Genomic DNA, 115,343 nt, shown 5'->3' with positions numbered 1-115,343 from the left:
CTCGAGTTACGATTCCGTTCGGCTTAAATGTATTATCAGCATAACCTGTCGTTATTTTTGAAGTTGCAAGTTGGTCAACATTTAGATAATACCATGCGTTACGATCAACATCTTTGAATTGAACATAAGATCTATCCGCCAAATCAAAACTGTTTGCAACAATCTTAGACATTTGTGCACGTGATAAACTATTCCGTGACTTGAATGTACCATCTGGATACCCGCCAATGATGCCTTTTGCAGCCAACGTTTCGATATACTGATAGTTACTGTCCGTTTTAGGTACATCTTTGAACGTTGGCGTTACTGGATTAATTAAAGGCATCCGGAGAGCCACTGTTAAAATCTTAGCAGCTTGACCTCGCGTTACATTATTACTTGCACGATATGTCCCATCTGGATAGCCGCCAATTGCACCCAATTCTACTAAATGATCGATTTCATTCTTAAATTGATGCTTAGACGGAATATCTGTAAAAGCAGCATTGGCCATTGGTGCTAATAAAAAAGAAATAGAAATGATAAATATCCCTGTCAACCATTTTACTTTCCTCATTTACTCACCTCCTAATCACTAAACACCTCTATCATAAATGTGCAAGGTTAAGTGGAGGTTAAGATATTAAAAGATTCTCAAACAAAAAACGCTCTTTAGCTAATAATAAAAAAATGTTCAAGTAACTTCGTCATCACTAACCATAAGGCGTTTTGTATCTATAATTCACAATAAAAAAAAGGCCACAAAGGGCCCATGAAATATATTCGTGGTTAAAGAAAAAATTAGCACTTATCTAAAAGAAGTAATCGTTAAGTTGGGAGGTTAGCCATTCTTTATTGGAGAAAGCATTGTATCAACCCGGGGGATGTTACGCAAAAACCACTGTTTTTAGGGTTCACTGCACCTAGGGAAAGAATTTCTTTGAAAGATGATTTCAGGTCAAGTTAACCGTTCATAGAAGTTAAATGATCTGATGTTTATTGCTTTAAAGCCCCGTTCACTACTGGTATATTATCGATATCGAGGGCATTTATTTGACAGAAGTGGATGAGGAAGTTTTTTGCTTCTTTGATTTGCTCTTCATCTGTTTTTAATGCAATGATGTCTTTTAAGATTTGTGCTGTCCAAATATTATCAAAATAACGATATTTACCAGAATTCCATGTAGTTTGATGAGGATAATTCTTATTGATATAATAATTCCAGAAAAGCATTTGCTCCGCTTCTTCATCTGTGAGCTTGATTCTAAATTCCTCATGGGACGGAACCATTCCATCATCGTCAATATTACCTGAATACGTTTCATTTACCATGTATAGACCGAGAATCCTTCTTTCTGTTTCTTGTTGATTTGATTCTCTTGTAGTCAGAAGACCTGCACTGTTTGTACTCAAACGAGTTGCTCTATTTGGCTGACCTTTATTTTTTCCACTTTGAACTTTCCCAGTAAATACTTGCCAGTCGGTAAATATATTACTTTGCTCCTCTTCGTCTAGCCAAAAAACAATTTGGGAGCTTTCATGAATTTTGTGGTTCTTCATTTTTTCCAGACGTTGCTGTTCAAGCATTTGAATCTCTCTTTCTGCTTCACGTTCCTTTTCAACAACTTCTCTTTTTAATTTCCTTTTCAAAAAAAAGTTCCTAAAAGATTTCTCAGTACTCTTGTCATTTAGTGTAATAAAGTTTTCAAAAGCATCTGGATAAACAAACTTTTTAATATCTTCATTAAAATCAATGGTTATGATAGAATCCTCGTGATTCACGATATTCCCCTCACCAAATACTTTATGAGTTATTTCTTCATTAATTAAATTCATAAGCACACTCTCCTTCTATAAACACTTTGATTTTTTGACGCTTTTAAACTTTTAACTCGCGCGCATAAAAATTAGTTCATTTGACCGAATGGAACGAATGCAAATTTCCAATTTCAAAAAACGCACATAATTCCTTACTCGAAGAAATTCTGCACGATCATCGAATACTGTATCAATAACTGTTATAACTATATACTATCATATAATCTGAAAAATTGCAATTTAAGGCTTGACAACGATCATTTGTTTATCGTATAATACTATGTTATTTTATGTAAAAAGCAATGAGAGAGGAGTTCTTACTTATGTGTTTAATTAACTTTCATTTTAAGTCACATCCAAATTACAAATTAATTGTTGCTGCAAATCGTGATGAGTTTTATAAACGCCCTACTGCATCCGCACACTTTTGGGAAGATGAACCTAATCTATTAGCAGGACGGGATTTATTGCAAAAAGGGACTTGGCTTGGCGTAACGAAACAGGGACGTTTTGCTGCATTGACCAATTATCGTGATCCCGCTCATATAGGCGTTGGGAAGGTTTCTCGTGGGGAGATCGTACGTAGTTATTTATCTGAGGATACTAGCTCAAAATCATTTTTGGAATCCATTCACAAAAGTAAAGACCATTATACTGGATTCAATTTACTTGTTGGAAATCCTGATGAATTATTTTACTACAGCAATATACAAGAAGAAATCATAGAGATTTCCGTTGGTACGCATGGACTTAGTAATCATTTACTAGATACGCCATGGCCAAAAGTGATCAAAGGAAAACGAGCATTGCAAAATTATGTAATGAATTCAGAAAAAGTTGATTCAAATGACTTGTTTTCAATATTAACAGATGAAGGAATTGCAGAAGATATAGAATTACCGAAAACTGGTGTAAGTTTAGAACTTGAACGGACACTTTCTCCGCTTTTCATTAAAACACATGATTATGGTACGCGTTCTTCTTCCGTATTAATCGTGGACAACGACAATGTTTTTACTTTTGCCGAACGCACATACGAGTTGGGGGAATTAGTAAAAGAAAATCAGTTTACTTTTCAAGCTTAACTACCAATAAGTAATGTTGGCTATTACGATATTTTTGGAGCGAATAAAAAATGAGGCAAAGACCTTTAAATGGGGTATTTATTTGTTGATGCTTATTTTTTTATATTAAAGTATCTTTGACCAAATACTTCTTCTCCTATTATAAAGCAAGATTATTACTATGAGCTATATCTATAAATAGCTTAAACAATACATAAATAAAGAAACTGTTTGAAAGAATCTATTTTATATAAACCAATCCTCTTTTTCTTATTCAAAATTCTACGGTTGGCGCCGTTAAGTTAAAACCGATTGATAGGAGATGTTTAGCATATATCTATTAAGGACAGCATTAACATGTATACAGTTTTATCATTAATATCAACAAAACTATTTTTATTTTGCGATTGGAGGCACTATGAAAAAAGTATCTGCTGTCTTTTGGATTACGCTAGCGCTTGTTATTTTAGCCGTTTCTTTCGGTGCTTTTACGCCTGTAAAATTTGAATCGCTAACGCAAAATATGCAAGTTTTCATAACATCATCTTTTGGTTGGTATTATTTACTAGTAGTTTCCGCAATTGTTGTCTTTTGTTTATTTCTCATCATTAGTCCAATTGGACAAATCAAACTTGGAAAACCTGATGATAAACCTGAGTTTTCAAGGATTAGCTGGTTCGCGATGCTTTTTTCAGCTGGAATGGGAATCGGGCTTGTCTTTTGGGGCGCTGCTGAACCACTTTCTCACTTCGCCATTAATCCAGCAACTGCTGAACCTGGTTCACAAGAAGCTTTTCGTGAATCTATGCGCTACACGTTTTTTCACTGGGGAATCCACGCGTGGGCAATCTATGCCGTTGTCGGAATGACTTTAGCCTATTTTCAATTTCGCAAAGGTGCACCAGGTTTAATTTCATCTACACTTAGACCTCTTTTTGGTGATCGAATAGACGGTCATTTCGGAACTTTCATCGATGTATTAGCTGTTTTCGCCACTGTTGTCGGCGTAGCTACAACGCTCGGATTCGGTGCGATTCAAATTAATGGAGGACTTGCTTATTTATTTGATTTACCGATTAGTTTTATTGTTCAAGTTGTTATTATCCTTGCTGTAACTGTCTTGTTCCTTATTTCCTCATGGTCTGGCATCAGTAAAGGTATTAAATATTTATCAAATTTGAATATATTACTTGCTGGAATTTTACTCGTGCTTACCGTCATTGTCGGACCAACACTACTCATTTTCAATACGTTCACTGATACAATAGGTGCTTAAATACAAAATATTATGCGCATGAGCTTCCAGACAGCACCGGTTGATAATGAACTTCGACCATGGATTGATAGTTGGACAATTTTTTACTGGGCCTGGTGGATTTCTTGGGCGCCATTTGTCGGGGTTTTCATCGCCCGCGTATCTCGCGGACGAACAATCCGGGAATTTCTTGCGGGGGTTCTACTCCTGCCATCAGTTGTTAGTTTCATTTGGTTTGCGACATTTGGTGCTACTGCAATGAATTTACAAGATACTGGTACAGATTTAACTGATTTGTTAACAGAGGAGACTCTTTTTGCAGTATTTAATGAACTGCCTATGTCAATGCTCCTATCAATTATCGCAGTCATTTTAATTAGCACTTTTTTCATCACTTCCGCAGACTCTGCAACTTTTGTTCTCGGTATGCAAACAACTTACGGATCGCTTTATCCACCAAATATGGTGAAGTTAACGTGGGGTGTAGCACAATCAGGAATCTCAATTATCCTTCTTTCATCTGGAGGGTTGGACGCACTTCAAAATGCGCTTATCATTGCTGCTCTACCTTTCTCCTTCATTATTCTACTTATGATGAGTGCTCTATACAAAGCTCTCGCTAAAGAGCAAAAAGAGCTCGGATTGATGATTAGGCCTAAACGTAAGAGAAAAAAAACACCTTAACCCGAATGACCTATGGTGGTGTCCTATCATTAAAAAAAGCGTCCTGTACAGCATGCTATTCAGAGTTAATTACTGCACGATATAATAACTAGAGCAATATACAAGAGGAAGTCAAGCGAATAAACACATCGCTGACTTCCTCTTGTCATTGATTCAATTTTCACATTTCTTAATCGCCTAACATCACCACAGCATTGATTATTTTTGCGTTTCTATAAGCGTTCACTTGTTGTGATAATGGTAGAAGTCAAACAAAAAAACTTTCCAGTGATACAGAAAGTTTTTGTCATACTAATTATTATTGCACAGGAACACAAAATTTAATCATACATGTTTCGGACCCTTCTTTACCCAGAAATATGTAATAATTGAACCTAATACTAGTATGATTGTGGCGAAATAATAGGGATAGTCGAGATTGATGTCAAACAAATATCCCCCCACCATAGGTCCAAATGCTGTCCCGAGGCTTGTAAACATCGAGTTCATTCCACCAACAAAGCCTTGCTCATTGCCAGCAATCTTAGATAAATACGAAGTCGCAGCCGGTCGTATGAGATCAAAACCGACGAATACGATAATCGCTACGAATAATATACTCCCATACGAACTCGCTACGGTCATCAAAGCGACCATTACTGCTGAAAACACCAAACTAATAAAAATGAGCTTCTTCTCGCCCATCAACTTTGTCAGACGATCGAACAACAAAATCTGTGCCAATGCGCCGACAAGTCCACTTCCCGTAATAATAATTGCAATATCCGCTGGTGTAAACCCAAATTTATGATCAACAAAGAGGCTGAAAACACCTTCGAATGATGACAAACCGAACGACAGTACAAATATAATTATGAAAGCGATGAAATACATGGGTGCGAATATTCTTCTGAATCCGGGTTTCTTTGTATTTATTTCTTCTACTACTTGACGTTCAGGTTCTCTCAACATAATCATTGAGAAAATCGCCGCAAACAATGCGAGACCTGCTGCAAAGAAAAATGGCAACCGTGTTCCGTACTCGGCTAGAAAACCACCTATCCCAGGTCCTATGATAAATCCTGTAGAAATGGCTGCCGACATATAGCCGAGTGCTTTTGAACGTGTTTCATTCGTTGTAATATCTGCTATAAAGGCGGTAACTGCAGGCATAATGAACGCCGCACTTACTCCCCCTAAAATCCTGGAAGCAAACAACTCCGGCAAACCCTGTCCTACCGCAAATAACAACTCTGAGGCACTGAAAATAAACAATCCAATAACAATCATCACTTTTCTACCGACTGTATCAATCAGCTTACCAGCAATTGGTGACACGACTAGCTGTGCAATCGCAAAAACGGCTACCATATTGCCAACAACAGTTCCTGAAAGATTCAATTCATTCATCAATGTTGGCATAACGGGAATAACAAGCCCTATCCCTAAAAAGGCTATGAATAAATTAGTGAGTAATAACACCAAAGTAAGTGTTTGTTTTCGCATAACTATTCTCCTACCGAAGCAAATTCCTTCATTTTACTATTTAACATCATAGCAATTCATGTCAAAATTTACAAGACGAGTGAACTTACGAGAAAACATTGCTATTTGGCAAGCTATTCCGAGTAAAATGTTGTAGAAGTATGAAAGAAATAATTGCGTTGGTTTCTCAAGTAATAAATAAATTACCGCCTTACCCAATCACCACCACTAACATTTCAGACTCGCAGTAATCCACGGAATCCTCTGCCGGCATAGTAGGATTCTGCTCCGTTATGATACAAGAAGACGTGTCCAAAACGGAAATCACAAAAAATGGCGCCGCCTAGTTTACGAATATCCGAAGGTGTTTGAATCCAACTTGACGTTTTCGTATCGAATTTTTCAAGTAGTTGCAATGCACGATATTGCGCTTCATTTAAAAGTTCAATACCCATGTCAGTCGCCATATCAATTACTGTATTTTCCGGCTTATTTTTCTTTCTAGATTCAAGTGCTTGTCGGTCATAACATAGACTTCTTCGGCCTTTTGGACTTTCCGCTGAACAATCATAAAAAATGTATTCATTCTTCCCTATATCATAATTAACAACATCGGGTTCCCCGCCAGTTCTTTCCATTTCATTTAATGACCACATTTTCCCAGGATCCGTATCTAACTTCTCTTTGACATTCGTCCATTCTAGATCATGGTGTCGGTGCATGTTGTTCTCAAAACGGGTTTTCAATATTGAGAGTAACTCTTCACACTGTTCACTTGATAATACTTTTTCAAAACTATTTTCACTTTGATTTGTCATATTCGTTCCACCTCTATTTGTATTCTCGCATCTTATTTAGTTTATTATACAATATCCAATAACAAATAAATTCGATGTTGAACAGTTACGTTAATTTACTCTTTAAACATATGCTTCTTGTGCCATTTCAAATAAGGTTTGTTCTTCTCAGTTCTGTTCACTGTCATTTTACTATTAAGTCCATACTTTTTGTAATCCTCTACAGGAATTCTAGATGAAATATGGACTTTTCCTTGTCCATCAAACGCTATGAGGCCATTATTGTAAAGGGCATCATGGTTCCGACAAAGAAGAATGCCGTTGTTTGGATTGATGCGTTCATTGTTAGTACAGTCTTTCCATGGTTTTGCGTAACTTGCTTGAAGCAATTCTGGCAGCTCTATTTCGCAAAGTGCGCATTTATCGTGCCACAATGGCAAGAGTTCATTTCGGAATAGTTGATGCCCAAGTCGTACTTTGGTTTTCGTTTCTGATTCAGTTTCAGCAAGAAGTGGGATGAGAAAATCATGTTCCGTCTTCTGTACGGTGCCCATGACGAATTCCAATTGTTCTTCATCGATTTCATATATGTTCAAGTCCGCGATCAACTCTACCAGTTTAATGGTCAGTTCTTCGTTGCATGGATAGAGATAGCCTTGATTTCCATTGGCATTTTCTTGAAATGCAGAATACTTAATAGGCAACAGCGGAAGGATCTCATCGAAAGAATTTTCAATCGTTAACGGCTTATCGAGTTCATTATAATCGACCTCCAATAAGTAGCCCTTGGCATTTTCGCTGCTTTGAAGTGAGATTTTGGATGGCTTATGTTCTTCTCTGTATCCTGATTTTGCAACACTGATTGCGACAATATTCCCTTTTACATAATGAAATACGCGATCGCCCTCAATTACTTCTTTCATTCGTTCCCAAAAATGCTGAACATTGCCCACACTATCTTCTTGCAATGACCAGAGCACACCTAATTCTTTTTCTTCATGGTACGTACGTCCTTGCATGACTATGTAACTTTGCATGGTTCATCACTCCTTTACGAACTGGTACATTTCTTCTCTCTTGATTATATCTCATCTTAATGTATTAAAACGAATACAAGACAATTATCGAAATTAATCCAATCGATTCATTAGGAAGTTACAATATGTCATTAACTGAAGTCAAAAGAAAAAGCATCACTTCGGTCAATGTTGAACGAAGTGATGCTTTTTTCATTTTAATAAATTAATCTTTAAAAGTTTCTTTCAAAATATAATAAGATTGTTTTAAGCGCTCTTCATGGAGTGGCAAATCCCAATTATCCCACGTATATCTTTTAAAAATGCTTACTTTTTCGTTCGCTCGTTGTGGGAATGAATCTAGCACTCCTTTGCCATCTTCGTTCATCATCACAACACCTATTCCAATATCCTTAATTTTCACAATTGCTTGTTCGCCTTGCTCTGCGATGTTTCCTATAAATTCTTTTTGACTAGGATCTTTAGACTGAATGAGCAACCAAGGAATTCGAAGCTCGAGCCGTCCATCGCTAATCGCATAATCTGTTAAAGAATCATAATCTGGAGAAGCAGGATTACCATTTCCTTCTTTCAACTTACCTGTTTCATAAGACGAATAAGGAATTGTTTGATTTGTATTTGGAATGAAATACGATTTATTGAGCGCATATTCAATCGGGATGAAGTTTCCTGAATCTTTCGTACGCTGAATATCATCAATAAGACTCAACTTATTTCCGTACAAATAATGATATAGATCATAATAAGGATCAATCATCAGCCTGGATTCCTTGTTGTTCATCTTCGCGATAAATTCTACTCCATCTTGAAAATGAAGATTAGGTATGCCGTTGATGGTTGTATTACCTTGATTAGGAACTGTATCAAATACAACTACCGGAAACTCATTGTCTTGATTCTGCTTGTCATCCATATCAACCCTAATGTATAAATAACGTTCATCATGATCCACGTACATTTTTTGTAGAACGCCATCATCCTTTTCGTATAAATGATCGTCTTGCCAATCTTCAGAAGCACCATCTATCTTAATTTTTAGTCTGTCAAAACTGAGTAGACCGAATTGCTGCTCGTTCGTTTGTGCGTTGGACCAGAACGGCCTACGATCAGAATTATCATAATCTAACGTATTCCAAGTCCGCTTAAACCATTCATCTTGCCATGTAAATACCAAGCCACCCATCATACCTTCATGAATTATGTCCTCATAAAGATGAGTGAGCACCTCTCCCTGCTGCTTTTCAGACATGAAACCTTGATTCCAACCAAATGGGTTTTCATGTGTCTTGCCACGGGAAGCTGGTATACCGAACTCCGCTATTAAAATCGGTAGCCGATGTGCTTCGTGTAGGTCTTTTAAATATGCAGCATAGTTATTCTTTTCACCTCTAAAATCGATATAGTCCAAATAACGATTATCATAGTTTAGAAAGTCAGGATAATATGGATAGACATGATAAGAAGCAAACTGCCCTGCTTTTTCCATCTCTTTTTTCGTATAGATTTTGTTTGGATCTACAGATACCATGTCTTCTTGTCCAGAAGAATCTGCAGGATGTTCTAGTAAATCTGTGGTAACCCAATTCGTAAAACTCATTGGACGAATCGCGCGGTACTTCTCCACCTCATAAGATACAAGAACATCCATTTGTTCCGCAAGCCAGTATTCAAACGGCTCTGCTTCTTCTGTTTTGAAATAGTTCCCATCATATTCTCCAATTGCTGCATGTTTTGTATTCGTACCTTCTACCATAAAAGGATACCACTCAATTCCAATCATCCAAGCACTCACCCATTTAGAAATATCCGCATCATAAACACCTGATGCATGCCCTGGACGCTCTTCCACGTCAGCTTTACCATGAACTACATCGACAATTCGTTTCATTTCCTCTTGAAAGTCTAAGAGATTTTCTTCCTCGAATGCATCCAATGAATCGACAAGTTTTTCTTCATTTATCCAAACGCCATGCATCACATAAATCGGCTTTTCGTGAGCGTCATTATATGACTTAAGTGCACGGTAAAAAGCTGGAGGATGAAGCGTATAAACACGAACTGTGTTGGCATTCATCTCTCCAATTGCTTCAAACCATCCGTAATAGTCACTTTCCTCAATACCTGCCTCACCTGGAAATGTACCAGGCTTCCCCATGCCAATATTTACACCTTTAATCGTCATCGGCTTCCATTTTCCATCTTCGAGAACTTCCATTTGTTTTTTATTAATTCGTGTTACTGGATCAATTGCTTTATTTTCATCAATCGTTTCTAATTTTTTCTCACCCGTACCAAATCCATCTAGAGCACCTTTCATCATTGGCACATAAGCAGACCAGAAAAAAGACTCATTTGAAAATGTATTCAACATCTTATAAAGCTGCGTCATTCCTTTTAATTGATAAAATTTTGGCACTGTCGGAACATCATTGTAATCTCCTGCAAAGTACAAGCTTTCTGAAGCACCGATTACATTTTGAATCACTGCTGCAAATTCAATCGGAATACCCTGTTCCGCTAGAACTTCTTTCCCAGCATCTGTAAGTGACCAATCGTATTGCGCCAGTACTTCCGAGCCTGGACGTGGTGTCACAATATCAAACCAGTACGTATAGCGATGAGAACCTTTTGTTCCAAAACGTTTCTCACCTTCTTTTGTAAACGTCACGTTTACGCTTTCCTCAGTCAAATGCTTTTCATCTTCTAATATGACAATAACTCCGTTGAAATCATTGACAACCAGGAACCCCCCTCCTGAATACGTCCAATCTTCTTGATACTCATCGATTACCCACTGAGGGATTTCATCATTTTCCCGGTAATCAAGATTGGTGAAATACCGAGCAGACCATCCTTCCCATTCAATACCAAGATGCTTTGTCACTTGCTTACGTACCGTATCATTAGTCGGGGAAGCGAACGTATTATACTCTGCGATTAGCAAGGAGGACTCTTTGGATGCAGTTCTTTCCATAATATTTTGCCACTCTAATTCATCAAGACCACCAGGAATAATTTCCGGTATAACATCATCGCTATCGTCCATATGTATTTTATCTTCCACCACGCCATATGTGTCTGCAATGTAAATTACATCCGTTCCATCATAGTTTTCCGGTAGTGCACGTATTTTAGACACATCATTTTTACTTTCAACTAAGGTGCCACCGTAAAAATCTTTAGATGGATGAAATGCTTTCCCATCATTGTTTTTCACTTTCAAATGATTCAACACCCACGTAATTCCTAAATGCTCGCGGTAAGAATCAGCAATTACAGTCTTGTCAATTATCGCAACCGACAGAGGCTGTTCTTTGCTGGTCATCCAAAGAAGGAGTGGCAATAAAATTAGAAGTAGCAGAAAAGTTGCAATCGCATAGAATTTTTTCATTTCTCCACTCCTTTTGAACCTGTCGCACCGACACGGTCCATTTCGCCCCAAGAAGATTTGCGCAGCATAGATCTAACTAATCCTTCTACACGCCAAATTAAAGTTAGCGGTCGATACCAGATTACTTCAGTTAACGTTAGAATCATCATTCGCAATACATCTCGAATTTTCGGAAATACACCAAGACTCCAAGAATCTAGTAGAACCGCTGTCATCGAAAATATAGTTCCATATAAAACTAATAACAACAAGAAAAAGAATGCATACTCATAGTAAATGCCACCAAGGAAGAAAGCGGTAATGATATAAACATAGCCAAAAAGCTCAATGAGTGGTCCTATGCATTCAACAATCCAGAAATAAGGAACTGAAACCATTCCGAGCGCTCCGTATTTCGGATTAAATAACATTTTTCGATGTGCCCACAAACTTTCGAAAAGCCCCTGATGCCATCGTCGCCTCTGCTTTCGAAGTACAGATAACGTCTGTGGTGCTTCTGTCCAACAAACAGGATCTGCAACAAACTCTATACGCCCATCAATTTTTTGTTCTCTTAGCATGCGCTGTAACTTCACGACTATTTCCATATCTTCGCCGATTGTTGTCGTATTATATCCGCCTACCCGAATAACTTGCTTTTTTGAAAACACACTAAACGCTCCAGATATAATAAGTACTAGATTATATTTGCTTAGCGCAATTCTTCCCATTAGGAAAGCCCGTAAATACTCGACTATCTGCATCACTACAAATGGACGACCAGACAATTTCACAGCAGAAACAGCCCCGTACTCTACATTGAGTCCGTTTACAATACGCACATTGCCTCCAGCTGCGATAACCTTTCCATCCGACATAATGATCGGCTTCATGACTCGAAGGAGTGAATTTTCATCGAGAATTGAATCTCCATCAATTGTACAAAAGAAAGAATAGCGCGCATAATTAATGCCAACATTTAGCGCATCACCCTTACCACCATTTTCTTTACAAATGAGCCAAAGATTTGGATGAATCCGTGATTGATAAATCGCTTTGACTGGTTTTGTACTTAATTGCAAATCTGTTGGCTTTTCTGCTTGCACCATATCAAACTGTTGAATGACAACGGAAGCAGTTCCATCTTTGGACCCATCATCTATGACAAGCAGTTCGGTTTGCGGATAATCCAGATGGAGCAAAGAATGAATAGTTGCAACAACCCCTATTTCTTCATTGTAAGCTGGAACAAGGATCGACACTGGTTTTGAATAGAAAGCATCGATGAAGCGGCTATCCAACTCTGTTCGATCTAAGTTTTTCTGTCTTCTCAGCGTTCCGAATGCCAGCACAAACATAATACTGTACGAAATGATGACCACCGACATATAAAGAAAAACCACTATACCAAAAACCAACATCACTTTTTCTAAAAAGTTCATACTTAATCGCCGTCTTTCTTATGTAGCTGGTCAGTTGTCTGCGGAAAGATATCGCTGTCAATCTTCTCTATCTCGTCTTTGACAATAGTCGCGGCCGTTTCATTTAATATTTCTGTATTCATATCCAATGCCACCTTATATTTCTTTGTTTCTTCTTGAATTAAGAATACATCATCAAATTTAAATTCATTCGCTAACAAACATGCTTCTCTTTTAGGAAGGAAACGCAACAAACGTGCCACTTGATAACGTTCTTGCCAAACTTCTGTCTGAATACCCATTGTTAAAATTGCGTCTGATGGCAGGACACCAAGAGAATTGATGGCTCTCAAAACACGGATTCTCAATTCACTATCTGTGTTTAAAAATAGTTTTTCTAACATAGGCATCCATGTAGAATCAAGCTTCATGCCAATCACATCGACAATTGAATATTGTACGTCCAAAGCAAGTAAATCTAGTTGATTCACTGTTTCTTCGAATAGATCATTCGGCATGCCAAATAACAATTCCTTCACATCGCTTGAGGAAATAGCGTTGAGTTTATGTAGATTGTTTGCGAGAAAGTAAGTTGGACTAAATTTTAAATCAATTAATAGTAAATGAAACAATTCTTCCGAACTAACTTTTTGTTTAGAAAGTTTCCTACATTCTCTAGCTAGTGAATCAACACCATAGTTATGAATATGATAGAGTGCATTCATTCGCTCTCCCCAATTGCGACTCCGCAACTTTTTTCTGTACACATTGGCGAGGTGACGATTCGCAAAACTACTAATTCTTTTTTCAAAATCGTCGTCTTTTAAATTATGGACGACAGCATGAAATAACTGTTCAATGGCGCTCACTTCAGCATTGTTTTTAGGGATGAGATTTTCTTCCGAAGCATCATCAGAACGAATGAATTCATACCAGCCAGTAATGTTTCTGTCTAAATAATCAGCAATTTGAATTCCCCTTCGATTTTGAGCGTTTCGTTGGAATGACATATAAACAATAAATAGGACAAGTGTAATAAATAATAAAATAACTGAGGCAATTAACCACTCGATTGGTAAAGAAATCATGACCATAACCTAACCATCATTCGTTTTACCTGTGCTTCGAATAAGCGAATATTAAACGGCTTCACTAAGTAACCATCCGTTCCACTTTCATATGCGTAAATCATATCTTCCTCAGCATTTCGCCTTGTCATCATAAGTATTGTAAACTTCTCTTCGTTCGGCATCGCTCGCAAATCATGTAAGATATCCAATCCATTCTTTTTAGGCAACACATCACTCATAACAACGAGATGAGGATGCCAAGAGTTTGTCCAATCTGATTGAGATAAAGATAGTCCATCATCAAATACACGAACATTCAGCTTGACGCCTGGTACTTCAATCCGTTCCATTGCCATTAATAGAAATTCTCTAAACAGATGATCACCATCTAAAATGCTAACTTTGACAGATAAAACAGGTCGTTCGAAACTCGTTTTTGCATATACGACGCTCGTATTTCCATTTTCCGATGTATCCCGTAGCGAATTCCTGCAAGCATCAAGAGCAAATTCTATAGTCAGATCAGGATGAAAAACTTCAATAATAGCAGCTTGAAACGAGAAAGTTTCCTTGCCTGTCAGAGAATGACCACTAACATTACGGAGTCGGCTTAAAAATCCACTTGCTTCTTCTGAAGCACTTTCTGGCAAAAGAAGTCCGATTTCGTTCAACTGCTCCGTTACAAACAAGACATCTTTCTCACGTAAAATTCCTTGTATTTCATGTATAAATGAACGCTTTTCCGTTCCTTCTAATCTAATCAGAACAAGAGACATCGTTTTCCGCTCTCTAAGTACATTTGCTTTTAACAAGTTATATACATACTCTATAAAAGGACTTTCTAAAACGCTTGCTAAGACTTTTCCACTCATCCGAAATACCCACTTCCATTAATAATAAAAGTAACTTCAATAATTCTTATATACCCTATATCTTGCAAACTAAATACTATCAGTTACGAAAGTTTATTGCTAGAATGTGAAATATGTAGTTAACTGAATAAATTTCATAATGACCTTAATCTGCTACAACGACGCAAATTTATTTTGAGAACGCTTCAACTCAACTATATTTTGTGGTGGTGTAACAATAAAACCCTATTATGAAATTGATTGAACTAGCAATTTAATCATCTTTAATTAGGTGCTTAAGTCTTTTTGGTTAACAGCTTAGTTCGTTTATTATGGCATAGCAAGTAGCATTCTCCCTTGGAATTTAAAACAAAACCAAGTTACAACACATTTTTTTAGTGTTGTAACTTGGTTTTTTGCTTTATTAAAATTCGTAAATCTTGAAACTTAATGACAGTAACAGGATGCAAATTGCGAGCTTAATAAGTCGAAATCAGTACTAGTAAGTTATGATAAATGATCGCCATCATTTATACTTAAACAGATGTTCATCATTTTGTTACTACTTATTAGGATGTGGTTATTATTCTATCAACAATAATATTATTTGTGATTGCGGGACTTGCTGAAATTGGTGGTGGCTACTTGATTTGGCTTTGGTTAAGGGAAGGTAGACCATTTAGTTTTGGGGTTATGGGTGGAATTATATTAATTGCGTATGGTGTAATTATTACCTTTCAAAATTTTCCTACGTTCGGTAGAGTGTATGCTGCCTATGGCGGTGTATTCATAGTGCTTGCCGTTATATGGGGCTGGGCCATCGACAAGGAAACACCGGATGTGTTTGATTGGATTGGTGCATTAATCTGTATACTGGGTGTGTCGGTCATGTTATGGGCACCTCGAAATTAGTGAAAGTATTAAATAGGCTATACATAACTTTTTATGGAAAATAAGGTATTGAAATGAAAAGGGAGTTTTTTAATTGCGCAATCGTACAAAAAAAGAAAAGAAAGAATTAATTACGATAAAAGTATTTCTAGTTCTTGTTGCTAGCTTATTCGGATGGAATCAAATTGGTACACTTACTGGTGTGTTAGCAGGCGCGCTTATCGCAATTGGCATGCTGGCACTGCTTGGAAAATGGCGAGCGGATCGATTCGGTAAACGGATGAAACAAGCTAGAATTTCTGAAGTCGATCAAATGACGAACGAACAATTCGAGGTGTACGTCGGAGGACTGTTTATTAATCAAGGTTATGATGTAACGTACGGACGGGATACAGTCGATTTTAAAGGGGATTTAATATTAAAAAGGGGCGCAGATATAATCGTCGTGCACGCAAAATGCTACCAGAATATAGTTGGAGTTACAGCTGTTCAAGAAGTTATTCCCAAGGCGAAAATACATAACGCGACGAATGCATGGTTAATTTCAAACAGCTATTATACAAAGGATGCGGTTGCCTTAGCTGAAGCGAATAAAGTTTTGCTTATTAACCGCGACCAATTAATTAGTCTAAGTAGTGACCAAAAAAAGAAAATACATCAGACAAGCAAACCTGAGAATAGGAGTCTTGAAGGCTCCGACAACAGCAATTATTAAGGAGAATCCTGATAAAGTAACCAATAGTGAAAAGTATTGAAGAAATTCGAAATGCCAAGATGAATGAAATGAAGTAAAAAGAAAAGGACAATCCCATGCGTGTTTAAATCTTCAGCACATGGTTTTGTCTTTTATTTAAACTATTTCAAATATCAATAAACTCATCGTCTAATAGCTTATGTTATTGGTACTCTGACTCAACAAGTTCATCTACAGAGCCGTCGAAGTCGTTCGTTATATCCCTAGTTCGTTAAATTCAGAATTACTTTAGAAACTGTTACCTTTCACTCTTCTAAACTAAATTTCACCCCTATCTTTTCATCAGGAGATAGCTGGCTTTCCCATAAAGTATAACTTTTTTCCATCATCAGGCGTGACAGTTCTTCTGCTTGTTCACAATCACCTTTTAATGCAACAGCCATCAATTTTTTGTAATAAATTAATGAAGCTTTGCGACGAAATGACAGTTCAAAGTATTTCATTGCCATTTTTACGTAAGCTGGTTCGAAACTATTTAGCACTAATGAAAAAATTGGATTTCCCGATAATTTAGCTAACTCTTTCTGCATCTTCCAATCATATAAAGCAAAGTCTTCCTTACAATCTGTTAATTCATCCATTTGAGAAAGTATGCCTACGACTTTCGGGTGATTTAGCATGACAGCCTTTTTTACATATTTTGGTGTTAAAGCAATACGCATTTCTAAAAAGTAAAGTACAAAAGCATCTGGTACTTGATCAAAATATTGCATAATATCCACGATTGTCGTAATATTTCCACCGTGCCAATAATCATTCACAGTCGCTGGTTGGCCTTTCCTTAATGTCAGCCAGCCTCCGTGGCTTAATCGTTGCAATACTTCCCTAATTGCAGGTCGTCCTACCTGATGTATAGCCGCTAACTCTCTTTCTGTCTGCACCTGACTTCCCGCTATATATTCTCCCTGAAGAATTGCTTTGATCATCTCTTTTTCAATAATCGCAGTTCGATTCATTGCATTACCCTCTTCTGGTTTCATATTTTCCTTAGTTATGATAAAAAGAAAGACTACAACTTGTATTCATGCACGCTTCTCCAAATCCCTTACAGTCTCACTCTTCTCTATAGAATTCTGGTCCTTATAAGTGCCAAAGGTTTTATCAATAGATGTATGTGTTACGCCAAACCAATAGTTTTCGTTTTTAAAATGGTGCCAAAGATGTGCCTTCTTAATATTTCTTCCCATTTCTGTACGTGGTTGAATTGGTTTATGCGCTATATAATGCTTCCATTCATAAAACATAAAGTAAGCCACTACCCCCGCTAGATAAGCAATCGTCCATTGAATATTGGCTGTTATTAAGTAGAAAATGACTGCAAAGATTAAAAAGCCAGGCAGACTAAACCAAATCGGTAAAAATAATAGCTTTAAATTTTTAGGATCAACATGATGATCAAAGTGTAAGCGTTTAATCCATTTCAGTAAAAAGGGATTTGTTGGTGTCTTCATGTGAAATAAAAATCTATGGATGATATACTCACTCATCGCGTATGTCGCCATCCCAATAACGAAAGCAATCCAAGTACCAATTTGCAGTATATTTAAAACGGTATAGATCATGAGCGGAACAAATAGGACAAACATGATTGTGATATCTGGAAATGTAGCAAATTCCTTATAATACTTTCTATTCACTTAAATTCCCCCTAAACAAAGTCTTTCAACGCTAATGAAAAATAGTGCTTTGGTTAGCTTTTTTTCAATGCAAAAGTTCGAGTCAGCACAACCTGTTGGTAAGACCAATAGGTTGTGCTGGTATTACCAAAACTATATAGTATTCTGAAAAGATAGTCAAACGCTTTTTATTATAGCTAGACAAGGTAATAATTAGTTCTTTTTTTACCACTTCAACAAGAGTACTAAGTATAAAACGTTATTCGACATAAACTCTAAAATGTAAAAAACGCAGCTGCGATGTAAATTATCGGCTGCGTTTTATCAATTTTGCTTTCAGATTCTTTTTAAATCCGAAAGTATTTATTGTATTAGTACCAGGCACCTTAGATTTAAGATTCTATTATCTACAGACCGATTGCTTCTCTATTTTCAGCAGTAGTATTTTTACGTCTTCTTCGTTTGACTATGAAAGTAATGATTAAAACCACGATTCCAACGAAAGTAAGCAGTATTGCATAAACAGTTAGTATAAATGAATTAGGATTTTTAAGAATAGCGAAGAGATTGGAATTATGCTCGACAACTTTTCTGTTTTGAGTTCTTTCATAGTAGATAGGTACTTGTGGTACACCATCTATTTCTTCAAAGGATTGAAGATAATTAGCAATCGCATACCACTCTTTCACTTCTTGATTATCGTTCATATAAATGATTTGGTCTTCAAAGTTTGTTATCGGTGTACCCTCTTTAGTCTTCGGAATGATAGACAATATTCCAAAAGACTTTTCATTTACATACGGAAGCATTTGGACGGAATATAATCCACCTACGACTCGGTAAAGCTTTTTATCATCTATCTCTTCTTTTGCGCCATCAATGTCTTGCAAACTCACCTCGGTCACTTTATTAAAAATAAAACGATCTGTGTTAAATGTATAACTTAATCCCGCTATATACAATTGAACCTCGTTCATAATCGGCGTAATAGATGCATCCACTTCCGCAATCGTCTTTAATTCTTTACCAGTCAAATAGATATCTAACAGTGGATATCCAGACATTTTATCTGGACCGACCCCTAACGAATTCACATTGAACACATTTGAAACGGTTAGGTCACCTTTACTAAAAGAATCTCTAATATTACCAATAGGTACGACTGCAGCAGCGATCGGCTCATAGTCGCTACCTTCTTGTTCTTGAATTATGTGAATGAATGAATCGCCTATCAAGTTCCCTATGGGTTCTTCTTTTTGTAATAAGCCTAACTCCGAAAAAGGTGTGAAATCGAACGGCGCATAAGCAAGAACCTCATCAAATCCCAAATCAAAATGACGGAGGTATTTCTCTTGTACAACCTGTTTATAATCCTTAATTGTTTCGGAAATAGATGGATCTAAAGGTAATGTATCATCGATTGCAATTAATTCGTAATCATTTAATTCCCAATTTTCATTTGCATCTTGTGAAATAGTCATAACACCTAAATGCTCCCCGTACTCGCCAGATGATCCTATAATCGTATCCCCTACTAAAATAGGCTCTTTTAGCGCTGTATGGCTATGACCACTAATAATGACATCAATATCGGGAATTTTTTCGGCAATTATTTCATCTTCTGATTTGGACTTGATATCCGATGTACCTGAATGAGAAATGGCAATTACCAGGTCTACATCCTTATCTTTTTTTAATTTAGCGGCAGTTGCTTTAGCGCTTTCAACCGGATCATCGAATGTGACGCCAGACATAGGCGCATTGCCTGCCGCCTCTTCACCCATTAGACCAATGATGCCGGTTTTTACGCCATTACGCTCGATGATACTATATTCCTTAACGTCATTCTGATCCATCGCTTCTTTTAACGCTTGTAAGTCGGCAGGTATATTTCCTTCATCGTCTTTTGGAAATAAAGTATTCGATGCTATTATTTTAGGTAGCGTATCGCCACTGTCCTTGGCGGTTTGTAAACTATCTGCTAGACCGCCTGCTCTAAAGTCAAATTCATGATTCCCAAATGTGGTAGCATCATAACCCATTTGTCCCAAAATTCTGAGTCCAGGAGCATCCGTTGCATATATTGTTTGAAACAATGTCCCCATCGCAAAATCTCCAGCATCCACTAACACGGCATCAGGATTTTTTTCCCTTTGCTCTTTTATCGCACTATATAATCTAGCATAGCCACCGACTGTAAATCTTTCCTGTCCTCTTTCCACTTCAAATGGAAGAAAATTGTCATGTAAATCATGAGTGAAAAGAATTGTTATCGATTCTTCAGGTGAAGCAGCGTTCTCTTTTGGACTATCAATGATTAAAACCAAAGCTATGATTGTGAATATGGAAAAAAGTCTAACTGTTATTTTGTTAATTGTAATTCCCCCTTTATTGATTGTTCTAAGGTGACTGTATAAGAAAATTATCGCTTCATTTCATCTACAATCTTTTGGAGTCCTGTCAAATACCCTTTTCTTAGAGTTGCGTAATAGTTTATGTGTTTTTGAACAGCTAGTAGAGCACGATTAAAGAAATCTTTTCCGTAGTCTTTTCGAATTGTTTCAAGCAAATACTTATTCGTACTGTTATTAAAGGCTCTTTTATATACTTCCCCATTCATCATGGCTAAGAAAATAGTGATAAAAGTTTGTGCAGAACCTACAGACATACGAGTAGTTCTAAATATTTCAGCTGACCCATCACTTCTACTGATTTGTCTAGCATATACTCTTTTTGCTACTTGATATGCACCCTTACTCATTTCCATCGTGATCTTCATTTAATAACTTCCACTAATACTCTGACTACTTAAAATATACCATGAAAAAGTGCAGCCGTGTCTCAGTAAATTATTATCAAGCGTGGCTAAAAAATTTCTCCATGTGACTTATTAATTGATCCACTTTGATTCCATCAATTCCAGGAGCAACTTTATGACTCTTTACTTTCTTATATGCGCGCAAAAGATTCTGTTCTGCAATAATTTTATCGATTAAGTTGATACCATCTTGTTCTTTCATAACGATGTCGACATCCCTACGAACTCATATGTACCTCATAGTTTCCACTTCACGATGGACACCCTTACCTTGAGCTAACAGTTCCTACTGCCAAGTCTGTAGTGGACTTTCATCACCAAGTTATAACCCATATAGGGCACACCACCAAAAACCCACCAGCAATTACATGCTAGTGGGTTGTCTGTTCAATTCATGGAATATCCAGCTACGCAACGCTTACAGAATTTTGTAATACGAATTGTATATATTAAAAAGTATGCAGTAAAATATTCAGAGTTTATTGTTGGATAGTCACGTAAATTTTTAAGTCTTCACAAACAAACGGACGCCAGTACTTTTTGAATGTCATATATACTTTTATAAGTAATGGAATGATACTCAACCTTCTTCCCAGTCATTCCTTGTTTGTCAACAAGGATTAAACGCTTTTCCGTAAACACCATTAAATCCCTAAATAATTTAAACGCAGCTTCCACTGTCTCTTCTGCTATTTAGATTACAGCCAACACTTTTTCTACAACGGCTTTATCAATTGTGGAAGCATAAATTTAAGGTACCTGTGCAGTAAAATATTCTGAATTCAATGTTTCACAGGCACACTTAATTTTTTTAGAACAATTTCTTTCACAGACACCTTTCATTTTGACACTAAACCACATTGGCATGCTCATATCGTTAGCGGTTGGTTGACGGCTTCTTTTCTTGAACTGTTGCCAATCTGGTTTATATAAAATGATTGTGTAATTTGAACTTGAACTAACTAGGGATCTGTTATTTAAATAATCACCCCCTTTCAATAACGATTTTTAATCTTCTAGTATCCAACGTCCAGAGCTCACGTCCCGCTTCATATAAAACTCGTGCTCTGCGACACCTTCACGTCCAAATTGATAACGAATTTCAACGTGATTCTCTGAAATAGGAATCACTTTTCGATAGGATGCCTCAATAAACCGCTCACCTAAACTATTAATTTGTTTAATCGCAGACGTCGCTGGCAAATTACTTAAGCCAAAATGTTCATCATATAAATACAAATCAAAATATTGCTCTGGTGTATAGTTCCCATTCAACTGTCCAGATAAATAATCGAGATAAATCGAGTCGGTACCTTCCTCAGTCGCTATACCTACAACTTTCCCATAAATTTTGTGCACAGGCGTAATTGCCCCCCCCTGCACCGTTTCACTTGCTGGAAAATGATTCAACAAAAAATACTCTCGCGCATTTAAAAGTTGATCATAGCCTCCTGCAATCGTGTTTCCTTGCTCTTCATAACGGTCCATGATTTCAGTCTGTAACGGTTTGCCATTTATTTTCAGTTGTCCATTTTTCAGCACGACACGATCCCCTGGGACTGCAATAATCTCGTAATAGGCATCAGCATATGTCGGTAAATGACTTGTCGCATTTGTCATTGTTCGCACCAGGTCGCCCACATCATAAACTATATCATCGTATAAATTTGCTTTTCGCTCAATAACTGTATGGAAACCATCCGAACTCCCTTTTAATGGGAATATTTCTTTGTCTATATAATAAAGATCGTTCACTTTATCAAAATATGGCAGAGCCGCAAATTCTTCATAATCAAAGGTGGATAGTTGTTTCTTTTTTTGCAGTTCTGAAATTTGTGCAAGATCATCTAGTGGATCATATGGAATACTAGGTCCCTCGTCAGAAGAAAACTGATTGGAAGTATTAATTGTGAAAATAAGGAACAGTGCTAAAACAGGAATCGCCGCCATGACAAACACAACTTGCCAAGAAGTCTTTTTAGCTGGTGGCCGTAATTTTTCATGCACACGCTGTTTTATTCGCCTTTCCTGCTTCGATGTATCGCCCATCATTTGATCGAGCTTATTTTTGAAATCGCTCAATTGCTCACTACCTCCTCATCCTCTTCTTCAAAATACCCCTTTAGCTGCTGCTTTGCTCTTCGCAGTCGTGTTTTCACTGTATTTTCATTAAGTTGCAAATAGCTAGCTATTTCCGCTATGGATTGCTCATTATAATAAAATAATATGATAGGCTCACGATATTTTAATGGAAGCTGGAAAAGATTCTTTTCAAGTGAGGCTAGCCGTTCTTGTTCTAGTAATATCTCTTCTGAACCTTTTACTGAAGCGATAATAGTATCAAATAGTACATCTTTTTTATGCCTCCAAGAACGCAAATAATCTTTTGCACGATTGGCAGTCATTTTAGTTAAATACGTTTTCAATGATGCCTCATTTCGAAACTGATCACTTTTTTGAAAGTATGTAACAAATACTTCTTGTACAACATCCTCAGCCGTTGACCAATTTTTCACGTATAAATAAGCAATGCGCACTAAATAACGAGAATGCTCATTCATTATTTGATTAATTTCATTCATTTGCGATTCTCACTTTCTATGGTTATATCATGACCACTTCATATCCCCATCAGCATACATAACAAATTGCTTAAACGACTTTTATCTGTCATTCCAAATCAATTGACTTCATAATTTGAATCATTCATGATTGCATATCCTTCGACCGTCGTATAACCGATTAATAGCCCAACCTCTTTAGCTGCTGCAATAAATACTTCATTATAATTTCCATGTGGATAGGCGATTAAAGTGACCGCAGGTACTTGCTCCAAATTTCGTTGTAAATCCTTGACAATTTCATCTTTTGAACGATTTAACGCAACAGATTGCTTATGTATATATATATATCCCAGTCTCTCTTCTACTTTTATAATATACCAATCGCTTTCCCCAAGAACAACTGGGTAGCGATAACTTTCTTCCAGCTGTAGTCAAATGCCGCTTTGTAAGTTAGAATCCCCATAAACTACGGTTTTTTGCAGCGTTTCAACAGGAGCAAGTCACTCCATATGTATAAATGGCAATAGCTTCTTTTCAACAATGATTCTCTGTCATAGGAACTAAGGAAACCATTTTCTAACACAAACTATTAAAATTAATGTCAAACTAACAAGCAAGAAGCCGTTCACACGATTTTTCTTCATGCTTTTACCTCCACTGTCATATAAACAACCTATAGACGTGCATTTTCAAGAATAGTTTCAAATACTTTTAAATAGTTTTGAAGTCAATCAATTTCATAATAGTGTTTTATTGCTACACCACCACAACATATAGTCGAGTTAGAACGTTCTCGAACAATATGTTGTTCGTTGTAGCAAGTTAAGGTAATTATGAAATTGATTCAGTACAGACATATAAAGTTATCTGTGTTGACTACGATCACGTTTGTTCCTTACACTGACAGCCTGAAAAGATAATTTGAATAGTACATTAAATACTTGCAAAAACGCAAAAAACTCCTAATGTAGGTGCTTAGTGGTACAATTTAAGCCATTGTTTCGTGTCCATTTTAATGGGGCTTGACCACAGGCACGAAAAATACGGCTGCTTTCACTTTATTCAACTTCGTTTACGTATTGTGCAAACTGCTCGATCGTTGTTTGCTGTGTTGGGCCGAAGCGCTTAATACGGAATACATCATCGCCCATTTTGTTATGCCCCTCTACTGTCGTAAAGGCCATTTCAAAATTTAGTTTCTTTAATACATCAATCGTTTCTTCTTTAAATTGCCCAAACGGATAGGCAAAGGCTGTCGCGCCTGGCACATCCTTTAGATTTTGTCTAAGATCATCACCCAACTCCCCAGCACTTGCTTTTAATAGACGGCTCGTTTTTGTATCCGGATCTAAAATATGCATGTTGAAGGAATGTGCCTCATAGCTAAAGACATCTGTCATTTCAGCCATTTCTTCATCAGTTAAAAACTGCAATTTCGCGTTAGCATCAAACGTTTGGAAGCCTTCCTCCCGACTCTTACGTGCCGAGATAATATGCTGAAGTGCCGATAGGCCTCGCTTCTTTAACACTGGATATGCATATTCCTTCGACGATAATATCCCGTCATCAAACGTAATAAGCACCGATTTTAACGGCAAAATGAGCTCACCCTTTACATAAGCTAATAGCTCAAGTTTTGTCAGCGCCTTGAATTGCTGATTCACTAAATAATCCATCTGCTGCTCAAAGGCCTCAGCTGATATCGTCGTGCTAATGTCCTTTTACTCCCCTAAATCCTTTTCAGGTAAAACATGGTGGTACATTAACACTGGCACACCTCGTCCCATAGTAGCCTCTGCTGTTGGCACATACCCAACCTGACCACCAATTCGTACAATATACCAATTTCCCCATTGCCCTTCTATCGGATACTGGAGTCCCGGTAGCAACATCACTAAATGTTCGCTTTCTAAAGAACGAGTTTTATACACAGTCGCCTGCTCACCTTGTGTAGCGATACTACCTGTTACTTTTGCTGTGAGCTTCAAATCTACAACAGCTGTCGGCTCTATTTTTTGTGCCTGTGATTTTTGAATATATCCCTTACCTTGTCCAAAGGCTACTAAATAAGCAGCGGCCGTTTCTTCTATATAAGCAATTGGCATGTTCGGCTGTAAAATCGCCAGTTCACCCTCTTGATTGAAGGATTCATTTGCATAAATAGATGTTGCTGTTTCTGCTATTAATACTTGATCTGCCGTTGACGTATGCTCTTCTAATGAATCAGGTAGCTTTGTGTACATCAGCTGATCGAACAACAAAACCTGTACCCATTCACCCTCCACAGCAACAATCGGTAAGTTCTGTCCTGCTAAAAGAGTAACATTTACGGTAGACTCTGTTTTATATGTAACAAGTGTTGTATTACGTACAATCGGCAATGTATATAATACTTTCAAGTTTGGGGCTTCTGCTACATCTTCACGTGTTTGTGTTTGAAGGACATCTGATACTGCCACTTTCACCTCTTGCTCATCTACTGTGAAATAGCACCAGTCTTCACATAGATCTTCTCTATAAAATGTAAACCCCTTATGTAAATAGCCGATTGTCTCGCCGCTTTTAGCGCCTAATACTAAGACTTGATCCCCATTTACTTGGACAATCGTTGTTTTTTGATTGAACATAGTACCGATTACAATCAAGGCTAATATTGTGCAAATTGAACCTACTATATATCTCATTTTTCGCATCATATACCTCTTCCCATCCCTTACCTCATCATTATCCAATCAAAAATTCGACCTTTTAAACAATAAGCCAACGTGGCTGGTTCTTCCTCAAAGGGAATACGTCCAAAGTATTCAAATGTGAACGCTGATTTTACGTGTATACTTGGTACGCCAAAAAACAGACGAAGAAACGGCATCGTATTGTGCAATTTACAGACTGTAGAAGGAAAAACATACGTGTCATAACTAGTTTGATAGACGTAACAGCAGAAGATATCGCTTGTATGTACAAATCACGCTGGGCTATCGAATCCTTTTTCCGCTGGATTAAGCAGAATTTGGACGTTCCAGTGCTGTTTGGCACAACATCAAATGCCGTGTTTAATCAGCTGTTCGCCGCTTTAATTGCCTATTGAGTGGCAAATTAGCTTGATAGAAACAATAGAATTTCATTGGAGATTAGATCAATTAAATACTGTAAAAATTAGTTAATCAACACGCGTGTAAAAAAGTAAAAGTATACAAACACCAGCAATCTTACTCCACATTTAAACTTTCTAATGCTTCCTTCAGTGGTTGTTTTAAAGCCGGGGCTAATGTCCTTGAGTATTCTGTAGAAATATGATTATTATCGCGATAAACAATGACATTCCCAATGACAGGGTAGCAAGTTTTAGCATCACAGAAAGAATCAGTCAAATCTGTAAAAATAACATTAGGAGGAGCGGCTTCTAACCTTTCCCAAGGCGCTACTTTAGATACGCCTTCATCCCGTGTTATTGCACAATCTAACGGGCCATCTGCATTTCTTAAACAACTCGGAATATCCTCTTTCATACGCGGATTATCTCTCATCGCGAATATCGTTGTGATCCCTTCAAGAAGTTTCCACTGTCCGATAAACCCTGTTGGTACCACATCACGTTTATTTACCGTAGAAGTCGTAAATACTAAATCAGGTGGTTCTTCCTTCAAGAGTTCTATTAGATTCGAATTCCAACCCAAACAATTTTCAGTTAAATGATTCCACACATCATCATTTGTAAAACGGCAGCCATCATGGCTATACAAATCAATTTGAAAATTAAGTTCCTCAGCTAAAATCTCAAGCGCTGGAAACCAATGTCCTGAATGCGATCCGCCAACTAATGCAATTATATAATCCGGATTATCCAACACTCCATAAGAACATTTCTTTACTTCAACTTGATTTTTTGACAAGCATTCTTTGTTTTCATAATATGACGGTAACTCCACATCAATATTTAACAGAGATGGAATGGGTTCAATTCCTTCAGTCGGCTTAATATTTTCGTAGAAAGCTCGCGCACCAGGATAATCCTCTTCATTTTGACTACTAACAACCGTTTCCGCCTTCACTTTATCGATATACAAAGAAATTAAGATGGTTGAGCTACCCGCAATACATAGCAACACTGCCAAAAAAGCGATAGCCCTTCCCTTCATTTTCCTAATGTCCATCTTCAAAATGGGTGCTTCAATTAATTTTGTAGAAATATAGGCTAACACTAACGTCAGCAGTAAAATAAAGGCACCGTCTTTAAGTGGAACTGTCTTCGTGTTCATATAAGATTGATAGAATATTAAAAGAGGCCAATGCCATAAATAAATGCCGTATGTAAGTCCACCTAAAAATACTAATGGCTTTAAACTTAAAATCCGATTGACCCCAAACCGCGTATTATTTTCAGAGGCGATGATCATTAATAAGACACCACTAATAGGAACTAACGCTAAATATCCTGGGAATACCGTTGACACAGGTAATAAAACCCCTGTTAAACAAACAATGAGTAATCCAAGCCAGCCAAGCAAAGTATTTATCCATTTATTTAAAAATAAATAGGGTAGAATCAATGCTAACAAACCACCAACACTAAATTCCCACATGCGAGCAAATGTATCAAAATACGCCCATGGTTGATTTAGGTTTGTCTGATAAATCGAGTAACTAATGGAACCCGTGAAAATAATAATCATCGCAACTAAAAAAGTTTTCCGCATAGGTGTTTTGAATACTTTTTGCGCAAGGAAATAAACTGCTATTACTAAAAGAGGCCAAATAATATAAAACTGCACTTGCACACCGAGCGACCAAAAGTGCTGAAATGGACTAGCAGAATTGTCTTGTGCTAAATAATCAACAGAATCAAACGCTAGTCGCCAATTTTCGTAATAAAATGTAGATGCAGTCATATGTTTTATGAGTTCTCCCCATTCGAACTGAGGTAGAAAAAGTAATGACAAGCCTCCGATTACAACAATAACTAATAAAGCTTGCGTGAATAATCTTCTTGATATTCCTAAAAGAAACTCTCCTAGATTAACTGAGCCCGTTTTCTCAATTCGAGATAGAAGTGACATCGTAATTAAAAATCCTGAAAGAATAAAAAACACATCTACTCCTCCGGATACTCTACCAAACCAAATATGATAGACAACAATGAGTAAAGTTGCGATAGTTCTAATCCCTTCAATTTCCGGTCGATATCTCTTCTCAGGCTTTTTCAAGTCAGTCATAACAAAATCCTATCCAATCTAAATGACATAGTTTTATCCCCTTGTAAATGCTAATTAAAATAATGTGTTTTTTTAGTCCTGATTCCTTTAACTAGATACCGAACTTTATTTATTTTGAATTCATTGTTTCACAGACACCGGAAATCCTATTTAAGCACCCTACAGACGTAGGAATTCAGAAAAAGTTTCAAATGTTTTTAAATAGTTTTCAGGGTTGAATAATCTTATGCAAAACTGGCACAAGAAACGCTTCTATATAAACAAGAAAAGGCATTCCTTCACTCAATTTAGAGTGAAGGAATGCCTTTTAAAAAGAGAGGTAAATATAATTACTCCCTCCCTTCTTCTAGAATATATTGTAGATACTCAATAGATAGATATCCCCAAAACATATTGTGTCCCCATTGATCTAAATAATCAAATATCAACAGGATTTAACAGTGCCTTTTCACTAAGAATAAAACTGCCCTATTATTCAGATTTCAATGTTGCACAGGTTCTCCAAATCTATTTGCAACCGGATAGATTACCTCGTTAACTTTCTCAAGCGCCTGCTCCAAATCTTGCATCGTCGTCGTGAACGATTCTGACTGCAAACGTCGGACTAACTCATTACGTACTTCTTGAATACTTGTCCAGTCCTTCACTGTTATTTTTTCATTATATATTCTTGTGTATTTCGACGCCTCTTTTTTCGAACCATCCTTAATCGAATAACCAATTGTTTCAAGCGCCTCTAACAAAGCAAGTCGATTTTCATAGCGAAGTGGACCAATTTCTACGAACATCATCATCGTTTCTTCATCAATGCGCGAGAAAAACACTATGAGTCCATACCCTCTCCAATAAGTTTCTCCTTCTTTTAAGTCCATTAATAAAGATTGAAACCTTTCCCAAGTCGGGTGGACAAAATTTGGATAGGTATTATGCGGATAATAAATCGTTTCTGTTGGATAAACATCCAAAATCGCTAACTTAAACGCTTTTTTGAAAACTTCCATCCCATTTTCATAAATAAAATCGATTACCTTTTTATTTTTTTGGTAAATTTCCGCCTGCAAAAGGTATTCTGGTTCTGTCAGTAAAAGACTCGATTCAATATACTTAGTATGAAAAGTACGCTTCTTTTTTTGTGTATTAAAGACACTATATAAATACAAAACTGGCTCACTATATTTATCAAAAACATCATTTGCAAGCGACATAGTTTTCGTATCTGGAATAATCTCATCCTGAATAACTTGTAAATAATCTTGAATAAATCGATAAACATCATCAGGCATCGCTTCTTGCTGCACCTCTATAACAAACTCAATAGCTTGAATAACATTCGAATAATTGATATTAAGATAATTGTCATTAGAAGAAATATCATCGTTTAGCGTCATGTAGATTGGCACAATAAAGTGGTCAGCATACTCCGCATGTATATAATCATAATATTTATCTAATTGACCTTCAAACTCAGTGCTATGAAACTTATTTTCAATAAAAAGCACAGTCTTATTTAGTTCGGAAACAAGAACAATATCGATAAATCCATTTCCCGCGGTTTTCACTTCACGTTTAACTATCCAATCTGTATACGTAAGCGAAACCATATTAACCAACCACTCAGAATCCGTATAAAATTTTTCGTTACTCGCATCTGTCATTAATTCACCAACAAAGCGTTCAAGCACTTTACTATCTAATTGATGATTTTCAGCTGGATCAAGTAGCCAAGATATAACATTGGAATGGCGAATTTCATATTGATCCACGCACAGCACCCGTAATGGATTAAACGAACGAAAATGTGCATCTAGTTTTGAAAATGACGAAGACATTATTAATTGAATAATATCATGTAATTGAACCATTAATAAACCACCCCTATATCATTAGTAAACGCAGTGTAGAAAATTATTAAGAAATCAATATTGCACAGGCACTCCAAATCTATCCATAGGCCTACTATCAATACTTTATAACTAAATTTCACATTCTTTAAACACAATTCTACAAAAGATCTAATTAACCTTTAATTCTAAAAATTATACATTGGATAAAAAAGGTGCCTTTGCAGAAAACTCTTCAGAATTCAATTATGCACTCCAAATCCATTTCGTAGTAGCAAGAGCTGCCTCTCCATCTGTAGGAGTTTCACATTTCCCCTGCAAAATACGGAAACTGGAGGACTTGACGCTTTAAGTCGCGGAAAGACTGCCACTTTTTTATATCTTCACAATAAATTGTAGTATCCATTTTGTCACTGATGTCTCTAATGCTCATGGCAATTTCACCGTACACTCTGTGATGTTCCGCCCGTGCTTCATGTTCTTTTTCTGCTAGATAGAGCGCGAATCTTTTCGCTCGCATGGGGACGATAAATAGCTTCACACTGCACATCTTCAATGTGTTTTCATCACGCATTTTTAGAATCACTTCATAATTCAATTGATCATAAGGAATCATACTTGCTGGCTCATCCAGTTTCACCAACGAATTTTGCACCGCGTAGTAAATGGCATGTGCCAAAAATGGTTCGTCATGCGTAACTGCGTCATTTAATAGCTCTTTCACCACTTGTCCCACGATTTAAAACCTCCCCAGTGAATTTATTGTAAATCGCAATGGCCGTACCGACTGGACCATTACGGTTTTTTGAAACAATCAGTTCCATCGCATTATCGCTTTCATCTTTTGTGTAATAGGCATCACGGTATAAAAATACAATGACATCAGCATCTTCTTCGATTGACCCGGATTCACGCAAGTCAGCCATCATTGGACGCTTGTCATGCCTTTGTTCTACCAAACGACTTAGCTGCGCCAATGTGATGACAGGACAATTAAACTCACGTGCAACGCTTTTTAACTCTTTCGTTATACTAGACACTTGCAAATGCATATTATGCTTATTTTCATTGCAATTGATTAACGTTAAATAGTCGATTAAAATGAGCGGTTTTAAACCTGGATATTCACTCATCATTTTACGTATTTTCATGCGCATTTCTGAAACCGTTTGTCTGCTGCGATCGAAAATCTGAATCTTTGTTTCACTCAACAACCCGATAGCTTTCGGCCAATCTTCTTTTTGTCGCTCCGTTAACATATTAAAAGGGTCTCTCATTCGACTTCTCGAAAATCGACCTGTTGATGCGATGAGACGATCACGTAAACTTGTACTGGACATTTCAAGCGAAAAGATCATCGGTAAATAACCTTTCCAGCCAGATTCCTTCGCGATATGAAGCATCACGTCCGATTTCCCCATGGACGGTCTAGCTGCTAATATGATTAACTCGCCATCTCTGAAGCCATTTGTCATTTCATCTAACTTAACAATTCCTGAAGGTGCACCGTCTTTGATTTCTTTTTCTGTAAACGGATCTTCATAAATATCAATAAGAAGAGACGAAATAGCAGAATGATCATTCACTCGATTATCCGTTAGAGCCGCAAGTTCAGTCGTAATTCTATCAATCGTCCAATCCTCAAGCGCAGAAATCTGCAACACATTTTTCTTTTCACGGTCTCGCCAAACGTCGAGCAACGCGTTCACGTGATCATCGAACTTGTCAATATGGGCATAATTCGAAAGATCATTTAAGTAATTTGCTCCGCCTAAATCTTGCGGACTATACGTCGTAAGCAGTGTGATAATATCAACAGCTTTACCAGCCGTTCGAAGCTCTGACATCGACTGAAAAATCATCCGGTTTGTTGAGTCTGTAAATTGGGATGCAATAAGACCTGATTCCACGATTAAATAATTTTCTTTCATCATCGAACCAAGCACTGCTTTTTCCGCAATCATAGGCGTTCACCTTGCGTGAGATCCAGCGCGAATTCTTCCACTGATTTTTTTCTGATAGTATGATTTTGTTTCTTCCCCACACCATGTTCTAGTTTCACTTGAGAAACCATCTTGTCCCAATTGCGACGAATGGATGTTGGCGAAAGGATAACAGAGTGCCAGAACGAATGACGTCCAGCCCAGTTCAACAAATGCCTAATCTGTTCAATCGTGCGTTTATCCCGCTCGACAATCAACCTGAAATCATTTGCCCATTTCTGCAGATTTGGTTCAGTTCTTTCCGGATGATTCATTTGGATTTCTGCATCGAGCGCTAAGGTAAGTTGATAAAAAATAGAGGTCTCGTCGTAAACTTGTTTGCGACTATTACTTTTCTTTTCATTCTTTTCATTCTTAACATTCTTGTTAGCTGTTACCCGTCTGTTAGGCGTCTGTTGCTCGTCTGTTGGAACATCTGTTAGCGTTTCCTCTTTCCCTTGATAAAACCCCCAGTTTACAATGGTTATGAGTCGATTATGAGGTGTTGATTCCTCTGTTAGAAATCCGTACTTCGCAAATCTTTTTAATGCCGTTCGAATTTTCTGGATGCTGCAATCTTTACCGCATTTTTGCACCAAAGCCGGTAAAGAAGTTACGAGTTGACCTGGGCAAGCAGTAAATTTCATGCCTTTCCACTCCCACTGTTTTTCATCATGATTCGCCATCATCAATAACGTCACTAGCAGCACCTTTTGCTCCGCAGTCGCCTCTGTCCATATCGGTTTTTCTAATATTTCTCTGTGTAATTTTATCCAGCCTTGAACCATCCGAATTCCCCCCGTTTTGTTTTATTTTTATGAACACCCGTCTTACCTCTTATATAGAGAGAAAAATCGAAAAAGGATACTTCTCGTTAAATATTTATTTGCAGGGAGATTTATTATATGGATGGAACGAAAAAAACCGCCTAACTCTGAAGTGAGTTTGGGCGGTTTTTCGAGATTATTTCGTGTGTAAAAAACGTGCCTGTACAGTAAACTATTTAAAATCCTATGTTACACAAGCACTCCAAATCTATTTCTTACCTTTTCGTTCTAAAAGTATAGGTGCTATATTTAGTAAGATAGAAAAAATTGTCAAAAACCATAATACCCTTTCAAAGTTAGGTACTTCCCCTAAAGCTGACCAATCTTCCCTTTTTACCCACTCCGATACAAGACTGTATTCTACACAAAGTGTTACTGCTGTAAATGATAATCCTAACGCCATTGCCAATTTATAATCTTTGCCTGTTCCATACATATAAAGATTTATACAAGTTGCTATTATTGCGATAGGTCCTAATATTAACCACATAATTATACCTCCATCTACACAAATAATTCTTATTAATTAAGACGGAACGAGATAGTAAATAGTTTCATAATTGCAAAAATGACCCTTATGTAGATCAAAGGCAATTCCTTTTTACAGAATTTCCCCGATTTATTAGCAAAGCTATATTCAACTACCTGGACTCTTATAGCCAGAGTTTCTTTTGTCTTTAAGATTCAAAAAAGCATCGTATCCAAAGCAAACTATTAATCCACTCCAGAAAATTATAGGTGAAGTGAATAAATCTTTTTCCATCAATAAATAAGAAAAATAGTTAATAGCCGATATCAGCATATACGTGTAAAATCCTAGTATAGCTGCTCTTTTACTATTCATTATTTCTTTTTTATTCATACGTTTAAAAAACTTCATTTACCTTCCTCAATTCTATAAAGTAGCCCGATTGAAGCATAGCCTTTATTCTTTAATTGCAGCCGAGTCCTGAATATATTAGTACAGCTATGATTTTTACATCAAAATCGTTTATGTGTAAATTCATCTTGGATAAAAGGAAATATATACAATGAATTATAAAATATTAAGCTATCTTTATTTAAAACTAAAACCTTCTCACTATCTATAATTCCTTTAGAATTAAAATGTTTTGTAATAGAGAAGTCGTTTTCGCTTTCTTTATTTTTAAGTTCTTTCACTAAAATGTATATGGGTGATTCCATCTCACTCGATATCGAATTAATGAAATTAAAATAATCGCTACTTATACTTTTGCCTTCTACTAAGCCATCTGTTTGTTGACGAGCAAAAATATAAAAGTTACCTTCCTTTTTAACAAATGAATGTTTATTAAATCTATCTTTCTCAATCAGTGAGCTTTTTTTAGGCAGTACACAAAAACTGAACGCAGTCATATATTATCTTGTCCTTCCATATCAAAATTTGTCCTAATAATTGTAAAAATCTCATCTGAAAAGCGAAATTAATAAAGTCAATGCTTGTATTCTAGCCCCATTATAGAAAAAGGGTGCAAATCCTTGTTACAGTATCGCACCCTTTAGATTAAGTATTATTATTCAAGATATTATAATTAATATAAAATAGGCTAATGAGTTTCCCTCTTAAATTATTTATAATGGTAAAACTCCTTTAAATTATCATCCAATGCTTTCCAAGTTAATGCGACGATCGATGCTTCCATATCCAATACGATTCTTACGCCTTCTGCTACGACTTGTACTCTTTTTATTGGGTTATCTCTTTTACCAGCAGGGAAAATAGCTAATGCGTTTAACTCTTGATCCCCATTTTCCCACGTCCATTTTTTTAATTCTAATTCATTAATTTGTTTTTTTGAAGGAATCTCTTTCCCTCTCCAATCACATATTTCAAAAAGAGGATATTTGTCCCCAGTCCCTTGTTCAATAACGCCGATGACCTTAAGGATAATAAAATCCCCTGATACTAATTCATAGCTAATTGCATCACCAGCTCTTAAAAATGTATCCGTTACAAACCTCTTTGGAACTCTTTTAGCTTGTGGTTGTGGGGAATGTAATTGTTCTTTTAGTTTCAGGAGAACAGCTTCACGTTTCTTATTTAATTTAGGGTCTTCTTCCCAACGTTCAAGGTCAACACCACTATCAATAATTTCAATTGCTTTATTTTTAACTTCCTCTTGAAGTCTCCCTAATTTCCATTGTATTAAAGCGAATGACAACCAAAAGGCAGTAATTTCTTCACCATCTAACTCATTTTGAAATTCTTCAATTACTATTTTACTTGCTTCTTCACTCGAATAATTTTCTCCCAATAAATCCTTATATCTAAAGCTAACATCTACAGCTATATCATCTGATAGTATTGCTACTCCCCAAACACCCACATTAACACTCCCTAATTTTAAAATATAATTTTTAAAAAATTTAATGAAGAGATTCGAAGTTCCTTATTCAACTAACCTGCCCGATTGTTCGAAAGGTCTTATTCTTAAAAGTGGCTCTATTGTTGAACATGCAAGCTTTTTTATACTCTAATATAATTATACCAGAGTTACCATAAAAATCCTTTTTCAAAAAATGAAATGCCAATTAGCACCACTAAGGTACTGCGATGTTAATTGACATTTTATTTTAACTTTTGTACCGCTCAACTGAACGGGTCTTAAAAACGTGCCTGTGCGTAAAAGTATTCAGAATCCATTGTTACACCGCATTTAAAATATATTAAAAAAGCTAATGACTGCCTAGAATTTAGCAGTCATTAGCTTTTTAAAATTGGTATCAGGTGAGTCAATTCTCTATAAATGTTTCCTTGCCAAGACCACATAATTGGAATTTGGTTCCGAAATCCTTTTAAAACTAATTCGTTAGGTGCGATTCTTCGCAATCTATCAACTGAACTTTTACAAGTTAATCCTTCCATCACAAGGGCTGTTGCCAAAAAATGATACTAGCGAAATGTTGTCTGAATAGCTATTTTAACCACAAAGGAAAATAACGATTGTTTCAAGCATCTACACCATTGAATTTGATTAGCAGCGAATGAAAAAAACGTACTTATGCAACAAAGTATTCAGAATTCTATGTTACACAAGCACTCAAAATTAACTTACTTTGACATAATATTTTCATAGGCTTCTTTTGCGTCGAACTTTCCCTTAATAATGTCAACATCGAAAAGCCAATCAATTACACCATTCCAACTCTCTTCTTCCTGATAACCAAATGGAAGGTCCTCGGAATTCATTAAAGGCAATAACACTTCTAAACTTTGCATCTCAACTTCTTTATCTAAAGGGAAGCTATCTTCTTCGTGATCTAATAATACTTGTAAAGCTGCTTCAGGATTTTCAGTTACGGCAGCCTGTCCTTTTGTCATTGCTCGCCAAAATCCTTCAAATGAAGCTTTCTTCTTTTTCAACGTATCTTCTCCAGTAACGAGGACTAACTCATAATTCTCAGGAACACCATAATCAGAAGGTTCTATCATAACCATGTCATGACCTTCTTTTTTTAATATAACGAGTTCGTGGTTACTATAGGCACTCGTTACGGCATCCACGTTGTCAGTTGTAATGGCAGGCATTAGATCCCAACCTACATCCACCATCTTCACTTTACTCGGGTCGCCGCCATCTGTTTTCATCATTGTATTCACGACAGCTTCACTAATTGATGAAGATGAATAACCTACTTTTCTACCTTCCAAATCTTTTGGAGATAAAATCCCACTTTCTTTCTTGAACATAATCCCGTCTAGAGAATGACGAACAACAGCAGCAAGAGAAACAACTGGAATATCTTCATTTCTTGCAAGAGCGACTTGCATCTGATAACTAATCGCTAAATCTACTTTTCCAGTAGCCGCAAGCTTGAGTGGGTCATTTGTTTCAGCCGGCATTTCGATCGTGACATTTAATCCCTCATCTTCAAAATAACCTTTTTCTTTCGCAAAATAAATACCCGAGTGAACTGCATTTGGATACCAATCAAGCATAATTGTTAGATCTTCTAATTCTTTTTCTTCTGCACTGCCGCTATTTTCTTTTTGCGAACAACCTGCTAATATAACGACGAATACTATAATAGCTATTTGAAATAACCAAGACTTCTTCTTCATTTTTTCCGACTCCCCATTTATTCATTTTTCCATCGTAAAAAACGTTTTTCTAAAAGAGAAACAAAACCAAATAATAACATCCCAACAATTGACAACAGTGTAATTGCAGCAAACACACCTTCTGCATTTAAATCTCCTGACATTCTACGGCTATAATAGCCAAGCCCTTCACTAGCACCTAGCCACTCACCAATTGTTGCGCCGATTAAAGCGGAAACAATCGCAATTTTTAACCCTGAGAAAAAGGAAGGTAAAGCTGCTGGGAAATGAAGCTTTATAAATAAGTGCCATTTGTTAGTACCCATTGAACGAAACAATTCGACATATTCTTTATCTGTTGAACGTAAACCATCAAAGGTTCCGACAACTATAGGAAAAAAAGAAATAAGAACGGTGACCGCGACTTTACTCCAAATTGTGTAGCCAAACCAAAGTACAAATATTGGCGACAAGGCAATAATTGGGATTGTTTGCGATATAAGCACAGCCGGATAGATAAGTTTTTCCATTGTTTTCGAAAAGAACATGCTTACCGCCAAACCGACTCCACCAATAAGAGATATCGCAAATCCAATTCCGAATTCTAGCATCGTTGCACTTAAATGCAAAAGGATTAGTGGTCTCCAGTTACTATAAATCGCAATTACAACATTTGATGGAGCTGGAATAATATAGGCCGGTACTAACCCTTTATGGACAATCAACTCCACTATTAAAAGAACAATACATACTGAAACAATGAAAAGCGCATAGGATTGCAACCACTTTTTAATCCTGACCATAGGCAATCTTATTCTCCAATTCCTGTCTCAGGAGGACTAATTTTGTTGCGTGTCGCATTTCTATTGTTCTTGGACGTGGTAAATCTACTGGGATTTCTTCTAGAGATTGATTTGTTGAAAGTAGAACAATTCGATCACTCATATACACAGCCTCTTCCAGATCATGCGTAATAAATAAGATCGTTTGATCAAGTTCCTGCCAAATTGACAAGAGCCAAGACTGCATTTCCTTTTTAGTTAGGGCATCAAGAGCGCCGAAAGGTTCATCCAGTAACAGCACTTCTTTTCCGGTTAAAAGCGTTCGTACAAAAGCCGCTCTTTGTCGCATACCACCTGATAACTCTTTTGGGAAGGCATTTTCATATTCCAAAAGACCAACGCTATCTAACCAGCTTCTAGCTTTTTCTTTCGTAATCGTCAATCCTTTTTGCACTTCGCCCGCAATCATAATATTGTCAATAATTGTGCGCCATGGAAGAAGAAGATCACGTTGTGGCATATAGCCCACATCCCCCATTTCAATGAACTTGCCATTCACGGAAATAGTGCCTTCTTCTGGATGAAGAAGGCCCGTGATCAACCTTAAAATCGTACTTTTTCCCGAGCCACTTTTACCAATCATCGAGACGAACTCCCCTTGACAAATGGTTAAATTAAAGCTGGTTAACACTTGATTTCGTTCTTTATTTTCATTCATAAATGAATAGGAGACATCTTTTAGAACAAGGGTCATTTTTCCGCCTCCATTTCCAAGATTAATTACGACTAGATAAAAGGATGTCGATTGTTTTTCAGATTGGCCATTCTTCTTTTGTATAGTTCATTTTCCAAAACAGATATTCATATTTTGATGCCATTTGGAAGTGTTTCTCAATTTGAGCAAGTTCACGTTCTGGTTTTCCTTCTGTCAACTGATCCATCAGCTCAATTAACCATTTTGCTCCCGCCGCAAACTCCTCTGAATCGTACGTATCAACCCATTTTGCATACTTATTCGTCTCCATTTGATCACCGTATTGCGCTCTTAGAAGCTTTCCTATTTCCCAGTAATCCCAAGCACATGGTAGTAAACAAGAGACGAGTTCAACTAAAGAACCATTTTGTGCAACGTTTAACATATAACGTGTATAGGCTAGATTCGTAGGCGTTGGTTCAGTTGCTTCAAGTTCTTCGTTCGAAATACCAAACTCTGCAGCAAACGCACGATGTAAGTCCATTTCAAAATGAATGGTATCGTTCAATGTTTTTGAAAAGCTCTGCATCATTTCTAAATCTAAGGATTTTTGCACACCTACAGCAAATAACTTTGAGTAGTCGACCAAATACACATAATCCTGTTTCATATAATAGATAAACTTATCTTCTGAAAGCGTTCCTTTTCCAATCTCCTGAACGAATGGGTGCATATGACTTTTCTCCCAAATCGGTTGTGCATTTTCAAATAGCCTATCAGTAAATTTTTTCGTTTTTGTAATTGTCATGTTTAATTCCTCCTGTGTAGTTTTAATAGTCATTCTTTTTTCGCGTTCTTTCATCATTGAGTTACCACCCCAACGAATTCCTCTTTACGTCCGCCTATTAATCTAGAAACAATACTCTGTATCTAAATCATCCAAGTCCCCCAGTTTTTATCGTTATTTTAGGCAATATAAAAACCGCCTTCCATGATCGGAAAGCGGCCGTTGTCTACACTATAAAAAAACCTGATTGTAGGGTGTCAGCTGCTTCCCTACGCTAGTACTAACTAGATCAGGTTCAAAGGGTTTACATCATCGATGTGTCTCAGCCTACTCAGGCCCCCCTAGCAAAAAATATTCAATTGGTAAACATATGAAGAACTGATTACTACTTTAGATTATCACAAAACAAGAAAAATACAACCATTTTGTCAGTTTAGAAGGAACTCTTAAACAAACAGCAATAAATATGGTCAGTTAATTCTTTCTCATTCAAGACAATCTACTAGCTATACACATGCACTTAACATTAATCCATCATTGCCCCAAGTATTTCATACGAACGAAGTCTTGCCGCATGGCTAAATGTGCCAGAGCTCACAATAAACTCATCGGCTTTTGTCGCTTGAAGAAATGCTTCTAGCTTCAGTTTTGCTGTTTCTGGACTGCCTACAATCGTTGACGGAGATTCTAGCATTTGAGATACCGCAGCTTGTTCAAATGAAGACCACGTTGCATTTTTATCTTCTAATGGCGGTTTGATTTGTGTCGGAACTCCTTTTCGCAAGTTTAAAAAATGCTGTTGCATAGAAGTCGCTAAATAAAGTGCATCTTCATCTGTATCCGCAGTTACTAAACTAATTCCCATCATGACATACGGCTCTTTTAAATCTTTGGAAGGTTTAAAATTCTGATGATAAATTTGCAAAGCTTGTAGCGCAAATTGAGGTGCAAAATGACTTGCAAACGAAAACGGTAAACCGAGTTCCGCAGACAATCGCGCACTGAAATCACTTGAACCAAGAAGCCAAATTGGAATGTCTGCACCGCCACCAGGCACCGCTCTCACACGCAATGTCGGATCATCCGCAAAATATGTACGCAGTTCTGCAAGCTGTTCTGGAAATTGGTCCGATCCATTATTAAGTGTACGACGGAGTGCATAGGCAGTTGCTTGATCACTCCCCGGCGCACGACCAATTCCAAGGTCGATTCTGCCGGGATATAGTGCATCCAAAGTACCGAACTGTTCTGCGATTACTAGTGGCGCGTGATTCGGCAGCATAATTCCGCCCGACCCGATACGTATTTCTTTCGTCGCACCTGCAATATGCCCCATAATTACGGATGTCGCAGAACTTGCTATGCCCGGCATATTGTGGTGTTCCGCCAACCAGTACCTATTAAAACCCCAACTTTCAACATATTGCGCGAGATTCACACTATTTTTAAACGACTGTCCTGCATCGCTTCCTTCATTAATCATTGCTAAATCTAACACCGACAATGGTATGCCGTTAAATTTCTTCGCATGCTCCCTAATCATTGTACCCACTCCTCTATTGTTGAATGATTCATCATCTGAAGCACATCCATGTTTCCTTAAAAAGTGTTCCTGTGCAGCAACTTATTCAGCATTCAATGTTGTACTACAAATATTCTACTAAAAATTGACAAGAAAGAATATGAATAGTACGCTTAATTTATACTTACTTTAAGTAAGTATAAAGCTAATTTGACTACATTGCACAGAATACACTCTAGGAGGATTATAATATGAATGAAACAACACAACAAGAAATCCATTTAGCTAGCCGTCCAAAGGGAATGCCAACGACAACGGACTTTAATTTTATAAAAAAGCCAATTCCAGTACTTGCAGAAACTGAAGTTTTAGTTAGGACACTCTATCTGTCTGTCGATCCGTATATGAGGGGACGTATGATAGATGCGAAATCTTACATTCCACCTTTTCAACTGGATGAAGTAATCACAGGCGGTGTTGTCGGTGAAGTGATCGAATCGAAATCCGATGCATTCAAACGCGGTGATGTAGTGACAGGTAATCTCAATTGGGCAGAATATACAGCTGCATCCGAGAAGGCCATAAGGAAAGTTGACCCAAAGGTTGCGCCAGTGTCGACACATTTAGGAATTCTCGGTATGCCTGGCATAACAGCTTATTTCGGACTTCTCGATATCGGTAAGCCTAAAAAAGGTGAAACAGTTGTCGTGTCAGGAGCTGCAGGAGCAGTCGGGACTGTTGTTGGTCAAATCGCCAAATTAAAAGGTGCGAAAGTAGTCGGTATCGCAGGAACCGATGAAAAAATCGATTATTTAATTACAGAACTCGGTTTTGATGCTGCAGTAAATTATAAAAAAGACAGTTTTAAAGATGATTTGAAAAATGCTTTGCCGCATGGCGTTGATATTTATTATGACAACGTTGGCGGTGAAGTAACAGATGCTGTATTTTCGCATTTAAATAAATTCGCTCGAGTCCCGCTATGTGGTGCAATTTCTTCTTATAATAAAGAAGTTCAAGATGTCGGACCACGAATGCAATCGACGATGATTAAAACAAGCGCACTGATGAAAGGATTTACAGTTGGTGACTATGCAGCTGATTTTAACACTGCAGCTACTGACTTAGGACAATGGTTGTCTGAAGGAAAACTGAAATATGAGGAAACAATTGTTGAAGGATTTGAAAATATTCCCGATGCTTTTCTAGGTCTGTTCCAAGGAACAAACCTCGGTAAATTACTTGTAAAAGTCGCAGACCCTGAAGTTGCCGTGCTTTAAAATACAAAATTGTTAATGAAAAGAAGCGCCAAGTTAGCACCCATTAGGATGTGAATTGGCGCTACTTTTAAAAGGTGCCTGTGCAAGACACAACTCCAACACAATTCAGAATAGTTTCCAACGCACATCATTATCCAACCTTATGCTTCAATCGTTCCTTCTCTAGCCTTAATACTTTCTGTTTAAGTGACTCATCTTCTACGTCGTTACTATCATTTAAAGTGAGCAATCCTACTTCGGACTCTCTCGCATATAAATCAAATAACCCAGCTTTTTGTTTAAGTAATTCCAACATACTTACATCGATACTCTCCTCTGTAAGCAGGCGATAAACAACAACATTTCGTGACTGCCCCATTCGATATGCTCGACTAATCGCTTGTTCTTCGATTGAAGGCTTCCACTGTGGTTCACATAAAATGACGATATTGGCTGCCTGAATATTTAAACCGACACCGCCCGCAGTGATTTGGCTAATTAAAACTGCTCCAGGATCTGCTTTTGTAAATTCATCGATAATGTCTTGTCTTCTTTCATTCGGCACATCCCCAGTAATTGGTTCAAATGTTCTTCCTTTCAAATGACTTTCCACTGTTCGAATAACATCTCTAAAAAATGAGAACACCAAAACTTTATGTCCATTCTCATAAGCTTCCTCACATATATTAAGTAACATTTGAAGTTTTGGCGATGTTTCCGGTGTTCCTCCTAACCAGGCAGCACGTCGCATTAACATTATTTTCCCATCATTAACGGCATGTCTGTATGCCAATGCTTCCTTTTCCCCAAAATCTACCCACTGCGGAATAATTTCTAATTCAGGTAATTCCTTCAATACATCTTTTCTGTTTCTTCGTAAATAAACAGGCGCAACAGTTTTACTGAATTCTGTCGGGTGTAATAAGTGAAGCTCTTTTGATAATAATTCTGCAATCCCAGGTTGCAGAACCGCGATTAACTGCTTCATTTCTTCTAGTCTATTTTCAAGTGGGGTTCCACTCATGAATAAAACATAATCCGATAAGTTCACCAATTGATAAACACTTTTTGAACGTTTCGCTTCTGGATTTTTAATATAATGTGCTTCATCGACAATAAGCGAGTTAATTGTCAGATCTTTTTTATCTAAATGAAAAGTTTGTTCATACGTCGTTAGTAAAACACCATGTTCTTCTTGCCACTTCATAAATGCCAAATCTCGTTGATTACCATGGAAAATAAAAGTTTTTAAATTTGAATGGAGTTCAATTTCTCTTTTCCAGTTCGCCAATACGCTTAAAGGACAAACAACAATTGAATGCATCTCATCATTTTGGAATAAGTGATTGATGAGCGCCAATGCTTGTATCGTTTTTCCAAGCCCCATTTCATCTCCAAGTAAAGTGCGTTTATAATGTAAAGCATACTTCGTACCGAACGTCTGATAATGCCGCAGGTCTATTTTCATCCCTGTTGTATCTAAAGGAAACGATTCAATTTCCTCTATGATTTCATTTGGCAAATCTTCCGCAATCCTAGTAGCATCAAAACCAATTACCTTTTCAATTTCAGTATAATAGGCAGCATTTTTTTCAACGAAATGGTTTTTTAGTTCATCTGGATTGACAGCAAATTGAAGAATGTGTATATGTCGCTCTTTCACATTGCGTAAAGTTACTTGATGCACTTCTTGATTTAAAGTCGTAATCGCAAGTTCTACTTTTTCCTTTTCAACTTTCGACTGAAAAAGACGTCCCAATAAACCTTTTTTTCTTTTCGCAATTTCAATTTCATTTCCTACTTGTTGAACCAACGTGTTAATCTCTACATTTAAAGATAGTACTGCATCTGAAAGCTTCCATTTTCGATAAATACTTTCCAACAGCGCTAAATCTTGTGTAGATAAATGATCAGGATTCATCTTTGGTACAGATTCTCCATAGACAGAGTCAATAATTTTTAAAGCCGCTTCATTTATCGCACGGGCACCTATTTCACCAATTCCATCTATTCTCATTAAATCCTTTATCTCTTCATTTCTAATGTCATAAATTGTTTTAAAACCTTCATTGACTAACCGGTTAATGGATATTCCTTTTTCCAATGTAGAAATCGTGTCAACGGGCATTGTTTTTAAGCGTTCTCTCGCTGCAATAAATTTTAGCAGTTCCCAATTCTCTTTTATTTTGCTATTAAAATTTTCCTCAGTATAATCTTGAAGATTTCTTTGAATCCTATCCAAATCACTCTTAAATTGTAGAACATCTGCTTTTATTTGGATCACATAGCTTCTTCCTTTCATTATTTAGAAGTGCCTGTGCATAAAACTACTCAGAGTTCAATGTAGCACAGGCACACCACATTAAAAGTAAGGATTCCTATAGATTTCCCCAACAATATTCGGGAATGAATTGTAAGACCATACAAAATTTTTACCTTCTGCAGTAAAAACTTATCAAAACATTTTGGGAATTAAACAAGGATTACAGAGAAAGAAACCCTGCGTAATTCCTTGCAATAAATAACTTTATGCTTGCTTCTACATTTGATTCAATTAACTGATTTGAATTCTTTAATTGAAATAATCGTAAGTTATTGAGAAAAGGTTGCAGTTTATTATATTTAAGCAACTTTAAAATCAAGTTAATTTTCGCCTTCTTTTTATTTCCAGGCATAACAGGATTATCTAAAATCAAACTAACCATTCCTAAAAGTAAATCAATTATCTCTACACCAATCTCTTCCCCCTTGGAACGATAATCACATTCTGTGATAATAAATGACTCCCCTCTGTATAAGGAATGGATATTCAATGTCTGCTTCAGATTAATTGCTAGATTTTTAGATCGATATTCTGTAGCATCTTCAACAAAGATCTTTACTTGTACATGATTGTGTTTGCCATACCCGCGTAATAATCCATAACAAATCCGTTCTGGTAACTTCGTGTATATCGTATCACTTACAATTGATTGTTTACTATCATAAATTCTAGAAAATACACGAGCCTCGTTATCCAGAGCTGATTTTGAATAGTTAATAAAGTTCATTTGGGTATACGGTGCAAGTGGCAATGCCAAACTAAACAATTCTTCTATTCCTTGTCTGTCTTTTGAATAACCACCATAATCAGTCCAATGAAAGTTATATTTTTGATTTAACTGATGTAAAGAAGTAAAATCTGAATGATAATATATTGAAAGTGGAATACAAATTGCCCCCATTAACTGGATGGGATCTTTGCTCTGTTTGCCACTCTCATCAAAACAAATAATTAAGTCCATCGCCTTCGTTTCCTTCATGCGTCAGCACCTTCTTTCCTTGACAAAATGTATGTATTCCAGTAATAATGAATATAATAGTTGAGAAACGTATAACTCATGTCATTCGTACATGCGTTTGCGTATCAGAGAAAAGGAACTCATGTCATTCGTACATGCGTTCCTTTTTATTTTGTAAAGTAACTATATAATACGAAGAATTCTGAATCCTATTACAGATCTGTCAAAACAATTCACATTTATAATTAATTCCATAATAAATTTAAGAGACTTAGCACGATTCTAAGAACGTATATTCTTAGTAATTCTACCACGAGTAGACTGAATATACTAAAAAGGTAAGTTAAAAGATTTACTTCCATTAGAAAAAACCAAGCCTTCCCCAGGAACTTGGTTTTCAATTCAATATTACGCATTGCCAGCTATCAAAAACGTGCCCACTAGCGTTACACAGCTGGTAATTTCTTCATAAAACTGTGCTGTGCAGCAAACCAATCAGAACTCAATGTTGTACAGGCACTCCAAATCTAATTAAAGTTTCAAAAACAACCAATAAGGCATCTGTATTTTCACAGACGCCTTAAATCCTGTTATTCTTTAGACAATGTCTTTGAATAAATCAATCCAACAACACCAACAATTATAAACAAAATCGCACGCACTACTATCGAAACACTACCTAAATCTACAAAGAATAACTTCAGAATACAAACAACAATAAGCCACGCACCCGCTAATTTCACATGTCTCCAAATCATCTTTTTGCCAATGCTAATGGATGCAAAAGAAAAAGCAAACAGCAAGAATGTGTGTATTAATAACAAGTATTCCCAATCTAGCTCATAAAATGATGCGGTTGCCAAATACCATTTATTTAAGAATAAAAATAAAATGATTTGCATGACAAGCGCTAGTATAGGAATTTTCTTCATTAACTTAGCTGATTTATAATAAAACCTTTCTTTCATAACAGCTATAAACATCGCTGTCAGTACAATAACATAAATTATTTCTACTGAAAGGTTAAATAAATGATTCGACTCATCAAAACGATTTGATAGTTTAAAAGTAAGGAGTCCTACACCTAATATAAAAAACTGAATGATAACAGCATGAGCTACATAACGTCCTCTTTGCCACTTGTGAATAAAGAACATCCCTACTAAAGTGACGATTAATACAAGCCCGAAGACATGACTATTTGTCGTAGTTGGGAAAACTGAATCTTGAAGTGCAAGACTAGTCAATCGGATTACATAATTCATGATAATGATTTGCCCGATAATAAGACTTTGATCGATTCGTTCTATTTTCCCTTTTAAAAACGTTGGAGTGAACTTGTAGAGTGAATAGTAAATGAAAATCACTGTAACTAAGAATAACATCCACAGCACGTGTTCCAATGAATAAAACCGTGTCAGTTCGATTGTGAAAAAGACAGTACACGCTGCCAATACGTAAATAAATGAACTTGTAACAATCGTTCTAATCGTATTAAAACGAAGCCCAACCCATAAACCTACAGCACCATTTACAAGTAACAAAAGAAACGTAATGTTATGATTCGCAAAACTGAGTGAAAAAACAAATGCACTAAGCGCAAAGACAGAAACTGCCGAAAGAACGCTACCTAGTAACGCGTCTTTTTTCATGAAAAAATAAATCGTATTTGCTACATATACAAACGCCAAGAATCCATAGACTACAATTTCTTGATCGGCCTCTAGCAACTTAATCCAACCTAAAGCAAAAGCGAAGTTCGAATAAATAAGTGCTTCTGAAAAAACATGTCTTGATATGGTCCCTTTTAAATAAAAGAAGAGTAACACAAAATGCTGTATTAAAACTGTCCCAACAACAATTGGTTCATCAAAAGAGACGAAATTTAGTAAGCTATAAGTGACCAATGTCAGGTGGAATAATAGAAACGTAATATAAAACGTATATTTTTGCTTTTGTCGAAGCGATACATAAAATAATGATAAAAACAAAATTAAAATATAAGCACAAAATTGAAGTGACATGGTACCTTCACCTTCAAGTAAGTAAGGTAGTAAAAAGCCACCAATTGCTGAAAATATCGTAAGAGTTTCTGATTTTGTCTTCTCAGACAATAAAACTCCGATGACAATATAAGCTACACCTATAATGAAAGCGGTAGTAAAATTAAAATACCCATACAACTGATGTCCCGCAAATGTCGTCAAAATACCTAACGTAATCAGTCCGCCGAGTAGCGTCAATCCAAAAACTCTGCTATTTCCATTGTAATACTTCATACCAAGATAATACAGCAGTACCGTACCTGCATAACCCATCCCAATGCGCACCGGATTCGTCACAATCCCGTAATCCATACCAAGCTTCAGACCCCATAAAACGCCTAGTAAAAGAATGAACATAAACACACGTGGTAGCCAAACGCCTAATGCCCTTTCAAGATTAAATTCTTTTTTCTCCACAGGCTTTTTAATCGTTTTTTCAACATAAACATTATCAACTGGTCTAGTAAATTCTGGATCCGTAATCTGTTCTTCAACTCTAGGCTTCGGCGGAGAAAATTTCCAAGGTTCATTAACAACCGATGTTTTAGCCAACAATTCTAATTGCTGTTTTTTCAACAACTTCATTTCTGTTTCTAATTGCTCTAATCTTTTGAGGATGTCTTCATTGTTTTCATTCACAAACACACCGCCTTCTCTACTACAATTATATTCTTGAAATAACAAAAGATGTGATTTATAGATTAATCACTAGTTTACCATAGATTGAAATAGGAATTATTCAAATTATTCAATCCACATCACATTGAGATGCGTCAAACGAAATAAACCATTTAAAACTGTATTGCTTAAAACGTACATATGCAGTAAAATATTCAGAATCCAACATTGCACAGGAACTCCAAACCCCTCCCAAAAATCACAAAAAAAGTATGGGACAAACAATTGAAATACCCGATAAAAGCACAGAAAAAACCCCCTAAACTTATTTAGAGGCTTCTCCTAGCCAATCTATGGCCTGCATACTTTATTACTTTATATTCATCATAGAGCTATTAAATGAATTCTGTATTGTGTCCGATTATCACTGTGCACAGGAAATTCTATTCAACTTATTTTTTACGGTCAATTACTTTTTCGCCTCGAAAGAAAACTTTACTTATTTTTTCAACACTTGTAATTTCCAGACCCGGAATACCTTCTACTACTAAGAAGTTGGCATCCAATCCTTGCACTAATCTTCCAAAACTATTTTCCCGACCTAATAGTGCTGCTGGATTTGCAGTAAGTAATGCCAAAATCTCATTTTCATCGTAATTATTTTCTTTTAATAGTTGCATGGCAGGATGGGCAATTAACATTAATACATCAGGGCCCCTCAATGCCTGATCCTTAAAGGGCAGCCATGTAGTGCCTTGATATGGCGGTAAATAAGCATCGGTTGAAATTGAAACAGGTATATTATTATTCACTAATGTAAGAATTTCTTCTGGTGAATTAGGAGTTATGTGAGTACCACCCATGGGGGTAGCAACTATTTCCACATGCTGTTTTGAAGCCTGTTCTATTAACCGGTCCGTGATGCCATGTGCATGGTGCAAAACGTCCACTCCGGCATCCAATGCCATTTTTATACTAGACTCACCAGCAACATGAACGCCAATCCGCTTTCCTAGCTGATGATAGATTTCTACAATCTTCTTTAATTCCGCTAACGTATAAATGACTTCTCCTGCCCTTGGTACTTCATCTACAGTAAAGTTTGCCGGTGTTGCATTGATAAATACGTTTTCACCAGGATAGTCACTTGCCTCTGCAATCATTTGCACCACATTCGGGTCGATTAAATCTGCTTTCTCGACGACTTGCGACTGTGTAACTGCCGTGAAATGGGCTAACTTTTCAAATCCAATCGATATGCTCGTCGTTGCAAAAGAAACATCCAACGGCATATTCAAAACAGCCTTCCGGTAATCATTCACAGTAAAATCATAGAGTGGATGCCCACATATTTGTTCACCCAGGGCTGTTATTCCTGACGATAGTGCATCTAATAGAAGTGATTTCCCCACTTTAAAATGATTAATTGGTGTGTCAGGGTATAGTGAAGATGGTGCAAATTCTAATAAGTGCGTGTGGCAATCAACTAATGAGGGCGTAATGACATAAGCCGAGTAATCAATCACACAGAAACCAGGATATTGTTTTTGAAGCCTCTCCCAATTTCCTATATCTAAAATTTTCCCATTTACGACTACCAAAGCACCGTTTTCAATCGTCCCCAATTTACTGACAGTGACAATCCTTTTCCCTCTTACGATATAACCATCACTCATCATCTAGTTCACCAAAAACGGTGTTAATAAGACCGCCAATGCCCAAGCAGTTGCGAATCGAAGGATCAAGCCAATCAATGCGGCTTTTAAAGCTTCTTTTTCATTGAGATTAGATGTTTCTGCCCAAGTTACTGGTACCTGGCCAAAGATAACGGATAACGGTAACCCAGAGTTCGCCAATACAAATGCCCCTGCAATTAATCGGGGATCTACCGTACTTGGTAACTCTGCAAGTTGAGCAACCGCCAGCGTAGGAGCAGCAAGTATCGAAATAATTCCCGTCGTAGGTTCAATACTCATAAATGTTAAAACAGTTGATAAAGATGCTTCAATAGCAGCCCAAACGCCAAAAAACTTTAAAGCGCCTATAAAGAAAAACACAGCTGCAACTGCCGGAATTATGATTAACAAAAGAAGCTCTACGCCTTCTTTTGCTGAGGTAAAGATTGTTTGAAGAAATCTCGTTTTCGGAGTAAAACGAGGCAAATGTTCTAATTCCATTCCTTTTGTATCTCGATAAATCGTTTTTGATAAAATAAATGGAACTACTATAATAGGAAGGAATATTGAGAAAATCACAAGTGGAAATGCATTAATACCAAAGATTGATAAAGCGATTAGTCCTAACACTAATGTTGCAAATGATTGAGGTGATTGAATCATCGTCGCTATAGCAATTTTCTGCTCATCTTTCGTAGCTTTAGCTTTAACAAGAATCGGTCCAGCAATTTTTCCAGCTGCATTAATATCACCCAGGATATTATAAACACTTGGGATAATAACAGATGGATTAATTTTCAGCCATTTCATAACTGGAACAAATAGTCTGATTAAGCCATCCGTAAAACCTAACCGTTCCAATAATCGCCCAAAAATAACACTAACGATAATCGCAATGCCTACCTCGCTTGTTAAAAATACATCTACTACGATTGGTTTTACTTCGCCAATTATTGTATTAAAGAAATTGGCCAGTGAATTAGGAGCGAATAATAAAATAAGTAATGAGAGTAAAACTAACATGACCCCTATTATTTCAAAAAGAGTCCATTTAGATCTTGGAGACTTAACCTTACTAGATGCTTGTTTATTCTTCATATCATGACCTCCTGCCGTTTTACTAATTTATGCGTGAATGCAAAAGTATGTGTTCGCCTAAGTAAAGAGTAGCTAAGGTACGGAAAATCACTTAGCCACGTTCTAAATCCCAATTACCTTCATAAAATGAATGTATACTAACGTTCATAAAAAAAGGAGATTAGAAAATGTATGCCATTCATTATATTGAAAACAAAATTGAACTACTCAATGTCGCATTGCGGAGAATACCGGCGGTGGATGAAAGCGTGAAGATTAAAGGGCGCAACGGAAAAGTGATAAGAGTTGAGAAGATGGGAGAATCTAAATACTTTGTGTTTGTAGAGTTTGAAAAAATAGTTGAAAAAAGCAACACAAACTTAAAGAGTATTGGTAAGAAAAGAAAATGACTTTCTAATAATATCGGGCATTGTGACAATTCAAAAAAGGGAATCAGGTGTGAAACCCTGGTTCCCTTCTTTCTAGTAGATTCTGCGTCTTAATAAAAGGTACTTATCTGCCAAACAATCATATATTTTAAACTATCTGAAAAATTTCTTCCGCAGTACGCGAGATTCTCCCCCACTAGTTTCACTTACTCCTCACAAACAACACCTTATACCACTGATTCACTAGAAACGGCATTACGGACAAGCAATAGATTAGACCCAATTGTCTTAAACTTAATGGCGCTATCTCAAACATACTCGTAAGCGCTGGATGAAATAACACGACATGTAAGCATATAAATCCGATTAAAAACGCGAGCCACGTATACATATTTGAAAAAACACCAATTACGAAGATTGATTCTTTAGATCTCGAGTTGAAGCCATGTATTAATCTGGACAAACATAAAGTTGTAAATGCCATCGTGCTCGCTGTTAGCGTATCTCCTGCTAATAAACCGATTCGAAAAGCAATAATCGTAGCGATAGCGATTAATAAACCTTCAAGCACCACTTGAGTCGTGACTTTTTTATTTAATAAAGGCGTATGAATATCCCTCGGCTTATCCTTCATCGTTTTTTTATTATGCGGCTCTAAACCGATTGCAATGGCTGGCAAACTATCCGTCAGCAAATTAATAAATAGTAGGTGCACGGGTGCAAATGGTAGTGGTAAACCTAGTATTGTTGCATATAACACAACAAAAATAGCACCTGCATTTCCTGATAATAAGAATAGAATGGCGTTTTTAATATTCGAATAGATACTTCTTCCATTCTCAATTGCTGTGACAATCGTTGAAAAATTATCATCCGTTAAAACCATAGAGGAGGCATCTTTCGCTACTTCGGTACCGGTTATCCCCATCGCCACACCAATATCGGCTTGTTTTAAGGCTGGGCCGTCATTGACACCATCCCCTGTCATCGCAACGACATGTCCTTTTTCCTGCCAAGCTTTAACAATACGTATTTTATGCTCAGGTGTTGCACGAGCGTAGACAGTAATATCTTGAACCCTTTCTTGGAGTTGCTGATCCGTTAACCCTTCAATTTCCGCTCCTTCAATTACTTCTGATGAATCCTTTAATAGTCCAATTTGTTTAGCAATCGCTGTAGCTGTTATTTTATGGTCACCTGTTATCATAACCGGTTTAATACCCGCTTTTATACAGCTTTCAATCGCTCCTTTCGACTCTTTTCTTGGAGGATCCATCATCGCTATTAATCCGGAAAAGATTAAATCTCTTTCATCTTCTGCATCGATAGGTTGATGCGCCCGTATCTCTTTATAAGCAATAGCGATTACTCTTAACCCATTAGTAGAAAAGTCATGATTCACTTCTTCGATTTTTTTACGATACTCATTCGTAACCGTAAGTATTCCTTGAGAAGTTTCCATTTTCATAATCTTGGGCAATAAAACATCTACTGCGCCCTTGGTAATCATGATCATTTGCTCATGGACTTGATGCACTGTAGTCATTAACTTTCTGTCTGAATCAAAAGGGATTTCCTTAATTCGAGGATAGTGATTTCTTACGGATAATTCGTCAATATGATACTGTTTTCCTAATTTCACAAGTGCAATTTCAGTAGCGTCTCCGATTTCTTTTTCATTCCTTGCCAAGGCGTTATTGCATAATAGTGCTTGTACAATAAGCTTTTTCTCAATGGCATGTTCTGTCTTTAGTTGATTATGTGGAATGACTTTTTGATCCACATAGACTTGTTGAACTATCATGTTATTTTCGGTTAATGTCCCCGTTTTATCTGAACAAATAACTGATACACTGCCCAGACTTTCAACAGCATAGAGCTTTCGGATAATGGCATTTTCCTTCGCCATTTTTTGTGTCCCAAAGGCCAGTACAATTGTAACAATAGAACCTAATGCTTCTGGAATAGCCGCAACTGCAAGCGACACAGCAAACATAAACGATTCAACTAACTCACGTCCTCTTAGCAAATCAATCGTAAAAATAGCTAAACAAATAATCGTAATCCCTAAAGCTAATTTTTCTCCAAACTGATTGAGACTTACTTGGAGAGGTGTTTTCTTCTCTTTTGCAGTGTCTAGTAAATTGGCGATTTTCCCGATTTCTGTTTCCATTCCAATCGCTGTTACCACGATGATTCCGCGTCCAATCGTAACAAAGCTTCCAGTGAAAGCCATATTCATTTTCTCTGCAATGGGGACATGTTCTTCTTGGATTGGTGCGGTACTTTTCGCTACAGCCAATGATTCACCTGTCAGCGAACTTTCATTGATATGCAAATTATGGCTTTCTACTAATCTGCCATCCGCACTGATATAGTCACCTGCCTCCAAAGAGAGGAGATCACCAACTACGATATCTTCTGAAGGAATCTCTACTAGCTGATTATTCCGCATCACTTTGGCAATTGGGGAGCTCAACGCCTTCAGACTCTCCAAAGATTGTTCAGCCTTCACATGTTGTACGGTGCCCAGGATTGCGTTTAATAGTACGACAATCAGTATCACAATCGTACTTTCTACTTCACCTAATAAAAATGAAATGAAAGCGGCTATTAATAAAATAATGACTAATAAATCTTTAAACTGTCCAAAGAAAACAGCGAATGCACTTGTCCTTTTTCCTTCCGCCAATTCATTATAGCCATATACCTCTTGTCTCTTTTGGACGTCATAATCACTCAATCCTTGATGGGTCACGTCCAGCTTATCCATAACTTCAACGGATGATTGTTCATGGTATTCTGACATCCGATTCTCCTTCCAGTGCGAAATTGGTTGACGACCATGCTATCGAACAGACCTTTTGGAGTTTGTCCTTTCTTATACATGTAGCGAATATACTGGAATACTAAACAATCCAATTTTGCTCTCTATCTCATTCGCTAACCGAACCCTATACCAATACTATTCCTTGTCCGATCGCTGTATGATAAGAATCGCTATAGAAATAAAAAAACGTGCCTGTACAGCACACTATTCCATACTTTCATATTGTAGGAATGCTGCGGTGCGTATGTATGTGATTTTACCAGTAGATAAATTAGACCGTTCAAATGTGTAATAATTGAACACTTTTGGTACGTACTTCCGTATAGTAGATTGTAATAGTAACTAAACGGATGGTGATAAAATGAAACTCATAAAGAAAATTTTGTTAGAAACCGGGACATTCATCCTCTTTCTTCTACTAATGGTGGGCTTTGTTTATGAAGCGTCGGAGTTTGTCAAATTGAAGATGAGTGAGAAAACTTATCCGGCTGAAGGTGTAATGATTGAGAAAGAAGTAGTAAGAGGGCTGTTTGGTTCGATGGCCTATTTTGCGACGATTTCGATTGAAGATGAAGTGCTTGATTATAGTCCGGAGTTGTCGAAACGACAATATGAAGAGATGGGTAAAAGGTATGTGATTCCCGGGATTCTAAAAGAAGGCGAATTTTATAGCGAAGTGGATGTCAGACAGGACAGTATCAAGAACTGGATTATGATGGTCGTATATGGTCTTTATCCGTTCTTCTATATAATCTATCAGCTACGCAAAATCAAATCGTTTTCAACGATTTTTGACCGTCATGGAAGAATCATTGACCGTCTTGCTACATTTCTGATGATTAGTGTATGGTTCATAATGATGCTCATCTTCTACATATCAATGGGGAAAGCAATCTATAATCTGGCAATTACATACTCAGGTGAACTCGTTGAAACACAAGCGTATATTACAGATGAATACGTGAATGAAGGCGGCAGAACGACGGGACCGACTTACCATCTGTCCTTCGACTATGAAGATGCTGACGGGCATATCCGTCATATGACGAAACAGATGTTGCAGAGTGATTTTGTGGAGCCTTCGCAAACGATGACGATACGGTTTCCAAAAGATCAGCCGAACTATGTATCGATTCCGGGCCACTCCTGGAAAGACGTTTTCTCGTTAATCCAGACGGGTGAAATATTTCAATATGCGCTTGCTCTTTTCATGACAGGGTTTACGATATACCTCATCCATTTTCTAATCCGGAAAAAGGAAAAAGAGAAACAGCAACAGTTAAAATGGAAAAAGTTGAAGAAAAAGAAAAAAAAGAAAATCCCGTCGAAGATGATTCGGTTGGATTTTCTACTGACTTGTGGAGTGTCTTGTGCAAGAAACAACTTCAATACAGTTTAGAATAGTGTCTAAGTTGTGTTAGGCCACTGTTAAAAAATCCTCCTAATCGATTATCCGACTAGGAGGATCCATTTTATTAATCTACTGTACAAATGAATTTCATAATTACGTTGGAATTATTTTTTGCTTACCTACGCACTTAAGAGATTACTTCTCTCCCACGAAACTATAAACAGCGCCGCCACAAGGTCAATGATCTCTTTTAATCAGTCTTTACTAACGTATTCCATCGTATCTAGTTTATTATGATAATATGTCTCTAAGTTATGTGTTCCAGGATCTCTTATTATAAAATTAACTGAAGGAATACCCACTTCATTATATGAAACATGGTCCGAGGAGCCACGTTTGTATAAGACTAACTCAGAAGGTTTACCAATGTCACTCGCTACTTTATTTGTAGATTCAGTCACTAGATTTGCTTTCCCGTCGACTGTATTCGTATAAATAGTTGTTGCATTTTCCCACGACGTCGCCACCATGTCCTTATTGAAGTTTGCTATACTACGCGCTATTTCTTCTTCAGTTAATGTCTTATCGTCATGAGTAGATCCAATTAGTTCAATTTCTTCAGCGCCTACAAATGCAATTCATAGTTCTTCTTCAAGGGATAATCCTTTAATACACGTGTGATTTCTAGAGCGGCTGCAGTACCTGCTTGTTGTGAAAGATCTAAAAGTAAAGAGGATTATTAAATTGCGTAAAAAATAACCGTATCTCATTTATCTTGAGAATTGGTTATCTTGGTTGATTATGGGATTACATTTAGTAGTCTTCTTTCCATTACAAGCATTTCTTTTAAATACTTAATCTCACTATTTGATAAGTCATTTCTACTGTTCATTTCATTTATATAAGTCTCATAGTCATTGATTAACTCATCGTATTGTTGATTTTGAGTATTAAAATTTTCTGTTTGCGCTAAAAATAATTCTGCTTGTTTTAAAAGCTTCTTCTCATATTCGTGAGAAGCTTCTATGTAACCTTCTTTCTTACCTTCGTATTTACCTTGATTATATACATGACTAATGCCAGGCATATCTTCCAGTACATCTTCTCTATACTTTTCCTTAATTCCATCAACTAATCCATGGTCTTTTATTTTTATAGCTGTGTCAATTGTATGATAGCCAGAATGTTTTTTAATAAAAATCGGCCGAATCCCATGCCCTCACCTACTTTAGTTTTATTTCTACACCTTGAATTTTTTTATTAAAACCATTGAGTACAAACTCTTCTTTAATTTTTCGAATAAAATCTGCATCCGTTATAAGTCGATAGATTGTGACGATCAACCCACCTATATCCAATTTTCTTATCGCTTTTTCATTTCCAGCATAAACACTTGCAGCAACATAGATTACATTGCTAGAAGAGGCAATTAAATTTGAATAACTTAATATCTTTCTAGTCTTGACATCATAAAGTGATCTTGAGCTATACTTACTTTCATCATATAACAGTCCATGAACCATCGATATAATCGTATTAATTAGAATAGACATTGAAGCTTGTTTTCCTACATTAGAAATGTTTCCCATATCAATTCCTCGTTCGGCTAAATGTCTAGCTAAGTCAGGAGATATGGTGCTAATTACTGGGATTGGCAAGCCAGCAATAGAATATTGATCCGATTTAATATGCATCCATTGCTTTATGATTGCTGTTCCAACTGCAGTCTTTCCTTCAACACCTTGATCTAGTAATTTCTCTTGGGTATATGATAAAACTTTTAAAGTATCGGCATGATGAGTAATCTTATCTCTAGCATCTCCCCTAGCAGTGTAACCTGTCTTAATATGATAAGAGTTTAAATCCCAAGTTGTGAGCGTACTAGTTGCAATATTAGCCGTTCCAAATAACCATCCCAATAATGGGTCATGACCTAGCGTTTTAAATCTATGCGTTTTCCCACCTAATCCTAAGTCAAACTTCGGACTGCCATAAAGTGCGTCATAAGGTACAGGGTTATTAATAATTTGTTCTAAAGTTGGTTTGTACCATCCATGTAATCTTTCGCTTGATTCTTTTGACTTATTTCCTTTTACTAACTTCGCTGCTTCAGCATCCGTAAGTCGCTCTTTAAAATCTGTAAGCAAATATTGTCGCAAGCATTGTAATGCTGTAGCAAAGTATAAAAATGTTACATCAACCTTATTGAGAGCTGTCTGACTTTCAAACTCCCGCTCTAAATCTTTAATAATATATTCTGCATTGTGAGCAACATCAGTAACTCTCTTTGACTCTTTCGTGATTGTTTGCATATTATCAATTGTTGTTTCAGATACTCTTTTAATGTCATTTCTTCGTTTTCTTAGCTCTGAAATATCCATATGCCCATCCTCCACTTCGCACAATTATTAAATTAAATTTTTATATTAATAAGTATCATTTCCATTTATCTATGTATACTGCGTCTTAAAAGATCAAAAATAATATAACTTAAATCCGTGTAATTGTATGCATGTCAATACTACTATACTTAAAGAAACAATAATACACAACTACAATTTAAAAAAGTGCCTCCGCATGATACAAATTAAAATAGTATCTTGCAAAGGCACTGTTCTTATAAATTTAACTTAGAAAATAAATCCTTTTTTGATCCATATTTTGATTGGCACATACAAGCTTTCTTCGTCTATAATCGTTTCGTATTTTTTATTAATCAATTCTCCTATTTCCAGTGGATAAGTCGTAACAATTTCTTCTGACATACTTATTAATCCCAAATCATCATCTACCAGATAATAACGACGAGTTATTTGATCACTTTCATCTCTATAATCATCCCTAGAAATATACAACGCTTTTCTTTTGGCTAAGGTCTTAATTTGTGATTGCGTTAATTTCTCTATTTCTGTATAAGTTGAACCCATATAGTGCGTTTCATTTTCTTCCGTACCTACTTGATTAATTCCTTGTTCGTTTTTAATTTTCTCTACATGATACGATAATTTATTCCTGTATTTTTTGCTATTCTCTAAGCGTAAGGAATATTCTAGTTTTTTCACAGAATACATGCCTTTACTAGATAAATCCGCAATATCAATATTTTCTTTTACGAGTAATTCATTCAATACCACTTCAGATGCATACAAATCAATATCCTGTAGACTCTTTCCCGTATTCAAATAAGCATGGACTTCAAAGTCATAATTCAAAAATGATCCATGTATATACTGCGTTGAATAATCTAGTTTTTGAATGGTAGGAAGTTCTTGACCATCTCCATTATGACTAAAAAAACTCAATCCAGTTTGTTTCATGTATGATAAGCAAATTGGTTGGCTTTTTAATTTGTTTTGCGTTAATGCAACGATTAATTCTACTTTTATTTGACTTCCCTTAACTGCATGGCAATCACCATTACTCGGCATAGCCCATTCTGAAAAATACTCATTATATGGGTGACTATGATAAGACGCGACACAAGCTGTAGTCGCTACTAACTGCTTTGTTTTCTTTACAATATCGTCAACTTTATCATTAGCTGTAACCGATGCTTTCGTTTGCGAGGCTACATTACCTATCGGGAATGAATATTCCCCTACTAATTTATCTTTTTCTTCTGTCCCCATGATTAAACCATATGCCTCTTTATAACTCTTTTTATCAGGATAATATTGAATACAGTCTATCAAAATCGTTGATAATGCATTTTGTGTTAATTCAAAAATCATTGTATCTATCTCCATTCTAAAGTACATTTCCGATTCTTTTTAGCTATTATCGTTTTTCAAAAATTCAATGATACACAAGCACACTTAATTATATATGTATGAAACTGTTTAGTATTGTGAAAGCTACTAATTTTATATTCATAATTAGTAAAAGCGCTTGTACATAGAACTACTAAGAATAAAGTGTTCCACAAGCGCTTCAAATCAAAATAGGCACGCGAATTTAGTATGATATACTAATGAGGTTACTATAATTGAATGAATGCAATACTGGAGGCGTCTAAACACGAATGAAAGCACAAAACTTATTACGAGGATTTAATTTTCTATACTTCGGGCTACTTGCCATATTCATCCCATTTCTTCCAGTATATTTGGCTGAACAGGGATTGAAGCCAGGCCAAATTGGCTTCATAGTTGGAACAGGAGGATTTATTACACTATTTGCGCAGCCATTATGGGGTATGATCAGTGATAAAACCAAATCCATGCGTAAAGTATTATTAATATTAACTGCATTCTCAAGCATAATCGGTTATTTTTTGTACGACTCGAACAGCTATTTTTCACTGATTTTGTTCGCCATGTTGCTTTATTTTTTTCTGATGCCGATTGATCCGCTGACTGAAAGTTTTAACTTTACAATCGCTGAACAATCAAAGATTAGTTATGGTTCTATACGTACATATGGGGCTTTAGGCTATGCAGTTGTGTCGTTAATGACCGGCTTTATCATGTCTTATTTTGGTGCGCATAGTTTGGCCATTCTTTTTGCCGGTATTGGTGTAATTAGTTTTATTGTCATCTGGAAAATGCCAGATGCACCGGTTTCTGGAAAGCCAATAACCTTTAAAAGTCTCAAGCATTTTTTGAGCAACAAAGAAACATTACTGTTCTTGTTACTCGTCTTTATCTGTTCAGTTCCAGCAAGGATGAATGATACATTCCTCGGTGTATATATAGTAGAACTTGGTGGAAGTACAGCTTTAGTAGGCCAAGCTTGGTTCTTGGCTGGAGGCAGTGAAATTGTGGTATTTGGGCTAAGCTTTTGGTGGCTACGAAAAGGGAAAGAATTGATGATTATTACAATCGCTACTACATTTTACTTCATTCGTTTTTTCCTATCAGCCTGGATTACTGATCCACATCTTTTAGCTTATTTGCAAATTATGCAGTTGCTAACTTTCCCGATTTTTTATTCCGCAGCCATTCAGTACTTGTATCGAATTGTTCCGGTTGAGTGGCGCGCAACAGGTCAAACAGTGCTTGCCCTCTTGTTTTTCGGCGTGTCAGGAATTTTGGCATCCTATGTAGGTGGAGCAATCTATGGCGCTTTTGGAGGTAAAGTTTTGTTCTTGTCTATTTCTAGCATGTCATTTATAGGTATAATATTTGGACTTACTCTTTACAAGATTTATAGCAAGAAACAAAGAGATATTGAAAAAGTTGAAGTGTAAGAATTTTAAATATGCCTGTGCATGACACAATTCAAAATAGCTTCATGCATAGGCACGCTTTCTCTTTCTCTACTCCTCAAGCAAAAAATTTACCTGACCGACACCGACATTGACCTCCATATTAATTTGTATATCCGAAAGATCGTATGCCTCATTCACATAGACACCTTTACCCTGGGAAATAAAACCTTCCGTTGCTATGCTGCCGATTCCCTTTGAAATGGACAATTTAACTCCGACGCCTTGAGGCAAATAGATTTTCGCATCGCCCACTCCTAGATTAATTTCTGCGTCAAAGCTTTCCTGCCAATCACCACCTAGATTAATAGTCGTGTCACTGACGCCTGCATCAACTGATAAGCGGCTGAGACGGATTCCTGCCAAATTCAATTTTGAATCAGAGGCACCCATTTGAACATCTAAATCCACAGGTATTTCATTTGTTAATTGAAGATTCCAGGTATTTTTTTTCTTTCCAAAAAGCGAAAACATTTTCTTTTTATGCTGAATCACTACATAGCCGATATCTTTTTTATTTTTATATGTTACGGATGGATACCCTTTTTTTATGTTAGTATCAATGTCACCATCCACCCATTCGGATGCACTACCCTCAACCAAAAGCTTTCCGGCTCCAAAACGAATATCCACATCCAATGATTTTGCGTTGTCCTTTTCAATGGACAATACATCCGATGCCCGATTTGTTTTCAATAAATTAAATACCAATAAGACAACCATACCTATAAGTGCTAAGCTTACTATAATTATCAATACTTTTCGCATACCAACACCCCTTTTACCTATCATAACCGAATCCCGATAAAATTGAGTCCATCAAACGAATGAACCGTAAGTCAGCCTAAGGTCTTAGAAACGTGCCTGCGCATGACGCAATTCAGAATAGTTTCAAAAAACGCTCCTGTGCAGCACACTACTCTAAATTCAATGTTCACAGGTATGCTATTTTTCTTCCCGCATTTCGAAGCACTTCTTGACAATTGTAATTTATGAAATCAACCGTAGTGAAACGTACAGCAAACTATTCAGAAATCAATGTTGCGCTGGCAATCAAAATAGGCCATTCCGCGGATTCGGATCAATCACTTTCCTTTATATAAAGCATTTGGTTAAAAATAAGAGAATAAATAGTTATCCATTTGCTAAATTTAAATTGTATACTAAAATCGGAAGGTTTAATCTTAAACGAATTCTATTGACACACAACTGTCAATTAAGTATGCTCAAATTGTAATTGATTTTCTGCACGGACTCTGCTAGCTTATTGCTCATATAGACCAATCTTTAGAAAAACCTCCTGTAATTCAGTTGGTTATTTTATAATGAAGAGATTATATAGATGTTCAAAAAAATGATATAACAGAGGACTACAAAATGTTGATTGCAAATATAATTTAGAAGGCAGTGGGAAACGATGGCAAAGTCCAAGAAAAAAATTCACTATGCTTGGTGGACACTCGTAGCACTTTGTATTATGGTCGGTGTTGGAAAAGGCGTGCTGAATAACTCAGCTGGTTTATTTATTCCAGGCGTTACTGCACCCCCATCAGAAGATGGGTTAGGCATTTCAACAGGAAACTTAATGCTTTACTTCAGTATCGCTTCTATTGTAACAATGATTTTCCTACCAATTGGCGGTAAAATTCTTGCTAAATATGATACTCGTATTGTTCTTATTACTGCTATGATCTTGCAAGGCGGTGCCTTTGTTGCATTCGGATTCAGTAACTCTGTATGGGGTTGGTACATCTTCTCTATTCCACTAGCTGTTGGTGGCGTATTCATCACAGTTATCGCTGGGCCAGTTCTTGTAAACAAATGGTTTAAAAAGAAAAGTGGTATGGCACTCGGATTAATTGGAGCTTCTCAAGGATTACTTGGTGCGCTTGCACAGCCACTTATTGGCCATACAATTGCTGAATCAGGATGGCGTACTGGCTATATCTCATTAGGGCTAGCAGCAGTTATAATTGTTGTTCCAACTATTCTCTTCCTTATTCGTAAATCACCTCAGGCTATTGGTGTGTTGCCATACGGCGCTGAAGAAGAAGGATCTTTAGTAGATGGAAAAACTTTAGATACAGAATCGGATAAAGGTGTTACACTCGCAATCGCGAGAAAATCTACCGCATTCTATTCATTATTCCTATTCTTCTTATTGATAGTTTCAATTGCTAGTTTCTCAGTTCACATTCCGTCTTATATCCAGTCACTTCCACAAGGCTATGATTCAATATTCGCTGGAAATGCAATGGCTGCTTACATGGTCGGTGTCTTGGTCGGAGCACTTCTACTTGGGTATCTTGTCGATAAGATCGGTTCCCGTAATACGATTTACGTTGCTATGGTTTTAGCAATAGTTGCTGTGTTTGGATTAATATTTGGATCAGCTAGTCCACTTATTATTACGCTTTCAACTGGATTATTTGGTTTCACTGTTTCAAACTCAGTTGGAACACTTGCTCCAGCACTCACAACAAGCCTATTCGGCAGTCGTGAGTATAGTCAGATTTACTCGACTGCATCTCTCGGACTCGCTGTCGCAGGAATTGTTGCGTTGCCTGCTTATGGATACATTTTTGATATTACAAAGAGCTATACACCCGCTTTATATGCTGTAGTCGTTATGCTCGTGCTAAATATTATTCTTGTAACATATGCATTCGTTGGGAAAACAAAACTAAAAGACGAAGGCCATTGGAATTAATCCTCCATTAAAAAAGCTGTTTCAACACTAGAACTAGTGTTGAAACAGCTTTTTTACGTTTGAAGAAGGAAACTTTTTCAGATAAATGCTGTGCAGAAAGCTATTCAGCATTCAATGTTGCACAGGTATTCCACATTCGTTTTTCACCAAATTTGCTTATCGCTTAATTTTGTCTGATGTCTCTGTAATTGCCTTACACTTGGCATAAACATGCGTGACTTTGAAAATAAAATTTTCAACAATTTAACAGAGTTATAACAAGCCCCTACATCCAACGACTCCGCATTTGTATGCTCGTTTGCATAGCCGACTGACAAGTTCACACTTTGGATTCCAGCCGCTGCCCATATCCTAGTATCGCTACTTCCACCCGCGGTACATTTCCACTCGTTAACATTACTAATTGTTGCAATCTCTTCAATTGCACTTCCAAAAGCACTCGTGCAAAAGGATTCAATGGCTGCACATGAGGTTACAATGTCCCCATTTCCCCTACGATCCAGCACGAAAGCTGCATCTATGTTTTCTAGAAAGGCGGGATTGACTTCTGAAGCACCAACGAGCCCAATCTCTTCCTCTACAGTCAGGATATATTTAACAGTTCCATTAAACCGAGTAGTTTTTAGGTAATTTGCGATTTGAAGAAGGATTGCGATTCCTGCGCGATCATCTGCACCCAAAATCCCTTCGCTACTTCTCCAAATCCCATTCGATTTCACAATTTCACGACCCGGGATGAGCTCTTGAACAATGTCCATATGAGCATTTAACATAATAACCGGGCCTCTACCTGTACCATATGACTTTTCTGCAAGTAGATTACCGTAAGAATCAGTGCGCATAGTATCTACCAATGGCAAAAGTTTCTTTAAAATGTGATTACGGATTTTGTTCTCATTACCACTTTTTCCAGGGATACTTAATAGTTTCTCAAGTTCTGCTTGGAATAGCCCTTCTTCGATTGTATCGCAGCTAACCAACCAGTCTTTATTCACATTAGAAAGACGCTCTGCAAGTTCGAGCATATCTTGACGTGCGATAAGAATGTTCACCGTATCATGCTGACGATTTTCTCGACCCATTCTACAAGAGACGCCCACGGCATTCAGTAAATCGATGAGCTGTTGCGCAGCATTTCCCTTTGGCATTACTAAGAAAGGATTACGCTTCTCATGGCCATCACATGAATATTCAGTTTGAATGCCAAGTCGATTCACTTGGCGAACTACTCCACTAATATACGTATCTAATTGAGACAATTTAATCTGACGTTCTTGCGTATAGATACCCACCATTTCCGTTTTACCACGGTACTCAGCGTCTACAATTTGCAACCATTTTTCTTCATCCATATGCTCATTTTGTATCGTCAGTATTTCAAGACAATCGTCAAATTTAAAGTCCACTCCAGCTACAGTTAAGCACTTACATAAAAACCTGAAATTTTCTTTCGTTTCTTTCACATATGCATAATGTTGTCCAGTACCCAGTCGATCCTCATTAATTTGTTTTAAATTCCAACCATGACGTACCCATATGCGATTCCATGTCATCTTCGTTTTCATATACAACAGCTCCTCTTTAGGTGATAGCTAAAGTATATAAAAACCTTAATGACAGCCTTGTCATTATCCTCCTTCTGAATGCTCAATTAGCAAGAATGGTAAGTCTACAGAGCGGTAGTAATAGGAAGTACTCTGTCCGTCTAGCGCTTTCGGAACCATGCCAATGACATCTACTAGCAGGTTTAGTGTCTGTAGTTTTTCACGAAGTCGTGATACGTTTTTTATGTATCTTTCAATCTTGATTTCCCCATCTTTCGTACTTAACAAATCCGTAAGACTCTCTTTTGTTAAAGGTTTATTTTCATTCGAATTAACCATTAGTGTACGAAGTAGTTCCGCATTCAAAATCGTCAGCTTTGTAGCCTCCCCTTCATAGCGAACCCAAATCTCTCTTCCTGTCATATCAAGGATTAACACTTTCCTTTCGGGTGCATCAATTAGTTCCTCATACTCCTCCCACGAGCAACCACGAATACCATTACAATCCGTAATTTGTAATACATGTTGATCCAAATAACTCGTATTCGAATTGATTAGCTCATATAAAGGAGAAAGCGATAACTGGTCAATTTTCGTTTCTTCTACATCAATATTTAAAGCAAGTTCCTGGCTTTGGTCTTGCGCTTCTACTGCAAGATACAATGCACTATTGCTCATATAGAGTGCAGCATGGTAACTTTGCTGATTTGTTAAGTGAAGCTTATGCTCAGGATGTAACTGCTGATTCTCTACCGCATTTTTAAAATGGCCAAGCGCGGTCATATAGTTTTTTTGTTTATAAGTTAAAAACCCAAGGCGGTAATGCGCTTGGGGAATTGTTTTATCATATTTTAACGCCTGAATAAGTGAACTAATTGCAGTCTTATCATCTTTTCGATACTCCGTTTTTAAATAGGTACCATATTTCACAAGATGTTCCGTCAGATTTTGTTCAATCTTTGGGAGACTCATGACATATTCACTTGTACGATCTGCTTTAATTACCCGAAGCAAAGCCGTCTCTATCGAAATAATTTGTTGGAGCAAATAATCTTTCCCATCGTCCCGCTGATCTTCCAGGTTTTCTAATTGGTCCAGCAATTCATCGACTGACAAAGATTCGCGTTTCTTCATAGTGTACGGGCCCCTTTTGTAGGTTAGGTAATTGCTTGATAGACTGACAGCTTTTGCACCTTAAAAAACGCTGTGCAGCGAACTGTTCAGAACCTCATGTTACACAAGCACCCCAAACTATTTTCCACAGCACTTTTTATATTTTTTTCCGCTATTACATGAACAAGGATCATTTCGACCCGGTTTTCCACCTTCAATTACTTGAAACGGAGTAGTCGGCAGTGGTATCAAATACTCTTTTTCAATATTGAATAGTTCTTCCGGGGTATGCCCTCGATTTTCCCAAATACGTGTGCTATTTGCAATCATACTAAACACTTTTACATATTTATTTAATTGTTCCGTATCTGCAATATCAAAACGTTCAAGAAATGTCATCATAACACTTTGGACATCAATGTGGACAATTTGTAATTGTCCGACCAATTCATCAATTTCATCCTTAATCATAAGCGTACTGCCACCATAAAAATCTTTCGATAGCATTTTAGCTAGTTTTTCTTGATGGCTTGTCTTTTCATAATACATTTCATCTGTATAGCGTAAGAGTTCTTCTTTTTCAGGCACATAAAGCGGTTTTCCCATCGTGTCTTGAAGAAAAGCAGGATAATCTTCAATAAATTCAATTTCCTCATGAGTAAATATCATTCGTTCTAGAAGTGCAAAATTATTCTCTAGTATTTTCTTATAATAAGGAGCTGACAGTAAAGCTTTTAACTCGCTACTTAATAAAGGTGTTTTGTTTTGAGCATTATAAATCGCTAAAAATTCTGAGTGTGTAATAACCCCATATAAATTAACACAGGCGATGACATACTGGATAATCAGCTCTTTATTTAAGTGGTCAATATTGACTGTCGGAACACCGCGGTATTTATCAGATTGTACGTTATAATTTTTATGGTCAATAAATTGCCATTCCGTCTTTTTATAACTAATGTATTTTAATGAGTCATTTATCATGATATTATCAAGCGGAAAATAGAATTGCTCGGCGGCCCAGCTGTATATTGATGGATAGTCAGGGTGTGTAGGATCTTCATATACAGTTAGAAACGCTTCGTATCCAGGTGGACCTCCCACATCTTCAGGGGGTGCAGTTGACTCCCCTTCAAGTAATGTAGGATAGCCAAAATAATAGTCATCTACGGTTTCTTCAAGCTCGACCAAAATGCGCCAATCATCTCCAAAATCATAGTTATAAATAAATTCACCATTTTTCTCAAGAAAAGCATCGATTTTAGTACCTGATGGTTGCTTAACTGTTCTACCTGCATACTTTTTATTTTTGTATTCTTCTATTAGCGACTTATTATCTGTAATAAAATAATCATCTACTTCTACACCAAAAGAATGATACGGCTCCAAAGTACTTTGGAAATTTGTAACGGTCTGAATCGTTTGATGTAAACGATGAAATGTCGCATCTGCAGGTAAAATAACACGCCGCCAAATAAGGGGTGTAATGTCTTCGAATGATAGTTTTATAATATATGCTTTCATATGACACACCTTCATCTTTTTTAGTTTATCATACGCTATTTCGGGGATTTCATCGAGTTAAATATTTATGTGAGTATTTGTTTTTGAAAAATCTTGCCTGTTCAGCACACTATTCTGAATTCAACATTGCGCAGGCACGCGAATTATTCTGAATTCAATGAGTACCTGGCATCTATTCGGGAGATAATTCTATAACCCGGCAATACGGTCACGATCTCTTGCACTGAGCTCAAAGTCAAAAACAGCTAAACTTTGTGCTTGGCGTTCTTTATTGTGAGACTTAGGAATAACGATTACATCACGTTCAATTTGGTAGCGTAACACTACTTGTGTGTATGTTTTTCCGTACTGCTTACCGATTTCTTCTAGAACCTGTTTAGCATTTTCATCGATACCGCCGAGTGGCGACCATGCCACAGTGGCAATGCCATTTTCTTTATTATAGTCAATTAATTCTTCATTCCAGTTACCGACTTGGGATTTAATTTGATTAACCGCTGGTGGTACTGCTCCTTTTTCAAGAATTAAATCCAGATGTTCTTTTTTAAAGTTAGAAACACCTATTGACTTCAATACTCCACGATTATGATAGTCTTCTAAAATACACCACGCTTCCATGATTTCAGCTTGATCATCCCATGGATTATGGATAAGAAATAAATCAATATAGTTTGTTTGAAGTTTCTCCAAGCTTTTCTCGATTTCAGCACGTGCCCAATCTGCACCACCGAAACCTTCAAAAGTATTAAGCTTCGTCGCGATAAAAAAATCTTCACGTGGGAGGGACGATTTCTTTACCCCATTCCCAAGAACTTGTTCATTATTATATATTTGTGCAGAGTCAAAATGACGGTAGCCGTTTTCAATGGCCAAGTCGAATTCTTCAGTGTCTCCTCTTAAAGCACCTGTGTATTGATTTCCTTCTTTACCATACGTATTTGTTCCACTTCCTACAATTGGAATACCAATATCATTATTTAATGTAAGATTCTTCATACTAACGCCTCCTATGCTATTGTTCTAACTTTACTCATACTAAAATAAGGAAGCAATCTATTTGTTCTGTTAATAAGGCGCGCTGTGTACAGGTACACTTTTAGAATAACCTACTTGCGCGCTACTTTCATTCTAACTTACTCGTCTGCATGCAATAAATTCACCAAATTTGTCTATCTCCATAAAAACGAAATACTGATTATTTTTTCATTTTCAATAGATTTTTCTATAAGGCGAAATGATGTTTAATAGAAGAAATTTGGTGTAAAGTGTAAGAAGAATTCATTAAAAAGGGAGTGTTTTAAATGGTAGCAATGATGGAAGGCAAAGCAGGTTTAGTAACAGGTTCAGGGTCAGGAATCGGTCGTGCAACTGCACTGGCACTAGCAAAAGCAGGCGCGAAAGTAATGGTCTCTGACGTAAGTGAAGCAGCAGGATTAGAAACTGTCAAAATGATTGAGGATCTTGGCGGTGAAGCAGCATTCTTAGCATGTGACGTAAGTAAAGAAGAGGAAGTTATCGCACTTGTCGACAAGACAGTAGAAACGTTCGGCAAACTTGACTTTGCACATAACAACGCTGGCATTAACAAAGGTCTTGTACCCATCGGTGAAATGTCATCAAAAGATTGGGACATCACCATGCAAGTAAACCTATACGGCACATTCTACTGCATTAAGCATGAAATCAATGCAATGCTTAAAACTGGTGGCGGTGCAATTGTCAATACTGCATCAGGTGCAGGTATTGAAGGTTCACCGAACATGTCACCTTATATTGCTTCAAAACATGCAATTAACGGCTTAACAAAAGCAGTTGCTTTAGAGTATGGCCAACAAGGCATTACAATTAACTCGATTGCACCAGGTGCAACAATTACACCTGCAATTGAGTCTTGGTCAAAATCAAATCCAGAACAATTTGCCGGTGTACTTAAATCACTTCCAGCTGGTAAAATGTCTACAGCAGAAGATCAAGCAAACGCTGTTGTCTTTTTATGTTCAGATCTCGCACAATCAATCAGCGGTGTAACACTAGCGATTGACGGCGGATTTACTGCAGGTAAAATGCAACAATAATTCACAACTTTTAACTGTTTACAAAAAACTGGACCGAGCATTGTGCTCGGTCTAATTTTTGTTGCGTGAAAACTTTCTTTATCTGATTATAAAAAAGTGTCCGTGCAACACGCTATTCGGAATTAATTGTTGTACAGACACTCGATTTAAAATCTGCTTTATGATTTTATTAAAAGGCGAAATTCAGGGTACCTGTGCAGCACACTATTCTGAATCCAACATTGCATAGGTACGCGAATTTTCATTATCAATATGGTATTTAAGGGCAGTTCCATAGTTCCTAAAACTTTGCACGATTTCTTCCCCGTATCTTGCCGCTGTCCGAGATGTGATAAGGTAACAATGCTATTTTGATTTTTCGGAGTTACAATAACGCCAACTGCGCGCTCTACATTAATTTTTCTTGTATCTGTGAAAAAAACTTACCTGTGCAGCACACTATTCTAAATTCATTGTTGCATGGCGTTTAATGTGGAATAGGTCAAGTACTATATTAAACGATTTTTGGCCGCACGAAACCAAAGCCTCATAGTTGATTTTTTTTGAAACTCGACAATCACAGAATACTCTATAATGGCGTTTTTCTGGAGCGTGAAAGGTTTAGCGTTTTCGTTCCCACAGGGATACATCCTATTAAATATAAACTCTGTGCTTTCACGTTTTATTCATATTTGTGGAACAAGACCCATAACGCTTGTAACGAGGTCCTATAAGGCCTCAGGCACCGAATTCTATGTGGTCTACGCTCTAGGGAGACGCCTTTTACTTATCCGTTTTCATTTGCGTTTTTCTCTATCTATTTAACATAAAAGGCACTACAATGATCCTTGCAACACTGTCAATCATTACGTGTATTATAGACTTCTTGTAACTCCTTAATACTAATTGTCTTATCATCTATCTTTCTATGTAACATAGCATGACAATTAGGACAAACTGGCACTAAATCATTTTTATAATTTACTTTATATGCTTTATTAATTTCATGTAAGGGTACAAGATGGTGGACATGAATAAAACCTCTTCCTAGTTCTCCGTAAACCTCTTTAAAATTCATATTACAAACTGTACAGTTATATCCATACTTCTCAATACATTTATTACGTGCAACTGAACTTCTTTCATATTTATTCACAGTGATTATCCGTTTATGACCTTCCTCTAAATCAGCACTTACTTCTTCTGGAAAGAATCCTTCTGAATAATAATCATTAAAATTCTTTTCTAGATAGATTGCTAGCTCCTCTTTAACCTTAATAGATCCTTGTGGAGCAGCCTTTAATCCGTTTTCTTTCAAAACGTATAAAGATAACTTTTCAGTATTCACTCTTTTAATTAAGCGCAATCGTGAATACTTACCGGATTTAGATTTTTCATATTCTTCTTTGTTGTACCAATAATGTTCGTCGTCTGTAATTTCCTGAAATAACATCTCAGTATTTTCAACAACTGTTTTAAACATTACTTTCATATAAGGCCTTGTTGCATAAATATAAACAATATCCCCAATTTGATACCTACCTGTTTGCCTCCAATCGATATAACCAAATTCATCAAATGCCGATACGTGATCATACACCTTACTGTTCGCTGAGATTAACCATTCCAATTAAATCATCACCCTTTCAGAACTTTTAATAACTGGTGGCTAAACACAAAGTATCTAACTGTTTTAGCGGTATATGCTTTTCAGGACATCCAAATGTAATCAAAAAAATTAATAGTTCTACACACTAATTAATTAACTCTTGATAACCCAACAACTTCGTCCGCAACGCATCATCACTAGCATATATGTAAAGCCCTTTAATTCCGCGTTTCATTAAAACGTTAATAGAGTTTAAAACAATCCGCTCTTTAGCCTGATAAACATCGTCAATTCCGTCCACTCCTGTATAAGCACCCTTATCCATGTACTTACTGGTATCAATTACAAGTTCATCTTTTGCAGCGTCATACTGGACAGATGGCCCCAAAACGACACCAACATAGTTTAAATCGAAGCCCTGCACTGTATAAATAGAACCCGCTTCGCTGATGGTATCTGCTTTTTCTGCCCAGGTATACTGCGTGCTAGTTGTATTCCACGGCATCTGATATTCGCCATTGGACTCTTTTACATAGTAGGTCTGGCCGTCTTTCTTATGAAGGTAATCAAACGTAGAAACGATACGACTTAAGCCAAATTCATTATTTTTCACTATGATTTCTTCATGCATTTCTTCTAATGATTCAAACACTTTTAATTCGTATCCTTCATCTTTCGGCAATGGCGTTAGCTTCTTGCGTTTAAAATCATTGATCCAATTGATTACATCATCATTTGCCTGCATACGGAATTGATTAGTCAATTGATATTCTTCGTGATAAGCACTCTTCTTCTCCAATTCTTCTAGCGCACCCACACCCCATAGACTTTTCAATTTCAAAACTTGATCTTGGTCATAAATGATTACGACCACTTTCGCGAGCTTTAGTAATTCCTCTAACTGATTCTCCCCATAAAAGTTGTTATATGTATCCGATTTAGTCAGAAGTAAATGAGCTTCGTCCACAAATATAATGTCCACTTCTTTATTATCTTTCTGCAGCCTGTTAATTAAAGGAGTTGGCTTTGCGAAATTTTTCGCTTTTAAATGCTTAACACGCCTGGAAATTCCTTTGTATGTTTTGAACATTTCTTCATGGTTAACGACCAAGTAATTCTCTGTTCCATAAAATTCTGTTGATTCCTCAGTTGCTCGTTCCTGTATCGTATTAAATATAGAGCTCAACACGACACTTTTTCCGACTCCAGCTTCCCCTTCTACAACAAGCAGACTGCCGTATTCGCTTGATTTAGCCTGTAGTTGTTTTTGGCAGAATTCGATTACCTTATCTTTCAAATCAAGTTGTTCTATCGTCAGTTCCTTAAATGGTGATAGCTTGAAAATATCTTTATTTTCAATAGTATGCAGCTCGTTATTCACTAATTTCCGTTCATGCAGTTTCCGCCAAAGTTCCTCAAAAATTTCTTCATCATAATAAGGCTTATTGTAGTAATTATGCGTAAAGTCACTTACTGTTTTACTTTTATTTTGCAGCGTGTATTTTTCATCACCTAAAAAATAGTTAATTAATTTCGTTTCTAAATGAAATGTGGCGGAACGATTAAACTGCTCATGCTTAATTAAATTGACATCAACTACATTTTTTCGACTTTTCATATGTGCCTTCATACGTGTTTTGAAATTAACCGTCTCACCTATATATGCTTCTTTTTTTCCATTTAAAATATAGATAACTGGATAGTTTAAAAAATCTTGTTTATTATTGATTTGATTGATAGCACTTTGCTGTAATGGCCAAGATAAAATTTCAATAGACGACATTTCCCCACCCCCTTTTTTTGTTTTTATTATAATAATAAGTCCTGGAAAATGAGTCGAAATAAGTTAAAATGGTAACCCTTGCATCTCTCTTATTATCACATCAATTGGAATCTCCCGGTTAAAATAATATTTCACTGGTGATAATCTATTCAAGTAGCCCGGATGATAGGTTCGGTAAGTCAATTTCGGCAAGGCTGGATGTTTACAGTGGACGATTTCCTTTGCCGTTCCTTCTTTGATATTTTGAAGTATTATCCCCGGAAGATAAGCCTTTAATGCATCGTCATAATATGGTCCAGTGAAAAACAACACTATATCGGGTTTTAATATTTTTAACTCCTCTTCAAATACTGCAAAATGCTTTTCTGCAATCCATCGAGATTCTTTATTTGGTTTCCCTATCGTTCCGACTCGTCCCATTTTATTTATATTATTCCATACGACTGATATTGGGGATTTTGGGTTAGCTGCTTCAATTAAACCCGACCACTTTTTTATATATCGCCAAAAAGTACTTTTATTCGAATAATTGCTTTCAACGACAAATCTTTTATAAATATCTTGCAAGATCCGAACCGAATGTCTGCCAAATATCCCTTCCCAGTCATTGGTTTCTTGTCCTACAATCATCAATTTTATCTCGGCATTATGATAAGCCACCTCATCTGGCAGCATAATGAGAAGCGGATGGGTCGGTCGTAAATCAATTGGGAGCTTATTGACTTCACACTCCAATCCCACCCAATGTCGTTCATAAAGTTCCGTCAATTCTTGGTTATAGGTAATATCCAATTCCCCCTTATGAAAGATAGAAATAAAAGTTCGCTTGTGGAGCACCATGTTAAAAATCATCAAAGCACTCTAAAAAGCATCAAATCATCAATAATAAATTGGCCACAACTTCTAAACATAAATTGGTTCAGATAGCTTCATTCACGAAGCATTCTTCTAGCTTCCTAATTTTATTTTTAAATTTCCAATTTATATATTCAGGTTCTAGTGCTATCGTTAACAAACTCTCAATAAATTTTCTTTGTTTTAATAATCTTGGTGGTAACTCAAAAAAGTAAATTGTAAGATCCCCAATATGTTCAGGTAGCTTGAAAAATTCAGAACGGATATCCTTCCGAACATAAATCTTATTTACATGCCGTATTAATCGGTTCTGAATATTGCTTTTACTTTCTCCTATGTAAAGAACCGTATCGCCTTTTTCTACTATATATAGCCCTCCCTTTCCCCTAGATACATTTTCTCGTATCGTCTTTTTGGTTAGAGTATAATCATTATTACTTGAACAAGTAGTTAAACTGATTTCAAAACGATTCCACAAAGGTTCTGTTATCGGCAAGATCCTCCAGCTTTTCAATTGGTCAGTTATCATTTGCTTCTTCATCTCTAATTACCACTTTTCTTAATTTTATTGTCCTCATTTTCTAGAAGATTTCCATCAGTTTTTGATATACCTTCCATCGCGTTAGTGAAGCGTACCTGTGCATCACACTATTCAGAATTCAATGGCGCACAGGGACGTGAATTTTAATCTACATGTTATGAGTCTGCCCTAATTCCCAATGTTGTATGGGAATTCGCTTAATAGATATCGTTCTAACAACTCTTCTGCTTTATTAATATTTGTCCTAGGTACTTTAAAATGAATTTCTTCACAGTTTTCATTTTTACCAAGCTGTTTTAGGCGCTGTATTTCATTTAATGTCGATGGCAGATGAAACTTAAAAATACTTATCCCATATAGAATATAAAAATTCGGATTTTCATTTTCAGACATTACTTTTTCTCTTCCAACTTCTAAAGAATCCCGATATTTACTTTGCCATGCAAAATCTTTTTTATGATATCCAATAACATCGATAGCATTTTCTGTTAAAAGACGCGTGATAACTTGGCGCTTTAGTATATAAAATTGGCGTTGAAGTATCTGTGAACTTCGATTTTCCAATTCGTTGAATGTATTTTTTTTGTCGCGCAACTTTTTGGTTGCTCTATTAATAATATAAAGAGCGTATCCAATATTAAGCTTAGTTATTGGGAGAGGTTGTTTTATGTAGTATCCTGATATTTCTGTATTCCCAATATAATAGAGGGGATAACTTCCACTATAAATACTTTTTATAAATGCATCAGGTTCTATAATCGCCATTGGTTTTCTTGATGGTGAAAAATAAGTACTAAGCGTCAGTTGTACCTTGGTATAATAACCTGCCCTATGCGCCTCATCCCACTTTGTAAACTCTTTCAAAAAAACGCCCTCATTTCCACGGACTTATATTTTAATAAACACATCAATATTAAACAATCATAAATATTGTAAGTAGGATTTCTTTTTCAAAGCAGAATCATCTTATCCAGCATTTCTTTCTTAGTAGGATTCGTATATAACATAGTTGTATGGATATTAGATTGTCCTGCCTGATTCGCGACTTCATACAATACTCAAGCCTTTTTCAATCGCGTTTGAACAGAAAAAGTGTCGGAGTTCATGTGGCGTAATAGCTTTTCCAATCTTGGCTGAATAAGTATTGAATAAGCGATTCACGACAGTACGATCTATCCTTCTATTTCGGTTACTCAGAAAAAGAATTCCGCAATCTATTTCTTTCTCTTTTCTTTCGCATAACCAAGATTGTAAGGCAATCTTCACTTTCTCTCTTATAAAAACGGTTCTAGATTTATCACCCTTCCCGTCTACAATAAGTATTTCACTGGACACAAAATTAATTTCAGTTACTTTTAAATTGAGCGTTTCTGAAATTCTTAATCCACCATAGGCCAAAACTGTTACGATTAATAAAATGCGCCTGCGCAACGCACTATTCTGAATTCAATGTTACAATAGGCACCTAAATAATTAAATTCAGGAATTCATAGTTTAATTAAGGATTGAAAACAGCCAAGTAAACTAGAAAAATCGGTGCTTGGCTAATTTTCATTTGGAAAACCTTAGTGAAAGGTACAATATTGAATTCGGAATTTTGTACTGTTCTCAAAACTAGAGCAATTAATACGGCTGACGAATTATCTAAATAGTCCAGCGGACCATGATTTTAATACATTATTCTTTGTCCTCCATCAGAGAAAACTTATGCTTGAGTTGTTTCCCTGTAATTTGTTGCCGATAGTTACTCTCGCAAAAACAATAACCACATTCACGCCTTATAATCTTAACACTGCTATAATTATGAACACTATTATACATTGCTTCTCTAATATAAATGTCAACCTAAGTATGTACACTTTCGCTTGTTTAAAGATGTACAGAAATCACTCCTCTTCCTTTTTGAGGTGATCCTTTATTCTGTAGGATGGTCCCACGATACTAACGACTGTTGCGTGATGAAGAACACGATCTAGTATGGCATTAGCCAATTTGGTGTCCTGGAAAACCTCATCCCATGCTTTTAAATTTATATTCGTCGTTAAAATCGTACTTCTTTTTTCATACCGCATATCAATGAGCTGGAAGAACATCTTCGCATCCTCAGCTTCGATTGGTAGGTAACCAATCTCGTCAATAATCAATAGTCTATATTTCGTATAATGCTTTAAACGGACTTCTAAGCGATTCTCTATCTTTGCACGCTTCAAGTTCTGAATTAAGTCATGACACTTTATAAAGTAGGTACTAGTACGTTTCTTTGCGGCCGCAATACCTATGGATGTTGCCAAGTGAGTTTTTCCAACCCCACTAGGGCCTAAAAACACAATATTCTCTTGTGCCTCGAGGAAGCGTAATGAAGTGAAATCTTGAATTTGCTGCTTATTAATACTTGGTTGAAATTCAAAATCAAATTCTGCGACCTCTTTTCGGTGAGGAAACGCACCTACCTTAACCATTGCGTGAATCATATTTTGTTCTTTCACATCAATCTCGTAATTTGTAAGTTTGACTAAAGTATCGATAAATGACAATTCATTTTTAATGCTGAAGTCGACGACTTCTCCTAAATGGTGTGTCATTTGTTTCATTTTTAAGTACTCCAAGTTTTGGATTAGTTGCTGATAACTATTATTCATTTCTATACACCTCACCAATTGCTTCCAGGTTTTGTTTAGCTAATTTATCGATATCCGGATAATACGGAATTGCTTTGGCGAGTGTATCTTTGTAATGTATTTCTTTATAATTTAGTTTTGCTGTAGTTATCTTATGCTGCACAATTAAATCCATGGTATAGTAGATATATAAATGATCATCATATACTTGTAACCCGACCGTCTTTCCCTGATACTTGGCTGGAACTGAGTACTGGTTTGACTTGTAGGAAATCATGTTTGAGGCATTGACTTTTACAAGTGTATGTTTGATTTTGTAAGAATCTTTTACTTTGTCCTGTGGTAGGGGGAGTAAGAGGTTCTTTTCTTGTTTGTGCGCAAAAAGTGGAATCTTATTCGTTCCCTGATTGACACTTTGATTAATGCGTGTACATAGCTTTTGCACGAATTCGTGCAATTCTTCATAATTGAACTTCCCCTGGTAAGCATGAATCTCATCTAACAGTTTCATGGGCGCTTCTACTTTTCCTTTTGTTCTAGGTCTCCCAGCAACACAAGGTTGGACTTTAAAACCAAAATCCTGTGCAAATTGAGTAAACTTGTTATTTACAACACCTTTGAAATAGTCTGTTCTAGCATCGTCCATTACAGTTTTCATATTGTCTGTCACAATCACTTTCGGTACGCCTCCAAAAACTTCAAATGCTTCTGTCATAAATGATAATAAGACAGCCTGTGATTTTGAAATACTTAAATGAAACGCTCTAAATCTTGAATAAGAAAGTAGTAACACTGCTACGTTAACATATATGATTTCACCATCTTTCATTTCATAACGGATGCTCTCTTTCCAGTCTAGCTGTGCTTGTTCACCAGGCTTCGTCTCGTAACGAATACCGGATGATGCACTTGATGTTGTACGTTTACCATCATCGAAGTACGCCTTGAATTCTGGCTTTCGATTAATATAAGCACCAAAATTAGATTGTGAACATTGTAGATTATGGTTATCTTTTAAGTACTGCCATAAAACTCTTTTGTAATAAAAAACTTGTTTGGATTCTGTGGATAACAACTCCGCGATATCTTCATAATTTTTATCGATTTTAGATTCTTTCTTTCTCGTTTGCTTGGGTGTAAAACCATTTAAATACTTATCAATCGTGCGACGATCTGCACCTAATTCTCTAGCTAACTGGCTTTTGTTTATTTTCATTTTTAAGTTCTCCATTAGTGTTTTTAGTTTGGATAAATCACAAAGACTCTTTATCTCTATTTCTGTTTGAATATCTAACTGTAGATACATTCCAATCACCTCATAATAATTATGAGGATTACAATTAAGTTTGTACATATTTATTCAAGCATTTGTGTACATATCTAAACTATCATTTATAGCAAGCGCAAAGGCGAGCACGGTTGGTTTACTTGGACGGTACTCTACATCATTACGAATCTTCGAAAAAAGTTTTCGATCTATACGCGCTCTCTTATATACTTCGCTATCTGTCATCCCTTTTTCATCAATCTTTCGGAGCAACATTTCTGAAAAGGTTTCACCTACTTGCTTCAATAAGTCTTCCAAACTTCGGCTGCTTTCTTGAAGAATTACTTCTTCTTTGTATAACTCGAAACAGTCTTCTTGTAAGTGATAACTTATTATGGGTTCTTCTATGTAATGGTTGTCTATGTATTGTTGAATGTCGAACTTTTTTTGCTGGGAAAGTGACATGGAATTCTCCTTTCTTTCTCTCTTTAACAATACCTATTCTCCGTACAATTTGAAGATGATTCAAGCATTTCATTAATAAATGAAGATACATATATAAATTAAATGAATGCATATAATCGTACTAGGAGAGTGATACATTGACGAATAATGAAAATAAAAATAGTAAGCAACGACAATTGGATGAATTTCGTGTAGCGAATGCAGGTAAACCAATGACGACGAATAATGCTAGAAAGATTTCAGATGACGAACGAATCTTGACAGCTGGCGAACGGGGTCCAGGTCTCTTAGAAGACATTCATTTCTTTGAAAAATTAACGTCTTTTGTCCTTGAGGAAATCCCTGAAAGAAAGGTGCACGCGAGAGGTTACGGAGCCCACGGTGAATTTGAATGTTACCAATCAATGAAAGAATTCACAAAAGCTGATTTCCTACAGGAGGCCGGTAAAAAGACGCCGCTGTTTGTTCGTTTTTCAACTGTGCAAGGAAGTAAAGGCTCCGCTGATACCGCACGAGACTTGCGATGCCTTGGGGTTAAGTTTTATACGGACGAAGGAAATTATGATATGACGATGATTGCATTTCCTGTATTGATCAACCAAGATGCGATGAAATTCACCGATATCATTCACGCCTACCAAGCAGAACCGCGAACGGGCATGCCTCAGGCTTCCGGCGCGCACGACACATTTTGGGATTATGTAGCGAACAACCCTGAAGCACTTCATATGACATTATGGGTCATGTCTGACAGAGGACTTCTTAGAAGTTATCGCATGATGGAGTCCTGGTCAGTAAATACCTATTTGTTTGTGAACGATGAAGACGTAGCTACGTTTGTACGATTCGTCTGGAAATCTGTACTAGGCTCCCATTCCCTACTGATGAGTGAATCACAGAAAATTGGCGGCATCGATCCCGATTTCCACCGCCGGGATTTAAGAGAAGCGATTGACCGCGGTGCTTTTGCCGAGTACGAATTAGGTGTTCAACTCATACCAATGGAAGACGAATTCAACTATGACTTCGATATTCTCGATTCAACGAAATTTTGGCCTGAAGAGCTCATTCCAGTCCAACTCATCGGTAAAATGACCTTAAACCGAAATGTAGACAATGAATTTGCAGAAATTGAACAAGTTGCTTTTAATCCTGCCAATGTTGTCCCTGGTATCGATTTTTCCAATGATCCTGTGTTACAAGGCAGGCTGATTGCTTACCAAATCGCCCAATATCATCGTTTAGGTAGTAAGAACTTTCAAGATTTGCCGATTAACCGTCCCGTTTGCCCGTTCCAAAACAACCAACGTAAAGGCTATATGAGATACAAAATCGATGTCGATGAAACAAGTTATCATAACAATTCGCTAGAAAATAATACACCGTATACAACTCCCCCTAAAGATGGAGGTTATAAGCATTATCCTCTAAAGGTTGAAGGAGAAATTACACGAAAACGCAGCGAAAAACTCGATGACTACTTTACACAGCCACGGATATTCTGGAACAGTCTAACGCTTATTGAAAAGCAACATATGATTGAAGCGCTCAATTACCAGATTGGCAGTGTAAAGAGTGAATCAGTCAGACAGCAATGTGTAGATGTACTGGTGAATGTCGATAAAGAAATGGCTTGTATAGTCGCTGATAACATAGGTGTGAATCGGCCAAAAGGTGAGAATGTAGCTGTCTCGACGAGCTATCCATCCCTTAGTCAAACGAGCACACCGAAGTATGCGTACTCACTACGTGTTGGTGTATTAATCGGTAACGAATTTAATGCCAATGAAGTGTCAGATACCATTAAAGAACTTGAAAAATACGGTGTGTGGGTAACTATCATAAGTGACAGGCTCGGAACTGTGACAGCAAGTGACGGTACTAAACTCAAAGTGGATGAAACATTCCTCACTACTAGTCCGTATCTCTTCGACTCTCTTTATATAGTCGGTGGAAAATCTATCAATCAGACGAATTTCGATTATAATGTTGCTGATTACATTCATGTTATCTACAAAAATTATAAACCACTTGGAGTAGCTTCAACTGGGCATCCCTATATTCAAAAAGCCGCTAACTTAAATATGGCTGGAGTCATCTTCGCTACAAACAACACGGACTTTGAAAATGAATTCGTCCAAGCAATTGCACAGCAACGTTTTTATGATCGAAGATAATGAAGTAAGTGATATTTGTAGTGAAGGTAACTGATTTAAAGACTGTCACTCACAAAATAATGAGGTGAGTGACAGTTACCCCAATTCAGCTCACTTCTCCTTCAGCTGCCCAAAAAACTTCTCCAACGTAGCCTTCCCAACATTTTTAAACTTCGCAAGCGTCACTAGCTCATTCGGCAATTGTCCTACAGTATGATAACCTTGCTCATGTAATTGTTGAATTAAGCTTGGAAAGCCAGTAAATTCTTTGGTTGTAATGGGTAGATTTGACAACTTTTCCGTTATCACAACATGATCTGCTTTATAGAAGTAAAATAACTCACCTGGTCGTTCTATTTCAAGTTGACGGCGGGCTTTTTGTTCTTGGATAAATGTTTTTAATTCGTGAAATAAGTTTTCGTCATTTGTTTCACTCTAGCGCTTCACATGTTCATGTAGTCCCTCCAAGTTGGTTGGGAGTTCACTCATGAGCCGTGCTTGTTCCACGCCGCCTAGGCGAATTAAGAATATCTCGGACTTATCGAACCGCTGTGGTAATAAGAATTTGTCTCGTAAAAAGTACGGGATTTCTAGTTCTTCCCCTTTGAATGTAAGCGTTCGAATCGGCATGTAACCTGGTTGTACAGGCGGTGCAACTGTATTTATTTCTTCTTCCTCATCATCTTCATTAGGTAAATCTTTCTTCATTTTATTTGTCAGCAAATCTTCTAACGCCTTGAGCCGTAATGCCAATTCTGTGCTGTCATACACTTGTTCAGCTTGCGGCTCTGGATCAATGTAGTCAGGCACAATCATATCGACAGGGCCATATACTTCGACGTACCACTTCACGATTTTATAAGTTGATTCCCATGATAATAACGATTCTGAGTAGCGAAATTGTCTTGAATCATGTGCGGCTTGATTGCCAATTTGGCGTACATAATGAAGCGCGTCGCGAATTTCAGGTGTCAAATATCCTTTTTCGTCGAGTAAGTCTAGGCGCTCCTTTAAACTTGTCCACTGCTCATTTGGTAACTTTTCTTTTTCAATGACCTGTTGCAATATATTTTCAACAAAGACCCTTGCATGTGTCAACATAATCCGCGGACTGGTGAAAATACTAGCTTCTAGTTCGCGTGCAAGTTTTGCAAGGTCCTTTGAGATGGGTTCGATAAATTGATAGAAATAATTTGAATTTATCATATGTATTGCCTCCAATAACTGAGAGTTATGTATATAGTCTAATTTTATCACATTAAAAACGCATTTTCGCTTTTTCATAGTTTTTCATTAGTAATTTGATACTACTATACAATAAGAAAATACCTTTCCGTATATCCAAAAAGGTTTATACGTTCGTATTAAGTTGCAATTTAAATTGTCCTTATTTTTGAATTTTGTCCTCATTTGCATAAAATAAATCTTCCCATAATTTGAACACATGTTCTCTTTATGGTATAATTAATTTAATTATTCAAATATCTTTTGGAGGTGTTATCATAGATTATGGTATCCGCTATAGTGATGGAGCAACCTGTCGTTTACCAAGTCGATCAAGATGGATTATGGAAGAAAGTGATTCGAGATCTGTTTGAGGATTTCCTATTGTTTTTCGCATCAGAGTTACATGCTCAAGTTGATTTTTCAAAGTCACCAGACTTCCTTCAACAAGAGCTTTTCCAGGAAGTGGCAGACAAGAAAAAAGGACGTCGGATGGCTGACCAGATTGTTAAAGTGAAATTGAAAGATGGCGCAGAACAATGGATTTTAGTTCATATCGAAGTCCAAAGTGAGAATGAAGATGATTTTTCTGCACGTATGTTTCATTATTTTTACCGGATTTATGATACGTACGAACAAAAGATTGTGGCATTTGCCATCATCACATCTCCCCATCAAAGCACAGCACCATTGGATTTCCGTTACGATTATTTTGGCACCACTCTTCATTATGCGTATAATACTAATAAGATCACTAATTACGATAACGATGAGCTACGTCGCTCCAATAAGCTGTTCAGTAAAATTGTACTGGCGGCCAAATTGTTGCATGAAACAAAAGATGAGGATCGGCAGCGTTATGTTTTTAAGCGTAGACTCATGCGCTCCATCGTGCGCAACCCAGAATACTCCAGAACATCTGTCCAGGCCGTTTTTCATTTCATCGATTATTTGTTGCGATTGCCTATAGACTTAGAGAAAAAGTTAGCCAATACCATGTATCCAGTACTCGGAAAGGAGAAGGAACTTATGCAACTTTATGATAAAGATAATGCTTCACCTACGATTGTCAGTGCTTTTGAAAGGGAGCGGATTGAAGGTGAGATTAAGGGAGAAATTAAAGGAGAAATTAGGGGCGAAATTAAAGGCGATGCGAAAGCGCGACGTGAAATTGCTCTTAATTTATTGGAAAAAGAAATGCCTATAGAAATGATTATGAATGTGACCCAATTAACACTTGAAGAAGTTCAAAAATTACAGGAGTAATCGATTCTGTGCAATGCTACACCGGAGACAAGCAGTAACCTGTCAAATAGGTATCTGCTTGTTTGGTGCACTCTATTTTATCTAGTCAATCAAGTATTTCTTGCACGTAGTATAATTTAATCCTAAAAAGCGTGCAGCAATCTATCAGAAACCATCTATATATTTTGAACTTATTATTTTCTTAACTTTCTAGTTGATTGGAGTGTAAATCGGCAACTCCAGCGAGAATAGTATGAGCCGAAGCCCCCGCAGGAAGAGCCGTAACGGAGAACGGCTTTTGCGACCAAAAAGCGTAGCGTTTGAGAGCACTCTTTTTTTCGTGACGAGGAGGCTGAAGCCATGCCCGCGGAAAGCGTCCGATCGGAACCGAAATCAACAGTTCGTACAGATTCTTTATTTCAATATATAAAGTCAAATGCAAAAAGGCCTTTGCAAGAGTACGCAAAGGCCTTCAAATTCTTATCCTATTTATAAATTATATCTTCTTCCTACTTTGAATCCCCTGGACGATCTTCTCTTGAATCAACAAGTACTGATTGATTTCTTCTTCACTCAAGTCTTCAAAAAGCTGTATGAACACTTCTTCACCAATCGCCTGAGCGTCGACCAATGCCTGCCTACCAGCAGTTGTTAATTGCAGTTGAATCGTTCGACGATCCGTTTCATCATACAGTCGTTCAACGAAGTCAAGTTTTACAAGTTTGTCTGCTATGTACGTCATGGCTCCCTTTGTAAAACCGAGTGTTTCGGCTAACTCTGCCAGCTTTTGAGGCCCCTTCGTACGTAACTCACCTAAAACTAAAATCGGTGAAATACCGAGAGGATGCTGAAATGCTTTCGTAAATTGCACAATGTTATCATTATTCATCTGCTCTATTGTACGAATCAATTTAAAAATATTTTTATGTTTCATTAAAATCCTCCTAAAAAGAAAGCTTGCATTAACGAAGCATGATTGATCCGCCGTCAACCATAAGCGTTTGTCCTGTAATGTATCGTGAATCTTCAGAAGCTAAAAAGACAGCGACGCGTCCAATATCCTCTTCTAATTCACCAAAACGTCCCAGTGGAATTTTCTTTGTCACTTCATTGTAGTATTCGGGTTGTGCTTTTGCCCATGCCTGAACACCAGGTGAGTTAGCAAGTGGACTAATTAAGTTTACGTTAATGCCGAATGGGCCCCACTCATTGGCAGCAACACGTGAAATACCACGGATGGCTTCTTTTGCAGCAGCATAAGCGCCTTGCGTTTGGTGTCCTTCCATTCCTGCGCCTGACGCGAAGTTAATGACATTTCCTTTGGACTCTTTTAAGTGCGGTAGAGCTGCTTGCATAAGATAGAACGTAGGATAAAATCCAGTTCCAAACGATAAATCAATATCATCTTGACTCATTTCTTCAATAGTTACTTGTTTTGAAGCATGCGCGTTATTGACCAACACATCAAGTCTGCCATACTTTTCAACAACGTCTTCAACAATTTTACCTAAATTTTTGTGGTCCATTAAATTCGCTTGAATGAACATGGATTTTGGGGAAATGGCTTGTAGTTCTTTCTCCATCGCCTGTCCAGTTTCTTCATTTAAATCAACAATTGCTACAACCGCGCCCTCTTTTACCATAGCTTTCGCAATACCACTACCAATACCACCAGCACCGCCTGTAATAATAACAACTTTATCTTGTAATTTACTCATTCAAAACATCTCCTTTTGAATTACGAATAACTATAGTATAACGTTAAACTATATTCAAAGACAATAATTGAACTGATATCTGGTCCCGCTTGCTTGAAAGATTCGATTCTCCAAAACTACACATTGAATTGATTATTCAAAAAGAATGAAAACAACATAGATACCGATCTGTTTTTTTCATATACTTCCATTGTCTGAGTCATCCTGCGCAGATACCTAACACTCTGGAGACGCCTACATGCCAAGTTTTTAGCTGACGAAAAACACGCTTTGTTCAATTTTTTTCATTTCATAAAAGTAACCTTTTTTCTCCATTAATTCATCAAATGTGCCAGTCTCGACTATGTTTCCACCGTCCATCACAATAATTTGGTCCATCTTCTCTAATCCCGTTAAGCGGTGGCTAACGAGAATAATAGTAGCCTCTTTTGCCTGTTCATATAAATAGCCCATAATATGTGCCTCGGTTAAAGCATCGATGGATGACGTTGGCTCATCTAATAGCCATAAAGACGATTTTACGAGCAGCGATCGGGAAATCGCAAGACGTTGTTTTTCTCCACCTGAAAGATTCTCCCCTTTTTCTAACACTTTATCATCCAAGGAAAAGTGTTCAAGCTCCACTTTTTTCAACGTATCTAACATTTCTGTATCACTTAATCCATTACCGGCGAGCAGTAAATTATCTCGAATTGTGCCATAGAAAAAATGATTTTCTTGTAAGACAACATTTGTATTTTCCCAAATAGTCTCTTGTGATAAATGATCAATCGAATCATTGTTAAAACGAATCTGACCTTGGTCTACACGATAAAACTTTAAAAGCAACTGCAACAACGTCGACTTTCCAGAACCACTTGGGCCGACTATGGCTGTTTTTGATCCTGCTGGAAACGCTAAGGTTACATTTGTTAACGTATTAAGTGCTTCATCTGGAAAAGCAAAAGTTACATCCTTCATGTCAATCGAAGGAACCCCTTGAATCGTTCGGTTTTCAAAAACTTCTTGTGATTCCTTCAGTACACTTTCTTTACCAACAACTTCGGTAAGTCTTGATGCAGCTTGCCGACTCTCTTCTAAATAACTTGGGAAAGCAGCCATAGAAGATGTATTCTCAAAAACTGTCAATGAAACCATGACAAACATCGCCAGGTAAATTCCATTTAGTTGACCATCTGCCACTAAATAAGCGCCAATCCCTAGAACAAGCAATGATATGAAAAGCGATAGAAACTTATTGGCAGCCTGGCTGAACAAATTATGAATACTTTCACGTTCTTGTTCTTCTAAGTAGGCATTTACAGATAGATGCAGTTCGCTTTCTTTTCCTTCTAGTTGTTGGTGTATTTTCAAATCACGAAAGCCATAAAGAAATTCCGTCACTTTGGTAGATAATTCTCCGCGTCTTTGTCTCACTAGTCGATCCACTTTTCTTTGCGTTAAAGCAAAGATTGCTGGAACGACAAAAGTAGTGACAATCAGACCAATGAATATGAGTAAGGCTACTTCTAATGAAAATAGCGCTGTAAAAAAGATTGTACATAAAAATACTAATAGTAAAACAACCGGTGGGTAAAAAACGCGTAAAAAGAAATTCTGTAATGCCTCCACATCACCCACTACTCTAGCAAGAAGATCACCGCTTCTATATTTCCGGAAAATAGTTGGCGCTAAAGGTTCTAACTGCTCGTAAAAAGAGACACGCATATTGCTTAACATCGTGAATGTCCCTCGATGAGAAAAGTAACGTTCGCCGTAACGCCCTAATGCAGATATAATTCCTAACATTTTAACCGACGCTACAATGATCATTAACGTGAAAATTGAAGGTGTTAAAGCCGCCTTAGAAATCAAATACCCACTGGATCCAAATAAACCAACAGCTGTTATCCCCGCTATAAATCCGCAGAGAATAGATAAGACTATATCCTTTTTTTCTACGAATAATAGCTTAATAACAAATCCTAGGTTTTTCAATTTGCAATCCCTCCCTGTTGAACAGACACCATATTACGATACATTTCCACCGTTTCCAGCAGTTCTTCATGTGTGCCTGTTGCTAAAAGTTCGCCTTTGTCCAAGAAAATTATCTTATCCGCATTTTTAATCGTATGAAGTCTATGCGCAACTGTAATGACTGCGGAACTTTTAGACAGTTCCTTAATAGAAGCTTGCAAAATCTTCTCAGTCCGAAGATCTAGTCCAGTTGTTGGTTCATCAAACAAAATTAAAGATGGACTTTTCAGGAATGCTCTAGCGATAGCTATTCGTTGTTTTTCGCCACCTGAAAGGTCTCTTCCCCCTTCTCCAATAGGTGTATCATAGCCATGTTCAAGTGAATTCACCAAATCAGAAATCCCAGCTTTTTCAGCAGCATGTACGATTTCTACTCGAGTCGCATCCAAACGTCCGCCAATCGCAATGTTTTCCGCAATTGTTCCTGAAAACAAATAAGGGTTTTGTGAAATATAACTTAATCGATCAAACCAATCTTTCTCTTTAAAGTTTGACCTTGGTTTCCCATTGATAAGCATTTCACCCTCTGAAACCGAAGCAAGTCCGGCAATCACATTTAAGAGGGTTGATTTCCCAGCACCCGTTTTACCGATGATTGCTACTTGTTCATTTGGAGCAATTTCTAATTGAATGTTTTTTAATGAAAATGAATCTTCACCATAAGTAAATCCAACATCACATAGTTCAATTGCTACTGGTGCTTCTCTTTCTAAACTGTCCACTCCCCATAAAACAGGATTCTCTGTTTCAGTTAGTTCATCTGCTAGCAATTTAGCAGCCCCCATACTCCCTCTACCCGTATGAAAAGCACTCCCTAAGTCTTTCAATTTCGTATAAAACTCTGGCGCTAATACCAACATGAAAAACGCAGTTATAAACGTAATATCCTGAAAAACGATTAAACGAAGGGCAAGCTCTAGCGCAATGACACCCATACTAAGCATCGAAATAAATTCCAATACTAAAGAATTTTGAAAGGCAACTTTAAGTACTTCCATCGTCGCATCACGAAAATCTAAACTACTTTTTCGTATCGTTTCTTTTTGTTCTTTGGAACGTCCAAGTAATTTAAGCGTTGTCAATCCTTGTAACGTATCAAGAAAACTTCCTGAAAAAGCTGCCATTTTATCCAATTGTTCCTCAGATTTGTCCTTTGTTTTAAAACCAATAATTATCATGAAAACTGGAATAAAAGGTGCAGTAATCATAATAATTAAGCCAGTGGAAATATGTTGTGTGAAGATCACGACTAAAATGATAAGTGGAATGAGTGTAGCTTGAATGACTTGCGGGATATAATCACTAAAATAACGATCAATTTCATCCACAGCATCCATCATGACACTTACTTTTTTACCGGACTGTCCTTGAAGTGATGATTGCGTTGTATTTTCGGAGAATTTTTTTATGAGTAATTTTCGTAAATCACCTTTAACTTTTGAAGCCATTTTCAAACCAGTTCTCCCACTTAAATACTGAAGAACTGTTCTTGCGAAAAATGCAAAGAACAACCCTATCAAAAAGGGAACAACATCAGAAAATGTTGCCCCTTTTAAAAAGATTCGATCGACAATTGCTACTAATAAATAACTTTGTACAATAATTGCCGCAGCTGTTGTGACAGCAAAAATGACCAAGAAAACCAGCTTTCTTTTCTGTTCTAATGCTAACTCCTTAAGTCCAACCATTGTTTATTCCTCCCGAAAAATCAGCTAATTTAACGAAGTAAACAAACTGGAAGTAGGACCCTCTTTAATCGCACTATAACTTAAGGGTTTAGTTTAGAATTACCGCCAGAACGCTACTTATATCAGTGTATATCGTCAGAAACTACTGCCACTATATGTTTGTGTTATTTTTCTTTTGTAACAGGTTCATCTTTTGGTGCAGCCCAGAATACGGCTACGATTGCCGCGATAATTATTAAAAATGGAGCAACAAAGATTAAAAAGTCATGTATCATTCATCTCACTCCTTTTTCTCTTTTCCTGTTACATAATCTTTATCAAACAAGAAGAGTTTTACTAACAGGTACATAGAAGGTACTAGCAATATCAATCCTAAGATGAACACCACAATAAGTGAAATTGCCATTGCATCATTTGTAAATCCTTCGTGAATCGTTAAATATGGATACAACAAGTACGGGTAAAGCGAAATGCCATATGCATAAAAGGCCAGCGCAAACTGCCCGATTAATAGACTAACTGCGAGTCCATATTTTTTTCGTTTCCAAATTAACCCTACCGTCCCAATCCATAATAGGAACGATAATCCAAACATCCACCATAAATCCAGAATACGTTCAAAATGTTCTGGATTGTGAGAACTTAATTCGTAAATGATGCCTACTGCAGCAATGATTAAAGGGAAAGCCCAGAACATTGCATATTTCCGCATGAGGTTTGTTGCGCCTGTATCTTCTGCTTTATTGGCATACCACGTAAGAAAAACTGCAGATATATAGAGCACTGCAACAATAGATAAAACGACAATCGACCATGTTAAGGGACTCGTAAATAACGCCCCGTAGTCTAAAACAGGATTGCCATCAATCATGGAAATAAATCCACCTTCAGAAATGGTCAGCACGATGGATAATGCTGCCGGGACCAATACGCCTGCAATACCATACATGGAGGCGTATCCTTTATGTCCTTTAGAGCTTTTTGATCCGTACAGCTCAAATGCATAGTAAGAACCACGAATAATCATTAAAATTAACGCAATACTCGCTGGTACTAGGAGAACCGTTCCATAATAGAATGCGGTTTTCGGGAAAAAACCAACCATCCCAACAAAGAAGAATACGAAAAATACATTCGTAACCTCCCAAACTGGAGATAAGTACCGCTGAATAACTCTCGAAACGACATGCTGTTTACCAGTGACTATACTGTAGGCGTTAAAAAAACCTGCCCCAAAATCAATCGACCCCAAGATGACATAACCAAATAGAAATGTCCAGAGTACTGAAATCCCTATTATTTCTAAACTCATGTTATTTCACCACCTTGTGCAGCTTCTTGTTTTTCAAGTTCTAGCTCAACCGGATTATTTTTAAACATTCGACGAAGTACGACGACGGTTCCAATGCCTAAAAACAAATATAATAGCCCGAAAAGAATTACCATTAACCCAACATATTCACTTGCTGTTGCTGCTTGTTCAATCGTCATGATGCCACGCAGAATCCATGGGTATCGTCCAACTTCAGCCATCCACCAGCCGGCTTCAATAGCAAGGAAGGATAATGGACCTCCGAGAACAATGAGCCAACGATACCATTTAGATTTCACGAAAGACCATGCCCGTTTCATGCCTATCCAATAGACAAGAGAAAGACCTACCATGAATACGCCAATCGTAACCATTAAATCGAAAAAGTAATGAATAATAAGTGGTGGCGTTTCTTCTTCAGGAAATTGATCTAATCCAATCACCTCTGAGTTCGGATTTCCGTCTGCTAGTATACTAAGTCCATAAGGTATCTTAATCTCATATTTCACTTTTCCTTCATCATCCAAAATCCCATACATCAGGAGTGGTGCGCCTTTTTCCGTTTCAAAATGCCATTCTGCTGCAGCTAATTTTTCTGGTTGGTACTCTGCTAAATATTTACCTGAAAAGTCTCCGATTAATGCAGCTGCAATGGAAAATATAAGCCCTATTTTCATTGTCAAATACAGTGATTTCTTATGATAAACATGGTTTGAACCTTTTACCATTTTGTATGCTGCAATGGATGCAAGCATAAATGCAGATGTCATAAAGGCCGTTGCAAGTACATGCGACACTTTCGTCGGCATTGCAGGCGTAAACATGGCTGCAATTGGATTTACATTTGTAAGTTGCCCATTAACAATATCAAAACCTTGCGGCGAATTCATAAATGCGTTTAATACGGTAATGAATAGCCCTGAAGCGGCTGCACCAAGAACAACGGGAATGAGAAGCAAAAAGTGCTTACGTTTGTCTTCAAATCGATCTCCCGTGTATGCATATATTCCTAAAAAAATTGCTTCAAAGAAGAAGGCAAATACTTCCAAAAATAGAGGTAGTGCGATAATATTTCCAGCCAGTTCCATAAAGTTTGGCCATAGTAATGAAAGTTGCAGTCCAATTGCCGTTCCAGTGACAACACCTACAGCGACGGTAACTGCAAAACCACGCGCCCATCGTTTGGCCATTAAAAGATAATGTTCATCTTTTTTCTTAATTCCCACCCAATGCGTAATCATAATCATGAGTGGAACACCGACCCCTATCGTGGCGTAAATAATGTGAAAAGAAAGGGTAAGTAGTGTGAGTACACGGCTAGCAAATACTGGATCATCAAATAACATTTTTCATTCTCCTCCTTTTACTTAAATGCTTTTCACAAGTTTAGCTTGAATATATGATAAAACTTGAATACGTTAATATAATCTTTATGTTATAAACCAATTTTAACTTTTATTGATTGCCAGTAGGTGTATATCTTGTGACAGTAACGTCAATCGTGTGAACGATATTGACCAGTAATTTGGCACTACTATACAACCATAAAAAACCTTTCAGGATACCCAGAAAGGTTTATAGTTCGTATTAAGTTGCTAGACCGTCTGTTAGCAAAATTTGCTGCAAGCTAGACATTCATTCCACTTATTATAATCTACATTAACTTTTCAGCTTGCTTCCCTTCATTAATACCTTTTGAATGTTTTCCTCCACTTGAAGTTCTGCTTCCCGCACTGCAGCTGCTTCATTTAATAATTCCCACAAAATGCTTTAAAATCCGCGCAGTTAAGCCCCAAATCGTATACTTCCCATAATCATAAAACCATTCCTCGATTGGACGTGCACGCCATTGATACTGATCACCATTCATAATTTTTTCAAACGGGAAGTTTGGCGAAGGTGTTGGTTCAACTGAAACTTTATGCATATAAGGCTCATAATTTAATAACCATTTAAACGGTATTGTAAAAAACTCTTCAACTTCTTCTTTATTATAAGAATGAATTATTTCCTCGTAATCAATCACGCCGACGAAAGGATAGACGACAAATGAAGACGAAGCAATGTATGGGCTTAATTCGCCTAGCACGGTTACCGTTTCAGGGTTTATCCCTAATTCCTCATGCGTTTCTCGTAAAGCTGCTGCCAGAAGCGATGAATCTTCGAGGTCAATCCTGCCACCTGGAAAACTGATATCACCTGGCTGTTTTCTCATAGTGAGTGCACGAACTTCGAAGAGAATATGCCATTCTCCGTCTACTTGAACGAGCGGTATTAAAATCGCTGAACGAAAAGCTGTTTCCTCTCCTATAAACAGCCCTTTGTTTTCATTTAACTGTTTTTTCAAACTTTCTATGTACATTAAACTCCCTCATCTCGATACTTTATATATTTTATCGTATCATGAAAAGATAGCTGATTAAAGATTGTCAGTTGCATTAACCAAAAACGCCTTGTTTTACCATTTAGTTATGCTATTGTTAACCTTGTATACATAAGGTTTTAGGTGAAAGGATGGGAATAGACTTATGACATTTCTACCCCTTTTATAGGGTGCGATTTTGTGCATATGCTCTGTGAAATTTATGAAACAAATGGCACCAAAACAAAAGCTCTTTATACTTTCTCTTATTGTTTCAGCAACAGCCGCATCAAGTTTCCTTGTCGTTATTCCGTTTGGTTATTCTTACATTTTTCCAATTCAACACTTTTCGAATGTGCTTGTTGCTATTTTACTTGGGCCTTGGTATGCCTTAGGCGTCGCCTTAGCAATCTCAATTTTAAGATTCGCCCTAGGCTTAGGAACACTTTTCGCCTTTTCAGGAAGTATGTTCGGGGCTGTTTTAGCAGGTTTACTTTATGCTAAAACGAAGAAATTAGAATTTGCGGCTATCGGAGAAGTTGTAGGTACTGGTATCATCGGTGCTTTCGTTTCTTATTTAATCGCAATATCGTTGACGAACGGAGAAGCAACCCTTGGATACTTTTTTCCAGCCTATTTATTTAGTTCTCTCGCAGGTGCTGCAATGGCCTACCTCATGTTTAAGTTCTTAGCGAAGAACCAAATGATGGAAAGCTTGTAAATAGTTAATCATAAAAATAACCGTCATTGACGGTTGAGGAAATTGCAGCCATTTCGGAGTTAACTATTGAAGAAATTATCGCATTGGAAAATGATAATAACTAATTTCAGAATTGAAGCCAGCTTGGGGATTTATCTCACTTCATCCATAAGCTGGCTTCAATTTTCTGTCAACGATTTACTTTTACAATATCTTCGTATTGATTTGTTTTTCCTTCAATTAAATCTTTTAAAATAAGTGCACCTGCCATCGAATAGCAAGTTCCATTTCCTTCATACCCCATTAAATAATAAACCGATTTTTTATTTGGGTCCCTACCTATGAATGGAAGCCCGTCTATCGATTCGCCGAACAAAGCATTCCAAGAGTAAGCGATTTTAATGTCTAAGTCCGGGAAAATATTTTCTATTTCATTTTTAATTTCTTCCGCTTTAACCCGAATCTTTTCTTCGTTTTCTTCCACATAATTTATCTCTTCATCTAAACCACCCGCAATAATTCGGTAATCCTTTGTCGTTCGGAAATAAAGATAAGGATTTTTCGTTTCCCAAATCATCACTTCATCTTTCCAGAGTGGCTTGTCAAATGGTTCAGAACAAAATGCATACGTACGGTTAATATTACTTTTTTCTCGTATGACCGGGTACTGTTTCACATATCCAGTCGTCAAGATAAGCTGCTTAAACGTTAGGATATGACCTTCTTTCGTAACTACTTGTTGCGCTTCGATGTTTTCTAAATCAATTTCAGTTTCTTCATAATAACGTACGCCCATTTCTACGTTTTTCTCCGTCATTGACTGAATAAATTTAAACGGATTCACTTCTGCATCTCCGCATGTTTTAATAGCACATGCTTTATCAATCCCATACTCTTTTTTAAGTTTTTCATTTGTAAGAAATTGAACAGGAAAACCATACTTTTCAAGATAAGAAAATTCTTCTTTTAACTTTTCAGCATCTTCTTCATCAGATGCGTAATAAATACTATCTTTTGGTATGTAATCCGTTTGGCCATCTAGCTCATTGTTAACAGCACCTAAATTTTTCATAGCTTCTAAGCACATTTTATAAAATAAAACAGCTTTTTCTTCACCAATACTTTTTATAAAGTCTATTAACATTTTATCATTTGTGTATTGTAGTAAACCTGTATTCGCAGCACTGCTACCTTCAGCGATGCGGTTTCGTTCGACAACTGTTACATTTTTACCATGCTTAGCCAACACATACGCACATAACGTACCAGACATACCGCCTCCTATAATAAGAATATCTGTATGTAAGGATTCTGTAACTTTTTCAAACTGAAATTTCGATTTTAGCGTTTTATTCCAATAAAGATCACCACTATATAATTCCATCTTTATTTCACCTATCTTTCGCAAGTTATAGGTGTACTATTCCCAAATTCATTTTGAAAGAAACATCTTATACAATTAATTAGGATAATAAAAAAAGAATAGCCAGTTAAGCTATTCTCCCTGCTTATAAACTAGCCAAACGCTTTTCCTCTGATTTATCAACAACCGCCGCGCCGACAATATCGCCGATTACATTGGACGCAGTTCCGCCCATTCCAATAATAGCGTCAACACCTGCGATGAGAGCGACAATTTCAAGTGGAAGGCCGAACATTGTAAGTACTGCTGCGAGTGTCACAAGGCCTGCAGCTGGAACACCTGCTGTCCCGATTGACAACAAAGTACCAACTAAGACAATCATGAATAAATCTGGTGCGGAAAGCTGTAAATTTGTAATATTTGCCGCAAAGACGATTGAAATACCCATTCTAATTGCGCCGCCGTCAGAATTGAATATCGCGCCTAATGGCAAGGCAAAGTTCGCAATCTTGTCTGAAATACCAGCCTTTTTTGCTGCTTTTAGAGCGATAGGCAACGAGGCAATACTACTTGACGTAAAAAACGCTGTCGTATAGGCTTCTCTCGTTTGCTTGAAAAAGTTTACCAAAGGCGTACCAGAAAGGAGTAAAAATCCAGCATAAACGAATACCCATAGTAATAATAATCCCAAGTAAAAAACACCAACAAAAGCGAAAAGAGATTTTAATGTACCCCATCCTTGGCCTCCAAATGCAGAAGCGCTAATGGCGAATATTCCGATTGGCATGTAAAAAAGGATCCCTCGTAAAAGCATATAAAATAACTCACTTAAAGCCGTTATCATTTTAGTAAGTAAATTTCCATAATCCTTTATTTGCGCATCAGCAGAGCCTTTCATCATAGACATTGCAGTCCCGATAATGATTGCCAAAAACATAATGCCCATGACATTTCCCGTACTAAATGCCGTTAATATATTATCCGGAACAATATTCAGTAAAACGTCCGTGAAATTGGGTGCAGTAGGCTGATCAACAACAACGTTTGGCAATTTCATATGTTGCCCCGGCTTGAATAATAAAGCCAGTCCAAGGCCAATTAATACAGCGGCTGCAGTTGTGAGCGCGTAATACAAAATCAGTTTCCAACCAACGCGTCCAAGTTGGGTTGCACTCATCTTATTTACCGCTAAAACTACAGTGAAAAAAATGACCGGAATTGCGACCAATGTTAATAAATTAATAAGTAATGTCCCAAATGGACGTATAATTTCAGCTTCTTTCCCAAAAATAACACCGACAATTATTCCAAGAATAAATCCTACGGTCATTTTCGCTATAAAAGGTACTTTCTTGTACCCGTTCCATAACTTTTTCATTCAATTTCCACGCTCTCTACTTCTTATTTTAATCTAATAAGTTAAACATATTATATCATATAAGTTTTTATTCCTATAATTTGTCAACTCAAGTTTTAGTTAACTTTTATCAGGGAAACTCTACTTTCATCCCTGCATTCCTATAATTTTAAATTGTTAGTAGCATTATACTATCTACTGTTTTCCCTATTTTCCTTAGTCTAATCATCGACTCGAAAAATTCTTTTAAACCGTTTTGAAGTAAGAAATGGAAAGATAAAAGGATACATCATAAAAATTACTTTGTATTGTTTTGATTAACTTGTAAATACTACATAGAAGTTAATTTAAAGAAGAGGTGACTGATTATGTTAAAATTAGAAACGAAGTTGGAAGGTCAAACTTCCTTTTTCGGAATTGTGCGGGATTGCATTCAAGATCTTGGCTATCATTTGGGTGGTAATTGGGATTATCATAAAGGTTGTTTCGATCATGTATTATGTCGCGATGAAGGCGAAACAATTTATGTAAGAATCCCCTTTCTTGTATTGGACGGGGAATTAGATGATTATGATGCTTCCATTAAATTTATAAAACCTTATATCATCAAGCATGTTGTCCATGTAGGATTAGACAGCGATGACGCTTCATTATTGGATGCGACAGGATTTAGTCAATTTCAAGCGCCGATTGATAAAGATGGGGAAATTACGGATAAAAATAGATGGATGCATGCAGGAGAAGTTGCTGTACAAGAGTTGGTAGATTGTTTATGTGCGGCGGATCATATTAATCAAGATATCGCTTAGATTGATATAAAAAACACCAAAAATCCTTTAGTTAATGGATTTTCGGTGTTTTTTAGTTAATCTTGTAATCCGCTATGTGGATAGAATAATACTCTTTCTTCCCCAAAACTCCCCGTTACGTCAAACGTGTAGACGACACGCTGATAATCAAGTTCTGTAGACCAATCCCATACATCCTCATAACCACTTCCTACATAAGTCACGTCTACTGAAGCCGAGTACCATTTTTTATAATTACTTTTAATAATTTTCATTGCTTCTTCTTTAGTTAAATCCAAGCTATCAGCACCGATTGGCTCAAAATTGAAATCCGACAACTTCCATTTCCCTGCTTGTTTTTCGAACGCATATTCAAGAAATTCACCAGTCGCATTTGGGCCTGGAACATCGAAAGTAACTGTTCGAACTTTTACTGATGTTGCAGTGTTCTCAACAATTTCAAAACGATAATCCATTTCATCGCCCATGACAGAAAATAAATAACCATCACATTCCGTACACATCACTGCATAATATTCTTTTAGTAATCCATCTGTGTATTGAGTTGTAGCACTTTCCAAAAGTGTTTTCCGAACTGTATTAAAACTCGCCTCGTTAATTTTATTTTTGACAAGCGTCGTTTCGATTGTGTACGGCACTCTGTGAATTAAGTTAACAATTTCTTCCTTCGTCAATATGCTATTTGTACTTGGTTTAGGAATCCCAGGACTATTTAATGCACGGGATAAAAATACAGCATAATGCGCACGAGTTACAGCCTGATTTGGTTTGAAGTTACCATTATCGCCTGTAGTAATATTGTTTGATAATAAAGCTTGAACGTTTAGTACACCCCAATGATCCCAGTAAACGTCATCAAAGCGGTCCATAGATTTAATGTTTAATTTAAAAGCAATATCCAATACCTTGGCCATTTGAACTCTTGTCAGAGGAGCATCAGGGTTAAATTTCCCAGTCAAATCGCCACTAAAAATACCCGCCTGTGTGGTTTTGGAAATGTATTCATAATAAGCATGGTCCTTCGGTACATCCTTATAATTTACTGCTGCACCTGTTGACTCCAAATGTAGTGCTTTACTTAATAACTTTGCGACATGTTTGCGTAAAATTTTATCATTTGGTCGGAAAGTTCCATCTGTATAACCATTAATAAGTCCTCTACTTTCAATATCCTGAATTTCTTTCCAATAAGCATGTTTCACCGGCACATCTGAAAATGTTTTTGCCGAAGCTTCTGCCTGCATAGTAAATGACAGTGCTGCCACAATAGCGAGGCTTCCAAGCCAACGCAATATACTATATCTCTTCATCTGCTAACATCCCCTCATCTTTTATAATAATAAAATAGTAATATCCCCCTATTATATCAGTATATGGGAATGGGAACCAAGATTTTTTATGTTGTTAACTCTTCATCTAACACTTCTAAGTATATGCAACGAACGTTATTCCTTCTTCCGATAACACATAATCATTTGTATGAAACCTCTCGTTCATTTAATCTACTAGATAAGAGGTGAATCCGATGGGGACTAAAGCAAAAAACACATTGCAAGCTTTCATGACGATGGAAATGATTAAACCAATTAATGTTACTAGTATGAAAAATAGCGCAAACAAACTTAAACTGACAAAGGAAAAAAATAATTACAGGGATGCTTTTGAACAAGTATTTTTTGATTACGCTAAATTGCCTTGGGATGAAGATACTAAAGCTGAATTACAGTTTGAAAAACAAATTAACTACCGGGTTTACATTGGTCTAACATTTCAAAACAAAATCGTTGAATTTCTAAGGGCTCATTTTAAAAATGAAGAAGAAATAATTAATGAATCATACAATGTTGTTTCACTTGCTTCTTTTGATGCGGTTAAAGTCGAAACAATAGATGACGAAGGGAATAAAACGGATACATATTCTTATTTAAAAGGTAGTTTCATCATTTCACCTTTTACATGCTATTTAAGTGGTATTGCTTTAAATAAAAATCCTGACTTTAAAAACATTGTAAAAAATGCCGAAGCGTTAAGTATTCATTTCGAAGAAAAATATATGTCTGTTTTTAAAGATGATATATCTATCGATAACATAAAAGTACTAGAGGACAAGTTTTTATCTCATTTATTTAAAAATGCGCCCTTCTTTAATTCTTCAAATAGATACGTCTACATTGAACGCCGTGATGTAAAGAAGTCAGAAGCATTACCAAGTTTTTTCCTAAACGATCTCGCTTTAATTAGTGAAGTTGAAGAGATCAATCATGCACTTGATGATTATTTAACGATAAATGAGCCTACACGAACTGATATTGATAATAACAATGACGCCAAAACCGATTGGTTGGATTTAAAGCATTTGCCTACTAGTTGCTGGCCGTCACCCGTTCAGTTCCAACCTTATTTCATGCAGCAACTTTCTGTCAATATACTGACTTCTTCTGACAGTAAAAATAAAATTCGTTCTGTCAATGGGCCGCCTGGAACTGGGAAAACGACATTATTAAAAGATGTTTTTGCAGACATCATTGTTAAAAGGGCTACAGAATTAATTAAGTGTAAAAATCCGTTTAAAAGCGAAAAAATAAATGGGCAATTCTTTTATAGACTTGCGCCCGAGTTACAGGGTTTTTCAATCGTTGTCGCTTCATCGAATAACGGCGCAGTGGAAAATATTACACGAGATTTAACGAAAAGTGAAGAAGTTGTTAATACGGAAGATGAAGTTTTATTCAATCAACAAACAGGGCAACTCATCGAGGATTTAGACTTTTTCCATACAGAAAGCGTTGATATTGCAAATACGTATACAATCAAAAAACCGATGGATCCGTTGATAAAACCGATTGATAGTTGGGGACTTATTTCAGCCCCTCTTGGGAATAACGATAATATTAGTTCCCTTTTTAAGACGATTGAAGGGGTTCTTACAGAGGATTCGATTAAAAACATTCCGCATAAGTGGACAGATGCTAAGCAAGAATTTAAAGAGAGCGTGCGCTTAGTTGAAGAACGAAAAGCTTTATTAGTAACCATCATTGAAAGTGAAAAATCACTCAACGCTCTTAGGGTAAATCAAAAAGCTTTGCGTGATCGACAAAGTTTAATTCAGCAAGACGTTGATGCGCTTATCATGTCAAAAACACGACTCGAAGATGAACGTGAAACATTAAATGAGTTAGTAGGAACGCAGAAATCTTCATTATTTGAAATCTTTACAAGTAGCGGAAGAGAAACAAAGAAAAAACGTCTAGAATATAATGCTTCACTTGAAGAAACATTAAATTTGTTACACGTAAATCAAAAGAAGCAAAATGACCTTGTTGATGAAGAGTCTAATTTAACGATTCAACTGCAGAAGATTACAAATGAAACTGAGAAGATTGAACGCTTAATTGAACAAGAGACAGAAAACTTTTCTTCAATGACTGCAACGTTTTTTGATGATTATGCACATGCACAGTTGACAACACCTTATTTGGACAGCAAGCTGCAATTTCTACGTTCAAATGTTTTTGTCGCCGCATTAAAAGTCCATCTTGCTTTTATTAAAGATAATAGTTTTGCGATTGCTTCTAACTTGAAGTTATTAAAAAATCGTCGTTCAATTAATCCGAATAATTATAGAGATTCCTTTTCAAATTTATGGGATACACTTCATCTCGTGTGCCCGATTGTAAGTACAACTTTCGCAAGTCTTTCCACAATGTATGGTCCGCTTCGACCAGGTGAAATCGGTTATTTGGTCATTGACGAAGCGGGGCAAGCCCTTCCACAAGCCGCTGTTGGAGGCATTTGGCGTGCGAGACAAACAATCGTTGTCGGTGATCCTATTCAAATTGAGCCAGTCATGACAATGGATCCTACGATTTATACGGATATCATACGGTATTACGGGTTGGATGAAGCTATTTTTTCATCAACTGCTTCTGTACAATCAATTGCGGATCAAGTAAATCCATACGGTACGATGAAGGATGAGGAATGGATCGGCATTCCACTTTGGGTTCATAGAAGATGTAAACAACCTATGTTCCAGATTGCTAATGCCATAGCTTATAACAATAAGATGATTCCTCAGCATGGCCCGTTCAAATTAGACGATGATTTGGGCGTCAGCCGTTGGATTAATTGTAGTGGCTCTGTAAAAAAAGGGTATAAACAACTCGTTGATGAACAAATTGACATCGTTTATGAGTTAGTCATGAATCACATGAAAAACAATGATGGAGCCAGTCGCAAAAGTATTTTCATTATAACGCCCTTCACAGAAATCAGTAGCGCTTTAAAAAAGAATCTTCGTCATGTACCTGATTTTAATATCAACGATCAAATTGGTACTGTCCACACATTCCAAGGAAAAGAAGCCCATACCGTTTTCTTCATTCCAGGACTGGACGACACGAAAACAGGCGCGATAAACTGGTTAACGAGTAAGCCGAATATACTTAACGTCGCAGTCACACGAGCAAAAGATCGCTTTATTCTGATTGGAGATTATGAATTACTAAAAAAACAACAATTTTTTGAAGCATTTGCTGAATCCCTAGAAATTGAGGAAGCTGTTCCTTTGAGTTCCTTTTAGATTAAGAGACGAGAACGCTTGGAAATTTGCCCAAGCGTTCTTTTATGTGGAGAAATCATTAAAACGTGGTGGTTAACAATCGCAGATTATAACTGGGATATGTGCTGATATAATCCTACTTCCTAGGGATATACGAGTTCATACCACAGATATACACCACGTTCCCCCCCAAAAAAAGCATATCCTTATTTAATATGCCCACCAATCAACTTCGCACGTTCCCTCGCCGTTCCAGCATCTGTATAAGAAACCGCATGTAAAATAGTTGTGGAACCATATTTACTTCGCAGCGCATCCACCGCTTTACTCAACTCCCGGTTGCGCCAATTATGCACCTCGAACAAATTAAGCTGCATTGACTGTTCCTCCTCCAAATTCTTAAGACTGATTGACAAACGACGAACGGGTTGCCCTGTATGAAATTCGTCGAATAACTCTGTGCACATATTGTAAATTTTCATCGTTTCATTCGTTGCTTCCGCCATCGACCGCGAACGGCTAAAACCGCCTCCAAATACCCGTTTCGAATAAACAACAGATAAATGAATCGTACGCCCCGACCTTCCTGCTTCCCTTGCCCGCATCGCAATATCCTCGCACATTTCAAGAAGCACAGTGAACACATCTTCGCGCTTATTATAATCTCGGAAAAGAACTTGCCCTTTCCCATAACTATCCTGCCCTTCAAGAAGCAATGCGCCCATATCCGATTTATCAATTCCATGTGCATGATAATAAAGCTGATTTCCCATAATCCCAAACTTCTTCTCAAGTCTCGGCAGCTCAGCGTTTGCAAGATCTCCGACTGAATAAATACCCATATTATTTAACGTTTTTTCTATCCGGCTACCAATGCCCCACATCTTACTCAGCGGAGCGACAGGCCATAATTTCGCCGGTACATCTTCATAATGCCACTTCGCAATGCCCGTTTTTTTCGCCTCAAGATCTAGCGAAAGCTTAGCCAACAGCATATTCGGTCCCATGCCGCATGCCGATGCAATTTGAAACTGACTCGCAATTTCATCTTGTATGCGCCGCACAACTGTTTCCGGTGAGCCCCAAAGCCGTTCCGTGCCACTCAAATCAACAAAACTTTCGTCAATACTATACACATGAATCGCTTCTTTCGGAACGAACTGATTGAGCAATCGCGTAATTTCCATCGATACATCAATAAAAAACTGCATCTTCGGTTCAATTAAATGAATCGATGGATCGTCAGGTATTTCAAATAATCGTGAAGTCGTCTTAACACCGAACCTTTCTTTCAGCGGCGGTGATGCAGCGAGAACAACGGCGCCTTTCCGTTTTTTATTCCCAATAATTGCAATAGGCGTCTCCATGACATCGAGCCCTTCCATTACCGCAGCACAACTCGCATAAAAGCTGCGCATATCCAAACAAATCATGTCACGTTCCGGTAAATGCTCATACATTTTGAACCCCTCCAATTAAGAACACTTGTTCTTTCTATTATAACGCCAACAACTCAACCGTTGCAAGCCGGGAATTTTGTTAAAATGTGTATATGCAGCTGTTTATTGGGGTAATCAACACTTTGTAACGCTGAATTCAAAGATTGATTAATAAAATGGATAGGTTAAAAGTCACGATTTGCCGATATAAGGTGAAAATGCGTCGATATATCTTTAAAAAGTGCTCATATAAGTACAGTACTGTCCGATATAAGTACAATTGTGCCCGATATATGCTCGTTTAACGTCGATAAAAATCCTACCATAAAAAAAGTAATCCCTTCGCCGACATAAACATAGGCAAACGGATTACTTTTTATTTTCAACGATTAACCAACCTCAAAAAATCACTTTCACCAATAATTTTAATCGGGTACCCCTTATTAATCATTTCCTCAGCTTTCATCATTTTCATGCTGTTAAATATTTCTGAGAAACTTGTTAAGTCATAGTCACCTATAACTAAATAATTGGTATCTTTCGTAACAGCATTTTTACAATCTCCACCGCAATTGGCTACTTGTCGCGAAGCTTCTGCTCTTGTCATCGTTTGTAATTTCCCCGTAAAGACAACGGCTGCGCGATAAAACGGGTGGGATTTCTTAATGACCTTTGGCGTTACTTTTTTAACAGCTGGCTTCCTCTTCTTTACACCTGCAGCGTTGTAGCTATCGACATGTTGAACGCCTAATTGTAAATTATGCATGTCAGATAATACTTCAAGCGAATCCGTATTACTATTTTTTAATGCTGCTAAAGTCACTAGGGCAGCAGCTCGTGCATCTTCTAATGCATCATGATGTTTAAAACTAATGCCTAAGTGCTCTGCAACTGTTGAAAGCCGGTGATTATAAAGCGTCGGCCAAACCTTTTTGGCAAATACATATGAACAACCATAAGTAAAAGGAGCATTCGGTTCATTAAATAAATCCAAAGCGTAGCGCAAAGCACTCATATCAAAACTCGCATTATGCGCGATAAGTGTTTCATTTTCAATGATTGCCTTAAACTCAGGCCAGTACGCTTCAAACGTCGGCGCACCCTTGACCATATCTTCCGTAATACCATGAATTTCAATATTATAATAGGAAAATTCGTCCCGGGGATCTATATATGTATGGATTTCTTCTTGAATCAAACCATCGACCACTTTAACGAGGCCAATCGAACAAATACTTGCTCTTGAATTGTTTGCTGTTTCAAAATCTAGTGCGATAAAATTCATAATCCTATCCTTTCTTCAGAAAATATTCTCCAACTTCCAGCCAGTTATTCAACCTTGAATAACCTGTTATATGTAAGTTATGTGGCGCTGTAAAAAGTAATCCTTCTCCGGTAAAAGTATCTAAATGGCGCGGCGTATCGTCTATTAAATAATCTGCATGAATAATGCTTTTATCCCCGCAGAACACGAAGTTTTGTTCATTCAAAAAACTAAAATGTGTTTTCAACCATTGATATTTCGGTGCGAGTGATGCAGGAAATTCCATTGCAGCTGTGACGATAAAAATTTCATAACGCTCACTTAATCTCCTTATAACTTCTTGGCTATCTTTAATAACATCTAATTCTAGAAAAAAGGATTCATGCGCCAAATACTCATTTACTTTGTGCTCAAATCTAGCATCCATACTAGCTAACTTTCTGCCCGCTAAATCATCTATTGTATAGACCATATTAAATTCTTTATTGAACATTGCCAAGCATTTTAAACTAAAATGAGACAGCACTTCATCCATATCAATCGCAATTCGCTTCATAACTAAGTCCCCTTTTGTAAATTAATAAAAACCGCAAATCATGTATACACTCTACACGTTTTGCGGTTGATTAGCTTCTAACTTATTTACGAATTGTTTTTAACGCTGTAGACCAAGGAATAAGTTGGTCGAGCATCTGATTAACCGAATCTGCTTGCACAGCAGCTGGTTTGAAAACTGTACCATTTTCGAAATCAGTGAATAATGACAATGCTGGATGCACCCGGACATCCGCAACTAGTAACTCGCCTAAAATACCGCGTAAATGCTCTGTTGCACGCGCTCCGCCTACAGACCCGTATGAAACAATACCCGCTGCTTTATTGCCCCACTGTTTTTGTAAATAATCAATTGCATTTTTGAGTGCACCTGTAATCGAGTGATTGTATTCCGCTACAATAAATACGAAACCATCACAACCCTCAATACTCGCTGACCAAGCTGCCGCACCTGATGCATCCCCGCCTGGTTCGCCTAATAAAGGTAATTTGAAATCCGCAATATCAATAATTTCATAAACTGCATCGCCACGCTTTTCGGCTAATTCCTTCACCCATTCCCCGACTTGTGGACTAACGCGACCTTCTCTCGTACTCCCTAAAATAATCCCGATTTTCATCATCTAACTTCCTCCCTTTGTGTTGTTACTCTTTTGTAAATTCAATCGTGCTTCTTACCGTATCAATCGGTCTAACTAGCCCTTCAATTTCTGCCCGTTTTGGTTCTAGAAATGGAGGTAACGACAGTATTTCTCCTACTGTTTCATAAGGCTCGTCACCCATAAATCCAGGGCCATCTGTTGCAAGTTCAAATAAAATTTGTCGTGCAACGCGTGTATAAGTAGATTCGAAGAAGTGGCGATTGACATAACTTGATGTTTGAAAGCCGAACCCTTCAAAACGTTCTATCCACTCATCTAATATAGCGCGATTTTCTACACGAAACGCTACATGGTGAACCGTTCCGAACCCTTGCCGTCCACTCGGCAACGATTCATTATGCTCAACAATAATTTGCGCCCCGTTTCCACCTTCTCCTACTTCAAATAAATGTGTGGCACCTTCTGAATCGATTTCTTTAAATAGCATGACTGATTCTAAAACTTGTTTGAAAGATTTAAAATCCGCAATGCGAATGAAAACTGGACCTAAACCTGTAATTGCGAACGCCAATGGAATAGGCCCTTTTTGCCAAGGTGTACCAGAAGCAACGCCTTTATTGTTTTCATCAGAGATCAGTTGGTATTGCTGATCATCAAAATCAACAAACGAAAGCGTCTTCTTGCCAAATTGTTCAACAATACCAGTATGGTGTACTTCAAGACGTTTAAACCGCTTCTCCCAATAGACAAGTGCTTCATCAGTCGGGACACGGAATGAAGTTTTACTAATCTCATTTGTACCATGTATACCCTTTTCTATGTTCGGGAAATCAAAAAACGTCATGTCCGTTCCAGCACTACCTTTATCATCCGCAAAAAATAAGTGATACGTTTGAATATCATCTTGGTTCACTGTTTTTTTTACTAAACGCATACCTAATACATATGTGAAAAATTCATAGTTCTTTTCAGCACTACTTGTAATTGCAGTGACATGGTGAATCCCTTTAAGCTTGTTCACTTTATTTCCCCCTCTAAATATACCTTGAATTTGAGATATCTGCATAGAATATCTTACTTGAATTTATCTTGAATTCAAGCTAAATTTAACATGTACTTCACAACATGTCAATTGCTTGAGCTTGATAGCGCAGATAAGGTTGTGTTAATTGCCAATTGGCTTATAATTAAAAGTTGAGCTAAGAAATATTTGACATATCGAATGGAGGAACTAAATTTATGAGCGAGTTGCCAAATTGCCCAAAATGTAATTCTGAATATACGTACGAGGATGGAAATCATTTCGTGTGTCCAGAATGCGCACATGAATGGACGTTAGAAGCTGAAGAAACCGAAGTCGAGAAAATTTATAGAGATGCTAACGGGAATGTCTTACAAGATGGAGATTCCGTAACGGTAATTAAAGATCTCAAAGTAAAAGGTAGTTCAAACGTTGTTAAACTAGGAACGAAAGTAAAAAGCATACGTCTTATTGACGGCGATCATGACATCGACTGTAAAATTGATGGTTTTGGACAGATGCAATTAAAAACAGAATTTGTAAAAAAACTATAAAAACACAACAAAAATCCCTAACTTGAAGTCTTTAAAACTTCAAGTTAGGGATTTTTTATCTTAGATTATTTGGGTGACTGGCACCCCTAGACAACCTATCCGTTATATACGCTATCACATGTTCCAGCCAATGGTTCATAAAAACAATGATCTTTATATTGACCAGTAAAAGGTTGACCATACCATGTTGGCGGACAAGGCGCATATGGATTAAAATACCAAAGGGCATATTTCGCAGGATGTTCTCTCCAACTATCCAAATTCTGTTTTGCTAATTTCTTTTCAATGCCTCTGGCTCTTTGATAAAATAAATTTCCTTTCTGAACAGCCTCAAAAGAATAATTTCCTCCTTGTATCTGAAATACGACATCATTAATCGTTCTTACATCTTTAAAATCTATACAATCTGCTACAGCACGATTAACTATTACATTACCTACATATAACATCCCTTGTCTTCCTTCACCCTCGGCTTCTGCTCTCATCATCCTTGCCATTACATCAATGTCTGCATCTCTGTATTTAACTCTTGCCATTTTTTCACCTCAAATATATTGTATGAAAAAAAACCTACTTTCATGTCATTGTTTATAAGAATGCTTAGTTTAAGTACATATAATATTAAATTAGTGGAAACTATAGAGTTGCCTATCTTTTGTTAATCCACCACGTTGCCGTTCAGGATTGGGGTTTTTGGGTATCATAAACAAATAAGAACATTTTCTGCATCATAGTCCAACTATCCACAATAGTTCTGATTGTATAAATGCATAACATTTAATTAAAGGAGGTATTCAAGTGCGGAATATCTTTACGATTTTCAAACGGGATGTGCGAAACATTTCTACAAACTGGGTCGCTGCTGTGTTAATTGGTGGCTTAATTTTATTGCCCTCTTTATACGCATGGCTCAACATCTACGCATCTTCAGATCCGTATGGCAGGACTGATAAATTGCCTGTAGCTGTCGTCAATGAAGATAAAGGAGCCAATGTGCAAGATAAGCATATCGATACCGGCGCAGAAATAGTGGCAACACTGAAGGAAAATCCATCGATGGAGTGGCACTTCGTATCTCGGAAAGAAGCGCTGGAAGGTGTCGAGTACGGGGATTACTATGCGGTGATGGTGTTGCCAAAAGATTTGTCAGAACAACTCGCTTCAGTCGTTTCCGGAAACCCTGAAAAAGCGGAAATCGATTACTATGTGAACGAGAAGCTGAACTCGATAGCACCCAAAATAACGGAAAAAGGTGCATCAGTCATTGTCGAGAAAGTCAGTAGTCAGTTCATTTCAACAGTGAACGGGGTTATCTTTGATATGCTCAATTCGCTCGGTCTCGAATTAGAGCAAGGTTTGCCAGACGTCAAGAAATTCGAAAACTATATTTTTGAAGCTGAAAAAAGTTTACCTGAAATTTACAACCTTCTAAATCGAGGATTAGCCGATGCAACAGACGCTCAGACTATTATTCACGAAGCACAAAATAAACTTCCTGAAGCAAAAAAAGTTTCACAAGATGGACTTGATCAAATTAATCGAACTGTTGCCTATTTAACCGAAGCCGAACAGAAGTTGGATGAAATGTCTCCAAAAATTAACGCCGACTTAAAAAAAGTCAGTGACATTTCAATTGAGGCGAATGACTTTTTGAAACAGCTACAAGGAATTCAGTTGAATTTCACAGAACTTGATAATACGAAAAAATTACTAGATGATCAGATGACAGCGAGTATTGAACGGGTGGACAGCGTTAAGCAGGACCTCGTTCGATTGCAGGAATTAGCGCAGCAACTGCAGAAACCAAATGAAAATCCTTCACCGGGTACAGACGAAGAATCAGTTGGCGACCCACAACCGATTCCGTCGCCCAATTTGTCAGGCGAGTTGAATGATGCGATTACAAAAACAGATGATCTGATAAATTTGTTACAAGAAGCACAAGCAAATGCCCGCACAGTAAACAGCGTTGTCACTGGTAAAGCAGCGGAATTAAACCAGACAGTCGATGACTTACAAAGTATTGCGGGAAATACGTCTGTTGAATTAGATCGCTTCATGAAAGAATATGTGAATACGATTGAACCAACCATAAAAAAAGAAATCGCAACGGCAAAAGGTACGCTCGGACAAGCGAAAGGCCTTCTAACGGAAATTCAATCTACCATTCCAAAAGTGCAAACGATTCTTGGGAACTCAGACAAGGAATTAGCAGAAGGTAAAAGCACAATTCAAAAAGCAGTTGCTGAGTATCCGTTCCTCTCTGAAAAAGTGAATTTGTTAGCTGTTAAAATTCGCGCCATTCAAGGTAAAACCGATATAAACGAAATCATTCAATTGCTCCAGAACGATCCTAACGCCGAAAAAAGTTTCTTTGAAGAGCCGATTCAGTTGAAAGTAAATCGACTATTCTCAATTCAAAACTATGGAACAGGGATGACACCATTTTACACCGTTCTTTCTATATGGGTCGGCTGTCTTCTCCTTATCTCTTTGTTGTCGACCGACTTGCATGATACCGTGTTCACAACACGTCAAGTCTATTTCGGACGTCTCCTGACATTTGGTATGATCGGCTTGCTGCAAACGCTAATCATCTTGGTCGGTGATTTGTTGCTACTAGATGTTCATATCCGGGAACCGGTTTGGTTTATTATCTTCGGGGTGATTATTAGCATGGTTTTCATGTCAATTGTCTACACACTCGTCTCTGTATTTGGTGATGTTGGAAAAGCCCTAGCAATTGTCATGCTTGTCTTGCAAATTGCAGGTTCAGGTGGAACGTATCCAGTTGTACTGCTTCCCAACTTTTTCGGGATAATCCACCCTTTCCTGCCCTTCACATATGCGATTGATGTCATGCGTGAAGCAGTTGGAGGAATCGTTTGGGAACGAGTAGTAAAAGACTTGTTATTCCTAATCTTCTTTTCAATTGCATTCATTATATTCGGTGCATTACTTAAAAAGCGTATTAATAAACGCACTAACCAACTCTTGAAAAAATCGAAAGAAGCTGAGATCTTCCATTAATATGAAAAAGCACTCCAGTTCCGTCCTAATGACGGCTGAAGTGCTTTTTTTATGGAGTCACGCCCAATGCGTTTAATGTTTCGATTGAAGTACAGCCTGTTTCTACTAGTTCTTCTTTTCTCCAGTTAACTAAGTTCATTCTACAGTAGTATTTTCAGCTTGATTATATAAATTAAGCTGAAATGAGATAGAATCTGATTCTTGAGTTACAACAATATCTTGTTGTTCAGCGTTTCCATCTGTATATTTTACAATTACTTCGATTATTATGTCTTCAACTATTACACGATTACCATCTTGAGGAATTGCAAGTGTATATTCTTATTTATCCTGTTCATTATACTTTACTGTGTAGGTATTCCCGATTTCCTTTATACCTTGGTATATATCTGAACCAGGCTCACCAAAAATAATATATACTTTTTCTAATAATAATCGTTCTCTGTCTTCACGCTCTTTAGCTGTAAGTGTAACATCCTCTATAAACTTGCCTTTATTTATCGTATAAGTGATTGAGTCGATATGTTCTCCAGTTATATTTAGCAATACATTTGTGAAAATCAAATTATCTCCACCACTACTTACACTATTTAAAACACCTATTCTATCCTCAGTTGATTATTCAAAACAGCTTTTTCTGATGAATAGCATCGTTGTACTGCGCAGCTGGAAAGTTGTTCTTCTTAAAGATAAGCGCCCTACAAATCAAAAAGAGATAGTGGGTTAATCCTTTACATCTTCCTTGCATATATCACTAACTAGCTGCCATAATGCGTTGTTTTCTTTATTTTTCGCATTAAACCCTAATAAATTTTTCAGAGGTATCTAATTATTATGTCGTTTGTTAACTTCAATCGTAATGAACTCAGGCAAATAGCTGGGAGTACATCCTTTTGCTACTATTACATCTTTGTAAAGACCCGTTTTCTCACCAAGTTTAATACAACGTGCACGATACTTTTCATCATAAACGCCTATCCAGCCTGCGGTGAAATTCATAGCCCATTGAACTTCCGGTTCTTCCTGCGTAATATTAGCTTCTAATGCAGATAGCAAGTCTGTAGTGTTATCAGGCGGTGTTTGTCCAGTCCATCTCAATCGCCCTTGGTAATACCAGAAAGCTCGCCTTTGAAGAGCAGAAGGACTATTTCCCCATGACTTCATCAATGCAATTTTCTTCTTGTCTTTGGTGAGCTGATTAGCCATTAACCAATCCATTAAGTTATTTCTCTCATCAAAAGTGTGAGTCTGCATATCCTTATCAAGCTTATTTAGCAGATCTTGTGAAAGAAGTTTTTTGTCCATAATTAAGATTGCTAATAGTCTTGACAAAAACTCTTCGGTTGACCAAAGTTCCATAGCTAGTTCGTGATCTTTTTTAATGTCCTTCGCAATTTTTCGTAAGTCGCCTAGCTTAGTTTTACTATTGATCTGAAGTAGAATATTTTCTGCTTTTAAAGAGCGTTTTATTTCTGTATCTTTTTTTTCATCCATTTTATACAACTCCTTTATTAAAGCACTGTTTCATAATATGGCCTTGCCGGGATATATCAAGAACTTAATTTCGTTATAAGTCTCATTGCAGTGGTGAGCTGGATAGGTTACCTTTTTTAATATTGTAGGCAAATTCGCATTTATGTTCCTCTATCAATAAGATGCTATTTATTTTTTATCCTAAATATCCAGTTTTGAATTTTCGGCCTTTAATAATCTTACCTTTTAGAAAGAATCCAATTAGTGTCAAGATAAAGCCAAAAGCTAAAATAAATATTTCCCTGCCATAAAGTCTAATTCCTTCTTCATTTTGAATAAATAATGAGACTATCATTATAGAGATACCTGTTTCCCACTAGTAGTATATTTTCTAATCTGTAATTATCCATTTAATAATACTATTTACTTTTAACCTCTTTTATATATTCCCAGGTTTCGCCGTTATCATTTGATTGATAATACCCACTACTATTACCATTATAATCTCCATCTGATCCTTGCCCTACTAACATACTAAAAACCCCATCTTTCTCATAGGGTAAACCTGGAAAATCAAAAGGATTTATAGATTGTCCACTATCTAACTCCATTTCCTGAATGGTATAACTCACCTCTTCGAAGGATATCCCTCCATCATCTGTACGATATAACACTCCTTCAGTACCAGAAGGTCTTGCCGCCCTTAAAAATCCAATTTTATCATTAATAAAAGTTATTCCCGCTGCACTACCAACTGTTCCATTGAATGGATTTTGATTTATAACTCCCCAAGTTTTACCCCCATCAATTGTCTTGCTGAGTGTATAAAAAGTACTTCCTAATGCTTTATCCGTAACATTTAATATATAACCAACTTCTTTTGAAAGATAAAACTGTTCATTGGTATTAGAAATCTCTTGCCGATCTCCTTCATAACTATCATGATTTTGAGTTGTACTTGACTTACTCCAATTTGGGTCACCTAATAAATTATATCTAGCGGGTATTATCTCTTTCTCCATTCCAGGAACAAATATAGATACCGTATATCCAATTATTTCAGAAGTTACTTTTTCAGGAGTCTGCTCCATACCGTCCTCATTAACATTAATAATCCCTTCTGTATTGTAGCCCCAATTTCTTTTCCCGTAATAAACTAATCCATACTTACGTTTATTCCACTTACTAACTGTATGCATAACTGGAATAGCCTTAACCGTTTTAATTAAAGGTTCCACTAGTTTATCCTCATCATAATCAGCATTTATATGTCCATTTAATATTAAAGTAATATTTGCCGACTTATTTTCATCATAAGTTATTAAGTAACTTTCATCCTTCCCATCAGCATTTTCCCCATAAATAAATGTATCAAAAGATATGATGGTTCCATCCGAATTAAACTCAAGATAAAAATCATTTGCCATATATAATTTCTTTGGCAAAGCATATTCTTTATTTATATCTTTAAAAACCCCTTCTACTCCATCTACATATATATTGTGGTGTTCAAATTCAACTGAAGCTTCATTTTTTAATCTTTCTATAAACCAAGCGAGCTCTCCTCCATAATTTATTGCACTTTTATAAATCTTAATTCCATAAAACAATGTTATTATAAGGATAGTTACAATAGAAATATATTTCAATGCCTTTAAATTTATTAATTTCTTGGGATCAAGTTCTTTATTTTTCATCATTTTTATTGTAGTAAATGTAATTATAGAAATTAAAAAAACTATAGATAATAGTAAAATAAAAATATTATTATTTATTCTTCCATACTTGCTAAGTGATGCCAATTCATAACAAAAAATCCAATACCCAATTATTAATAGTGGATTTGTTAATAATGATATAAATATCCTTTTCAGATTCCCCCTAAATATGTAAACCACTCCTAATTCAATTTTGTGATTGCTTTTATTATTTTGAGTATGATTCATTTTACAAAGTGCTTGTATATTAGCCCATTCGATGGAAACAGGCACAATCCTTATTGAATAATCGCCCCCGATTCTTGTACAAAGCTATGCGATTACAGCACACGTTTCTTAATTATCTACACTCGAAGGAATATTTGCTTGTGAGATTATTATGTATTTCTAATGTCCCTTCTCCGCCGTTTTCGTGACATTGTGAACTTAATGCCCTGATTTCCTTTGTATTAAAATAACTAGTACTAGTAATTAAAAGAGAAAAAACTAGCAAAAGCGTTATTCCAATCAATAAAACACCTGTAACATATTTATTTTTGGATAAACTCATTTTCTACACCACCTCTCTTTTTTATATCTATTTCAGAATTTGGCCCGTATAGGCACTAACCTTCTGCCGTTAATGCACCATTTAGTTGAGTTATCCCAATACACCTAACAAAACTAAAAAGAGTGCTCCTCCACCACATATAGATGCAAGAATGGTGTAAATTATAAAATTATGTTTATGTTTTTCGTCTATAATCGCTCGTATTGCAAAAATAGTGAAGTAAATCATAAAAAATCCAAGCAATGAATATATGAAAAGCATTTCAATTTTCCCCTTCCAATACGACTTTTTTCTCTCATCTTTTTAATAATTTGGCCCGTTTGAGGCACTAACCTTCTGCCGTTAAAGCCCCCGAATGTCGGGTAAGCGTTCAAGGCATTTTCTCAATCAACTTTACTTTTCATACTTTTTATTTAACTCATCCTTTATATACGATGCCATTTCAATTGGAATTTCAATAACATCTTGAATTAACACTTTCCCCTCTTCAGACGTAACAGGCGTTAAGTGTACAAGCAGCGTTTTAACATTATCAAAAGTGACTAAAGTAAAACTGTCTATTTCTGCACTATTAGTTGCAGTGCTTCTCACAGTTTCATACATCTCATTTATACTATCTTCATCGTATCCTTCTTGTACTAAGGATTGAAACTGTGCGTAATTACCTTGAACTGCATATTGTGTCATTAAAGAAGAAGTATTTAAAGGACTATACGGCTCCCAAGCCTTATTATCATCACTACATCCAGTTAGGAATATTGTAAGAAACAGCAAAAAAACCACATATGATTTATACATATATACACTCCTCGTATTATTCAACAATCCTGATCTTCAATTCTCCCCACAAATTCGATAGTAATTAAACATTCTAAAGGCCCTGTAACTGAAAAGGGGAAAATTCTTCTTTAAGATTTGCCCCCATTTGTTGAACAATCATTTAGTATCATATTAACCAATTAAGGTACGTGTTAAAGATATTTATCTCATTTTGATAGAAACTGGCTCGAGTAGAAAAAGATTAGGATCTTCATCAAATTCCACAACCTTAGCAGTGATACGAATATTATTACCTGCTCCAAAAGGGTCAGGAATATTATCGCCTGTAAGATGTAAACCAGAATAATTAACATTTCTAAATTGGAATTCAGGTCCCGAGAAAGTAGTTGTACTGAATTCACCAGCAAAAATCAAATAATTAAATCTTGTTTTATAATCCCTGTATGGACTCACATAAGCGGTATTCCCATCAAACTCAATAGTTCTTCCAACATACTTCTCAGCAAATTCTTTAAAAAGAGGACTAGTCTCATCTTTTGTGCTAAGTATTGTTGCCAATTCTTTGTTGTTTTCTACTGTTAGGATTTCTTCATCTGGTTTTTTCGCATTTGAATTATCCTTATCCTCAGATTCTGTTACACTCTCAGATTCTACAGCACTCTCAGTATCTTCTTTTTTGAATGTATGATACTTAATAACGACTTCTGTATCCACAGGTATCCATTCATCTGGAGAATAATCTACATCGCCGCCAACAGATACTTCTTCAACCTCTCCATCTGCTGTTATCCACCCTGTAATTAAATCCTCGTTTTTTTCTGTTTTGACGTTCGTGAAACCTTTGTCTTCAAAATCATTAATAACATC

The 115,343-nt window shown here is 36.9% G+C and carries 97 protein-coding genes, 3 pseudogenes and 1 riboswitch (2 of these 101 running past the window's edge); of the genes and pseudogenes, 18 read left to right on the top strand and 82 right to left on the bottom strand.

Annotation, left to right across the window (positions count from 1 at the left end; all coding sequences use genetic code 11):
• Positions 1-556, bottom strand: partial view of an S-layer homology domain-containing protein gene (locus AC3RV6_RS08680; protein WP_489749043.1) — the 5' portion only. Its footprint begins 482 nt before the window's first position; only the first 556 of its 1,038 coding nucleotides appear in the window; it begins with the start codon at positions 554-556; its stop codon lies beyond the left edge, outside the window.
• Between the two features lie 419 nt (positions 557-975).
• On the bottom strand, positions 976-1,815 hold the full coding sequence (locus AC3RV6_RS08675; RefSeq protein ID WP_489749042.1) for a malate synthase: 840 nt from the start codon (positions 1,813-1,815) through the stop codon (positions 976-978).
• Between the two features lie 305 nt (positions 1,816-2,120).
• On the opposite strand from AC3RV6_RS08675, the gene AC3RV6_RS08670 reads away from it, so the two are divergent.
• Together AC3RV6_RS08670 and AC3RV6_RS08665 are read left to right on the top strand one after the other, a co-directional pair.
• Complete coding sequence (locus AC3RV6_RS08670; protein WP_489749041.1) at positions 2,121-2,882, top strand: NRDE family protein; 762 nt, start codon at positions 2,121-2,123, stop codon at positions 2,880-2,882.
• A 397-nt stretch (positions 2,883-3,279) separates the two neighbouring features.
• Positions 3,280-4,800, top strand: a pseudogene (locus AC3RV6_RS08665) (glycine betaine uptake BCCT transporter).
• Between the two features lie 324 nt (positions 4,801-5,124).
• Here the strand turns inward: AC3RV6_RS08665 and AC3RV6_RS08660 are convergent.
• From AC3RV6_RS08660 to AC3RV6_RS08630, 7 genes are all read right to left on the bottom strand, one after another.
• The gene (locus AC3RV6_RS08660) at positions 5,125-6,285 is read right to left on the bottom strand and encodes an MFS transporter (protein WP_489749040.1); all 1,161 of its coding nucleotides are present in this window, start codon (positions 6,283-6,285) and stop codon (positions 5,125-5,127) included.
• A gap of 215 nt (positions 6,286-6,500) precedes the next feature.
• Positions 6,501-7,082 (bottom strand): DUF4256 domain-containing protein, encoded by a 582-nt coding sequence (locus tag AC3RV6_RS08655; RefSeq protein WP_489749039.1) that lies wholly within the window; start codon positions 7,080-7,082, stop codon positions 6,501-6,503.
• A 95-nt stretch (positions 7,083-7,177) separates the two neighbouring features.
• On the bottom strand, positions 7,178-8,098 hold the full coding sequence (locus tag AC3RV6_RS08650; protein ID WP_489749038.1) for an HNH endonuclease: 921 nt from the start codon (positions 8,096-8,098) through the stop codon (positions 7,178-7,180).
• Positions 8,099-8,303: 205 nt separating this feature from the next.
• Positions 8,304-11,489 (bottom strand): hypothetical protein, encoded by a 3,186-nt coding sequence (locus tag AC3RV6_RS08645; protein WP_489749037.1) that lies wholly within the window; start codon positions 11,487-11,489, stop codon positions 8,304-8,306.
• A complete protein-coding gene (locus AC3RV6_RS08640; RefSeq protein WP_489749036.1) occupies positions 11,486-12,910 on the bottom strand; it encodes a glycosyltransferase family 2 protein in 1,425 nt (474 codons plus the stop codon). Before AC3RV6_RS08640 ends, AC3RV6_RS08645 begins: the two co-directional genes overlap by 4 nt.
• Before the next feature lie 2 nt (positions 12,911-12,912).
• Positions 12,913-13,983, bottom strand: coding sequence for a hypothetical protein (locus tag AC3RV6_RS08635; protein ID WP_489749035.1), 1,071 nt, complete (start codon positions 13,981-13,983; stop codon positions 12,913-12,915).
• A complete protein-coding gene (locus tag AC3RV6_RS08630) occupies positions 13,974-14,831 on the bottom strand; it encodes a response regulator transcription factor (RefSeq protein ID WP_489749034.1) in 858 nt (285 codons plus the stop codon). The genes AC3RV6_RS08635 and AC3RV6_RS08630 overlap by 10 nt, the downstream gene beginning before the upstream one ends.
• 564 nt (positions 14,832-15,395) lie before the next feature.
• Here AC3RV6_RS08630 and AC3RV6_RS08625 point away from each other — a divergent pair.
• Positions 15,396-15,722 carry a YnfA family protein gene (locus tag AC3RV6_RS08625; protein WP_489749223.1) on the top strand — a complete coding sequence of 109 codons (327 nt, stop codon included), beginning with the start codon at positions 15,396-15,398 and terminating at the stop codon, positions 15,720-15,722.
• 73 nt (positions 15,723-15,795) lie between these two features.
• The gene (locus AC3RV6_RS08620; RefSeq protein WP_489749033.1) at positions 15,796-16,416 is read left to right on the top strand and encodes a restriction endonuclease; all 621 of its coding nucleotides are present in this window, start codon (positions 15,796-15,798) and stop codon (positions 16,414-16,416) included.
• Between the two features lie 284 nt (positions 16,417-16,700).
• Here AC3RV6_RS08620 and AC3RV6_RS08615 read toward each other — a convergent pair whose 3' ends face one another.
• From AC3RV6_RS08615 to AC3RV6_RS08565, 11 genes and pseudogenes are all read right to left on the bottom strand, one after another.
• Positions 16,701-17,411: a GntR family transcriptional regulator gene (locus AC3RV6_RS08615; RefSeq protein WP_489749032.1), complete on the bottom strand. Its 711-nt coding sequence runs from the start codon at positions 17,409-17,411 to the stop codon at positions 16,701-16,703.
• A gap of 66 nt (positions 17,412-17,477) precedes the next feature.
• Positions 17,478-18,092 (bottom strand): sterol desaturase family protein, encoded by a 615-nt coding sequence (locus tag AC3RV6_RS08610; RefSeq protein WP_489749031.1) that lies wholly within the window; start codon positions 18,090-18,092, stop codon positions 17,478-17,480.
• A gap of 386 nt (positions 18,093-18,478) precedes the next feature.
• The gene (locus tag AC3RV6_RS08605) at positions 18,479-20,398 is read right to left on the bottom strand and encodes a bifunctional metallophosphatase/5'-nucleotidase (RefSeq protein ID WP_489749030.1); all 1,920 of its coding nucleotides are present in this window, start codon (positions 20,396-20,398) and stop codon (positions 18,479-18,481) included.
• 95 nt (positions 20,399-20,493) lie between these two features.
• Positions 20,494-20,850 (bottom strand): hypothetical protein, encoded by a 357-nt coding sequence (locus AC3RV6_RS08600; RefSeq protein WP_489749029.1) that lies wholly within the window; start codon positions 20,848-20,850, stop codon positions 20,494-20,496.
• Positions 20,851-20,926: 76 nt separating this feature from the next.
• Positions 20,927-21,091: a hypothetical protein gene (locus tag AC3RV6_RS08595; protein WP_489749028.1), complete on the bottom strand. Its 165-nt coding sequence runs from the start codon at positions 21,089-21,091 to the stop codon at positions 20,927-20,929.
• A gap of 311 nt (positions 21,092-21,402) precedes the next feature.
• Positions 21,403-21,639: pseudogene (locus tag AC3RV6_RS08590) on the bottom strand (PH domain-containing protein).
• A gap of 258 nt (positions 21,640-21,897) precedes the next feature.
• Positions 21,898-22,971, bottom strand: a complete 1,074-nt coding sequence (locus AC3RV6_RS08585) for a S26 family signal peptidase (RefSeq protein WP_489749027.1) — start codon at positions 22,969-22,971, stop codon at positions 21,898-21,900.
• A complete protein-coding gene (locus AC3RV6_RS08580; RefSeq protein WP_489749026.1) occupies positions 22,968-23,471 on the bottom strand; it encodes a sigma-70 family RNA polymerase sigma factor in 504 nt (167 codons plus the stop codon). Before AC3RV6_RS08580 ends, AC3RV6_RS08585 begins: the two co-directional genes overlap by 4 nt.
• A 98-nt stretch (positions 23,472-23,569) precedes the next feature.
• On the bottom strand, positions 23,570-23,725 hold the full coding sequence (locus AC3RV6_RS08575) for a hypothetical protein (protein WP_489749025.1): 156 nt from the start codon (positions 23,723-23,725) through the stop codon (positions 23,570-23,572).
• Between the two features lie 786 nt (positions 23,726-24,511).
• Entirely contained in the window at positions 24,512-25,117 is a 606-nt protein-coding gene (locus tag AC3RV6_RS08570; protein WP_489749024.1) for a polysaccharide deacetylase family protein, read from the bottom strand.
• 57 nt (positions 25,118-25,174) lie between these two features.
• The gene (locus tag AC3RV6_RS08565) at positions 25,175-26,149 is read right to left on the bottom strand and encodes a hypothetical protein (protein WP_489749023.1); all 975 of its coding nucleotides are present in this window, start codon (positions 26,147-26,149) and stop codon (positions 25,175-25,177) included.
• A 108-nt stretch (positions 26,150-26,257) separates the two neighbouring features.
• On the opposite strand from AC3RV6_RS08565, the pseudogene AC3RV6_RS08560 reads away from it, so the two are divergent.
• Positions 26,258-26,538, top strand: a pseudogene (locus tag AC3RV6_RS08560) (transposase); the annotation flags it as partial.
• Between the two features lie 124 nt (positions 26,539-26,662).
• Here the strand turns inward: AC3RV6_RS08560 and AC3RV6_RS08555 are convergent.
• The 13 genes from AC3RV6_RS08555 to AC3RV6_RS08495 form a co-directional block, all read right to left on the bottom strand.
• The gene (locus tag AC3RV6_RS08555; protein WP_489749022.1) at positions 26,663-28,666 is read right to left on the bottom strand and encodes an acyltransferase family protein; all 2,004 of its coding nucleotides are present in this window, start codon (positions 28,664-28,666) and stop codon (positions 26,663-26,665) included.
• A gap of 482 nt (positions 28,667-29,148) precedes the next feature.
• A complete protein-coding gene (locus tag AC3RV6_RS08550) occupies positions 29,149-30,528 on the bottom strand; it encodes a PDDEXK-like family protein (RefSeq protein WP_489749021.1) in 1,380 nt (459 codons plus the stop codon).
• A gap of 283 nt (positions 30,529-30,811) precedes the next feature.
• Positions 30,812-31,243, bottom strand: coding sequence for a hypothetical protein (locus AC3RV6_RS08545; protein ID WP_489749020.1), 432 nt, complete (start codon positions 31,241-31,243; stop codon positions 30,812-30,814).
• Positions 31,212-32,471 (bottom strand): replicative DNA helicase, encoded by a 1,260-nt coding sequence (locus AC3RV6_RS08540; RefSeq protein ID WP_489749019.1) that lies wholly within the window; start codon positions 32,469-32,471, stop codon positions 31,212-31,214. Before AC3RV6_RS08540 ends, AC3RV6_RS08545 begins: the two co-directional genes overlap by 32 nt.
• Positions 32,468-33,277: a hypothetical protein gene (locus AC3RV6_RS08535; protein ID WP_489749018.1), complete on the bottom strand. Its 810-nt coding sequence runs from the start codon at positions 33,275-33,277 to the stop codon at positions 32,468-32,470. Before AC3RV6_RS08535 ends, AC3RV6_RS08540 begins: the two co-directional genes overlap by 4 nt.
• A 247-nt stretch (positions 33,278-33,524) precedes the next feature.
• A complete protein-coding gene (locus AC3RV6_RS08530) occupies positions 33,525-33,806 on the bottom strand; it encodes a hypothetical protein (RefSeq protein WP_489749017.1) in 282 nt (93 codons plus the stop codon).
• Positions 33,807-34,297: 491 nt separating this feature from the next.
• On the bottom strand, positions 34,298-34,693 hold the full coding sequence (locus tag AC3RV6_RS08525) for a hypothetical protein (RefSeq protein WP_489749016.1): 396 nt from the start codon (positions 34,691-34,693) through the stop codon (positions 34,298-34,300).
• A 212-nt stretch (positions 34,694-34,905) separates the two neighbouring features.
• The gene (locus tag AC3RV6_RS08520; RefSeq protein WP_489749015.1) at positions 34,906-35,664 is read right to left on the bottom strand and encodes a hypothetical protein; all 759 of its coding nucleotides are present in this window, start codon (positions 35,662-35,664) and stop codon (positions 34,906-34,908) included.
• Between the two features lie 725 nt (positions 35,665-36,389).
• Entirely contained in the window at positions 36,390-37,400 is a 1,011-nt protein-coding gene (locus tag AC3RV6_RS08515; protein ID WP_489749014.1) for an ABC transporter substrate-binding protein, read from the bottom strand.
• Positions 37,401-37,417: 17 nt separating this feature from the next.
• Positions 37,418-38,182, bottom strand: a complete 765-nt coding sequence (locus tag AC3RV6_RS08510) for an ABC transporter permease (protein WP_489749013.1) — start codon at positions 38,180-38,182, stop codon at positions 37,418-37,420.
• On the bottom strand, positions 38,169-38,915 hold the full coding sequence (locus AC3RV6_RS08505; RefSeq protein ID WP_489749012.1) for an ABC transporter ATP-binding protein: 747 nt from the start codon (positions 38,913-38,915) through the stop codon (positions 38,169-38,171). The genes AC3RV6_RS08510 and AC3RV6_RS08505 overlap by 14 nt, the downstream gene beginning before the upstream one ends.
• Positions 38,916-38,973: 58 nt before the next feature.
• On the bottom strand, positions 38,974-39,663 hold the full coding sequence (tenA, locus tag AC3RV6_RS08500) for a thiaminase II (RefSeq protein ID WP_489749222.1): 690 nt from the start codon (positions 39,661-39,663) through the stop codon (positions 38,974-38,976).
• A gap of 228 nt (positions 39,664-39,891) precedes the next feature.
• A riboswitch (TPP riboswitch) is annotated at positions 39,892-39,995 on the bottom strand.
• 173 nt (positions 39,996-40,168) lie between these two features.
• Positions 40,169-41,185 carry an LLM class flavin-dependent oxidoreductase gene (locus tag AC3RV6_RS08495; protein ID WP_489749011.1) on the bottom strand — a complete coding sequence of 339 codons (1,017 nt, stop codon included), beginning with the start codon at positions 41,183-41,185 and terminating at the stop codon, positions 40,169-40,171.
• Between the two features lie 230 nt (positions 41,186-41,415).
• Here AC3RV6_RS08495 and AC3RV6_RS08490 point away from each other — a divergent pair, with 230 nt between their 5' ends.
• Positions 41,416-42,444 carry an NADP-dependent oxidoreductase gene (locus tag AC3RV6_RS08490; RefSeq protein ID WP_489749010.1) on the top strand — a complete coding sequence of 343 codons (1,029 nt, stop codon included), beginning with the start codon at positions 41,416-41,418 and terminating at the stop codon, positions 42,442-42,444.
• 130 nt (positions 42,445-42,574) lie between these two features.
• Here the strand turns inward: AC3RV6_RS08490 and AC3RV6_RS08485 are convergent, their stop codons facing one another.
• From AC3RV6_RS08485 to AC3RV6_RS08465, 5 genes are all read right to left on the bottom strand, one after another.
• Positions 42,575-44,707 (bottom strand): DEAD/DEAH box helicase, encoded by a 2,133-nt coding sequence (locus AC3RV6_RS08485; RefSeq protein ID WP_489749009.1) that lies wholly within the window; start codon positions 44,705-44,707, stop codon positions 42,575-42,577.
• A 199-nt stretch (positions 44,708-44,906) separates the two neighbouring features.
• Positions 44,907-45,725, bottom strand: coding sequence for a hypothetical protein (locus tag AC3RV6_RS08480; protein ID WP_489749008.1), 819 nt, complete (start codon positions 45,723-45,725; stop codon positions 44,907-44,909).
• A 569-nt stretch (positions 45,726-46,294) separates the two neighbouring features.
• On the bottom strand, positions 46,295-48,388 hold the full coding sequence (locus AC3RV6_RS08475; RefSeq protein ID WP_489749007.1) for a DUF2339 domain-containing protein: 2,094 nt from the start codon (positions 48,386-48,388) through the stop codon (positions 46,295-46,297).
• A 431-nt stretch (positions 48,389-48,819) separates the two neighbouring features.
• A complete protein-coding gene (locus AC3RV6_RS08470; protein WP_489749006.1) occupies positions 48,820-50,046 on the bottom strand; it encodes an amidohydrolase family protein in 1,227 nt (408 codons plus the stop codon).
• Positions 50,047-51,141, bottom strand: coding sequence for a hypothetical protein (locus AC3RV6_RS08465; RefSeq protein ID WP_489749005.1), 1,095 nt, complete (start codon positions 51,139-51,141; stop codon positions 50,047-50,049). It lies immediately after the preceding gene.
• Between the two features lie 167 nt (positions 51,142-51,308).
• On the opposite strand from AC3RV6_RS08465, the gene AC3RV6_RS08460 reads away from it, so the two are divergent.
• The gene (locus AC3RV6_RS08460; protein WP_489749004.1) at positions 51,309-51,530 is read left to right on the top strand and encodes a hypothetical protein; all 222 of its coding nucleotides are present in this window, start codon (positions 51,309-51,311) and stop codon (positions 51,528-51,530) included.
• A gap of 181 nt (positions 51,531-51,711) precedes the next feature.
• Here the strand turns inward: AC3RV6_RS08460 and AC3RV6_RS08455 are convergent, their stop codons facing one another.
• Positions 51,712-54,318 (bottom strand): cation-translocating P-type ATPase, encoded by a 2,607-nt coding sequence (locus AC3RV6_RS08455; protein ID WP_489749003.1) that lies wholly within the window; start codon positions 54,316-54,318, stop codon positions 51,712-51,714.
• 382 nt (positions 54,319-54,700) lie between these two features.
• Between AC3RV6_RS08455 and AC3RV6_RS08450 the strand changes: the two genes are divergently transcribed.
• On the top strand, positions 54,701-55,738 hold the full coding sequence (locus tag AC3RV6_RS08450; RefSeq protein WP_489749002.1) for a hypothetical protein: 1,038 nt from the start codon (positions 54,701-54,703) through the stop codon (positions 55,736-55,738).
• Between the two features lie 206 nt (positions 55,739-55,944).
• Here AC3RV6_RS08450 and AC3RV6_RS08445 read toward each other — a convergent pair whose 3' ends face one another.
• The 4 genes from AC3RV6_RS08445 to AC3RV6_RS08430 form a co-directional block, all read right to left on the bottom strand.
• Entirely contained in the window at positions 55,945-56,295 is a 351-nt protein-coding gene (locus tag AC3RV6_RS08445; RefSeq protein WP_489749221.1) for a M28 family peptidase, read from the bottom strand.
• A gap of 194 nt (positions 56,296-56,489) precedes the next feature.
• Complete coding sequence (locus tag AC3RV6_RS08440; RefSeq protein ID WP_489749001.1) at positions 56,490-56,777, bottom strand: hypothetical protein; 288 nt, start codon at positions 56,775-56,777, stop codon at positions 56,490-56,492.
• A 136-nt stretch (positions 56,778-56,913) separates the two neighbouring features.
• A complete protein-coding gene (locus tag AC3RV6_RS08435; RefSeq protein WP_489749000.1) occupies positions 56,914-58,071 on the bottom strand; it encodes a hypothetical protein in 1,158 nt (385 codons plus the stop codon).
• Positions 58,072-58,320: 249 nt separating this feature from the next.
• A complete protein-coding gene (locus AC3RV6_RS08430) occupies positions 58,321-59,421 on the bottom strand; it encodes a hypothetical protein (RefSeq protein WP_489748999.1) in 1,101 nt (366 codons plus the stop codon).
• A gap of 290 nt (positions 59,422-59,711) precedes the next feature.
• On the opposite strand from AC3RV6_RS08430, the gene AC3RV6_RS08425 reads away from it, so the two are divergent.
• Positions 59,712-60,878, top strand: coding sequence for an MFS transporter (locus AC3RV6_RS08425; RefSeq protein ID WP_489748998.1), 1,167 nt, complete (start codon positions 59,712-59,714; stop codon positions 60,876-60,878).
• Between the two features lie 69 nt (positions 60,879-60,947).
• Here AC3RV6_RS08425 and AC3RV6_RS08420 read toward each other — a convergent pair whose 3' ends face one another.
• On the bottom strand, positions 60,948-61,664 hold the full coding sequence (locus tag AC3RV6_RS08420) for a toast rack family protein (protein ID WP_489748997.1): 717 nt from the start codon (positions 61,662-61,664) through the stop codon (positions 60,948-60,950).
• Positions 61,665-62,313: 649 nt separating this feature from the next.
• Here AC3RV6_RS08420 and AC3RV6_RS08415 point away from each other — a divergent pair.
• Positions 62,314-63,606 carry an MFS transporter gene (locus AC3RV6_RS08415; protein ID WP_489748996.1) on the top strand — a complete coding sequence of 431 codons (1,293 nt, stop codon included), beginning with the start codon at positions 62,314-62,316 and terminating at the stop codon, positions 63,604-63,606.
• A 143-nt stretch (positions 63,607-63,749) separates the two neighbouring features.
• Here AC3RV6_RS08415 and AC3RV6_RS08410 read toward each other — a convergent pair whose 3' ends face one another.
• The 4 genes from AC3RV6_RS08410 to AC3RV6_RS08395 form a co-directional block, all read right to left on the bottom strand.
• A complete protein-coding gene (locus AC3RV6_RS08410) occupies positions 63,750-65,171 on the bottom strand; it encodes a M28 family peptidase (RefSeq protein WP_489748995.1) in 1,422 nt (473 codons plus the stop codon).
• 63 nt (positions 65,172-65,234) lie between these two features.
• Positions 65,235-66,284, bottom strand: a complete 1,050-nt coding sequence (locus AC3RV6_RS08405) for a hypothetical protein (protein WP_489748994.1) — start codon at positions 66,282-66,284, stop codon at positions 65,235-65,237.
• A 117-nt stretch (positions 66,285-66,401) separates the two neighbouring features.
• Positions 66,402-67,787, bottom strand: coding sequence for a plasmid pRiA4b ORF-3 family protein (locus tag AC3RV6_RS08400; RefSeq protein ID WP_489748993.1), 1,386 nt, complete (start codon positions 67,785-67,787; stop codon positions 66,402-66,404).
• A 189-nt stretch (positions 67,788-67,976) separates the two neighbouring features.
• The gene (locus tag AC3RV6_RS08395) at positions 67,977-68,783 is read right to left on the bottom strand and encodes an aldo/keto reductase family protein (RefSeq protein WP_489748992.1); all 807 of its coding nucleotides are present in this window, start codon (positions 68,781-68,783) and stop codon (positions 67,977-67,979) included.
• A 305-nt stretch (positions 68,784-69,088) separates the two neighbouring features.
• Here AC3RV6_RS08395 and AC3RV6_RS08390 point away from each other — a divergent pair, with 305 nt between their 5' ends.
• Positions 69,089-69,862, top strand: a complete 774-nt coding sequence (locus AC3RV6_RS08390) for an SDR family NAD(P)-dependent oxidoreductase (RefSeq protein ID WP_489748991.1) — start codon at positions 69,089-69,091, stop codon at positions 69,860-69,862.
• Positions 69,863-70,700: 838 nt separating this feature from the next.
• On the opposite strand, the gene AC3RV6_RS08385 is transcribed toward AC3RV6_RS08390, so the two are convergent.
• The 9 genes from AC3RV6_RS08385 to AC3RV6_RS08345 form a co-directional block, all read right to left on the bottom strand.
• Positions 70,701-71,471 carry an HNH endonuclease gene (locus AC3RV6_RS08385; protein WP_489748990.1) on the bottom strand — a complete coding sequence of 257 codons (771 nt, stop codon included), beginning with the start codon at positions 71,469-71,471 and terminating at the stop codon, positions 70,701-70,703.
• A gap of 124 nt (positions 71,472-71,595) precedes the next feature.
• Positions 71,596-73,233, bottom strand: a complete 1,638-nt coding sequence (locus tag AC3RV6_RS08380) for a DUF2075 domain-containing protein (protein WP_489748989.1) — start codon at positions 73,231-73,233, stop codon at positions 71,596-71,598.
• Between the two features lie 63 nt (positions 73,234-73,296).
• Entirely contained in the window at positions 73,297-74,025 is a 729-nt protein-coding gene (locus AC3RV6_RS08375) for a hypothetical protein (RefSeq protein WP_489748988.1), read from the bottom strand.
• A gap of 127 nt (positions 74,026-74,152) precedes the next feature.
• The gene (locus AC3RV6_RS08370; protein WP_489748987.1) at positions 74,153-74,629 is read right to left on the bottom strand and encodes a hypothetical protein; all 477 of its coding nucleotides are present in this window, start codon (positions 74,627-74,629) and stop codon (positions 74,153-74,155) included.
• 168 nt (positions 74,630-74,797) lie between these two features.
• Positions 74,798-75,493: a YkyB family protein gene (locus tag AC3RV6_RS08365; protein ID WP_489748986.1), complete on the bottom strand. Its 696-nt coding sequence runs from the start codon at positions 75,491-75,493 to the stop codon at positions 74,798-74,800.
• Between the two features lie 183 nt (positions 75,494-75,676).
• Positions 75,677-76,060: a tyrosine-type recombinase/integrase gene (locus AC3RV6_RS08360; protein WP_489748985.1), complete on the bottom strand. Its 384-nt coding sequence runs from the start codon at positions 76,058-76,060 to the stop codon at positions 75,677-75,679.
• 455 nt (positions 76,061-76,515) lie between these two features.
• A complete protein-coding gene (gene istB, locus AC3RV6_RS08355) occupies positions 76,516-77,268 on the bottom strand; it encodes an IS21-like element helper ATPase IstB (RefSeq protein WP_489747970.1) in 753 nt (250 codons plus the stop codon).
• Complete coding sequence (istA, locus tag AC3RV6_RS08350; protein ID WP_489746254.1) at positions 77,261-78,553, bottom strand: IS21 family transposase; 1,293 nt, start codon at positions 78,551-78,553, stop codon at positions 77,261-77,263. Before istA ends, istB begins: the two co-directional genes overlap by 8 nt.
• 54 nt (positions 78,554-78,607) lie before the next feature.
• Complete coding sequence (locus tag AC3RV6_RS08345; RefSeq protein WP_489748984.1) at positions 78,608-79,009, bottom strand: hypothetical protein; 402 nt, start codon at positions 79,007-79,009, stop codon at positions 78,608-78,610.
• Positions 79,010-79,116: 107 nt separating this feature from the next.
• Between AC3RV6_RS08345 and AC3RV6_RS08340 the strand changes: the two genes are divergently transcribed.
• On the top strand, positions 79,117-81,156 hold the full coding sequence (locus AC3RV6_RS08340) for a catalase (protein WP_489748983.1): 2,040 nt from the start codon (positions 79,117-79,119) through the stop codon (positions 81,154-81,156).
• Between the two features lie 90 nt (positions 81,157-81,246).
• Here AC3RV6_RS08340 and AC3RV6_RS08335 read toward each other — a convergent pair whose 3' ends face one another.
• Positions 81,247-81,444 carry a hypothetical protein gene (locus AC3RV6_RS08335; RefSeq protein ID WP_489748982.1) on the bottom strand — a complete coding sequence of 66 codons (198 nt, stop codon included), beginning with the start codon at positions 81,442-81,444 and terminating at the stop codon, positions 81,247-81,249.
• Positions 81,445-81,570: 126 nt separating this feature from the next.
• The gene (locus tag AC3RV6_RS08330; RefSeq protein ID WP_489748981.1) at positions 81,571-82,341 is read right to left on the bottom strand and encodes a DUF4145 domain-containing protein; all 771 of its coding nucleotides are present in this window, start codon (positions 82,339-82,341) and stop codon (positions 81,571-81,573) included.
• A 303-nt stretch (positions 82,342-82,644) separates the two neighbouring features.
• Between AC3RV6_RS08330 and AC3RV6_RS08325 the strand changes: the two genes are divergently transcribed.
• On the top strand, positions 82,645-83,625 hold the full coding sequence (locus AC3RV6_RS08325) for an Rpn family recombination-promoting nuclease/putative transposase (protein WP_489748980.1): 981 nt from the start codon (positions 82,645-82,647) through the stop codon (positions 83,623-83,625).
• 475 nt (positions 83,626-84,100) lie between these two features.
• Here the strand turns inward: AC3RV6_RS08325 and AC3RV6_RS08320 are convergent, their stop codons facing one another.
• The 8 genes from AC3RV6_RS08320 to AC3RV6_RS08285 all read right to left on the bottom strand — a co-directional run bounded on the left by AC3RV6_RS08320 (position 84,101) and on the right by AC3RV6_RS08285 (position 92,700).
• Positions 84,101-84,538, bottom strand: coding sequence for a MarR family winged helix-turn-helix transcriptional regulator (locus AC3RV6_RS08320; protein ID WP_489748979.1), 438 nt, complete (start codon positions 84,536-84,538; stop codon positions 84,101-84,103).
• Between the two features lie 28 nt (positions 84,539-84,566).
• Entirely contained in the window at positions 84,567-85,322 is a 756-nt protein-coding gene (locus AC3RV6_RS08315) for an SDR family NAD(P)-dependent oxidoreductase (protein ID WP_489748978.1), read from the bottom strand.
• Positions 85,323-85,571: 249 nt separating this feature from the next.
• A complete protein-coding gene (cydC, locus tag AC3RV6_RS08310) occupies positions 85,572-87,299 on the bottom strand; it encodes a thiol reductant ABC exporter subunit CydC (protein ID WP_489748977.1) in 1,728 nt (575 codons plus the stop codon).
• Positions 87,296-89,026, bottom strand: coding sequence for a thiol reductant ABC exporter subunit CydD (gene cydD / locus AC3RV6_RS08305; RefSeq protein WP_489748976.1), 1,731 nt, complete (start codon positions 89,024-89,026; stop codon positions 87,296-87,298). Before cydD ends, cydC begins: the two co-directional genes overlap by 4 nt.
• Before the next feature lie 164 nt (positions 89,027-89,190).
• The gene (gene cydS / locus AC3RV6_RS08300) at positions 89,191-89,301 is read right to left on the bottom strand and encodes a cytochrome bd oxidase small subunit CydS family protein (RefSeq protein ID WP_489748975.1); all 111 of its coding nucleotides are present in this window, start codon (positions 89,299-89,301) and stop codon (positions 89,191-89,193) included.
• Between the two features lie 5 nt (positions 89,302-89,306).
• Positions 89,307-90,338 (bottom strand): cytochrome d ubiquinol oxidase subunit II, encoded by a 1,032-nt coding sequence (locus tag AC3RV6_RS08295; RefSeq protein WP_489748974.1) that lies wholly within the window; start codon positions 90,336-90,338, stop codon positions 89,307-89,309.
• The gene (locus AC3RV6_RS08290; protein ID WP_489748973.1) at positions 90,335-91,684 is read right to left on the bottom strand and encodes a cytochrome ubiquinol oxidase subunit I; all 1,350 of its coding nucleotides are present in this window, start codon (positions 91,682-91,684) and stop codon (positions 90,335-90,337) included. The genes AC3RV6_RS08295 and AC3RV6_RS08290 overlap by 4 nt, the downstream gene beginning before the upstream one ends.
• A gap of 398 nt (positions 91,685-92,082) precedes the next feature.
• On the bottom strand, positions 92,083-92,700 hold the full coding sequence (locus tag AC3RV6_RS08285; protein WP_489748972.1) for an NUDIX hydrolase: 618 nt from the start codon (positions 92,698-92,700) through the stop codon (positions 92,083-92,085).
• Positions 92,701-92,923: 223 nt separating this feature from the next.
• Between AC3RV6_RS08285 and thiW the strand changes: the two genes are divergently transcribed.
• Positions 92,924-93,421, top strand: coding sequence for an energy coupling factor transporter S component ThiW (gene thiW / locus AC3RV6_RS08280; RefSeq protein ID WP_489749220.1), 498 nt, complete (start codon positions 92,924-92,926; stop codon positions 93,419-93,421).
• Positions 93,422-93,590: 169 nt separating this feature from the next.
• On the opposite strand, the gene AC3RV6_RS08275 is transcribed toward thiW, so the two are convergent.
• Together AC3RV6_RS08275 and AC3RV6_RS08270 are read right to left on the bottom strand one after the other, a co-directional pair.
• On the bottom strand, positions 93,591-94,784 hold the full coding sequence (locus AC3RV6_RS08275) for an NAD(P)/FAD-dependent oxidoreductase (protein ID WP_489748971.1): 1,194 nt from the start codon (positions 94,782-94,784) through the stop codon (positions 93,591-93,593).
• Between the two features lie 124 nt (positions 94,785-94,908).
• Positions 94,909-96,141, bottom strand: a complete 1,233-nt coding sequence (locus AC3RV6_RS08270; RefSeq protein WP_489748970.1) for a dicarboxylate/amino acid:cation symporter — start codon at positions 96,139-96,141, stop codon at positions 94,909-94,911.
• A gap of 347 nt (positions 96,142-96,488) precedes the next feature.
• Between AC3RV6_RS08270 and AC3RV6_RS08265 the strand changes: the two genes are divergently transcribed.
• Positions 96,489-96,929, top strand: coding sequence for a YugN family protein (locus tag AC3RV6_RS08265; RefSeq protein WP_489748969.1), 441 nt, complete (start codon positions 96,489-96,491; stop codon positions 96,927-96,929).
• A 56-nt stretch (positions 96,930-96,985) separates the two neighbouring features.
• On the opposite strand, the gene AC3RV6_RS08260 is transcribed toward AC3RV6_RS08265, so the two are convergent.
• On the bottom strand, positions 96,986-98,239 hold the full coding sequence (locus AC3RV6_RS08260; protein ID WP_489748968.1) for an S-layer homology domain-containing protein: 1,254 nt from the start codon (positions 98,237-98,239) through the stop codon (positions 96,986-96,988).
• Between the two features lie 215 nt (positions 98,240-98,454).
• Between AC3RV6_RS08260 and AC3RV6_RS08255 the strand changes: the two genes are divergently transcribed.
• Complete coding sequence (locus AC3RV6_RS08255; RefSeq protein ID WP_489748967.1) at positions 98,455-101,511, top strand: DEAD/DEAH box helicase; 3,057 nt, start codon at positions 98,455-98,457, stop codon at positions 101,509-101,511.
• A gap of 185 nt (positions 101,512-101,696) precedes the next feature.
• Here AC3RV6_RS08255 and AC3RV6_RS08250 read toward each other — a convergent pair whose 3' ends face one another.
• The 5 genes from AC3RV6_RS08250 to AC3RV6_RS08230 form a co-directional block, all read right to left on the bottom strand.
• On the bottom strand, positions 101,697-102,950 hold the full coding sequence (locus AC3RV6_RS08250) for a Y-family DNA polymerase (protein ID WP_489748966.1): 1,254 nt from the start codon (positions 102,948-102,950) through the stop codon (positions 101,697-101,699).
• A 361-nt stretch (positions 102,951-103,311) separates the two neighbouring features.
• On the bottom strand, positions 103,312-104,214 hold the full coding sequence (locus AC3RV6_RS08245) for an exonuclease domain-containing protein (protein ID WP_489748965.1): 903 nt from the start codon (positions 104,212-104,214) through the stop codon (positions 103,312-103,314).
• Positions 104,215-104,218: 4 nt separating this feature from the next.
• Positions 104,219-104,749, bottom strand: a complete 531-nt coding sequence (locus AC3RV6_RS08240) for a 5' nucleotidase, NT5C type (protein WP_489748964.1) — start codon at positions 104,747-104,749, stop codon at positions 104,219-104,221.
• A gap of 82 nt (positions 104,750-104,831) precedes the next feature.
• Complete coding sequence (locus AC3RV6_RS08235; RefSeq protein WP_489748963.1) at positions 104,832-105,371, bottom strand: NADPH-dependent FMN reductase; 540 nt, start codon at positions 105,369-105,371, stop codon at positions 104,832-104,834.
• 22 nt (positions 105,372-105,393) lie between these two features.
• Positions 105,394-106,371, bottom strand: coding sequence for a ring-cleaving dioxygenase (locus AC3RV6_RS08230; protein ID WP_489748962.1), 978 nt, complete (start codon positions 106,369-106,371; stop codon positions 105,394-105,396).
• Between the two features lie 218 nt (positions 106,372-106,589).
• On the opposite strand from AC3RV6_RS08230, the gene AC3RV6_RS08225 reads away from it, so the two are divergent.
• Positions 106,590-106,925, top strand: coding sequence for a zinc ribbon domain-containing protein YjdM (locus tag AC3RV6_RS08225; RefSeq protein ID WP_489748961.1), 336 nt, complete (start codon positions 106,590-106,592; stop codon positions 106,923-106,925).
• A gap of 95 nt (positions 106,926-107,020) precedes the next feature.
• Here the strand turns inward: AC3RV6_RS08225 and AC3RV6_RS08220 are convergent, their stop codons facing one another.
• The gene (locus AC3RV6_RS08220) at positions 107,021-107,461 is read right to left on the bottom strand and encodes a cell wall hydrolase (RefSeq protein WP_489748960.1); all 441 of its coding nucleotides are present in this window, start codon (positions 107,459-107,461) and stop codon (positions 107,021-107,023) included.
• A 262-nt stretch (positions 107,462-107,723) separates the two neighbouring features.
• Here AC3RV6_RS08220 and AC3RV6_RS08215 point away from each other — a divergent pair, with 262 nt between their 5' ends.
• Positions 107,724-109,955 carry a YhgE/Pip domain-containing protein gene (locus AC3RV6_RS08215; protein WP_489748959.1) on the top strand — a complete coding sequence of 744 codons (2,232 nt, stop codon included), beginning with the start codon at positions 107,724-107,726 and terminating at the stop codon, positions 109,953-109,955.
• A 321-nt stretch (positions 109,956-110,276) separates the two neighbouring features.
• Here the strand turns inward: AC3RV6_RS08215 and AC3RV6_RS08210 are convergent, their stop codons facing one another.
• The 6 genes from AC3RV6_RS08210 to AC3RV6_RS08185 all read right to left on the bottom strand — a co-directional run.
• Positions 110,277-110,519 carry a hypothetical protein gene (locus tag AC3RV6_RS08210; protein ID WP_489748958.1) on the bottom strand — a complete coding sequence of 81 codons (243 nt, stop codon included), beginning with the start codon at positions 110,517-110,519 and terminating at the stop codon, positions 110,277-110,279.
• 261 nt (positions 110,520-110,780) lie between these two features.
• On the bottom strand, positions 110,781-111,449 hold the full coding sequence (locus AC3RV6_RS08205; protein WP_489748957.1) for a DNA alkylation repair protein: 669 nt from the start codon (positions 111,447-111,449) through the stop codon (positions 110,781-110,783).
• Between the two features lie 175 nt (positions 111,450-111,624).
• On the bottom strand, positions 111,625-111,783 hold the full coding sequence (locus AC3RV6_RS08200; protein ID WP_489748956.1) for a hypothetical protein: 159 nt from the start codon (positions 111,781-111,783) through the stop codon (positions 111,625-111,627).
• A gap of 64 nt (positions 111,784-111,847) precedes the next feature.
• On the bottom strand, positions 111,848-113,374 hold the full coding sequence (locus tag AC3RV6_RS08195) for a WD40/YVTN/BNR-like repeat-containing protein (protein ID WP_489749219.1): 1,527 nt from the start codon (positions 113,372-113,374) through the stop codon (positions 111,848-111,850).
• Between the two features lie 715 nt (positions 113,375-114,089).
• Positions 114,090-114,494, bottom strand: coding sequence for a hypothetical protein (locus tag AC3RV6_RS08190; protein ID WP_489748955.1), 405 nt, complete (start codon positions 114,492-114,494; stop codon positions 114,090-114,092).
• A gap of 183 nt (positions 114,495-114,677) precedes the next feature.
• Positions 114,678-115,343 carry the 3' portion of a DUF4839 domain-containing protein gene (locus AC3RV6_RS08185; protein WP_489748954.1) on the bottom strand. The gene runs 171 nt beyond the window's last position, so the window shows 666 of its 837 coding nt (coding positions 172-837); its start codon lies beyond the right edge, outside the window — the gene reads right to left on this strand; its stop codon occupies positions 114,678-114,680.

It is taken from the genome of Sporosarcina sp. So3-204 (genome assembly GCF_058068165.1).
The sequence above is the reverse complement of the archived record's forward strand: the minus strand, read 5'-3'. Positions and strand labels throughout refer to the sequence as shown.

Bases quoted from the DNA above. Each gene is read 5' to 3' on its own strand.
- AC3RV6_RS08330 (WP_489748981.1), bottom strand. From the start codon at position 82,341: ATGATAAATTCAAATTATTTCTATCAATTTATCGAACCCATCTCAAAG.
- AC3RV6_RS08410 (WP_489748995.1), bottom strand. From the start codon at position 65,171: ATGAAAACGAAGATGACATGGAATCGCATATGGGTACGTCATGGTTGG.
- AC3RV6_RS08535 (WP_489749018.1), bottom strand. From the start codon at position 33,277: ATGGTTCAAGGCTGGATAAAATTACACAGAGAAATATTAGAAAAACCG.
- AC3RV6_RS08630 (WP_489749034.1), bottom strand. From the start codon at position 14,831: ATGAGTGGAAAAGTCTTAGCAAGCGTTTTAGAAAGTCCTTTTATAGAG.
- AC3RV6_RS08455 (WP_489749003.1), bottom strand. From the start codon at position 54,318: ATGTCAGAATACCATGAACAATCATCCGTTGAAGTTATGGATAAGCTG.
- AC3RV6_RS08555 (WP_489749022.1), bottom strand. From the start codon at position 28,666: ATGACTGACTTGAAAAAGCCTGAGAAGAGATATCGACCGGAAATTGAA.
- thiW (WP_489749220.1), top strand. From the start codon at position 92,924: ATGAAACAAATGGCACCAAAACAAAAGCTCTTTATACTTTCTCTTATT.
- AC3RV6_RS08390 (WP_489748991.1), top strand. From the start codon at position 69,089: ATGGTAGCAATGATGGAAGGCAAAGCAGGTTTAGTAACAGGTTCAGGG.
- AC3RV6_RS08435 (WP_489749000.1), bottom strand. From the start codon at position 58,071: ATGGATATTTCAGAGCTAAGAAAACGAAGAAATGACATTAAAAGAGTA.
- AC3RV6_RS08670 (WP_489749041.1), top strand. From the start codon at position 2,121: ATGTGTTTAATTAACTTTCATTTTAAGTCACATCCAAATTACAAATTA.
- AC3RV6_RS08260 (WP_489748968.1), bottom strand. From the start codon at position 98,239: ATGAAGAGATATAGTATATTGCGTTGGCTTGGAAGCCTCGCTATTGTG.
- AC3RV6_RS08325 (WP_489748980.1), top strand. From the start codon at position 82,645: ATGGTATCCGCTATAGTGATGGAGCAACCTGTCGTTTACCAAGTCGAT.
- tenA (WP_489749222.1), bottom strand. From the start codon at position 39,663: ATGACAATTACAAAAACGAAAAAATTTACTGATAGGCTATTTGAAAAT.
- AC3RV6_RS08490 (WP_489749010.1), top strand. From the start codon at position 41,416: ATGAATGAAACAACACAACAAGAAATCCATTTAGCTAGCCGTCCAAAG.
- AC3RV6_RS08660 (WP_489749040.1), bottom strand. From the start codon at position 6,285: ATGCGAAAACAAACACTTACTTTGGTGTTATTACTCACTAATTTATTC.
- AC3RV6_RS08655 (WP_489749039.1), bottom strand. From the start codon at position 7,082: ATGACAAATCAAAGTGAAAATAGTTTTGAAAAAGTATTATCAAGTGAA.
- AC3RV6_RS08420 (WP_489748997.1), bottom strand. From the start codon at position 61,664: ATGCGAAAAGTATTGATAATTATAGTAAGCTTAGCACTTATAGGTATG.
- AC3RV6_RS08405 (WP_489748994.1), bottom strand. From the start codon at position 66,284: ATGAAGAAACGCGAATCTTTGTCAGTCGATGAATTGCTGGACCAATTA.
- AC3RV6_RS08645 (WP_489749037.1), bottom strand. From the start codon at position 11,489: ATGAAAAAATTCTATGCGATTGCAACTTTTCTGCTACTTCTAATTTTA.
- AC3RV6_RS08640 (WP_489749036.1), bottom strand. From the start codon at position 12,910: ATGAACTTTTTAGAAAAAGTGATGTTGGTTTTTGGTATAGTGGTTTTT.
- AC3RV6_RS08515 (WP_489749014.1), bottom strand. From the start codon at position 37,400: ATGAAGAAGAAGTCTTGGTTATTTCAAATAGCTATTATAGTATTCGTC.
- AC3RV6_RS08320 (WP_489748979.1), bottom strand. From the start codon at position 84,538: ATGAAACATAAAAATATTTTTAAATTGATTCGTACAATAGAGCAGATG.
- AC3RV6_RS08600 (WP_489749029.1), bottom strand. From the start codon at position 20,850: ATGAAGATCACGATGGAAATGAGTAAGGGTGCATATCAAGTAGCAAAA.
- AC3RV6_RS08415 (WP_489748996.1), top strand. From the start codon at position 62,314: ATGGCAAAGTCCAAGAAAAAAATTCACTATGCTTGGTGGACACTCGTA.
- AC3RV6_RS08530 (WP_489749017.1), bottom strand. From the start codon at position 33,806: ATGTGGTTAATATTAGGACCTATCGCAATAATAGCAACTTGTATAAAT.
- AC3RV6_RS08290 (WP_489748973.1), bottom strand. From the start codon at position 91,684: ATGTTATTTGATGATCCAGTATTTGCTAGCCGTGTACTCACACTACTT.
- AC3RV6_RS08470 (WP_489749006.1), bottom strand. From the start codon at position 50,046: ATGATGAGTGATGGTTATATCGTAAGAGGGAAAAGGATTGTCACTGTC.
- AC3RV6_RS08295 (WP_489748974.1), bottom strand. From the start codon at position 90,338: ATGAGTTTAGAAATAATAGGGATTTCAGTACTCTGGACATTTCTATTT.
- AC3RV6_RS08480 (WP_489749008.1), bottom strand. From the start codon at position 45,725: ATGAAGGAAACGAAGGCGATGGACTTAATTATTTGTTTTGATGAGAGT.
- AC3RV6_RS08205 (WP_489748957.1), bottom strand. From the start codon at position 111,449: ATGGATGAAAAAAAAGATACAGAAATAAAACGCTCTTTAAAAGCAGAA.
- AC3RV6_RS08675 (WP_489749042.1), bottom strand. From the start codon at position 1,815: ATGAATTTAATTAATGAAGAAATAACTCATAAAGTATTTGGTGAGGGG.
- AC3RV6_RS08615 (WP_489749032.1), bottom strand. From the start codon at position 17,411: ATGAATCGAACTGCGATTATTGAAAAAGAGATGATCAAAGCAATTCTT.
- AC3RV6_RS08635 (WP_489749035.1), bottom strand. From the start codon at position 13,983: ATGGTCATGATTTCTTTACCAATCGAGTGGTTAATTGCCTCAGTTATT.
- AC3RV6_RS08240 (WP_489748964.1), bottom strand. From the start codon at position 104,749: ATGAAGCGAATTGCGATTGATATGGATGAAGTGCTGTCTCATTTTAGT.
- AC3RV6_RS08565 (WP_489749023.1), bottom strand. From the start codon at position 26,149: ATGATGCGAAAAATGAGATATATAGTAGGTTCAATTTGCACAATATTA.
- AC3RV6_RS08255 (WP_489748967.1), top strand. From the start codon at position 98,455: ATGGGGACTAAAGCAAAAAACACATTGCAAGCTTTCATGACGATGGAA.
- AC3RV6_RS08275 (WP_489748971.1), bottom strand. From the start codon at position 94,784: ATGGAATTATATAGTGGTGATCTTTATTGGAATAAAACGCTAAAATCG.
- AC3RV6_RS08425 (WP_489748998.1), top strand. From the start codon at position 59,712: ATGAAAGCACAAAACTTATTACGAGGATTTAATTTTCTATACTTCGGG.
- AC3RV6_RS08550 (WP_489749021.1), bottom strand. From the start codon at position 30,528: ATGGTTCAATTACATGATATTATTCAATTAATAATGTCTTCGTCATTT.
- AC3RV6_RS08440 (WP_489749001.1), bottom strand. From the start codon at position 56,777: ATGCCTGGCATTAGTCATGTATATAATCAAGGTAAATACGAAGGTAAG.
- AC3RV6_RS08285 (WP_489748972.1), bottom strand. From the start codon at position 92,700: ATGTACATAGAAAGTTTGAAAAAACAGTTAAATGAAAACAAAGGGCTG.
- AC3RV6_RS08380 (WP_489748989.1), bottom strand. From the start codon at position 73,233: ATGTCGTCTATTGAAATTTTATCTTGGCCATTACAGCAAAGTGCTATC.
- AC3RV6_RS08465 (WP_489749005.1), bottom strand. From the start codon at position 51,141: ATGAAGAATAAACAAGCATCTAGTAAGGTTAAGTCTCCAAGATCTAAA.
- AC3RV6_RS08200 (WP_489748956.1), bottom strand. From the start codon at position 111,783: ATGATAGTCTCATTATTTATTCAAAATGAAGAAGGAATTAGACTTTAT.
- AC3RV6_RS08270 (WP_489748970.1), bottom strand. From the start codon at position 96,141: ATGAAAAAGTTATGGAACGGGTACAAGAAAGTACCTTTTATAGCGAAA.
- cydS (WP_489748975.1), bottom strand. From the start codon at position 89,301: ATGATACATGACTTTTTAATCTTTGTTGCTCCATTTTTAATAATTATC.
- AC3RV6_RS08650 (WP_489749038.1), bottom strand. From the start codon at position 8,098: ATGCAAAGTTACATAGTCATGCAAGGACGTACGTACCATGAAGAAAAA.
- AC3RV6_RS08580 (WP_489749026.1), bottom strand. From the start codon at position 23,471: ATGAATGAAATTAATCAAATAATGAATGAGCATTCTCGTTATTTAGTG.
- AC3RV6_RS08395 (WP_489748992.1), bottom strand. From the start codon at position 68,783: ATGAAGAATCTTACATTAAATAATGATATTGGTATTCCAATTGTAGGA.
- AC3RV6_RS08190 (WP_489748955.1), bottom strand. From the start codon at position 114,494: ATGTATAAATCATATGTGGTTTTTTTGCTGTTTCTTACAATATTCCTA.
- AC3RV6_RS08250 (WP_489748966.1), bottom strand. From the start codon at position 102,950: ATGTATGAGCATTTACCGGAACGTGACATGATTTGTTTGGATATGCGC.
- AC3RV6_RS08315 (WP_489748978.1), bottom strand. From the start codon at position 85,322: ATGAGTAAATTACAAGATAAAGTTGTTATTATTACAGGCGGTGCTGGT.
- AC3RV6_RS08370 (WP_489748987.1), bottom strand. From the start codon at position 74,629: ATGAAGAAGCAAATGATAACTGACCAATTGAAAAGCTGGAGGATCTTG.
- AC3RV6_RS08195 (WP_489749219.1), bottom strand. From the start codon at position 113,374: ATGAATCATACTCAAAATAATAAAAGCAATCACAAAATTGAATTAGGA.
- AC3RV6_RS08540 (WP_489749019.1), bottom strand. From the start codon at position 32,471: ATGATTGCGGAAAAAGCAGTGCTTGGTTCGATGATGAAAGAAAATTAT.
- AC3RV6_RS08595 (WP_489749028.1), bottom strand. From the start codon at position 21,091: ATGAAAGAACAAGATGGTATCAACTTAATCGATAAAATTATTGCAGAA.
- AC3RV6_RS08450 (WP_489749002.1), top strand. From the start codon at position 54,701: ATGAAACTCATAAAGAAAATTTTGTTAGAAACCGGGACATTCATCCTC.
- AC3RV6_RS08525 (WP_489749016.1), bottom strand. From the start codon at position 34,693: ATGACTGCGTTCAGTTTTTGTGTACTGCCTAAAAAAAGCTCACTGATT.
- AC3RV6_RS08430 (WP_489748999.1), bottom strand. From the start codon at position 59,421: ATGATTTTTGAATTAACACAAAATGCATTATCAACGATTTTGATAGAC.
- AC3RV6_RS08235 (WP_489748963.1), bottom strand. From the start codon at position 105,371: ATGATGAAAATCGGGATTATTTTAGGGAGTACGAGAGAAGGTCGCGTT.
- AC3RV6_RS08245 (WP_489748965.1), bottom strand. From the start codon at position 104,214: ATGAATTTTATCGCACTAGATTTTGAAACAGCAAACAATTCAAGAGCA.
- AC3RV6_RS08400 (WP_489748993.1), bottom strand. From the start codon at position 67,787: ATGAAAGCATATATTATAAAACTATCATTCGAAGACATTACACCCCTT.
- istA (WP_489746254.1), bottom strand. From the start codon at position 78,553: ATGTATCTACAGTTAGATATTCAAACAGAAATAGAGATAAAGAGTCTT.
- AC3RV6_RS08220 (WP_489748960.1), bottom strand. From the start codon at position 107,461: ATGGCAAGAGTTAAATACAGAGATGCAGACATTGATGTAATGGCAAGG.
- AC3RV6_RS08225 (WP_489748961.1), top strand. From the start codon at position 106,590: ATGAGCGAGTTGCCAAATTGCCCAAAATGTAATTCTGAATATACGTAC.
- AC3RV6_RS08265 (WP_489748969.1), top strand. From the start codon at position 96,489: ATGTTAAAATTAGAAACGAAGTTGGAAGGTCAAACTTCCTTTTTCGGA.
- AC3RV6_RS08495 (WP_489749011.1), bottom strand. From the start codon at position 41,185: ATGATTAGGGAGCATGCGAAGAAATTTAACGGCATACCATTGTCGGTG.
- AC3RV6_RS08510 (WP_489749013.1), bottom strand. From the start codon at position 38,182: ATGGTCAGGATTAAAAAGTGGTTGCAATCCTATGCGCTTTTCATTGTT.
- AC3RV6_RS08460 (WP_489749004.1), top strand. From the start codon at position 51,309: ATGTATGCCATTCATTATATTGAAAACAAAATTGAACTACTCAATGTC.
- istB (WP_489747970.1), bottom strand. From the start codon at position 77,268: ATGAATAATAGTTATCAGCAACTAATCCAAAACTTGGAGTACTTAAAA.
- cydD (WP_489748976.1), bottom strand. From the start codon at position 89,026: ATGGTTGGACTTAAGGAGTTAGCATTAGAACAGAAAAGAAAGCTGGTT.
- AC3RV6_RS08505 (WP_489749012.1), bottom strand. From the start codon at position 38,915: ATGACCCTTGTTCTAAAAGATGTCTCCTATTCATTTATGAATGAAAAT.